The following is a 113,254-nucleotide window of genomic DNA, read 5'->3' as shown; positions in this document are numbered from 1 at the left end:
CCATACGGGGAAACCTGCCTTGAGCCAAGCTGCCGACCTGCCCTGGACCCTGGAAAGCATCGACCTCGACCGCATCGAGGTCGCCCGCGTGCGCCACGACGAAGACCTGTTCTTCCTGCTGTGCAGCGCGTCCTTCGTCGAAAGCGGCTCGGACCTGTACGCGCGCAACCTGGTCGACCATTTCGCCGGCGACGAGGAGCTGGGCGGCTGGCTCCGCCAGCACTGGGAGCAGGAAGAACTGCAGCATGGCCGCGCGCTGGCCGCCTACGTCAGGAAAGCCTGGCCGGAGTTCGACTGGGACAAGGGCTTTGCCGCGTTCTGGCAGGAGTACGGCGCGGTGTGCACCGCCGAGCAGCTGGAGTCGTGCCGCGGGCTGGAGCTGGCCGCGCGCTGCGTGGTGGAAACCGGCACCGCCAGCCTGTACCGGGCGCTCAACGACATCACCGACGAGCCGGTGCTGAAGCAGCTGACCAACCGCATCAAGAGCGACGAGGTGCGCCATTTCAAGTATTTCTACCAGCACTACCGGCGCTACCGCGAGCACGAGGGCTTCGGTCGCTACCCGGTGTTCCGCGCGCTGCTGCGCCGGGTCAACGAGATCAAGAGCGAGGACAGCGACATCGCGCTGCGCCACGTGTTCAACCAGTGCTACCCGCAGCACCAGGGCAACGAGGCCGAATTCCGCCGCATCAGCGACCGCGCGCAGGGCCGCCTGCGCCGGAACATCCCGGCCGCGATGACGGTGAAGATGCTGCTCAAGCCGCTGGACCTGCCGCCGCGCCTGCAGAACGCGCTGGAAAAGCCGCTGGCGAAAATCACCGAGAAGCTGTTCCTGCACTGACCGGCGTCGGCGCGGGACTCAGAGCTTGTGAAGAAAACCACATCCTGTGGTTTTCTTCCGTCGCGAGTCCGGTACACGCCCGGACTCGCTCACATGAAACAGTCACTGGCGTGACTGTTTCATGTCCGGCCATCGGGCAGCAGCTCCTGCGTTGCCTCAACTCGAGCATCGGGCAACTGCTCCTGCGTTGCCTCAACTCGGGCATCCATGCCCTCGCCATGCCCCTCGCCGTGGCCGGCCTGAGAGGTTGAAAAAATCACAACCTCTCAGTGCGCCGCGGCGGGCGGCGGCCCTTCGCGCGCCGCACTCTCGATCTGCCGCTGCTTCTGCTGCGCGAGCTTGAGGCTTTTCACGTCGACCGGGCGGATGCGGATGATCGTGCAGGGGAAATTGCGCGCCCCGGTGAGCACCTTGTCGAAGCCAACCATCACCTGCCCGACGTTGGAGGTGATCCCGATCGCGTTGACGAACATCAGGTCATGGCAGCCGCCGAGGTCCAGCAGCCACGCCTCGTTCGGCCGTGTATAGACGGCCAGCTCGGTGTCGCCGAGCGGCTCCCACGAGTACAGGTTGAAGAAGCGGAAGCTGTTCACCGGCGCACCGACCGCCGCGGCATAGGCGGCCTGGCGCTCGCCCACGCGCTGGGCGTAAGGCACGCTGGAGCAGGCACCGAGCAGGCCGAGCAGGCTGGCGGCGAGCATGAGGCGTGGCGTTTTCATGGCATCCATCTCCATCGGGCGGGATACATGCAAACGCGCGAGGCGGCTCCCGGCTTACCGCGCTACTTCTTTTTCGGCTTGCCCACAGCGCCCCATTTGGCCGGGTCGAAGCCGCCCACTTCGTAGACCAGGCTCTGCTTCTTCTCGCCATCGACCAGGGTGACGTCGAGCGTAATTTTCTTCGCCTTGCGCAGCATCGCGATGAAGCCGTTGTCGTCGCGGATCATCAGCGCCGGCTCGCCGGTGGACGGCGCAAACGCCTTGATCCGCACCGGCTTGCCGTCGGCGGTGCCGGCGATGGTGCAGTTGCCGCGGCAGACGAAGCCGGGCTTGCTGCCGTACAGGAACACGCTCTGGCCCCACTCGGTGTGCCGGCGCAGCACCAGCCGCACGCGCTCGCCGCTGGCGGGCTGGCTGTTCTCGATGGTGGCGGTAGATTGCGTGCCGCCGGCCATCGGCGCCACCTGGTACAACCACAGCCCGGCCAGTCGGTTCTTCTCGCTGGCCGCGGTGTAGCGCTGCTCGATCGCCGGCAGGGTCTGCAGCACCTCCTTCGCCGCGGCGCTGTCCGGAAACCGCTTGACGATGTCCTTGCCCATCGACACCGCCATCTCGTCGTTGCGGATGCGCAGCAGCTGGCGGTAGGTGTCGAGGTTGCGCGCCGCGTCGGCCGTCTGCGACTGGGCCTGCTGCTGCTCCGCCGTCGGTGCCGGCGCGCCACCCTGGGGCGAGCAGCCGGCCAGCAGCCAGGCGGCGCAGAACGCCAGTGGGGCATAACGGAGAAAAGCGCGATTCATCGGCGACCTGCCAGGCGGGAACAGGCGGCTAGCTTGGAACGAGCGGCCGCCGCCGTGCAACCGTCCGTGTTCAATCCCGCCGGCCGAAGCGTTCGCGCAGCGCGGCGCGATGGCGGCGGCTGCAGGGAATCTTCACGCCGCCGCGTATCTGCAGACGCGCGTCGCCGGTTTCCAGCGGCTCGATCTCGGCCAGATAATCGAGGTTGACGAAGTAGCCGCGATGCACCCGTACGAAGCGCGCCGGATCCAGCGCCACCTGAACCAGGTGAACCTGCACGACGCCTTCGTGCCGCAAGGCTGCGCCGGCCATCTGGCGCCACAGGCGGCGGCAAGCGTGCAGGCGGGCGCGATGTGGATCGACGCCTACGACGCCGTGACCAGCCGCGGCGGCCGCTACGTGCAGGGCGGCGGCTGCACCACGGTGGGCGTGGCCGGACTGGTGCAGAGCGGTGGCTTCGGCAGCCTCTCCAAGCACTGGGGCACGGCGGCGTCCAACCTGCTGGAGGCGGAGATCGTCACCGCCGACGGCCATCAGCGCCAGCGGTGACGACCCCGCCTTTCCCGGCATGCCGGGTGCGAAACCGGACCTGGCCATGGCGCGGCGCATGGCGGCGGCCGTCGACAAGACGATGAAGGCGCTGCGTGCCGTGGCGCCCGAAGCCGGCTCCTACGTCTCGGAAAGCGACTACTTCCTGCACGACTGGCAGCGGGGATTCTGGGGCGGCAACTCTCCGCGCCTCGCCGCGGCGAAGCGCAGGTACGACCCCGGCGGGCTGTTCTTCGTGCACCACGGCGTCGGCAGCGAGCAGTGAAGCGCGGACGGCTTCACCCGATTGCAGACCTGGAACGGCAACCCGCCTGCGCCCTGAGCTCGTGAAGAAAACACTTCCCGTGGTTTTCTTCACGAGTGGTCGGGCTTCGAGCTTGAGAAATTCGCAATCTCTCAGTTTTCGCCGGCCATGGACGAGTCGAGGTGCTCGACCCGCACGATCTGGTCAAGCCAGACCTGCTGGCTCCATTCCGGCACGTCGGGCCGTTCCAGCCGCACGGTGGCGTTGATGCCTTCGCGCTCGTCGGCGTCGCGGAACATCTGCACGTTCGGTCGCGTGACGACCACGCCATCGCAGCTGCTGCCGTCCTTGAGCAGCAGCACCACATGGCCGTTGGCCGGTAGTTCCTCCACCAGTGATTCGAGCTGCTGGATGCTGGCCCGGTCGGTGTAGACGCGTTCCGCTGCTCTGCCCATGGCATTTGCCTCGCGTGACGTGATCGGGCATCAGGGTGGTTGGCCACATGGCAAGCGCGCGTCAATTCGTCTATCTGCCAGCTGAACGGCAGGCGGGACGGCGAACGCCATGCACCGCGCGGTAACGGATCTGGCTGCAGGCGACAGATGGAAGCCGCCGCGCGGCAAGAACCCGCAGCGGATATGCTTTCACGCCCCTGTATTGAGCTGCGCCATGATCACCACTTCACCGAGCGAATTCCTCGAAGCATTTGCCACACTGGCGCCATTGCCGGGAGCGGCGGCGACCGCGCGGGCCGCATTCATGGTGGCGCCGGCCGAATTCGCCCTGGCGCAGGAATCGGCGCGCGACAACCGCTACATGGACCTGGGCCTGGCGGTCGACCCACTGAGGGCGCTGGCCCAGCACGGCGCGCTGGCGCAGGCGCTGCGCGCGGACGTGCCGGTGATCACCTTTCCCGGCGACCCGGCGACGCCCGACGCGGTGTTTCCGAACAACGTGTTCGCCACCGCGCCGGGACGACTGATCGTCGGCCGCATGCGCCACCCGGTACGCCAGCGCGAGGCCGCGCGCGCCGACATCCGCGGCTTCTTCGGCGACGTGCTGGGCTATGAGGAGATCGACCTGTCCGGTCGCAGCGACCTGGTCGCCGAACTGACCGGCTCGCTGGTCATCGACCGTGCCCGCGGCGTCGGCTACTGCGGCCTCAGCGAGCGCTGCGACCCGGCCGGCGCCGAGGCGATGCACCAGGCGTTCGGCCTGCGCCTGACCTACTGCTTCGAGCTGGCCGAGAACGAATACCACACCAACGTGGTGCTGACCCTGCTGGCCGGCCGTGCCGCGATCATCGCCGCCGACGGCTTCCGCGACCCGGCTGCGGTGCGGGCGATCGCCACCGCCTGTGGCGACCGCGCAGTCTGGCTGAGCCCAGCGCAGAAACAGGCCTTCGCCGGTAATGCGATCACCCTCTCCGGGCACCGCGTCTGGATGAGCGCCCGCGCCGCCCGTTCGCTTACCGACGCCCAGCGCGAAGCGCTGGCCGGCTACGGTTTCGCAGTGGGCGCGGTGGCACTGGACGAGATCGAGAAGGCCGGCGGCAGCCTGCGCTGCTGCGTGGGCGAGATCTACTGAAGCAGGCCCGCGTTGCGCGGCCACCAGCGCCGGGGCATGCTCGGCGCATGTCAGCGTCGATACCCTGCACACGCCTGCTGCGCTCGATCGTGCTCGCGATCCTGCTGGCCGCGGCCGGCGCGCGGGCCGCGCCCGCCGCCACCGGCGGGCGCACCTGGGCCAATCCGCTGGATATCGACTACCGCTACAACTACGAGCAGATGAACCAGGGCATCTCGTACCGCACCGGCGCGGACCCCGCGTTCGTGCGCTACGGCAATGCGTACTACCTGTTCCTGACCCTGGCCGACGGCTACTGGCGTTCGACCGACCTGCTGCACTGGCAGTTCGTGCAGCCGGACCGATGGCCGTTCGACGGCCCGGTGGCGCCGGCCACCCTGGTCGCCGACGGCAAGCTGTTCCTGATGTCGTCGGCGATGGAGCCGCGCCCGCTGCTGTACTCGACCGATCCTGCGCATGGCCGCTGGCAGTTCTGGACGCGCCTGCTGCCGGCGGTACCCGGCGCGGTGTGGGCCGGGCACGAGAGCGAAATGAAAGCGGGCGAGCTGCCGCCCGGTCCATGGGACCCCGGCCTGTTCCGCGACGAGGACGGCAGGACCTATCTGTATTGGGATTCCTCCAACGTCTTTCCGTTGTACGGCGCGCAGATCGACCTGGCGCTGGACCGCGCCGACGAAGGCGAAGGCAAGCGGATGGCCTTCGTCACCAAGCCGGCCGCGCTGCTCAAGGCCGACCCCGCCGCGCATGGCTGGGAACGCTTCGGGCAGGACCACGCCGACACCCGCATCGCGCCCTTTCTCGAGGGCGCCTGGATGAACCGCCACGGCGACCGCTACTACCTGCAGTACGCCGCGCCCGGCACCGAGTACAACGCGTACGCCACCGGCGTTTACGTCGGCAGCAACCCGCTGGGACCGTTCACCTACGCACCGTACAACCCGGTCGGCTACAAGCCCGGCGGCTTCGCCACCGGCGCCGGGCACGGCTCCACTTTCCAGGACGCGTACGGCAACTGGTGGAACAGCGGCACCATGTGGGTGGGCCTGAACTGGACGTTCGAGCGACGCATCGAACTGTTCCCCGCCGGCTTCCACGCGGACGGCCAGATGTGGGTCGACACGCGCTTCGGCGATTTCCCGCAGCGCATGCCCGACCATGCGCTGGGCGAGGGCGAAAGCACCTTCACCGGCTGGATGCTGCTGTCGTACCGCAAGTCCGCGCACGCTTCGTCGCAACTGCCGGAGCACCCGCCCTCCGCCGTCACCGACGAGAACCCGCGCACGTTCTGGGCGGCGGCAAGCAACACCGCCGGACAGACGCTCACACTCGACCTGGGCGGCCCGCGCACGGTGCGCGCCGTGCAGGTGGACTACGCCGACTACCGCTCCGGCCGCTACGGCGACGCGCCCGACATCGTCACCCGGTTCCGCCTCGACGGCTCGGCGGACGGCAGGCGATGGACCACCCTGGCCGACCTCTCGCACGAAACCCGCGACCGGCCGAACGCCTATCTCGAACTCGACCATCCGGCACGCATCCGCTACCTGCGCTACGTGCACGGCCACGTCGGCGCACGCACGCTGGCGATCTCCGACCTGCGCGTGTTCGGCAACGCCGATGGCCCGCCGCCGCCGGCGCCAGTGCTGGTTTCCGCCCGCCGCCTGGCCGACACCCGCGATGCCGAGGTCGTCTGGCAACCGGTGCCCGGCGCGGTCGGCTACAACGTGCGCTGGGGGCTGGCCGCCGATCGCCTGCACGAGACGTACCAGCGTTTCGCCGACCAGCCGGCGCGACTGACCCTGCACGCATTGAACAAGGGCGTGGCCTACGTCGTGGCGGTCGAGGCGTTCGACGAACGCGGCGTGTCGACGCTGTCGCGGATCGCCCCGCTGAGGCCCTGAGGCCGAACCGGGCGCGACGAACGCGGCGCTGTTTACGCGTCGCTCACGATGGCGCTGGCAGCCTCGAAAGCCCGCCGAGGAGAACACCCCATGCGCCACCACGATATCGAGAGCCGGCTCCGCGATGCCGGCGAACGCGCCGGCCAACAGGCGCACCGCTACGCCGACGGCGCTGCCGACCACGCGCATACCCTGCTGGAACGCAGCCACGAGCTGGGCTCGCGCTGGAGCCGGCGCCGCGATTCGTACGGCCGTCAGCTGTCGCACGCAGCCGAGGATTTCGCCGACGAGGCGAACTATCAATACCGCCGCCTGCGCCGCCAGGTAAACCGCCACCCGCTGGCCACCGCGGCGGTCGTGGCCGGTACGCTCGGGGCGTTCCTGCTGCTGCGCCGCGTGTTCCGCAACGACGACGAGTGAGCGCCGCGCACCCTTAGAACGCGCACGCGGAGCGGCGCAGCGGTGCGCGTCCACCGCGGTATGCTGGTCGCCTGTATGTCAGGGGCGGATGCATGCGTTCGAGGGACCTCACCTTCCACCACCCGGTGGCGTTCTGGCTCGGCTGCGCCATGGTGATCGCCGGCGTGCTGGCGCATCTGCCGATGCTGGCGATGGCCGCGCCGATGCATTTCCGCCTCGCCGGCATGCCGATGGACAACCTGATGCTGGCCGGCATGGCGCTGGTGCCGCTCGGCGTGCTGCTCGCCGGTTATGGCCTGATGCCGCGGCTGCAGCAGATGCGGCGCACGCTGCACCCCGACCGCGAGCCGCTGCCGTTCCACGCCGCCGACCACGTGCCGCTCAACCGCGAGCACTGGAAACTGGTGGCGGTGCTGACCATCGCGCTGGCGGTGGACGTGATGAAGCCGGCCACGATCGGCTTCGTGATGCCCGGACTGTCGGCCGAGTACGGCATCAGTGGCGCGACCGCCGGCTGGCTGGCGCTGTCGGCACTGACCGGCACCGCGGTCGGCTCGATCGTGTGGGGCCGGCTCGGCGACCTGTTCGGCCGCCGCGCGACGATCCTGCTGTCGGCGCTGATGTTCATGGGCACCGCGATCTGCGGCGCGATGCCGAGCTTCGGCTGGAACCTGGTGATGTGCTTCATGATGGGCGCGGCCGCCGGCGGCATGCTGCCGATCACCTTCACCCTGATGGCCGAGACCATCCCGACCCGCCACCGCGGCTGGCTGCTGGTGGCGCTGGGCGGCGTCGGCACCTCGGCCGGCTACCTGCTGGCCTCGGGTGCCGCCGCCCTGTTCGAGCCGGCGTGGAGCTGGCGCTCGCTGTGGCTGCTCAACCTGCCCACCGGCGCGCTGATCATCCTGCTCAACCGCTACATCCCCGAGTCGCCGCGCTTCCTCGCCCTGGCCGGGCTGGAGCAGCAGGCACGCGCAGTACTGCAGCGCTTCTCGGGCGGCGTGGCGCCGGTGGCCGTCACGCCTGCCGGCGACGCCGCCCACGCGCCGTCGCCCGCACCTGCACGCACCGGCATGCGCCAGTTGCTGCGCGGCCGGCATGCGGCGATCAGTTGGGGCCTGATGGTATGCGCGGTGGCCTGGGGCCTGGCGAACTTCGGCTTCCTGCTGTGGCTGCCGGCGAACCTGGTGACGCTGGGCATCGACGCGCAGGCCAGCGCGGCGCTGCTGGCGCGCTCGGCGATCATTGCCCTGCCCGGCATCGGCGTGGTGGTGTGGGCCTACCAGCGCTGGAGCAGCATCCGCAGCCTGGTGCTGTTCATCGCGCTGACCGCGCTGTCGCTGCTGTTCTTCTTTGCCATCGCGCTGGTCAACCTGCGCTCGACCGCGCTCACCACGGCAGGCACGGTGGCGCTGCTGCTGTGCATCAGCGGGGTGATCGCCACGCTGATTCCGTACGCGGCGGAGATCTACCCGGTGCACCTGCGCAGTACCGGCGCGGGGCTGATCGCCGGCGGCTCGAAATTCGGCGGCATCCTCGGCGCACTGATCGGCGTGGCCGGCCTGTTCGAGCACTTCATGCTGTCGGCGCTGCTGCTCGCGCTGCCGATGGCGCTGGCCGGCTGGATGCTCGCGCGCAGCGGTATCGAAACGCGCGGGTACGGGCTGGAAGCGATCCAGCAGGCACTGTCGGAATAGTTGCCGCACGCACCAAGGTCGAAGCAGCTGCCGAGGGCTTCCCGACCATGCCCTCTCCCAGCGGGAGAGGGTGCCGACAGGCGGGTGAGGGTTCGGGCGGAGCGCAGCGCCCAGCGCGACCGAACCCTCTCCCCAACCCCTCTCCCGACGGGAGAGGGGCTCAGGCGCATCAGACGGTCAGCGGGTTCGGCTTGTCCGGGTCGAGCTTGTACTCGCGGATCGCGCGCGCCACGTCCTTGGCGTTGACCTTGCCTTCCTTCGCCAGCGCGGCCAGCGCGGCGTGGGCGATCCAGTAGCGGCTGATCTCGAAGAACTCACGCAGGTGCTCGCGGGTGTCCGAGCGGCCGAAGCCGTCGGCGCCCAGCGCGGTGAAGGAGCGCCCGTCGGGCACGAAGGCGCGCACCTGGTCGACCACGCCGCGCACGTACTCGCTGGCGGCGACCACCGGGCCGTCGTGCCCGGCCAGGCACTGCGCCACGTGTGGCACGCGCGGTGCCTTGGCTTCCGGGTGCAGGCGGTTCCAGCGTTCGCAATCGAAGCCGTCGCGCGACAGCTCGCTGAAGCTGGGGCAGGACCACACGTCGGCCTTCACGCCGAAGTCGGCATCCAGCAGCTCCGCGGCGGCGACCGCCTCCAGCACGGAGCCGCCCGCGGCCATCAACTGCACGCGCGGTGCACCGTTCTTGCCCTTGCCCTTGGCGGCGCCGGCGCCCGAATCCCGGAACAGATACATGCCCTTGACGATGCCGTCGTAGCAGCCCTCGGGCATGTCCGGATGAGTGTAGTTCTCGTTGGTGGTGGTGATGTAGTAGAAGACGTCCTGCTGCTCCTCGTACATCTCCTGCACGCCGCGATGCAGCAGCACCGCCACCTCGTAGGAGAAGGTGGGGTCGTAGGCGCGGCAGTTGGGCACGGTGCCGGCCATCAGCTGTGAGGCACAGTCGGAATGCTGCAGGCCCTCGCCGGGGAAGCTGGCGCCGGCGGTGGCGCCGACCAGGAAGCCGCGCGCGCGCTGATCGCCGGCGGCCCAGATCAGGTCGCCCACGCGGCGGAAGCCGAAGAACGAGTAGTAGATGAAGAACGGCAGCGTCGGCTGGTTGGACACCGAGTAGCTGGTGGCTGCGGCGATCCACGCCGATATGCCGCCGGCCTCGGAGATGCCTTCCTGCAGCACCTGGCCGTCCTGCGCCTCGCGGTAGTACAGCAGCTGGTCGGCGTCCTGCGGGCGGTACTTCTGGCCGAACGGCGCATAGATGCCGATCTGGCGGAACATGCCTTCCATGCCGAAGGTGCGCGCCTCGTCGGCCACGATCGGCACCAGGCGCGGGCCGAGCTGCTTGTCGCGCAGCAGCAGGTTCATGCCGCGCACCAGCGCCATGGTGTTGGAGATCTCGCGCTCGCCGGTGCCGGCGGTGATCTGCGCGAAGGCGGACAGCTCCGGCGCCTTGCACGGCACGTCGGTGCGGCGGCGGCGCTGCGGCAGGAAGCCGCCCAGCGCGCGGCGACGCTCCAGCATGTATTCCACCTCGGCCGAGTTCGCGCCGGGGTGGTAGTAGGGCACGCTGTCGAGCTTGTCGTCGGTGATCGGGATCTGGAAGCGGTCGCGGAAATGGCGTACCGCGTCGCCGGTCATCTTCTTCTGCTGGTGGGTGGGGTTCTCCGCCTCGCCCGAACCAATGCCCATGCCGTAGCCCTTCACCGTCTTGGCCAGGATCACGGTGGGCATGCCCTGGGTGTTCACCGCGGCGTGGTAGGCCGCGTAGACCTTGTGCGGGTCGTGGCCGCCGCGGTTCAGGCGCCAGATGTCGTCGTCGCTGAGGTTGGCGACCATCTCGCGCGTCTGCGGGTACTTGCCGAAGAAGTGCTCGCGCGTGTACGCGCCGCCGAACGCCTTGCACGCCTGGTATTCGCCGTCGACGGTTTCCATCATCAGCTTGCGCAGGATGCCGTCCTTGTCGCGCGCCAGCAGCGGATCCCAGTAGCTGCCCCAGATCACTTTGATCGCGTTCCAGCCGGCGCCGCGGAACTGGCCTTCCAGCTCCTGGATGATCTTGCCGTTGCCGCGCACCGGGCCATCCAGGCGCTGCAGGTTGCAGTTGATCACGAAGATCAGGTTGTCCAGCCCCTCGCGGCCGGCCAGCGAGATCGCGCCCAGCGACTCGGGCTCGTCCACCTCGCCGTCGCCGAGGAAGCACCACACCTTGCGGTCGGACTTGGGCACCAGCCCGCGGTTCTCCAGATACTTGAAGAACTGCGCCTGGTAGATCGCCTGGATCGGGCCCAGGCCCATCGACACCGTGGGCATCTGCCAGTAGTCAGGCATCAGCCACGGGTGCGGGTAGGAGGTGAGCGAGCGACCGCCGCCGATCACGTCGGCGCGGAACAGGTCGAGCCGGTCTTCGCTGATGCGGCCTTCGAGGAAGGAGCGCGCGTAGATGCCGGGGCTGATGTGGCCCTGGTAGCCGATCAGGTCGCCGGGGTGCTCCGCGCTGGGCGCGCGCCAGAAATGGTTGAAGCCCACGTCGTACAGCGTGGCCGAGGAGGCGAAGCTGGCGATGTGGCCGCCCAGCATGCCGGGCTTGCGGTTGGTGCGCACCACCATCGCCATCGCATTCCAGCGGATCAGCGAGCGAATGCGCCACTCCATCGCCGCATCGCCCGGGCTCTTCGCCTCGTTCGCCGGCGCGATGGTGTTGACGTAGGCGGTGGTCGGGTCGAACGGCAGGTGGCCACCCGAGCGGCGGGTGGTGTCGACCATCTGCTCCAGCAGGAAATGCGCGCGCTCGGTGCCGTCGTGATGGATCACCGCATCGAGCGAGTCGATCCACTCCCGGGTTTCGGTGGGGTCGATGTCCTGGTTGAGGATGTCGTCGAGCTGATCCATGAAGATTCTCCGCGGCGCCGTTGCAGCGCCCATGCTTGAGGGGGATACCCCGCCACCGGGGGAATGACGGCGGGATCATTGTCCAAGTCTAGCCGCTGGCCCGGAGGGCCGCCAATGCAGGCTCCATGCGGCGGCGCACGGAAACCGGGTTGCCGTGGCCGCACCGACCGTTCCTGGCCGGTGGCCGACGCACTCAGCCGGACTGACGGTTCTGCGCGCGGATCTGCGCCTCGACGCAGGCCACCGCCGTCATGTTGACGACGCGGCGCACGGTCGACTGCGGCATCAGGATGTGCGCCGGCTTGGCCACGCCCATCAGGATCGGCCCGATCACCACGCCGTCGGAGAGCATGCGGGTCATGTTGTAGGCGATGTTGGCCGCGTCCAGGTTGGGGAACACGAACACGTTCGCCTTGCCCTCCAGCCGCGAGTTCGGGAACAGCTTCTCGCGCAGCGAGGGCACCAGCGCCACGTCAGCCTGCATCTCGCCCTCCACCTCCAGCCGCGGCGCGCGGGCGCGGATCAGTTCCAGCGCCCTATTCATCTTCTTGGCGCCGCAGGTGTCGCGGCTGCCGAAGTTGCCGCCGGACAGCAACGCGATCTTCGGCGTAATGCCGAACAGCTTCAGCCGGATCGAGGCCTGCAGGGTCGCCTCGGCGATCCGCTCCGGGCAGGGGTCGTCCTGCACGTGGGTGTCGAGGTAGAAGAAGGTGCCCTTGTCGGTGGCCACCGCAGCCATCGCCGACGGCTCGACCACGCCGGCATCCAGGCCGATGATGTCGCGGATGTAGCGCAGCTTGCTCTGGTACTGGCCGACCAGGCCGCAGATCATCCCGTCCGCTTCGCCGCGCTCGACCATCAGCGCGGCGATCGCGGTGGGTCGCGAGCGCACCACCGCCTTGGCCATCGACGGAGTCACCCCGCGGCGCTGCATCAGCCGGTGGTAGTGCTGCCAGTAGTCGTCGAAGCGCGGGTCGGAGTTGATGTTGCAGATCTCGACGTCCACACCCAGCTTGATGCGCAGGCCGGCGCGCTTGATGCGCTTCTCGATCACCTCCGGGCGGCCGATCAGGATGGGTTTGGCCAGGCCTTCGTCGACCACCACCTGCACCGCGCGCAGCACGGTCTCTTCCTCGCCCTCGGCGTAGACCAGTCGCGCCGGCGCGGACTTGGCCCGCTCGAACACCGGCTTCATCAGCAGCCCGGTGCGGAACACGAAGCTGGTCAGCTGGTCGTTGTACGCGGCGAAATCCGCGATCGGCCGCGTCGCCACGCCCGACTCCATCGCCGCCCGCGCCACCGCCGGCGGCAGCTGGATCAGCAAGCGCGGGTCGAACGGCTGCGGGATCAGGTACTCCGCGCCGAAGCTGGGCGGCTTGCCGCCGTAGGCACGCGCACTGACGTCGGACGACTCGCGCCGCGCCAGCGCGGCGATCGCCTTGACGCAGGCGATCTTCATCGGTTCGTTGATGACCGTGGCGCCCACGTCCAGCGCGCCGCGGAACAGGTAGGGGAAGCACAGCGCGTTGTTGACCTGGTTCGGATAGTCCGAACGGCCGGTGGCCATGATGCAGTCCGGTCGCACCGCCTTCGCCTCTTCCGGGGTGATCTCCGGGTTCGGGTTGGCCAGCGCGAAGATGACCGGCCGCGCGGCCATGGTGGCGACCATTTCCGGCTTGAGGATGCCACCGGCGGACAGGCCGAGGAACACGTCCGCGCCCTCGACGACCTCCGCCAGCGTGCGTGCCTTGGTATCGCGCGCGTAGCGCTGCTTGTCCGGATCGAGGTTGGTACGCCCGCTGTGGATCACGCCGTCACGGTCGAACGCCAGGATATGCTCCGGCTTCACGCCCAGCGCCACCAGCATGTCGAGGCAGGAGATGCCCGCCGCGCCGGCGCCGGTGGTGGCCACGCGGATGTCCCCGATCTTCTTGCCGACCACGATCAGCGCATTGAGCAGCGCCGCGCCGACGATGATCGAGGTGCCGTGCTGGTCGTCGTGGAACACCGGGATCTTCATCCGCTCGCGCAGCTTGCGCTCGACGATGAAGCACTCCGGCGCCTTGATGTCCTCCAGGTTGATGCCGCCGAAGGTCGGCTCCAGGCTGGCGATGATGTCGACCAGCTTGTCCGGGTCGTTCTCGGCGATCTCGATGTCGAACACGTCGATGCCGGCGAACTTCTGGAACAGCACGCCCTTGCCTTCCATCACCGGCTTGGCCGCCAGCGGCCCGATGTTGCCCAGGCCGAGCACCGCGGTGCCGTTGGTGATCACCGCGACCAGGTTCGCGCGCGCGGTGTACTCGGCCGCCGTGGTCGGATCTTCGACGATCGCGTCGCAGGCCGCGGCAACACCGGGCGAGTAAGCCAGCGACAGGTCGCGCTGGGTCAGCAGCGAGGTGGTCGGGGTGACCTTGATCTTGCCGGGACGCGGCAGGCGGTGGTATTCCAGGGCGGCGAGACGCAGTTCTTCGGGCAGTGACATGGTTGCAGCTTTGCTTGAATGAGTCCCGTGATGTTATCAGGGACCACATGTCGGCACGCTGTCATGGCACCGGCTGCGGAAGTAGCCGCGGCAGTCCCGACACGCCAGGTCAGACGTCCAGCGACAGATCGCCGGCCTGCACCTTGCTCATGTGGATGCCGTTGACGAAGACCGAGAACGCCAGCTTGCCGGCCAGCCCGTGCACATGCTGCATCCACGGCGGCAGCCAGCGCGGCGGCAGGATCGCGCCGGATTCGAAGTGCGGCTGCAGCGCGACCACGTCGTGCAGGGTCAGCTTGCCGGCAAACAGATGCCGCAGCAGGTCCATCCGCCGCTGCCGCAACGCCCAGCGGAAGAACGTGTGCACGGTAAGCAGGCCGGACAGGTAGACGTTGTCCTTGGCGAACGCCGCACCGCCACCCAGCGGCACGCCGCGGAACACGCGCTGGGCCGAATGGAAACTGTCCGCCGCGTTCTGGCCGCAGGCGCTGAAATACTTGTAGACCTCGACGAAGTCGGCGCCATTGAGCGCCATGTCGATCGCCAGGATGCGCAGGCTGATGCGCTTGAGCCGGGCGATGTCGATCGCGCCGGACATCAGCTCGGCGAACACCGCCAGGCCTTCCTGGGTGGCGGTGACCCGCGGCGAAGTGCGCGCCAGCGAGGCCAGCAGCGGCTGCCGACGGCCGTTCAGCGCGGTCAACGAATGCACGAACGCCTCGTGCGCCAGCAGCTGGTGGCGGTCGTATGCGCTGAAGCTGGCGCCGCCGCGCAGGCGGATGCGGGTGGCGCCGGCGGCGGCCTTGGCGGTGAGCTCGGGGTCGACCTCGACACTGATGGTGCCCGCGCCGAAGAACTCGTCCAGAGTGGCGGCTAGGTCGCTGCGCAATACGTCGGCCGGCATGTTCACGCTGCTGTCGTCGGCCAGCAGGTCCGCGCCCAGTTCGTCGGACAGCTCGACGAAGTAGCGCGCCGCGTCGAGGTTGCTGCGCTGGCTGCCGGGGATGGTGTCGTCCGGCCGTCCATACAGCGCGATCGACGGCGCAGTGACGCCGGCGCTGCCGACCGACTCCAGCATGCCGGCGGCGATGCGCCAGGATTCGGCGGTGCGGCGCAGGTAATCGCCCAGCGGGTCGCTATCCGCCGGGTCACCGCCGCCCGCGGCCGCCTCGATCGCCGCCAGTTCGGCGCGCGCCGCGGACAGGTCCGGCCGAGCGTAGCTCACCTGCGGCAAGGCGAAGCGGCCGCCGGCGTAGTCCGCGATCATGCGGTCCTCCAGCGACGCCGGCCACGCCACCGTGGGCAGGATGCGGATGCCGCGCACCGCCGCCAGCAGGCGCTGGTCGAGCGCGGCGTAGCGCTGCAGCTGCGGCGCCACGGCGCCGTCCGCCGCGCTCATCGCGCGGCCCCACGCGACGCACCGGAACGACGGCGCGGCCCGGGACCTGACGACGACAACCGGCGCATGCCTGCCCTCCGCTGCAACGATGCCGCGATACTAGATGCTTTGGCGTGCCCCGTCCGCATGGCCACGCGCGCCGGCTCAATCCCGCTCGCGCTGCCCGCGATGGCCGTGCGGGCGTTCGCTCGGCCGGCCGCCACGCTGGCGGCGCAGGCGCGCTTCCAGGGTCGCCGCCTGCTCCTCGCGCTCATCGTGCAGCTTGAGGAAGCTGCGCCAGCGCCCCGGCGCCAGCTCGCCGCTGTCCAGCGCCGCCTGTACCGCGCAGCCCGGCTCGCTGCCGTGGCCGCAGTCGGCGAAACGGCATTGCTCGGCGAGCACCTCGATGTCGGCGAACAGGTCGAGGCTTTCCTCGCCGGTCAGCTTCAGCTCGCGCATGCCGGGGGTGTCGATCAGGCAGCCGCCCGAGGGCAGCTGCAGCAGCGCGCGATGGGTGGTGGTGTGGCGACCGCGGCTGTCGTGGCGGCGCACCTCGGCGGTAGCCATGCGGGCGATGCCGAGCAAGGTGTTGGTCAAGGTGGACTTGCCGGCGCCGGAGGAACCCACCAGCACCGCGCTGTCGCCCGGCTGCAGGTAGGCGGCCAGCGGCGCCACGCTGGTCGGGTCCTTGCCGTTCAGTGCGTGGATCGGCGTGCCCGCGGGCAGCCGCGCGCGCAGGGCGTCGAGCTGGGCGGCGGCGTCCTCGCGGGTATCGAGCTTGCTCAGCAGCACCACCGGCTGCGCGCCGGAGCCCTCGGTCAGCGACAGGTAGCGCTCGATCCGCGCCGGGTTGAAGTCGCCGTCCAGCCCGGTCAGCACCAGCACGTAGTCGATGTTGGCGGCGATCAGCTGGCGCTCGTAGCGCTCGCCCGCCGCCGCGCGCGACAGCAGCGTGCGCCGCGCCAGCACCTTGACGATGTGCGGCGGCCGGCCCGGCTCGACCTCGACGAAATCGCCGACCACCGGCCGCTCGGCCGGATCGAGGCCGCGCCTGAGAAAACGCCCGTCCGGCTGCGCGCCGAACAGGCTCTCGCCGTCGTGCAGCTCGTAGCCGGCGCGATGCTGGGCCACCACCCGCGCCAGCCGCAGCCCGGCGCCGGGCTGCGCGCCACCGCGCCAGCCGATGCGGCGCAGGCGTTCGATCGTTTCGGCTTCACTCATGGGGCGGATCGGTCGGCACGGTCCGGCGATTATGCCCTGCCTGAAGATTGCCCGACGATGAACCGGAAACCGGCTCAAAACCCGCTCGCGCTGCACTGCACCACGCTGCTAGCATCAGACCCGTCGAACCCATCCCAGGCAACAGAGGACACCAGCATTGGCCCCGATCACACCCAGTGCGCACCTGGCGGACGTGCGCTACGAAATCCGCGGCGCGCTGACCCGGCGCGCGCGCGAGCTGGAGGCTGCCGGCCTCGACATCATCAAGCTCAACATCGGCAACCCCGGCCGCTACGGCTTTGCGACGCCGGCGCACCTGCGCGAGGCGATCGCCGCCCACCTGCACGACAGCGAGGCCTACGGCCACGAGCAGGGCCTGGAACCGGCCCGCGAAGCGATCGCCGCGCAGCAGCGCGCACGCGGTGCGCGCGGCGTCGAGGCCGAGCGCATCTTCATCGGCAACGGCGTCAGCGAACTGATCGACCTGAGCCTGCGCGCGCTGCTGCAGGCCGGCGACGAGGTGCTGCTGCCCAGCCCCGACTACCCGCTGTGGAGCGCCGCCACCATTCTCAACGGCGGCCAGCCGCGCTACTACCGCTGCCTGGCCCGCGACGGCCACCTGCCCGATCCGGACGAGGTCGAGGCGCTGGTCACCCCGCGCACTCGCGCGCTGGTGCTGATCAACCCGAACAACCCCACCGGCGCGGTGTACCCGCGCGCGCTGCTGCAGCGGCTGGTGGACATCGCCGCGCGGCACCGGCTGCTGCTGCTGTCCGACGAGATCTACGACGAGATCCTGTACGACGGCGCCGCATTCCAGCCGCTGGCCGAGGTGGCCGGCGAGGTGCCCTGCCTCAGCTTCGGCGGCCTGTCCAAGGTGCACCGCGCCTGCGGCTACCGGGTCGGCTGGATGAGTCTGTCCGGTGCTCGCGCACGCACCACCGCGTACCGCGATGCGCTGCAGCTGCTGGCCGCGCTGCGCCTGTGCGCAAACGTCACCGCGCAGTGGGCGGTGCTGCCGGCGCTGCAGGACGCGCCCACGATCGGCACGCTGACCGCGCCCGGCGGGCGCCTGCACGAGGCGCGCCGGATCGTGCTGGAAGGGGTGGCGGCCAGCGACCATCTGGAACTGGTCGCCCCGGGTGGCGCGCTGTACGCGTTCCCGCAGGTACGCGCCGAGCGCATCCCCAGCTTCGACGACGAGGCCTTCGCGCTGCGCCTGCTGGAAGAGGAATCGGTGCTGGTGGTGCCCGGCAGCAGCTTCAACGTGCCGGGCAGCCGCCACTTCCGGCTGACCCTGCTGCCGCCGCCGGCGCAGCTGCGCGAGGTATTCGTGCGGATCGAGCGGGTGCTCTCGCGAATGGCGCATGAGCAGTCGCCCAACCCCGCCGTCGCGGTGGCCTGACCGCATGCCGAGCTGGCTCGCCCTCGGCGACTCCTACACCATCGGCGAAGCGGTGGCCACGCACGAGCGCTGGCCGGCGGTGCTGGCGCAGCGGCTGCGCCGGGCCGGCGCGCCGATCGGCGAGCCGCAGATCGTCGCCGTCACCGGCTGGACCACCGACGAACTGGCGCAGGGCATGGACGCCGCGCCGCTAGCGCCGCCCTACGCGCTGGTGACGCTGCAGATCGGCGTGAACAACCAGTACCGCGGCCGTCCGGCCGAGGACTACCGCAGCGAGTTCGCCGGCCTGCTGGCCCGCGCGATCATGCTGGCCGGCGAGCGCGCGACGCGGGTGGTGGTGGCGTCGATCCCCGACTGGGGCGTCACCCGCTTCGCCGCCAGGCAGGGCCGCGACGGCGCGCGCATCGCCGCAGAACTGGATGCCTACAACGCGATCGCCGGCGACGCCTGCCGCCGCGCCGGCGTGCGTTTCGTCGACGTCACCGGCATCTCGCGCCGGCACCCCAAACTGCTCGCCGAGGACGGCCTGCACCCTTCCGCCGCGCAGTACGTGCTGTGGGCGGAGGCGATCGAGCCGGGCGCGCGCGCGGCGCTTCGCTCCTGACCGCAACGACCCTGCAACCATTCCGCCATCGCACGGTGACGTGGCGATCGCACACTGGCGCCCCGGGCCACCACCGGGGAATGCGCCATGACCAGCCTGCACTGCCGCAGCGCCTTCATCTCCGACGTGCACCTGGGCACGCCGGACTGCAAGGCCGCCTACCTGCTCGACTTCCTGCGCCGGCTGCGCTGCGAGAAGCTCTACCTGGTCGGCGACATCGTCGATCTGGAGGCGCTGTCCCGCCGCCAGGGCTGGCGCGCCGAACACGGCGCGGTGATCGCCGAGGTGCTGGCGCTGGCGCGCCGCGGCGTCGAGGTGACCTACATCCCCGGCAACCACGACGCGCCCATGCGCAGCCTGCATGGGCAATGCATCGGCGGCGTGCGGATTGCGCTGGACGCCGTGCACATCGGCGCCGACGGTCGCCGCTACCGGGTCAGCCACGGCGACGAATTCGACCCGTGCGAGCTCGATCGAAGCCCGCTCGGCCGCCGCTGGATGCTGCAGCTCGGCGAGGCGATGCATCGACTCATCTGCTGGAGCAACCGCCGGCTGCATGCGCTGCGCCAGCGGCTGGAACTGCCGTACCTGCCGCTGTCGATCATCCTCAAGTCGCGCATCGCGCGGGCGCTGGCGTACATCCGCGCCTACGAGCAGCGCGTGGCCGCCGATGCGCGCGCGAGCGGCTTCGACGGCCACATCTGCGGGCACATCCACTTTGGGCACGTGCGCGAGCTGGACGGCGTGCTCTATCTCAACGACGGCGACTGGGTCGAGCACTGCACCGCGCTGATCGAGGACCATACCGGCGCCATGGAGCTGATCCACTGGAGCGAGCAGCCCACCGCGCTGGGCCGGGCCAGCCGCGAACTGGTGTGGCCCTCGCCGGCCGCGGTGCTGGCACTGGCGCCGCTGGGCGCGCGCCGGCACGACCTTGGCGAACTGCACCGGGCCGCCTGAGGCGGGCGGGCTTGAAGGCCGGCGGGATCGCCGCATATCGGACGGCGTATCATTGTGCTTCTTCCCCGGAGTTTCCTATGTCCCTCGACGCCGCCACCCGCGAACGTATTGAAACCCTGCTCAAGGACCACCGCGTGGTGCTGTTCATGAAGGGCGACCGCCAACAGCCGATGTGCGGCTTCTCCGCCGCCGCCACCAACACGCTGAACGAGCTGCTGCCGGAGTACCACACGGTCAATGTGCTGGACGATCCGGAAATCCGCGAAGGCATCAAGGCCTACGGCGACTGGCCGACCATCCCGCAGCTGTACGTCGAAGGCGAGCTGGTCGGCGGCGCCGACATCATCCGCCAGATGTACGGCAGCGGCGAGCTGCACGCGCTGTTCGGCATCGCCGCACCGGACCGTACCCCGCCGGAAATCACCATCACCGACGCCGCCGCCGAGGCGATCCGCCAGGGTACCGCCGGCGCGCAGGGCATGGCGCTGCACCTGGAGATCGGCCCCGACCACAGCGCCGGCTTCCAGCTGGCGCCGGCTGGCGAACACGACATCGTGGCCACGGCAAACGGGCTGGAGGTCCACTTCGACCCGGCCAGCGCGCAGCGCGCGAAGGGCATCGTAATCGACTGGGTCTCCACCGTGCAGGGCGAGGGCCTCAGCCTGAAGTTCCCCGGCGCCGTCGAGATCAAGTCGCTCAGTGTGCAGCAGCTGCAGCAGCGTCTGGCCGCCCATGACATCACCTTGGTCGACGTGCGCCCCGCCGCCGACCGCGCCGTGGCCGCGCCGCTGGCGCAGGCCCGGGTGCTGGAAGAGGAAGGCTACGAAAAGCTGGCCAGCCTGCCAAAGGACACCGCGCTGGCCTTCATCTGCCACCACGGCATGTCCAGCCGCGCCATGGCCGAACGCTTCGCCGCGCACGGCTTCAGCAATCTGCACAACGTGGAAGGCGGCATGGACGCGTGGGCCAGCGAGATCGACCCGGGCGTGCCGCGCTACTGAGCGGCATCGCAGCCGGCCGACACGGGAAAACGGCGCCTCGAGGCGCCGTTTTCGCTGGAGCCGATGCGGCGCCGATCAGGCCGGGTCGGCGGCCAGCTCGCACGACGCGTTGAAGTCGCCGATGGCCTCGACCAGGTCGGTCACCGCCGCCCGCTCCGCCTCGGTCAGGTCGGGGTTCCAGCTGTCCAGGATCAGCACCACGCGGGTGAACGGACTGCGGTTCCAGGCCTCGTGCTCGAAGGTGTCGTCGAACGTGACGCAACTTCCCTCGCGCCAGGAGTGGATCTGCCCGGCCACGCGCAGCGCACAGTCGGACGGCACGATCAGCGGCAGGTGGGTGACCAGGCGGGTGTTGGTCACGCCGCGGTGCGGCAGGATATGGGTGCCCGGGCGCAGTACCGAAAACAGCGCTTCCGGCGCATGGTCGCGGATGCGCACCAGCGGCACCGCATCCAGCACAGCGCTGGTGCGCGGGCAGGCGGCGCAATGATCCTCGTAGCGGTCGCCATGGCGATGGAAGAAGTAGGCATCCCATGCGGCGGCGTGGCCATCCGACCCGCGCAGCATCGACTGCGCCTGGGCGGGGTCGTCCACGCCGAGGAAGGATTCCAGCGGCTGCTCGCTCGCCAGCACGGCCAGCAGTTCTTCGCGCACCGCCGCAGCAGCCGCCTCCAGCGTCTCGTGCCAGGGAAAGCGCTCACGCGGATAGAACGGCTGGCTGGGGACGTCGGGAAAATAGAGGAACAGCGGACGCTGGCGCGGATCGATCGACGGCATCGGCTCCAGCCCGAGATGGATCGCCAGCGCACGATCCACCCGGCGCAGCTCGGAGCGGCCGTAACGCTCGCGCAACGGCTCCAGCGCCGCATCGAACAGGCGCCTGCGCCCGGCATTGGCGTAACTCATGGCGTACTTCACCGGCTCGCGCAGGCCGGGCGCGGTGGTCGCGTCACTGAGCCAGCGGCCCTGCTCCTGCGCGCTACGCACCGCCATGAAGTAGGCGGTCAGCGCCTGCTGCTCCTGCCCCAGCTGCTCCAGCGCGATACCCAGGCGCAACCGCGCCAGGAACATGCGCGGCGCCACCGCCAGCGCCCGTTGAAGGTAGCTGGCGGCGGCCTCGAAGTCGCCGCCAGCAAGATGCACGTTGCCCAGCTGGTGAGCCACGCCGGGATGGTCGGGATGCGCCCGCTCGGCCCGGTTCAGCAGCAGTATCGCCTGCGGCGCGTTGCGCTGGGCCAGCTCGCGGTCGGCCAGGAAGATCAGTGCGTCGACGTCATTGGGCTCGTGCTCGAGCAATTGCCGACAGGAGGATTCCGCCGCCGCCATCTGTCCGCCCTGCAACTGCACGCGAACAGTCTCCCGCAATGACGACACGGGGTCGGGCGAAGAGGAAACGCTCATCGATGGTGCTCCGCGGGTTGTGCCATGCCACTGCCGCCCGCACGAAGCGGACCGTCGCCGAGCAGGCATAATAGCCGTTCGCGGCGCTGCCGCGCCCACCACACACACGGAGCCCGGATGTCGGCACGACTGCATGGCCTCACCCCTGACCTGACGCGGGCCGTATCCGCCGTCGCGCGGGCGCTCGACGACGGCCGTCTCGATGTCGCGACCGCGCGCATGGCGCCACTGCTCGCCGGCCAGCCCGATCACCCCGAAGTGCAGCGCCTGCACGCCGGCATCCTGGGCATGCAGGGGCGCCACCAGGAGGCCATCGCGCTGATGCGGACGGCACTCGCCGGCCACCCGGACGATCCGATCTACCTCAACACGCTGGCCACCCTGCTCGGCCAGGCCGGCGAATACGACGGCGCCATCGATGCCCTGCGGGCCGCCTGCCGGCTGCAGCCGGACATGGCGCTGGCCTGGTACAACCTCGGCGTGATGCTGACCCGCAGCGTGCGCAACGACGAGGCCGAGGCCGCCCTGCGCCGCGCGGTGGAACTCGACCCGCACGCCACCGACGCACGCGCACTGCGGGCGGACATGCTGCGCATGCGCGGGCAACCAGCCGAAGCCGCCGCCGAATACCGGCGTGTGCTGACCGAACGGGCATGGGCCGGCATGGCGTGGTGGGGGCTGGCCGATCTGAAGACCACGCGCATGGGCGAGGCCGACGTCGCCGCCATGCGGGCCGCGCTGCGGGAACCGCGCGCCACCGACGACGACCGCATCGCGATCGGCTTCGCACTGGCGCGCGCGCTGGACGATCAGGGCCAGTACGCCGAATCACTGCAGGCGATCGCCACGGCGAACACCATCGCGCGGCGACGCCAGCAGTGGAACGCCGCCGGCTACTCGGCGGCGATCGACGCCCTGGCGGCGGCCTTCGATCCGCCGCCGGCGGGCGCGGACGAGCCCGGCCTGGGGCACGAGGCGATCTTCATCGTCGGCCTGCCGCGCTCCGGCTCCACGCTGGCCGAGCAGATCCTCGCCTCGCATCCGCAGGTGGAGGGCACCGGCGAGCTGCCGGACCTGCCGCAGGTGCTGGCCGAGGAGTCGCGCTGGCGCGGGCAGCCGTTTCCGCGCTGGGTGCCGCACATGCAGCCCGCCGACTGGTCGCGACTTGGCCACCGCTATCTCGAACGCACGGCCCATTGGCGCAAGCACCGCCCGCGTTTCACCGACAAGCTGCCGAGCAACTGGATCTACGCCGAAGCCATCCGTGCCATGCTGCCGGGGGCGCGCATCGTCGGCTGCCGTCGCGACGCGCTGGAGACCTGCTTCTCCTGCTATCGCCAGCGCCTGGACAACAACGAGTACAGCCGCGACTTCGGCGACCTGGCCAGTTTCTGGCGCAACTGCGAGCGCAGCCTGCAGCGGCTCGCCGCGCGCCATCCGCAGGCAGTGCTGCTGCACGACTACGAGGCGCTGCTGGCCGAGCCGGAAGCCCGCATCCGCGCCTTGCTGGACTTCTGCGGGCTGCCGTTCGACCCGGCCTGCCTGAGTTTCCATGAAAATACCCGCGAGGTGCGCTCGCCCAGCGCCAGCCAGGTGCGCCAGCCACTGCGCGGCGACACCGCGCACAGCACACGCTATGGCGCCCTGCTCGACCCGCTGCGCACCGCGCTCGGCCAGCCGCCCTGGCAGGCCTGAGCGCATCCGCGGAAGCGCCCATGACGCCGACCACGCCTGCACTTCCGGATGAGCAGCTGTTGCTGCAAGCCGCGCAGGCGCAGATATTGCGTGGCGACGTGGCGGCTGCGGCGAACACGTTGGAAGCGGCCGTCGCTGCTCATCCTGGATCCGACGAGCTTGCGCTGGCGCTCGCAGGCCTGGCGATCCAGCGGGGCGATCGACCCAGCGCCGAACGGCGCCTGCGAGGCATCCTGCAGCGCACGCCGGACCATCTGCCCGCCGCCTTCGTGCTGGCGCGCCTGCTGCGCGAGCAGGGCCGGATGGTGGCCGCCGGCGAGGTTCTGACCAGTGCCAGCACGGCCAGCACGGCCCGCACGGCCAGCTTGGAGCAGCGGATCACCGCAGTGGAGTTGCTCGACGACTGCGGGCGCCAGGCGCAGGCGCTGCAGCTGTGCACAGACGCCTTCGCCCGCGGCCTCGACGATCCCCGCCTGCGCGCGCACGCCGGCGCGCTGGCATCGCAGCTGGGACGCTTCGACGAGGCGCGCCTGCACCAGCAGGCGGCGCTGGCCGGCAGCCCGCTGGCGCTGGAATGGCACGTCCCGCTCGGCCTGGCCGGCCTGCAGCGCTACCGCGACCGCCGGCATCCGGACCTCGCGCTGTTCGAACACCACCTGGCGCGCAACGACCTGAGTCCGCACGCGCGCAGCGGCCTGCTGTTCGCACTGGGCAAGGCCTGCGACGATCTCGGCGAGCATGCCCGCGCCGCCGCTGCCTGGGCCGAGGCCAACCGCCTCGTGCGCGAACGGCAGCCATGGAACCGCAAGGCATGGCGGCGCAGCGTGGAACTGCGGCTGACGCGGCCGGCGCCGCCCGTCCAGCCGGCAGGGGACCACGCGTGGACGCCTGTCTTCATCGTGGGCATGCCGCGGTCCGGCAGCACGCTGCTGGCCGAACAGCTGGCCCAACACCCGGCGGTGCGGCATCGCGGGGAGCTGCCCTGGCTGCCGACGCTAGCAGCACGCCTCGATGCCATCGCCTCGGAGCGCGAACGCGCCGCGCAGATGCCGCTGGCCGCCACGGCCTATGCGGCCCAACTGGTGCAGGACGATGCCCCCGCGCGCTGGTACATCGACAAGCAGCCGCACAACGACATGCACGTAGACCTGATCCTCGCGCTGTTCCCGCAGGCGCGGGTGATCCATTGCCGCCGCAACGCCCGGGACAACGCACTCTCGCTGTGGATGCAGTCGTTCCATCCCGGCACGCAGGACTTTGCCGGTGATTTCGCCGACATCGCGGCGGTCATCCACGGCACACGGCGGCTGATGGCGCACTGGCAACGGCGTTACCCGACCGCCGTGCGCGAAGTGCGTTATGAAGACCTGGTCGCCGACCCCGCCAGCTGCATCGGCGCCCTGGCCGACTGGCTGGGGCTGCCCGCCGCCATCCCGCCCATGGCGCCCGGCCAGGAACGCGCCATCAACACGGCCAGCCTGTGGCAGGCGCGCCAGCCCGTGCACTCCCGCTCGGTGCAGCGCTGGCGCGCCTACGCCACACTGCTGCCGGAGCTCGCACGGATGGCGGACGACTGAGCATCAGCCACCAGCGGATTCGTCGGCGTCCGCGACCGAATAGCCCCAGTGCCGGAGCATCGGATCGAGGATCGGCAGCGCCGGTGCCAGCGCCTCGCGATAGCGCTTCCAGCGATCGAGCCCCTTGCGGTTCACCGGCTGGGTGACCTGTGCGTAGCTCGGCGTGGCGATGAAGCCCTTGTCGCGCGCGTGGCGATCGAAATGCAGCAGCGGCGTGGCGTCCTCCAGGCCGAGGAAGTCGGCGATGCGCCGCGTCTGTGCAGCCGGGTCGGCCACCAGATCCTCGTAGCGGGAAACGAACACGTTCGGCTGGAACAGCGCCACGTCGTGCAGCCAGCACTCCATCGCCGTCACGTAGGCGGTGGCCAGCTTCTCCATCGAGGCGCACGCCACCGCCAGCACGGCGGCGCGGAAGTTCTGCATGTAGTTGCTGACCAGCACGTCGCACGGATGACGCAATGCGAGGATGAATTTCGCCTCGGGGAACAGCCGATGGATCAGCGGCAGCCACAGCATGTTCAGCGGATTCTTGTCGACCAGCTGCGCGCTCCAGCGCCGCTGGATCTTCGAGCAGACCAGGCTCACGTAACCCTTGCGCAATTCGTCGCAGGCATGCTGGTCGAGCTTGTGCAGATCCTGCGGCACCGTGATGCCGTGATCGGCGAGCTGGTCGGAGAGAATCGTGAAGAACGGCCGCTCGTCCATCGACTGCAGTGCCGGATGGGCGTCGAGCATCAGTTCCAGCAGGGTCGTGCCCGAGCGCGGGTAGCCCACGATGAATACGGGCGAGCTCGTGCTGTCGGGCCCTTGCAGCACCGGCCAGCGCCGGAACTCCTCGGCGCCGATGCGTTCCACCGCGGCCGGAAGCACCGGCGCAGCGGGGTCGAAGCGACGCGGCGCGTTGCGCTTCAGCTCCTCGATCTGGCGCGCATGCGCCTCGTGCAGCGCGGCGATCGCGCCCGGGTAATCGCGCAGCTTGTCGCAGGCCTCGGCCAGGGAGAAGAAATGCGCATAGTCGTCGGCTGTGCGCGGTCCGGCTTGCTCAAGCAGCCGCCGCGCCTGCCCCGTTTGCCCGCGGCGCAACGCCAGCTTTGCGCGCTGGTGGACGATCTCCAGCTGCGCCTCGGCGTCCAGTGCCGGATGATTTCGCTCCACCTGGTCGAGCAGGGCCGCGCTGCCGTCGAGGTCGTTGACGCGTTCATAGACCGCGGCCAGCAACAGACGCGCCGGCAGATGGCCGGGGCTGCGCTCCAGCAGCTCCTCCAGCAACACGCGGGCAATGTTCGCCTCGCCGAGCACCAGTTGCAGGTCGGCGAGTTCCAGCTGCAGCGGATCGTCCAGCGAGGTCCAGTCGCGCCAGGGACGGAGCAGCTCTTCCGCGCGCGAGTCGCGGCAGGCTGAACAGGCGCGCGCGGCATGAATGCGTACAGCCGGCGCTGCCGGGTCCAGCGCATGGGCGCGCAGCAGCGTGTCGCGGGCGGCCGGGTAATCCTTTCGTTCGAGCTGCAGCAGGCCCAGGTTGGTCAGCTGTTCCTCGTTGTCCGGCGCCAGTGCGATCGAACGCAGATAAGCGTTCTCGGCTTCCTGTACGCGCCCCGCCTCACGCAGCGCGGTCGCGTAATTGCCCCAGTGCAGCGAGTCGTCGGGGTGCTTCTGCGCCAAGGCCGCGTAAACCTCCAGCGCCTCGGCCAGGCGCCCCTGCTGCTGCAGGCCGATCGCCAGGAACAAGGCGAGGTCTGGATCGTCGGGACGCTCGGCCAGGGCGGCTCGGGAAAGGCGCTCCACCTCGGCCGGCCGGCCGCTTTGCAGGGCGCTGAGAATGTCGTTGATCACGGGAGAGGCAACTATCCAAAAAAGAAGAGCCGCGCGGGTTGCCCGCGCGGCTCGTCAGCTTCAGCTACTCAGTGCTGTCCAGTCAATCAGAACGACACCGTCACGCGGCCCCAGAAGTAGCGGCCCTGCAGGTCGAAGTCGCTCGGATCGGTGTTGGCGTTGAGGGTGTTGTTGGCGTACAGGAACGGCGGCTGCTTGTCGAACAGGTTGTTCACGCCAAAGTCCAGGCGCGTGTTGAACTGTTCGATGTTGTAGCCGATCGACACGTCGTTGTAGATCGTCGCGCCGTACTTGAACACCACGCCCGGCAGGTTCTGCACCGGGTTGGTGTCCTGCGACGGGCTCTTCGAGCCGTTGCGGAACGCGCCGATGTAGCGCATGCGCCAGGAAGCGCTCCAATCGCCCAGGTCCCAGTTCACGAAGCCGTTGCCGCGCCAGCGCGGGAACAGGCACACGCCGCCACCGCTCGGGCAGGTCGACGCCTGGCTGGAGCCGAACGGCATAAAGTGGCCGGCGTCGTGGAACACCGTGTTGGCACTGGTGCCCGGCGCGGTCTGCTGGTCATAGCGCGACATGTAGGTCCCATCCAAGCCCACCACGAACTTGCCGAACGAGAATTCCGGCAGCTTGTAGCGAGCCGAGAAGTCGACACCCGCCACGTCCGTGCGGCCCAGGTTGCCGGTCGGCTCGATGATCTGCGCGATCTGGCCGGGGTTGGCGCTGCCGGTCGGGAAGCGGCTGACCAGCGGGCAGTACTGGTTGAGGCCGGCGTAGCAGAGGTCGAGCACGGTCTGCGCGCCGATCGAGGAGATCGTGTCCTTCAGGTACAGGTGCCACGCGTCGACACTGAGCGACAGCCCCGGCACGTAGCTCGGCGAGTAGACGAGGCCGAGGTCGAACGACTTGCCCTTCTCCGGCCCCAGCGGGAACCCGGCGTACTTCGAGCCGGAGGAAATGCCCTTGATCTGCTGGCCGAGCGCCGCGTCCTGGTTGACGAAGCTGCCATCGGTCGGCACGCCCACGCAGGCCGGATTGGCGGTGGTGATGTGGTCGCAGGGGTCGCTGCTGAGCTTCGGTGCGTCGCTGATCGGCGCGCCGAAGACGTTGCCGATGGTCGGCGCACGGAACACCTCGGACACCGTGCCGCGCAGCAGCAGGTCGGTGATCGGGCGGTATTCCACCGCGAACTTCTTGTTGTTGGTGCTGCCGAAGGTGCTGTACTTCGAGTAGCGGTCACCGATGGTGACGTTCAGCGACTGTGCGAACGGCATGTCGGTCAGGATCGGCACGAACACCTCGGCGTAGGCCTCCTTCACGTTGTAGCCGCCACGCAGCGGCGAGCTGCACTGGCTGCCCAGGGTGCAGTTGCCGGTGGACGGATCGATCAGCAGCAGCGGATCGATTTCCGCGCGGGTGTACTCCTTGCGGTAGGAAGCGCCCGCGGCCAACTGCACGGTACCGGCCGGCAGATCGAACACGCCGCCGTTGACGTCGGCCGAGTACACGCGCTCGATGTTGAACTGGTTGCTGATCGCCGGCACCGCGGCCGCCTGGAGGGCCGCCACCGAGTTCGGGTCGAACAGATTGAACGGGTTGAACGGCATGCAGCCGGCCGCGCCAGAATTGCAAACCACCTTGCCGGAGGCAGCATCCAGACGCGACGGACCCAGGTCCTTGTTGATCTTGTCCTGGTTCGGCAGGCCGCGGGTGATGGTCTGCTGCGAGAAGTGGCCGTAACTCATGCCCACGTCCCAGTTCCAGTCGTGGTTCAGCAGGTTGAAGTCACCCTTGAAACCGGTGTGGATCTGGTCGGTGGTGGTGCCGTAGTTGGCCGCGCGGCTGCCGGCGGACACCAGGCGTGCACGGTAGTCCAGACCGGCCGCCGAATACTCCCGGCCGAACGGGTTGTAGTACGCATCCTTGGAGATCACCGCACCGTACAGGCTGCCCAGCAGCGCCGGGGCCAGCTGGAAGCCCGAGCTGGTCTTGTTGTGGTACGCGTCCATGTAGGCCTGGACGTGGTCGCCCAGGTTGTAGGTGCCCTTCAGCCACAGGCTGGTGCGCTCCTGCGGGGTCTGGATCAGGTTGACCGCCGCATAGTTGTACTTGTCGGCATTGGTGAAGCAGTGGTAGTCGGTGGCGATGTTCTGGCCACTGGCGCCCGGATTCAGCGCCACGTTCTTGCAGTTGTACTGTCCCGGGCCGGTGCCCCGATACTGGGTCGGCAACTGGACGCGCCCGTAGGCCGGGAAGCTGGAGCCACCGACGTAGCTGTAGATCGGGGTCTGGCTGCTGCCGTAGATCGACACCGCGTTCTTGGAGAAGTCGCGGTTCTTGGCCAGCACAGCTTCGGTCTTGTTGTAGTCGACGCCGCCCATGATGCTGCCCTTGTCGGACGTCTGGCCGAACGTGAACCGGTAACCGGTCGTAGCGCCATCATTGTGGTCGGACTCGCCGTAGGTCGCCGAGAACTGGGCGCCCTGGTAGTCCTTCTTCAGGATGAAGTTGACCACGCCGCCGATCGCGTCGGAGCCGTACACCGAGGAGGCGCCGTCGGTCAGTACTTCGATGCGCTCGATCATGTCGGCCGGGATCGAGTTCGGATCGCTGTTGATGATGCGCTTGCCGTCGATCAGGATCAGGGTGCGCTGAGCGCCCAGGCCGCGCAGGCCGATGCTGCTGCCGCCGGTGCCGCCGCTGTTGTTGACCTGCGGGTTGATGTTGCCGCCGGTCACCGCCGGCAGCTGCTGCACGATGTCGCCCAGCGTCAGCTTGCCGGTGGCCTTGATCTGCGCGGCATCGATGGTCACGACCGGGTTGGACGTTTCCAGGTCCACGCGACGGATGTGCGAGCCGGTGACCACGACGGTCTGCAGTGTCTGGGCCTTTTCCTGGCTGGGCTTGCTCGTGTCCTGGCTACCCGTGTCCTGGGCGAAGACCGTGCCCGAGGTACCTACTGCGATGACCGCACCCAACGAAAGCGCGAGGCGGACTGATGAAGAAAGTTTTGTGACCCCAAGTTTCATGAAAACACCCTCCGATTAATTTTTGTCGTAAGCCGGAATCTGCATGAGTCCTGCCCCGAAACACCATCCGACCGGGTTGCCGAACCCCTGACCCGGGGAACCCAGACCGGGCCGATACTAACAGGCAAATAACACTCTGTGCGAGCTTGCATCACTGGCAGACCTTGCCGAGGCGGCTTGGTGGTCGTCCACGCGTCCCGCGGTTCGGCCGATGCAGCCGGCGTTCCGACGGCTACTGTATTACGCGGTGTTTACATCTTGTCAACTATTTCAAAACACGAAACTTCTTGCGTTTTGTGCCGGATCCGCCCCCGATAGCGGTGGCCACGCGATTCCACGCGAGCCCCGCGGCGTCCGATGGGCTCAGAGCTTGTGAAGAAAACCACATCCTGTGGTTTTCTTTGATCGCGAGTCCGGTACGCGCCCGGACTCGGTCACATGAAACAGTCACTGGCGTGACTGTTTCATGTCCGGCCAGCGGGCAACTGCTCCTGCGTTGCCTCAACTCGGGCATCGGGCAACTGCTCCTGCGTTGCCTCAACTCGGGCATCCATGCCCTCGCCATGCCCTCGCGGTGGCCGGTCTGAGAGGTTGAAAAAATCACAACCTCTCAGTCCGTCTCCGCCTCGGCCTCGAAACGCAGGTGCTTCACGCTGCGGCCGTTGCGGCGCACCAATTTGAGTGCCTCGATGCCGATGCGGATATGCGCCTCGACGAATGCCGAGGTGATCCGGCGGTCGCTGGCCTCGGTCTTCACGCCTTCCGGGATCATCGGCTGGTCGGAAACCAGCAGCAGCGCGCCGCACGGGATGCGGTTGGCGAAGCCGGCGGCGAAGATGGTCGCGGTTTCCATGTCCACCGCCATGCAGCGGGTACGCCGCAGGTAGTCCTTGAACGCCTCGTCGTGCTCCCACACGCGCCGGTTGGTGGTGTACACCGTGCCGGTCCAGTAGTCGTGGCCGAGGTCGCGGATCATGGTGGAGACCGCGCGCTGCAGCTGGAACGCCGGCAACGCCGGCACCTCCGGCAGCAGGTAGTCGTTGCTGGTGCCCTCGCCGCGGATCGCCGCGATCGGCAGCACCAGGTCGCCGAGCTGATTCTTCTTCTTGACCCCGCCGCACTTGCCGAGGAACAGCGCGGCCTTCGGTCCGATCGCGCTGAGCAGGTCCATCATGGTGGCGGCGTTGGGGCTGCCCATGCCGAAGTTGATCAGGGTGATGCCGTCGGCGGTGGCGCTCGGCATCGGCCGGTCGCGCCCCTGTACCTCCACGCCGTGCCATTGCGCGAACAACTCCACGTAGTGGCCGAAGTTGGTCAGCAGGATGTGCTCGCCGAACTGCTCGAGCGGCACGCCGGTGTAGCGCGGCAGCCAGTTGGAGACGATTTCCTGTTTGCTTTTCATGAGTGAAGCGATGCCCGGTGGGGTTGCCGGCGACGCCACGCCGGCGGGATGCCAGATCAGTCGCGCCATCTTAGAGCCTGTTCGCACGCACCCGGCGACGACGCTGCCGCACCGGCGTGCCACCGCGCGCGACCATCGGCGAATGCCGCTACAGCAGCCACCATGCTATGTTTCCCCTGCCATTGATGATCGGGGGGTCACGCGATGAGGATGGGCCTGGCAATCGATGCATCCTGCGACCTGCCGCAGGAATTCCTGCAGGAGCACCGTGTCGCGATCATGCCGATTACCGTGCGGCTGGACGGCGAGGTCTTCATGGACGACCGCAACGCGGCCGAGATCCAGCGCTTCATCGACCGCCGCCTGGGCCACCGCAGCCACTCGGCGGAGACCGAGCCCTGCCCGGTGGAAGAGGTGCAGAAGCTGTTCCTGGAAAAGCTGGTGCTGGAGCAGGATTGCGTGTTCTGCCTGACCATCACCGCCACCCGCAGCCCGATCAACGAGAACGTCAACAGGGCCAGCTTCGCGATCCTGAAGAACTACCGCCAGGTGCGCGAGAAGGCCGGCGTGACCGGTCCGTTCATGATGCGCGTGGTGGACACCGGCAACGTCTTCACCGGCGCCGCCCCAGCCGTTTGCGAAGCGGCCCGGCTGATCGCCGCCAACGAGCCGCCGTCGACGATCCGCGAACGCCTGGTGCACATCGCCAACCACAGCTACGGCTACATGCTGCCGCGCGACCTGATTCACCTGCGCAACCGCATCAAGAAGCGCGGCGACCGCAGCGTCAGCCTGCTCAGCGCGATGGTGGGCACCGCGCTGGACATCAAGCCCATCCTGCGCTGCTTCCGCGGCGAGACCAGCCCGGTCGGCAAGGTGCGCGGTTTCGACCAGGGCGCAGAGGCACTGTTCGGCTACGTGGCGCGGCGGGTGCGCGCTGGCCTGCTGGTGCCGGTGGTCTGCGTCAGCTATGGCGGCGACCTGGAGATGCTGCCCCACTTGCCGGGCTATACCGAGCTGCGCCAGGCCTGTGCGGAATGCGGCGTCGAACTGATGGCGGCGCCGATGAGCATCACCGGCATGGTCAACGTGGGCGAAGGCGCGGTGACCGTCGGCTTTGCCGCCGAGGAGCACGAGGCCGAGTTCTGAGGCAGCCGCTCAGAGGGTGTCGACAAAACAATCAGCTTGCGAGTCTAGTGGCGGGGATACGCGCTTCGACTAACCAGACCCAAGCCACCGGCGCCCATGCGGAGCGATCATGGTGCACCATCAGTCGCCGGGCGCGCTCGTTCCAGGCATGGGTGCGCTCAACAACCCAGCGTTTGGCAAGGACGACGAAGCCTTTGGCCACGGGGTCGGGCAGTAGCGGAAGCTGTGCACCCTGCCACGATCCCGTGTTGCGGTTTTGCGGGTGGCGAACGATCTCGACCTTCAAGCTCGGGTGCGCGGCCTCGATGCCTTCCTTGCACTTGCCGGCGTAGGCGCCGTCGGCATAGAGCTTGAGCAGTCCAGGAACCTTGGCAACGGCTTGATCCACAACGGCGGGCGCGGCATCGCGATCCTGCACACTGGCGGCGGTCACGCTCACCGCCAACAACCACCCGAGCGTGTCCACCAACAGGTGGCGTTTGCGACCCTTGACCTTCTTGCCGGCGTCGCGTCCAGTCATGCCGCCTTGCGCGCTGCTGCGGTTGCTTTGTGCGTCGATCACGCCGGCCGTGGGCTCGGGCTTGCGGCCTTCGCGTTCCCGCCACTGGGCGCGCAGACGATCATGCATGGCTTCGAACAAACCGGCCTTCGCCCAGCGGCTGAACGTCTTGTGGACACTGGCCCACGGCGGGAAGCTCTTGGGCAGCAAGCGCCAGGCGCACCCCGTGCGCACCACATAACAACAGGCGTCGACGACGCGTTTGCGCGCATAGCTTACGGGCCGCCCCTGCCCGCCATCGCGCTCGAACAAGTCAGCCACCCACGCCCATTCCGCGTCGGTCAGGTCGGTGTTCATGCCGCTGGCACCTTCCTTGCGCCGATGCCTTGCCGTATAGCCATAGCGTTGGGGTGCACCATCCGCCGGCGTGGGTTCCGGCTTGGCGATGGCAGGCTTCGCCTTGTGGATACCGGCCTGCCGCAGCGCCTTGCGCACCGTGGCCGAACAGACCTTGACCTTCGTTTGCTCACGCAACGCGCCGGTCACCTCGTCCAAGGTCGCGTGCGGCGATGCCTTCACGATGGTACGCAAGGCGGTGACATGCCCTGCGTTCAGGCTCGGCTTGCGCCCTCGTTTCACCGGCGTCGCCTCGGTCTTGCTCATTCAAACCCGCCCAAAGTGCCTGTTTACGGCATGTTCGCAGCCTATTTTTATTTTGTCGACACCCTCTCAGAGCTTGTGAAGAAAACCACATCCTGTGGTTTTCTTCGATCGCGAGTCCGGTACACGCCCGGCCCTCGGGCAACTGCTCCTGCGTTGCCTCAACTCGGGCATCCATACCCTCGCCATGCCCTCGCCGTGGCCAGCCTGAGAGGTTGAAAAAATCACAACCGCTCAGAAGCCGTAGTTCAGGAACCCGCCGTCCACCGCCAGCACCTGGCCAGTGATGTAGCTGGCCGCCGGCAGGCACAGGAAGGCGATCGCCGCGGCCACTTCCTCCGGCTCGCCGATGCGCTCCAACGGGGTGCGCTCGAGCACCTCGTCCAGGTAGTCGGCATCGGCCAGCGCCGGATCGGTGCGCTGGGTGCGGATGTACCACGGCGCCACCGCGTTGACGCGGATGCCGTCCACCGCCCATTCGGCGGCCAGGTTGCGGGTGAGCTGGTGCAGCGCCGCCTTGCTCATGCCGTAGGGCGAACCGGTGCGCACGTGGGTGATGCCGGAGACCGAACCGACGTTGACGATCGCCGCGTTCGCGTGCTGCACCAGCTGCGGATGCGCCAGCCGGCACATTTCGAAGGCGGAGAACAGGTTCTGCTCGAAGATCGCGCGGTAGTCGTCCTCGCGGTAGTCCAGCGTGGCCCCGGGCTGGTTGCCGCCAGCGTTGTTGACCAGCAGCGACACCGGCGCGCCGAGGTCGGCGATCCAGTCGAACACCGCCAGGCGGTCCTCCGCCTCGGTCAGGTCCGCGCCGAACGCCAGCACCTCGACGCCGGCGAACTCGTCGGCCAGCTCCACCCGCACCTGTTCGAGATAATCCTCGTCGCGCGCCACCAGCAGCAGGTCGGCGCCCAGCCCGGCCAGCTCGCGCGCGGTGGCGTAGCCGATGCCCTTGCTGGCGCCGGTGATCAGGGCGGTGTGGCCATGCAGTTGCCAGGCGTCGAGGCGGCTGTTCATGGGCGCAGCTTAGAGCCTGCCCAATACCTCCGCATAGCCCGCGGTGCCTTGCCAGCCGGGCCGCCGCGGCGGGACACTCGGCGCCGCCGATTCCCCACGAGAACCGCCATGAAGCTGCTGCCGCCCCTGCTTTGCGTCCTCGCCCTCGCCGCCTGCTCCGGCAAACCGCCGGAGCCGCAGGCCAAGCCCGCGCAACAGGTGGCCACGCCGTTCGACGAGATGAAGAAGGCCGAACAGCGCGCCAAGGACGTGCAGAAGACGGTCGACCAGCAGGCCGAGGAACAGCGCAAGCAGATCGAGGCGCAAACGCAATAGGCCCCTCGTGCACAACAGCTCTTCGTAGAGGCGGGCACGGCCCGCCAGCTCTTCCACGATCCGCGCCAGGAGCGGCGGGCAGTGCCCGCCCTACGATGCTGTAACGAACGGCATCGCCCGCGGAGCCTGCCACCGACTGGCTCCAGGGATGGACTCCTGCAGAGGCCTTTTCGCCACGAACGTTTCCACCGCCCACGCTGCTAGCGCGGGCGGCACAGGCAGTCCGCGTAGATGTTCGGCGTGCCCGCCTTCGCGTGGCGCAGCAGTTCGAGTTCCGGCGCCAGCGCCGGCAGCTGGGCGAACCAGTCCGGCAGGCGCACGCCCCACGACTGCAGCACGTGCATGGCCGCGTTCTGGTTGAGTCCGACCAGGAAGCGCTCGAAGCCGCCCAGCGGCGCTTCCACATAGCGCACCGGATAGCCCTTGCTGAGCTTGGCCAGGCTGGCCGCGTCGGCGACCGCGTCCTGCAACCCGCCGAGCTGGTCGACCAGGCCGCGCGCGAGCGCCTGCCGGCCGGTCCACACCCGGCCCTGCGCGATCGTGTCGATCGCCCCGTAGCTCTTGCCGCGTGCCTTGGCCACGTTGCCGACGAAGTCGCGGTAGCCCTTGTCGATGATCGCCTGGATCACCGCGCCGACCTTCGGGTCGAGCGGGCGGCTGATGTCGAACGCGCCGGCCAGCGGGCCGGTGCCGACGCCATCGCTCTTGATGCCGAGCTTGGCCAGCGTGTTCGGCACCGTGTAGTACATGCCGAAGATGCCGATCGAGCCGGTGATGGTGTTCGGTTCGGCATAGATGCGGTTCGCGTTCATCGCGATCCAGTAGCCGCCGCTGGCCGCCACGTCGCCCATCGACACCACCACCGGGATGCCCGCGCTGCGGGTCAGCTCGATCTCGCGGCGGATCTGCTCGGCCGCGTACACCTCGCCGCCGGGCGAGTTGACCCGCAGCACCAGCGCGCGGGTCTTGCGGTCCTCGCGCGCCTCGCGGATCAGCGCCGCGGTGGATTCACCGCCGACCGAGCCGGCCCCACGCTTGCCGCCGGCGATCTCGCCCTCGGCCACCACGATCGCCACGCCCGGCGCGAACGCTTCGGCGTCGTGCGGTAGAGCGGCCGCGTAACGGGCAAAGTCGACCTGGCGGAAGCTGTGGCCTTTCCGGTCGGCCGGGACGCCTTCCTTGCGCATCATCGCGATCAGCTCGGCGCGGGTGGCCAGGCCGTCGACCAGGTGCTGCTGCAACGCCAGCTGGGCCAGGTTGCCCTGGGTGCTGGCGATGTGTTGTGGCAGGTTGTCGATGTCGTCGCGCAGCGTGGCCGGGTCCAGCTTGCGCATGGCCGCCACCTCGTCGACCCAGCCGTTCCACAGGCCACCCATCCAGTAGCTGTCGGCCTGCTTCGCCTCGGCCGAGGCGTGGTCGAGGATGTACGGCTCGGCCGCGCTCTTGAACTCGCCCACGCGGAACAGGTGCACGTCGACGCCGAGCTTGTCCAGCAGGTCCTTGTAGAACAGCCGGTAGTTGGCCAGCCCGGTGATCATCACGCCGCCCTGCGGGTCGACCAGCAGGCGGTCGGCATGCGCGGCCAGGTAGTACTGGCCCTGGTCCAGGTTCACCGCCCAGGCCACCACCGGCTTGCCCGCGGCGCGGAAACGGTCCAGCGCCGCACCGACCTCGCGCAGCGCGGCAAAGCCGCCGCCCTGCAGCTGGTCCGGCAGCAGCAGGATGCGGCTGATCCGCTGGTCCTTCGCCGCCGCGTCGATCGCGTCGACCAGATCGCGCAGCTGTACCTGCCTGGGCTGTTCGCCGGACAGGCCGGCCAGCGCGCGCTGCAGCGGGTCGATGCTGTACTGCTCGACCAGCTGGCCCTGCGGCCGGAGCACCAGCACGCTGGCGTCCTGCACCGTGCGCGCGCTGCGGCTGCCCAGCACGCCCGCGGCCAGCAGCAACAGCAGCACGCCCAGCACGCCGAAGAACACCAGGTTGAGGATCACCAGCCGCAGCAGGTTGATGCCGCGCCCGAGCGTGCGCAGGAAGGCCCAGAAGCCGTTGCGGCGGGGCGGTGGCGGCGGGGGAAGCGTCATGTCGGCAGGTATCCGGAATCGTCGGGGTAAGCGTAGCCGCTCAGGCTGGCGCGGTCATCGGCACGGGGCGGCGCCAGCGCTGGCGCCAGGCGCTGCGCCAGAAGCGGGTGAACAGCATCGCGGCCGCCGCCGAGAGGCCGGCGATCAGGCCGATCCACATACCGCGCGCACCCATGCCGTGATGGAACGCCAGCCACCAGCCCACCGGCATGCCGATCATCCAGTACGCGAACAGGGTGATCGCCATCGGCACGCGGGTGTCCTTGAGGCCGCGCAGCGCGCCATTGGCGGCGACCTGGATGCCGTCGGAGAACTGGAACAGCCCGGCCAGCATGATCAGCTGCGCGGCCAGCGCGATCACCTTCGGCTCGTGCGTGTACAGCGAGGCGATGAAGTGCGGCAGGCCCAGCATCAGGGCGGCCGAGAACAGCTGGGTGAGCAGGGTCAGGCCGATCCCGCAGAAGCCGGCGTAACGCACGCCGCGCTCGTCGCCGCGGCCCACCGCGTTGCCCACGCGCACGGTGATCGCCATGGCCAGGCCGAGCGGAATCATGAAGAACAGCGAGGCGATGTTGATCGCCACCTGGTGGCTGGCGATCACGTCCTCGCCCAGCGTGGCGATGATCAGCGCGGTAGCCACGAACAGCCCGGCCTCGGCCAGCAAGGTCACCGCCATCGGCAGGCCGATGTGCACCAGCGCGCCGATTCGGCGCCGGTCGGGCCATTCGAAACGGTCGAACAGGCCCAGTCCGCGATAGTTGCGCCGGAAGATCACGTAGACGCCGAACGCCAGCAGCTCCAGCCACAGCACGATCGCAGTGGCCACGCCGCAGCCATGCGCGCCCTGCGGCGGGATGCCCAGCTTGCCGAACATCAGCACGTAGCCCAGCGGCACCAGCAGCACCAGCCCGCCCAGGCTGAAGTACATCGACGGTCGGGTCAGCGACAACCCCTCGGACAGACCGCGCAGCGCGAAATAACAGGTCAGCGCCGGCGCGCCCCAGCTGATCGCCAGCAGGAAACGCTGTACGTCGTGGCGCAGGCTCGGCGTCACCCCGATCAGCTCGATCAGCGGCTGTGCGTGGCGCACCGCGAACCACAGCAGCACGCCCATGCCCAGCGCCAGCCACAGCGCCTGCTGGAACACCGCGCCGACCTCGCCGCGGCGGCCGGCACCGTCCAGCTGGGCCACCGACGGCGGCACTGCCATCATCATGCCGATGCCGCAGACGATCGCCAGCGACCAGATGCTGGCGCCCACCGCCACCGCGCCCAGCACGTGCGCGCTGACGTGACCGGCCAGCACCGCGTCGATCACGTTGCTGCCGACCGCGGCCAGCTGCGCGGCGATCAGCGGCAGCGCGAGGCGCACGGTGGCGCGCACCTCGTGCAACAGATGCGCGCGTTCGGGGTGGAAAGGTTTCATCGACACAGCACACTCCAGGGTCGGCCATTCTACCTGAGCCATTGGTCACGGCCGGCACGCCGCCGGCACGTGCGCAGGTCGCCCGCTGCACCGGCAAGGGAACCGCGATGAAGCAGCTGACCCGTTACGAAGACCTGCATTGCGCCGACTGCGGCGTCGCCATGCAGGGCGGGTTCTGCCATGCATGCGGACCGTCGATCCACCGCGTGCTCAAGCCGATGCGCCACATGGCTGTAGAGGTGGTGGAAACCCTGCTGCGCATCGACAGCCGCATCCTGCGCACGCTGCCGGCGCTGTTCCTGAAACCGGGCTTCCTCACCCTGGAATACTTCGCCGGCCGCCGCATGCGCTACATCGCGCCGTTCCGGCTGATGTTCGTGCTGTGCTGTGCCTGCTGAGCTTCTTCGTGTTGCACCTGGCCACCTCGGCGGCGATCACCCGCAGCGGCGAACAGCGCCAGCAGAAGATGCTGCTCGACCGCGACGAGGACTTCATGCAGGCCGCCAGCGCGAAAGAGGTGCGCAGGCTGCTGGAGCGCAAGACGAACGCGCTCGACGCGGTGCGTACCTTCGGCAGCGGCGCGATGGCTGCGCAAGCGATCGGCGTGCAGCAGCGGCTGACCGAACTGCACGCCCCACCGCTGCCCCCGACGACGGCCGCCGGCGGTCGACCGCGGCACGGCCATCGCGCCGCTGCAGCCGTTGCGGCTGGCCTGGCTGCCCGATGTCGCCGACCGTCAGCTGACCGCCGCCTGGCAGCGCATCGGCAACAACTCGCACATCTACCGGCATGGCGACGCGGTCAGCCGCAAAGCGGCCAAGGAACGCATGGTCAACGGCGTCTTCGGCAAGCTGCCGGGCGCCATGCTGGTGCTGCTGCCGATCTACGCGCTGCTGCTGAAGCTGTTCTATGTGTTCAAGCGGCGGATCCACATGGAGCACCTGATCGTGGTGCTGCACAGCCATGCTTTCCTGTTCCTGTGGCTGCTGGTGCGGTGGCGCCGGTCCACCTGCTGCTGATGCAGAAGCGGGTCTACCAGCCGGGCTGGCCGATGACCGTGTTGAAATTCTGGTTCGTCGGCTGGCGCCACTTCTGGCTGCTGGCGCTGGTGCTGATGGTCGCCACCGCGCCGGGCATGGCCCACCGAGGCCGCGGCGCGGCGGTTTTGCACAGCGTCACCAGCCTGTCAAGGCAAGCGCAAGCAAGTTGTCAATTGTGTGAACTGCAACTTGCCGACATTTGCAGACCATTGAACGAAAAGGACTTTTTTTCGTGACCAAAACCTCGTCAGAGTGTCGCCGAAGGCGTCACGGTGCGCTTTGAAGCCCCCCCTACCCGTGGCATCCACAGACTTATCCACAACGTTTGTGGATAAGCGCAAAAACCTCCGGACGCTAGCCACTTACCCACGACTCCTCGACAAGCGGGCAGCAAGTCCGCGCAAGCTGACCGCGGCGGCACACCTGCCGCGGCAGCCATCCATCGGACGCGGGCTGCCGCGGGCGGCGGTTACACTGGCCCGCCACGAGGTAGCCCATGCCCGCCGTTCTTCGCGTCGCCCTGCCGGTTCCCCTGCCCAGCCTGTTTGACTACCTGCCGCCGGCCAGCGGCGAAGCCGGCGTGGGCAGCCGGGTGCTGGTGCCGTTCGGTCGCCACCGGCTGGTTGGCGTGGTGGTGGCGATCGACGCCGAAACCGCGGTGGACGGCGGCCGGCTGAAGCAGACGCTGCGCCTGCTCGACGACGACGCGCTGCTCGATGCCGAGCTGATGCAGACCCTGGCCTGGGCCGCCGACTACTGGCTCGGCGCGCCGGGCGAGGCCTACGCCAACGCCTTGCCGCTGGCCCTGCGCGAGCCGAAGCCGCTGCCGCCGATCGGCGACGAATACTGGTCGCTCACCAGCGCCGGCCACAGCGCCCACGACGCCGGCAGCCGCCGCGGCAGCAGCAAGGCGCTGCTGGCCCTGCTGAGCGGCGGTGCGTTGAGCGCGCAGCAACTGGGCGAACGCCAGCCTGGCTGGCGCGAGGCGGCGCGCCGGCTGGCCGCAGTCGGCCTGCTCGAACGCAGCGAGCGACCGCCGTCTGTCCGCCCGCTGGCGCCGTCGCGGGCGCCGCCGCTCAACGACGAGCAACGGCAGGCGGTGGCCAGCGTCGGCGCCAGCCTCGGCCAATACCAGCCGTTCCTGCTCGACGGCGTCACCGGCAGCGGCAAGACCGAGGTCTACCTGGCCTTGATCGAACAGGTGCTGGCCCAGGACAGGCAAGCACTGCTGCTGGTGCCGGAGATCGGCCTGGCGCCGCAGACCGTGCGGCGCCTGCGCGAGCGGCTCGGGGTGGGCGTCGAGGTGCTGCATTCGAACCTGTCCGAGGGTGATCGCGCGCGCGCCTGGTTGCGCGCCCGCGCCGGCAGCGCGCGGGTGATCCTGGGTACCCGCTCGGCGGTGTTCACCCCGCTGCCACGGGCCGGTCTGATCATCGTCGACGAGGAACACGACGGCGCCTACAAGCAGCAGGAAGGCTTCCGCTACCACGCCCGCGACCTGGCCCTGGTGCGCGCCCGCGCACTGGGCGTGCCGGTGCTGCTGGGCTCGGGCACGCCGTCGCTGGAGTCGCTGGCCAACGTCGAGGCCGGCCGCTACCGCAGCCTGCACCTGCGCGCCCGCCCCGGCGCGGTGCGACCGCCCATGGTGCAGATCGTCGACATGCGCGCGCAGCATCTGGAACACGGCCTGTCGCCGGCGCTGCTGACCGCGGTGGCCGAGACGGTGGCGCGCGGCGAGCAGGCGCTGGTGTTCCGCAACCGCCGCGGCTACGCACCGGTGCTGCTGTGCCATGCCTGCGGCTGGCACGCGGCCTGCCCGCGCTGCGAGCGCCCATTGACCCTGCACGCGGGCCGGCGCCAACTGATCTGCCACCACTGCGACTACCGCCAACGCGTGCCGCCGGCCTGCCCGACCTGCGGCGCCGGCGAGCTGAAAGCGCAGGGCCAGGGCACCGAGCGGCTGGAGGAAGCGCTGCTGGCGCAGTTCCCGCAGGTGCCGGTGCTGCGCGTGGACCGCGAGACCACCCGCCGCCGCGACGCGTTCGAGCAGCTGCTGGCCACGTTGCGCGACGACCAGCCGGCGATCCTGGTCGGCACCCAGATGCTGGCCAAGGGCCACGACCTGCCCAACCTCACCCTGGTCGCGATCGTCGGCGTGGACGAAGGCCTGCACAGCATCGACTTCCGCGCTGGCGAACGGCTGGCGCAACTGGTGGTGCAGGTGGCCGGCCGCGCCGGCCGCGCGCGCAAGCCCGGCCGCGTGCTGTTGCAGACGCACCAGCCCGAACACCCGCTGCTGCGCTGCCTGCTCGCCCAGGGTTATGCCGCGGCCGCACGCGAACTGCTGGCCGAGCGCCGGCTGATCCGCCTGCCGCCGTACAGCCACCAGGTGCTGCTGCGCGCCGAAGCGGTGCAGCGCGAGCAGGTCGAGGCGTTCCTAGCCGCCGCGCATGCCGCGCTGCCCGCCGACGATCGACTGCAGGTTGCCGGGCCGATGCCCGCGCCGATGCCGCTGCGCGCGGGTCGCCAGCGTGGCCAGCTGCTGCTGGAATCGGCCAGCCGGCAGGCGTTGCACGCGATGCTGCGGCCGTGGCAGCTGGCGCTGAACGCACTGCCCTCGGCGCGCAGGTTGCGCTGGTCGCTGGACGTCGATCCGATCGACCTTTACTGAAAGGCTCTCAGCCGGCGTCGCGCTTCAACGAGCCCGGCTTCACCAGCCAGCGCACCGCCAGTATGCCCAGCTCGTAGAGCAGGTACATCGGCACCGCCAGCATGATCATCGAGGTGATGTCCGGCGGGGTGATGAACGCGGCGATCGCGAACGCGCCGACGATGGCGTAGCGCCGGCTGGCGCGCAGCTTGTCCAGGTCGATGACGCCCACCGCGGCAAGCACCACCACCGCTACCGGCACCTCGAAGCACAGCCCGAATGCGAAGAACATCAGCATCACGAAATCGAGGTAGTGGGTGATGTCGGTCATCATCTCCACCCCCTGCGGCGTGATCGCGGTGAGGAAGCGGAACGCCGCCGGCAGCACCAGGAAATAGGCGAACGCGCAGCCGATGTAGAACAGCACCAGCGCCGCGGCCAGCAGCGGTCGCGCCAGGCGCTTCTCGTGCTTGTACAGACCGGGGCTGACGAAGGCCCACAGCTGATACAGGATCATCGGCATGCTGATGAACAGTGCCACGTAGAACGCCAGCTTCAACGGCGTGACGAACGGGCTGGCCACCTCGGTGGCGATCAGGTGCGCGCCCTCGGGCAGCCGCGCCACCAGCGGCGCGGCCAGTTCCGTGTACAGGCGGTTGGCGAATGGCACCAGCGCCAGCAGCACCACCAGCACGGTGGCGCTGGCCTTGAGCAGGCGCGAGCGCAGTTCCAGCAGGTGCGAGAACAGACCCTGCTGCAGATCGACCTCCGGCTCAGGCGCGGCCATGCGGCGACTCCGGGGCTTTCGGTGCTGGCGCGGCGGTGTCGGCGAACAGGTCGCCGGTGGCGCGGTCTGGCTCCGCTGCCGCCTGCGGCTCGGTCGCGGCGCCGGCGACTGCGGCGGGCGGCTCGGCGGCTGCCGGGCTGCCGTCAACCGCCAGCGCGGCGTGCTGCATCTCGCGCACCTGCGCCAGCGTGGCGTCCAGTTCGCCCTGCGCCGCTTCCGCCTTTGCCGCAGCTTCGCGCGCGGCGCGCTTGATCTCCTCGATCTGCAGTTCGCGCTCGACCTCCGCGCGCACGTTGTCCCAGCTGCTTCGCATGCGCCGCAGCAGGGCCCCAGCGGTACGCGCGGCGCCCGGCAGTTTCTCCGGGCCGAGCACGATCAGCGCGATGAGCGCAAGCAGCACCAGCTTGCCGAAGCTGATCTCGATCATCGCCGCAACCCGCCCGCCGCCCGCGGCTTACTTCGGGTCGCTGGAGTCGCGCTGGCCCTGCGTCGCCTTGTCAGCGGAGCTGGCCGGCGGATCGGCGCGCAGGCGCTCGGCCTCTTCCTTGCGCTTGGCCTCGTCCTCGTCGCCATTGAGGCCTTTCTTGAAGTCCCGCATGGCGTTGCCGAGGTCCGAGCCGATGTGGCGAAGCTTGCCGGTGCCGAAGATCACCACCACCACCACCAGCAGGATTATCAGATGCCAGATACTCATGAATGACCTCTAGAACGGAGGGAACCGGAAACCCATCGAGCCACGCGCGCCGGCCTTTCCGCATCAGCGCGAAGTGTACTCTTCGAGACGGTCACGAAAGTCGACCACCGGCGTCGGCACGTTGCCCACGCCGCCCTCGAAGATGCGCCGTGGCGTGATGCCGGCGCCGTACACCGCGGCGTTCGCATCATAGTCGATGCGCAGCGCCGAACCGTCCAGCGCCACGCCGGCGAACAGGCCGCGGCTGCGCGAATAGGAGTAGATCTCGGCCTTCATCTGCGCGTCGGTGGAAGCGCTGGCGGTGCGCCCGACCGGGCCGGCCGCGGCGGAGGCGTCGGCACCCAGGGTGAACTTGCCGTTGACGATCGAATCCACGCCGCGCTGGGTGCGGAACACCAGGATCACGTCGGTCGAGGACACGCCGGCCTGGAAGCCCACGCTGCCGCCGGTCATGGTGATGAAACTGGGGTTGGACCAGGTGCCGTTCGGACTCTTCACCGAAATCAGCCCCTCGCCGCGGCGACCGCCGAAGATGAAGCCGGCCTTGATCATGTCCGGGATCACCGCGATCGCGCGGGCGTTCTGCAGCAGGTCCTTCGGGATCGCCTTGTCCGGCGCCTGCATGATGTCGTTCATCACCCGCACCGCATTGGCGGCGCGCACCAGCGGCGGGTCCTCGGCGTGCACGGCCACGCTCGGCAGACACAGGACCAGTGCGGCCAGCAGCAGACGTCGCAGCGATGTCTTCAACATGGAGCAGCTCCACTCGGGTTCGGGGAAAGGGCGGCGCCACGCGCTGCACCGGGCTTGTGGCAGACTACGCGGTCAGCGCAGCCACGACTGTCACGATGCCACGCAGCAACCACTATACCGGCGTTGCCGACGATTCCGATGCGCCGGCCGTTCAGCCCGTTCAGGCTGGCGTGCTGCTGGTCAACCTGGGCACGCCGACGGCGCCGACCGCCGCCGCGGTGCGGCCGTACCTGGCCGAGTTCCTCAGCGACCCGCGGGTGATCGACTACCCGCGCTGGCTGTGGTGGCCGATCCTGCACGGGGTGATCCTGCGCGTGCGGCCGGCCCGCTCGGCGCACGCCTACGCGCGCATCTGGAACGAGCGCGGCTCGTCGCTGCGCTACGGCAGCGAAGCGCTGGCGGCGGCGCTGCAGGCGGAGTTCGACCGCCAGCGCCCCGGCGCGCTGCGGGTGGCGCTGGCGATGCGCTACGGCGAGCCGTCGGTGGCGCCGACGATCGAGCGACTGCAGCGCGAGGGCGTGCGTCGACTGCTGGTGCTGCCGCTGTACCCGCAGTATTCGGCCACCTCCACCGGCTCGGTGATCGACGCGGTGGCCGATGCCTGCAAGCAGCTGCGCTGGCCGCCGGAGCTGCGCCTCGTCAACGACTATCACGATGACCCGGGCCACATCGCGGCGCTGGCGACGAGCATCGAGCGCTGGTGGGCGTCGCACGGCCGCGGCGAGAAGCTGCTGCTGTCGTTCCACGGCATTCCCGAGCGCTACGCGCGGCTGGGCGATCCGTATGCGGAGCAGTGCCGGCGCAGCGCACGGCTGTTGCGCGAACGGCTGCGACTGGGCGAAGACGAGATGGTCGTCAGCTTCCAGTCGCGGGTGGGTCGCGAGCACTGGCTCGAACCATATACCGACGCCACCGTGCGCCGGCTGGCCGGCGAGGGCGTGCGCCGGCTCGACGTGGCCTGCCCCGGTTTCGCGGTGGACTGCCTGGAGACGCTGGAGGAGATTGCGATGCAGAACCGCGACTTCTTCACCGCCGCCGGCGGCGAGTCACTGCGCTACATCCCCGCGCTCAACGACAGCACCGAACAGGTCGCCAGCCTCGCCGCGCTGGTACAGCGGCACCTGGGCGGCTGGCCGGAAGCCGACGCGTGAGCGATCCGCACGAACGCCGCATCGCGCTGCCGTCGCTGAGCCTGGCCGCGCAGGTGTGGGGCGACGACAGCCTGCCGCCGCTGCTGGCGCTGCACGGCTGGCTCGACAACGCCGGCAGCTTCGCGCGGCTGGCGCCGCGGCTGGCCGCGCGCTGGCGAGTGATCGCGCTGGACCTGCCCGGCCATGGCCACTCCGGCCATCTCGCCGCCGGCGCCAGCTACCACTACGTCGACCACGTGCAGGCGGTGCTGGCCGCCGCCGACGCCCTGCAACTGGAGCACTACACCCTGCTCGGCCACTCGTTGGGCGCCGGCGTCGCCAGTCTGGCCGCCGCGGCACGGCCGGAGCGGATCGCGCGCCTGCTGCTGGTCGAGGGCCTCGGGCCGCTCGGCGACGACGGCACGCACACCCTGCAGCGCTTCCGCGACGCGCTGGCCCCACGCAGCGGCAACGGCAAGCCGCTGCGGGTGTTCCGCGACGTCGCCCAGGCGGTCGCCGCGCGTCGTCTGGCCAGCGGCCTGCCCGCCGAACTGGCGCAGCCGATCGTCGAACGCGGCCTGGCCGAAACCGACGGCGGCTGGCGCTGGCGCAGCGACCCGCGGCTGACCCGCCCCAGCGCCGTACGACTGGCGGAGTCGCAGCTGCATGCGCTGCTACGCGGGATCGACGCACCCACCGCGCTGCTGCTGGCGCAACCAGCGACGCCTTACCTGCCCGACGCAATGATGCAGGCCCGCGCCGCCTGCGTGGCGGATATCGCGGTCAGCCACCTGGAAGGCGGCCACCACCTGCACCTCGAACACCCGCAAGCCGTCGCCGACTGGATCGACGCCCGCCACGCCGACTCATCACCGCGCGTGTAGGAGCCCGCTCGCGGGCGATGCTTTTGGAGCAGGGATTCGGGATTCGGGATTCGAAAGAGTATCGCCCGCGAGCGGGCTCCTACAACATGGCGGGCGACTCAGGGCTGCTTGAGGCCCAGTGCGTCCAGCCCTTGCTCGAAGCGGATGTCGACCGGAATATGCGCCTGGTCGAGCCGCTTCAGGTCGCCGGCCAGTTCGGCGTCGACGGCGCCCAGCTGGTCGGTGAGCCGCTTCGCCGCATCGTAGTCGCCGTCGCCCTGGATGGTCAGCAGTTCGGCCGACAGCGCGTTCATCGCCGCGGTCATCTTGTCGAAGTCGACGCGGTAGCGGCCGGTCTTTTCATCGCGGCTGAACGCGCCCTGCTGCTTGAAGAAGTTGAAGCGCACCATGTTCGCCTTGGCGTGTGCATCGGATGCGCCGAAGCGCACCGAGCGCAGGATGCCGGCGAGGAAGGTGACGTAGTTGTCCATCAGCTTGGCCTTGTCCAGCTCGCCCTTGTCGGCGAGCTTGGTCACCATGTACAGGCCGAGGATGTCCGCCTTGCCTTCCTCGAAGCTGGAGGCCTGGTCCTTCAGCGCCTTGCGCACGGTGCCTTTGGCGTTGAGGGTTTCCTTGATGCCGAGGCCGTGGGCGACTTCGTGGAACATGGTGTTCTGGAAGAACGCGTCGAAGCTGAGGTTGTGCTGCTGGTCGTCGGCGATCAGCTCCTTGGCGATCGGCAGCATGATCTGCTCGAACTTCGCCTGCATCACGTTTTCCAGCTGCAACCGGCGCGTGCCCTTCTTCAGCTGCACCTGTTCGTCGTTGGGCAGGTTGATCGCGATGGTCTTGGCGCCCGCGTTGGCGTCGCCGCCGTAGTAGATGGCGAAGTAGGCGTTGAGGTCGGCGTCGGCGCCGGGTTTCTCGGCCTTGTACTTGTCGGCCACCGGCAGCTCGCGCTGCAGTTCGGGCAGGTACTTGGCGAAGCGCGCCAGCTTCTTGCTCCAGGCCTGGTCCTTGATCAGCACGTAGGACTCGTAGCTGGCCTTGTAGCCGTACAGCTGGTCCTCGTAGGTCTCGATCGGGCCGATCACGAGGTCGACCGGGTTCTTCTTCATGTCCATCCAGGCGAAGTCGCTGGCCTGGTAGTCGTCGCTGAGCAGCGCGCCGGCGCGCAGCGTGAGGTATTTGCGGAAGCCGGGATCCTCCGCCAGTTTCGCGGCCTGGCGCAGCAGGCCGGCGGTCTTCTCCAGTTCGGCCTTGTACGCCTCGTGGTAGGGCACGGTGACCAGCTGGCCCTGCGCATCGCGGCGCAGCAAGGTGTACAGCGCGGTCTTGTCCTTCAACGCAGATGCTTCGAACTCGGCCTTGGTCATGTCCGCCGGATAGAACTGCGCGCCCAGTGGGCGCGCGCCGACGCCGTCGACGAACGGCTTGTCGTTGTCCAGCCGGTTCCACGGGCCGTAGTTGATCTCGGCGAATTCGCGCGTGGCGGGGTCGGCGATCTTCTGCAGCAGCGCATTCTTGTCGCCCCACGCCTGCTGCCAGTAGATCGCATTCATGCTGTCGGCCGCCTCGACCAGCAGCGCGATCATCTTCTTCTGCCGCGCGTCGAACTTCGACAGGTCGGCAGTGAGCTTCACCGTGGCGTAATCGGCCAAGTGCCGCTGCACGGCGTCGCTGGTGGCTGGCACCACCGGCGTGCTGGCGGCCGGCGCCGGCGCCAGTTCCTCCTTCGACACCGGTGCCGTGGCGGTGGCGCCCTGGTTGGAGGAACAGGCAGCCAGCGCCAGCAGCAGGCATGCGGGGAGCAGACGTCGGAGCATGGCGATTCCTTGGCGAAGGGTTTGCCCATGGTATCGCGCCGCGTCGGCGCGCGATGCGCGACGGGGGTACACGTGCCGCGCCGCGGCCGTTCGGCTATCGTGCCCTCCCCATCGCCGCGCCATGCCCATGGACCCGCCGCCGACTGCCGCCGCACCACGCCACCGGGCCGCGCTGGCGTTCATCTACGTCACCGTGCTGCTGGACATGCTGGCGTTCGGCATCATCATCCCAGTGCTGCCGCACCTGATCGAACAGCTGGCCGGCGGCGGCATTGCGAAGGCGGCGTGGTGGGTGGGCATCTTCAGCACGGTGTTCGCGATCGTGCAGTTCGTGTTCGCACCGGTGCAGGGCGCGCTGTCGGACCGTTACGGCCGGCGGCCGGTGATCCTGATCTCCAACCTCGGCCTGGCGGTGGATTTCGTGGTGCTGGCGCTGGCGCCCGCGCTGTGGCTGCTGTTCGCCGCGCGCATCCTGCTCGGCATGACCGCGGCCAGCTTCAGCACCGCCAATGCCTATATCGCCGACATCATGCCGAAGGAGAAACGCGCGACCGCGTTCGGCATCCTGGGCAGCGCGTTCGGGCTGGGCTTCATCATCGGCCCCGGCGTGGGTGGCTTCCTCGGCGGCATCGCACTGCGGCTGCCGTTCTGGGTGGCCGCGGCGCTGGCACTGGGCAACTTCCTGTACGGCTGCTTCATCCTGCCCGAATCGCTGCCGAAGGAGCGCCGCACGGCCCGGCTCGAACTGCACAGCGCGCACCCGTTCGGCTCGCTGAAGCTGCTGCGCAGCCATCCGCAGGTGCTCGGCCTGGCGGTGGTGCTGTTCCTGGTCTACCTGGCGCACTACGTGCTGCAGACGGTGTTCGTGCTTTATGCGGATTACCGCTACCACTGGGGCCCGCAGGCGGTCGGCTACGTGCTGATGCTGGTCGGCGCCTGCGACGGCGCGGTGCAGGCGCTGCTCACCGGCCGGCTGGCGCCGCGCTTCGGCGAACGCCGCGTATTGCTGGCCGGCATGCTGTTCGGCGTGGGTGCGTTCCTGGTGATGGGCGCAGCCGACACCGGCGGGGTGTTCCTGCTCGGCGTGCCGCTGCTGGCGCTGTGGGGGCTGGCGATGCCGCCGATCCAGTCGATCATGACCCAGCAGGTCGACCCTTCCGAGCAGGGCCGGCTGCAGGGTGCGATCGGCAGCCTCGGCAGTTTCGCCGGCATCTTCGGGCCGTACCTGTTCGCGCAGATTTTCGCGCTGTCGATCGCGCCGTCTTCGCCGGTCCATCTGCCGGGTGTAGCCTTCGCGCTTTCGGCCGCGCTGATGCTGGCTGGCCTGGTGGTCGCCGCCCGGGTCACCCGCCGGCTGCCGGCGGCCACGGCGCCGAGGCCCGGCGAAGCCGCTCCCGGCGTGCTTCCCGGCAAGCCGCTGGCGCTGACTGCCGCCGCTTCACCCGAACACTCCCGCAAACCAAAGGAAGATCATCCATGACACTTTCCATGTACCAGGTCGCCGTACCCGTCTTCGTCCGCGCCCTGGGCAACCTCGCCCACGTGCTGAGGAAAGGCGAGCAGCACGCGAAGGCGAAGAACGTCAGCGACGAAGTGCTGCTGCAGACGCGGCTGATCCCCGACATGCTGCCGCTGATCAAGCAGATCCAGATCGCCTGCGACACGGCCGCCCGTGGCGCCGCCCGCCTGGCCGGGGTGGAGCCGCAGAGCTTCGAGGACAACGAGGCCACGCTGGAACAGGCCTACGACCGCATCGAGCGCTCGATCGCGTACATCAAGAGCTTCGCCCCGGAGCAGATCGACGGTAGCGAGACCCGCACGATCCACCTGAAGATGCGCGACGGCGAGATGAACTTCGAAGGCCAGGCCTACCTGCTGCACTTCGCCATCCCGAACCTGTTCTTCCACTGCACCACCGCCTACGACATCCTGCGCCAGGCCGGCACCGACATCGGCAAGACCGACTTCATCGGCAACGCCTGAAAGGGCGGCATGGCGGCGACCCGGGCAAGGGTCGCCGCCGCCAGATCGCCAAAGTGTGATGCGCATCGCATTTTTCCGTCGGCCCGTGGCCTGCGTCCTGCAAGAAGGGGAAGCAACTCCTCCACATCCCCCTTTCCCGGAGCAAACGTCATGGAACAGATCAAGTGCATCATCGTCGGTGGCCCGCAGCACGGCCTGGTGCTGCGTCACCCGTGGGACGGGCGCCGCCCGGCCCCGTTGTGCGTCACCGCCGCCGACGGCGAGCCGTGCGTCGTCGCCGCCCGCCGGCACGACCGCAACCGGCGCCCGCAGTACCTGCTGCTGCACCCGCGCGCCACGGGCGAACAAATTCTGACCATGCTGGCGGCCTGAACTGACCCAACAGGTCACTTTCGGGCCGCGCCGCCCGCGTTGGCGCCGACTTTGGGCGCGCACGGGATGTCGCAGGCCGGAGTGCCTTGTCGGGCATGCGACGTCGCATCGACAATAGCCCACCGGGCCCGCGCCCCTCGCCGATCGACCCACCGGGCTCCCATGCTGCGACTGACCGACCTCAAGCTGCCGCTCGACCACGGCGAGGCCGCGCTCAGCGCCGCGATCCTCCGGCGGCTGGACATCGGCGCCGCCGAACTCACCGGCTACACCATCGCCCGGCGCGGCTACGACGCGCGCAAGCGCGGTGCGATCATGCTGATCTACGCGCTGGACATCGACACCCCGCGCGAGGCGGAGCTGCTCAAGCGCTTTGCTGGCGATGCGCACGTGCAGCCCACGCCGGACACCAGCTACCACTTCGTGGCCAAGGCGCCGCCGCGACCGGAACACCGCCCGCTGGTGATCGGCTTCGGCCCCTGCGGCCTGTTCGCGGGACTGATCCTGGCGCAGATGGGTCTGCACCCGATCATCTTCGACCGCGGCAAGCAGGTGCGCGAGCGCACCAGGGACACCTGGGACCTGTGGCGCAAGCGCCAGTTGCATCCCGAGTCGAACGTGCAGTTCGGCGAGGGCGGTGCCGGTACGTTTTCCGACGGCAAGCTGCACAGCCAGATCCGCGACCCGCAGCATCACGGCCGCAAGGTGCTCACCGAATTCGTCGAGGCCGGCGCGCCGGAGGAGATTCTCTACGTCAGCAAGCCGCACATCGGCACGTTCCGCCTAGTCTCGATGGTGGAGAACATGCGCGCCACGATCGAGTCGCTGGGCGGGGAGATCCGTTTCAACCAGCGCGTGGACGATCTGCTGATCGACGCCGATGCCGCCGGCGGGCGCCGCGTGCGCGGCGTCACCCTGGCCAGTGGCGAACGGATTCGTGCCGACCACGTGGTGCTGGCGCTCGGCCACAGCGCGCGCGATACGTTCGAAATGCTGCATGCGCGCGGCGTGCACCTGGAAGCGAAGCCCTTTTCGATCGGCTTCCGCATCGAACACCCGCAGTCGGTGATCGACCGCGACCGCTTCGGCCCGCAGGCCGGGCATCCGATCCTTGGCGCGGCCGACTACAAGCTGGTGCATCACGGCAAAGGTGGCCGCTCCGTATACAGCTTCTGCATGTGCCCCGGGGGCACTGTGGTGGCCGCCACCAGCGAACCCGGCCGCGTGGTCACCAACGGCATGAGCCAGTACTCGCGCAACGAGCGCAACGCGAACGCTGCGGTGGTGGTCGGCATCGAGCCCGCCGACTTCGCGCCGTTCGATGCCAGCGGCAGCCCGCTCGCCGGCATCGCGCTGCAGCGCGCGCTGGAAAGCCACGCCTACGTGCTCGGCGGCGAAAACTACAACGCGCCCGCGCAACTCGTCGGCGACTTCCTCGCCGGCCGCGCCTCGCGCGAATTCGGCAACGTGCTGCCTTCGTATCAACCGGGCGTGACTCTCGGCAATCTCGACAGCGCGCTGCCGGACTACGCGATCGCCGCGATCCGCGAGGCGCTGCCAGCGTTCGAGCGGCAACTGCGCGGCTACGCGATGCATGACGCCGTCCTCACCGGCGTGGAGACACGCACCTCCTCGCCCGTCCGCATCACGCGCGACGACAGCCTGCAAAGCCTCAACACCCGCGGCCTCTACCCCGCCGGCGAAGGCGCCGGCTACGCCGGCGGCATCCTCTCCGCCGCGGTGGACGGCATCAAGGCGGCCGAGGCCATAGTTCGAAACGTCATGAAAAGCTGAAGCCTGCCGGATATTGTCAACGAGCGACGACATAGCTATATTGTCCGCGATCGCTGACATTTCGTAATGTCGCCGTACGGTGACTCCGAGGCCATCATGTTCATCCGAACTCCGCAGGACATCGGTGCCCTGCTGCGTGAAAGCCGCAAGAAGGCCGGGCTTGGCCAAGCTGAGCTGGCCCGCCGCATCGGTGTCAGCCGGCAATGGGTGGTGGAGGTCGAGCGCGGCAAGCCGCGCGCGGAAATGGGCCTGGTGCTGCGTGCCCTCAACACGCTCGACAACCCGCTGCAAACCGGCTTGGCGACACTTTCCTATGGTCACGTCGCCGATACGCCGGATATCGACATCGACGCCATCATCGATGCCGCACGGCAGCCGCAGTGACGGTCGACACGCTGGTCGCCGTGATGGACGGCACGGCCATTGGCACCGTCGCCCGCGAACGCAGCGACCGTTTGCGTTTCGACTACACGGACGCGTGGCGTCGGCATCCTGACGCCCTGCCGCTGTCGCTATCCATGCCGCTGGTACGAGCGACGCATCCGCATGCCGTGATCGACGCCTTCCTGTGGGGGCTGCTGCCAGACAACGAGCAGACCCTGGCGCACTGGGCCAGCCGGTTCCACGTCTCCGCCCGCAACGCGTTCGGCCTGCTGACGCACATCGGAGAGGATTGCGCCGGTGCGGTGCAGTTCGTGCCAACCGAGCGCCTGTCCGCGCTGCAGGATCAAGTCGCCGATGACATCGGCTGGCTGGACGAAACCGAGATCGGCGAACGCCTGCGTGCCCTGCGACGCGACCCTTCCGCCACCCGCCGCGCCACCGACCATGGCCAGTTCAGTCTCGCCGGCGCGCAACCGAAGACAGCGCTGCTGCGACGCGATGGCCGCTGGGGCGTGCCCGCCGGGCGCACACCCACCACGCACATCCTGAAGCCGGCGACCGCCGCGTTCGATGGCCACGCCGAGAACGAACATTTTTGCCTCGCCCTGGCCCGCCGGCTCGGCCTGCCGGTGGCGCAGTCCGAATTGCACCGGTTCGACGGCGAGCCCGCCATCGTGGTGGCCCGTTTCGATCGTGTCGAGCATCAGGGCCGACTGCTACGCGTACATCAGGAAGACCTGTGCCAGGCGCTCGCCGTTTCGCCAACACGCAAATACCAGAGCGACGGCGGCCCCGGCCCGCTAGCCATCATCGACGTATTGCGCACCCATTCCAGCGCCCCGTCCGGAGACGTGGATACCTTCATCGACGCACTGGCGTTCAACTGGCTGATCGCCGGCACCGATGCACACGCGAAGAACCACGCATTGTTGTTTGGTCGCGGCGGCCGCGTTCGCCTGGCGCCGCTGTACGACCTGGGCAGCGCGCTTGCCTACCCGGCGCTGCGCCAGGACAAACTGGCGATGGCGATGAAAATCGGCAGCACCTACCGCCTGCGCGACATCCGCCGGCACCACTGGGAAACGCTGCTGCGCGACGCGCGCGTGGATATCGAACCGGCGCTGGCGCGCATTGCCGGCATGGCCGAGGCCTTGCCCGATCATGCCAGCGAGCTGGCCCGACGCATGCGTGACGACGGCCTCGATCATCCGATCCTGCAATCCCTGCCAGCCCTGCTCGCCGACGGCGCTCGCGAGAAAGGCGGGCGGCTTGCGCAATTCCCCGGTCACGATGATTGACACGAAATAACGTTCAATGAGCGCGATGGCTCATGTCTGTCAAGCGACTCCAATCCCCACCCTTGTAGGAGCCCGCTCACGCGGCAGAACCATCACTCCGCCGTCCGACACATCGGATCGAACCACTCATCCGCTTGCCATCGAACGAATCTTCGCCCACGCCACATCCCAGCCGACCCGCTCCTGCTCCAGTCGCACGCGCACGCCCCAGCGGTCGCCGCGCAGGTCCCGGTACAGCGCCTGCTCGGCGGTATCCAGGTACTCGATCGCGTCGGCGCGGTGCGGTTGCGGTTCGGTCACCCACAGCGCGCGATGGGTCAACAGGGTTGCCTCGTCCATCAGCAGCGACCGCACTTGCGGCAGGTGGCCGCGCAGGTGGCCGAGGATGGCCAGGCCGTGGGTGTCCAGGTCGCCCCAGTAATGCACCGCATCGGCAGCACGCAACCACGGTAGTTCATGCAGGCGATCGACCGCATAACCACGCGCCATCAGCACCACGGCGCCAGGCAGGTCGTCGAAGGCCAGGCCGGTCTGTTTGTTTTCGACGATGAACACGCGGCGCGCCGGCAACGCCAGCGCAGCCAGCTGGTCGAACGGCGCATGGATGTCGCCCAGGCCGCCAACGCGGGCGCGCAAAGCGGGATCGAGCACGCGCAGGCGCAGTCGATCGGGCTCGCGGCGCAAGCCGCTGGCTCGCCAGAAATCGGTGTCACGGGGCAAATCGGCCAGCGTGCGCAGCCAGTCGCCGAGCAAGCCGGTACGGGTCTCCAGCCATTTGCTGTCGAGCCCGGCCACCGGTAACTGGCGGGCGAACAGGTTCGACGCACGGTGTGCCTGCAGCCACGCCAGCATGTCACCGAGGCGGATGAACTCGGTTTCCCCGGTGTCGGCCAGCAAAAGGTATTGGCGGCGCAGCCCGGTGGCCAGCGATGGCCAGCGTTGCGTCCACGTCGCGAACCGCGCACAGGCGCGCTGCCAGCGCACGGTTTCGCCGAGCAGGGCGGCCAGTGCATTCGCGTCGGGCAGCAACAGCGCTTCCGGCACCACCTGGCGACCGAGCAGGGGCCAGCGCCGCTCGATCCAGCTCACCTCACCGCCCGGCCAACTCTTCCACGCCGATCGCCAGGCCTCGAACGCCACCCAGTGCGCGCTGGCCTGCTTTTCACCCGGGGCCGCCAGCGATACACGCAGCGGCCACTCGCCGCCGCCGCCCAGCCAATCACCAGCCTGGCGCGGCCATTGGCCGCGCAGCAGGGCGACCGCCTGCTCAGGACTGCGCATCGTCGCCTTCGCGCGCACGCGGCAGGTCCAGCCGCTGGCTGGCGGCGTCGTATTCGATCATCAGCACGCCGGAATCGTGCCGTCCGTTGATCTCGACGAAGCAGGCGCCACCGATGAACGGCTCCAGCGTCATCACCGATTTCAACGGCGTGGCCACGATCATCTGGAAGCCGAAGTTCTCGAAGATGCGCATCGCCATCGCGGTGAATTCGTTGTCGGCCTTGTCGAACGCTTCGTCCAGCACCACCGCCGCGTATTGCGGCACGCCGCCGTCCTCGTCGCCCAGCTGGTAGCGCAGCGCGGCGGCCAGGCAGGTGGTGGCCAGTTTCTGGCGCTGGCCGCCGGACTTGCCGGCGCCACTGCGGTAGACCTCCAACTGCTCGCCACTCACCGCATCGCGTTCCTCGCCGATGAACTCCACGTGCAGACGCACGTCCAGCACCTGTTCGCGCCAGCGCTTGTGCTCGGGGTCGGTCGAGGCCAGCCGGGCGACCAGTTTGCGCAAGCCTTCGAACTGCGCCTCGGCGCGTTCGCGGTCGTCGGTGCGCTGGTGCGCCAGCACGTCGCGCAGCTGCTGGCGGAACTCGATCACCTCGGGCAGGCGGCGATCCTCGGGCCGGATCTGCAGGACGCTGCCGCGGTTGAACGGCACTTTCTCCAGGCTGGCGTTGACGTCTTCCATGCGTGCGCGGATCGCCTTGTGCGCCTGCGCGATGTGCGTCTGCAGCGCCACCAGGTTCTGCCCGCTCTGCGTGCGCAGCATGTCGAAGAAACGCGCCTCGTGGGCCGGCAGGCCGTCGCGTTCCAGCCGCTCCAGCCGGGCGAAGAAATCCGCCGCGCTCTGCAGATCGGCCTGCACGTCGCCGGCATCCTGCGGCCAACGGCGGCGAAACGCCTCGAAACCGCTGACGATGCGATGGGACTGCGCACCGGCCTCGGTCTCCAGCGCGCCGATGCCCTGGTTCAGCGCACGCTCCATCGCGAGCGTGCGCTCGGCCAGATTGCCAAGGGTGAACGCCGCGCCGGCTTCACAGCGCGCATCCAGGCCCTGCCGTTGCAGCGGCGTCAGCGGCTTGGCCGCCACGTCGTCGACGCAGCGGGCGCGCTCCTTGTCCAGCCGTCCGTGTTCGCGCCTATGACCATCGCGTTCGACGCGCACGTCATTCAGAAGGCGCTGCGCTGCAGTAACTTGTTTTTCCTTCGTGGCGATGCGTTCGCCCAGGTCGCGCAGGGTCACATTGGCTTTGGACAACTCGCCCAATTCGATGGCGATGGCATCCAGCCGCGTGAGCAGCGGAGCGACGTCGATATCGCTCCAGCGCAGGTTGGCCAGCGACTGCGCGGCGGCGGCATGGTCGGCCCGCTGCCTGCGCTCGGCGTGGATCGCCGCGATCGCATGGTCGGCACCGGCAATCTGCTGCGCCAACGCGCCAGCCTCGGCCTTGTACAGCGCCAGCTTGTCGCGATTATCGAAGCCCAGTACCCACTGGCGGCGATCGTCGACGGCGTGGCGGTCGTCTTTCTCGTGGCGGCTGCGGCCGTGCTTGATCTGGCCTTGTGCGGTGATCGCGCGATCGCTGCGCTGCAACGCCTGCACGCTGTCCACGCAGGCGTAGTCGTAGCGGCGCAGCAGTTCGGCGTGCAGCCATTCCTGGTGTGCATGCGGCGCCAGCTCCAGCTTGTGCAGCAGCGAACGCGGTGGCGGCGCGGACACGTTCAGCCCATCTGCGGCGCCGATGCGGTGGTACACCAGCTTGCCGCCCAGATGGGTGGCGTCGACCCACGCGGCCACCTTGGCGTAATGCCGCTCGTCCACCAGCAGCGACAGCGCAAAGCCGTGCAGCAGGCGTTCGATCGCGCCGCTCCACGCCGCTTCGTCCGCGCGTACCTGGATCAGCTCGCCGGCGAACGGCAGCGCGGTCTCGGCCAGGCCCACCGCGGCGCATAGCCGGCTGCGCAAGGTCTGCATGTATTCGGGAACGTTCGACGGATGCTTTTCCAGCGCGGCGATCTCGGCACGTGCCCTGGCAAAATCAAGCTCGGCCTGTTTTTTCTGCATGCCCAGTTCCAGCATGCGCTGGTCGGCATTGGCGGCGGCGTCCTGGCTGGCGTCCAGCAGGCTGCGCGCCTCGGCGAGTTGTTCGGCGAAGCCTTGCGGGGTGGCGCCGAGCTGCCAATCCAGTTGCCGGCACGCGCTCTCGGCCACGCCGCGATGGCGCAGGCAGGCATCGCGCTCGCGCGACACGCTGTCGTGGTCGCGTTGCAGTTGTTCGATGCGGTCGCCGCCCTGTTCGCGGTGGCGTGCCTGCAGGTCGCCCAGTTCACGCTGGTGCTGTTCCCACGTCTGTTGACGGCGGCCCTCCTCGCCTTCGAGGCCGCGGTCGAGCGTGTCCAGCTCGACCAGCCGCGTGTCGAGCAGGCGCAGCCGCTGGCGCTCGCGGTAGCCGTCCATGCCGGCCAGCAGCTCGTCCAGTTCGCTGCGTTCGCGGCGCACGTCCATCAGCCGGTCGTGCGCCGTGCGTGCAGGGCGCAGGGTTTCGATCTGCTCGCGCGCAGTGACCACCGCCTTGTGCGCCTCGTCCAGTTCGGCGAACTCGGCCACCAGCCGTTCCGCCACGACGAAGGTTTCCGGCCGCTCCAGCATGAAGTCGCGCAGGAAATGGTTGAGGTCGCCCAGGTTCTTCGCCGACTGGGTCTTGTGCAGCAGGCGCAGCGCGGTGTCGTTGCCGATGCCTAGCAGGCGACGGAAGCGTTCGGCGTAGGCGCTGAAAGTCTCGTGATAGTGGACATCGGAAATGCGCTGCTTGAGGCGCCGGATGTCCAGGTCGAAGCCGGCCAGTTCCGTCGCCAGGTCGAACGGCCGCTCGGCGATGATGAAATACTTCTGCACGTCGGCCGCGCTGGAGCTGTTGCCGCGGATCCACAGCAACCGCACCAGCGTGACGCAGCGGCCCAGCGCGTTGCGGTATTCCAGCGCCAGCGCCGACCAGGTGGCGCCGCGACGCAGGTACTGGGTGGCGACCTCGCCCGAATCGTCGTCGTGGCGGTCGGCCCAGGCGCCGCGCACGTAGGACACCAGCGAGCGGTCGCGGCCGCTGCGCTCGGCCTCCCGCGCGGCGGCGTTGAAATCCACCAGCGCCGGCGGCACCAGCAACGCCGACATCGCGTCGAGCAGGGTCGACTTGCCCGAACCGGAACGGCCGACGAACAGGAAGCCGCGCTCGGCGATCGGCACCTCGTGCAGGCCGGAGAAGGTGCCCCAGTTGAGTACCTGCAGGCGGCGCATGCGGAACTGCTCCTCGCGCGGCGTGGGCAGGTCGGACAGGAACAGGGTAGGAGCGCCGTCGGACTTTTTCATCCCTCGTCCTCCTCGCTCTCCACGTCCGCGCCACCATGCCGGCCGGCCAGATGCTCGCGATAGACCGCGCCCAGCGCCTGCACGTCCTCGGCGGAAAACAGCAACTTCAGCGTGGGCGAGACCTCGTGACGTCCCTCGCTGCCGCGGATCGGCTGCAGCACGTTGTTCTTTTTCATCTTCTCGATGGCCGCGTTGAGCTTCCGGACGAAGCCGGCGCGGTCGGTGCCCTGCGGCGGTTCGTACACGGCCAGTTGCGCATGCAGTTCGTCCTCCTCCACCACGGCGCGCTGGCCGTGCGCCTCGGCCTCGGCCAGGCGCTGGCGCAGGGCCAGCAGCAGCACCGAGTCGATGAAGGTGAGCGGACTGGAACGCAGCAGGGTCGGCGTTTCCAGCTCGCCGGTGTCGGCCTGGCGCACGAAGGCCACGCGCAGGTCGCGGTCGAGCACCAGCTCCAGAAACAAGTCGCTCAGGCGCGCGCGGATGGCGGTTTCCTCGCGCAGCAGCACCGGCCACAGCAACGCATGGCGCTCGGCGTCCACGCTGGGGCCGGCCAGCAACTGGCACAGCACGCGGCGCGCCCCGAACGGCAGGCTGCCGGTGTCGCCGGGGAACAGCGCGGGATCGCCCACGCTTTCCGGCAACGGGTTTTCCGGGGTCGGTTCGTCCCTGTCTTCAGACCAGTTCATCGCGTTTTTCCTTGAGGAAGTACAGCAGAGGAATGCGCGCATGGCGTTCGCGGCCATCCTCGCCGCGCCAGCTCACCGATTCGTGGCGATCGGCCACCAGCATGCCGTGGCGGCTACCCAGCGCGACGTAGCCGACCACGCTGCCCAGGCCCTGCTCGGCCGGATAGTGTTCGAGCACGGCACCGACCGAGCACTGCGCGCGCTCGGCCAGCAACGCCCGCACGCGCTGCTTCAAGCTGCGGAAGTCGATCTCCGACTGCGCCACCAGCTCGCCCACGCTGTCCAGCGAGATCGCCGCGCCGTCGGCGCGGACGATGCTGCCGTCGACCTGGCCGGTGCGCGGATCGTTGAGCCGCCAGCGCGACAGCGAATGCAGCCGCGCGCTGCTCAGGGTCAGCGTGTAGTCGATGCCCTGGTTGCTGCGTACCCGGTCGCGCAGCTTCAGCGCCTCGACCTGGGCCTGTTTCAGCAACTGGTGCAGGCGGCGCTGTTCCAGGTAGGCGCGGCTCTGCACGAAGCCCTTCAGGCTGCGCGCAAAATGCTGCAGCACGTCGTGCACGTGGCCGCCGCGATCGAGCAGGGTACGGGTGAGGTGCAGCAGGAAGCTGCGTTCGCGCCGGTCCAGCGCGCGGGCGAACGGGCGGCTGGTCACCGCGTCCACCGCCGCTTCCAGCTGGCCGCTCTGCTCGGCGTCGGTGAGCAGCCGCCAGAACGCGTCGAAACTGCGCCCGGATTCGCTTTCGGCGATCACGTCGACGCCGGCGAACAGCGCCTCCAGCATCTCGCCGCGCTGGCGCTCGTCGTCGATGATGCGCTCGCGGAACTCGCGGTCCAGCTGCTGGAAATCGTCGCGCACGTGGCGGAAATCCTCGGCCAACTCGTCGGCTAGCGCGATCACCTCGCGGGCGCGCTCCAGCGCGCGGGTCTCGTCCAGCACGTCGACCCGGCCCTCACTGACCGCGGCGATCTGCGCATCGATGCGCTCGCGCTCGGCGAGCAGTTCGCCCAGGCGGCTGTGCGGGTCGGCATCGGTCTGCCGCGCCAGTTGCACCAGTTGCTGGATCACCAGTGCCAGCCGGCTCTCGGTGGCCACGCTGCGGCTTGAGTCCAGGCTGCCCAGGAAGCGCAGCGCCGCGATCGCCGGCGCGGTCAGCTCGTACTGTTCCTCGCTGGCCCCGGCGGGAAAGCGCCGCTCCAGCCAGCCGGCGGCCAGCCATTCGGCCACGTAGGCCTGCGCCGTGCGCGGCACCGTGTGGCCATGCGTGCGCAATTCGTCCAATTCGCGCGCCAGCCGCTCATGCAGCAGCGAGGCCGGCAACTGGCGTTCGCCATCGAGCAGCAGCGCCTGCAGCAGGGCGGCAATCAGCGGCGCGTTGTCCGCCGCCAGCAGTTTCCAGGTGGGCTGCTGGCGTAGCCGCTGCCAGGTAGCAATGCGTGCGCGGGTTTTCATCGCGACACCGAATGTCCAAAGGCAACCCCGCCCGCGCCGGACGGAATCTGGTGGATGATTCGACGATGTGACATGTACCTGCCCGCTGGTAGCTGCAAGAATCGCCCGGACCTGGGGTCTGTCCGGGAAACCTTCAGTGTAATCGCTGGTATCTCATCCCATGCGACGTGCGCCGCCGTACGCTTGACGCGACGGATTGAAGAGGCTTGTGCCGCCCCCATCTTTTGCACCTCTCCCGCTTCGGCAGACAACCCATGACCAAGCCCGCTTCCGTCCGCATCGACTTCGTCTCCGACGTCTCCTGCCCGTGGTGCGCGATCGGACTGGCTTCGCTGCAGCAGGCGCTGGCGAAGCTGGACGGCGAAATCAGCGCCGAGATCCATTTCCAGCCGTTCGAGCTGAACCCGCAGATGGCGGCGGAAGGCGAGGATGCGGTCGAGCATCTGGTGCACAAGTACGGCAGTTCAGCCACACAGATCGCCGCGAACCAGGAAATGATCCGCGAACGCGGCGCGGCGCTGGGCTTCATCTTCGACATGGAGCGGCGCAAGCGCGTCTACAACACTTTCGACGCGCACCGGCTGCTGCACTGGGCCGAACTGGAAGGTCGCCAGCTGGCGCTGAAGCAGATCCTGCTGCGCGCCTATTTCACCGACGGCGAGGACGTGGGCGCGCACGACACGCTGGTGCGGCTGGCCGTCGAGGCGGGGCTGGATGGCGAGCGCGCGCGGCAGATCCTCGCTGGCGACGAGTTTGCCGACGAAGTGCGCGCGCAGGAGCAGTTCTTCACCTCGCGCGGCATCCGCTCGGTGCCGGCCACCATCGTCAACGGCCAGCACCTGATTTCCGGCGGACAGCCGCCGGAGACGTTCGAGCAGGCGCTGCGGCAGATCGCCGCCGGCGCCTAGAACCGCTCATGCGCCGGCGCTGCCCGGCGCCCGCCACTGTGTGATCGGCGCCGGGCGGCCGAGCAGGTAGCCCTGGCCCATCTCGCAGCCCATCGCCATCAACGCATCGCGCTGGGTCGGCGTCTCGATGCCTTCGGCGATCACCTGGATGCCGAGCGCGCGCGCCAGCGCCAGGATCGCCGCCACCACGGTGGTGCTGGAGGTGTTGGCGTCCTTGTCCAGTTCCTGCACGAAGGCGCGGTCGATCTTCAGGATGCGCAGCGGCAGCGAGTGCAGGTAGCTGAGCGAGGAGTAGCCGGTGCCGAAATCGTCCAGCGCCGCGCCGATGCCGATCGCGCGCAGGCGCTCCAGCGTGGCGCGCACGTGCTCGGGATTGTCCAGCAGCGCGCCCTCGGTGACTTCCAGCACCAGCCGCTGCGGCGGCAGCCCGGTACGTTCCAGCAGCTGGACCAGGCGCCGGTCGAAATGCGCATGGCGCAGGTGCAGCGCCGACACGTTCACCGTCATGAAGCTGTCGTCGCGTCCGTGCTGCAGCAGCAGCCGGCAACTCAGCTCGAACATGTGCCAGTCGATCGTCTCGATCAGCCCGCTGTCCTCGGCGATCCTCAGGAAGTCGCCTGGCCGCAGCACGCCGCGTTGTGGATGGTTCCAGCGGATCAGCGCCTCGTAGCCCAGCGTGCGCCCGCTGCCGTCGAGCGCGCAGATCGGCTGGAAGTACGGCTCGAACAAGCCTTGCGCCAGCGCCTGGCGCAGTTCGCCTTCCAGCGCGAGCACGTCGACCACGTTCTGCGCCAGCCGCTCGTCGAACAGCTCGTAGCGCTTGCGGCCCAGCTGCTTGGCCCGGTACAGCGCAATATCGGCGTCGCGCAGCAGCTCGTCGGCGGCCACGTAGTTGCCGTCGCCGATGGCGATGCCCATGCTGGCGGTCACCGGCAGTTCCTTGCCAGCCACCCGCATCGGCGCGTCCAGCGCGTCCAGCACGCGCTGCGCCACGGCGGTGGCTGCCCACGGCAGCTCATCCTGTTCCAGCAGGATCGCGAACTCGTCGCCGGACAGCCGCGCCACCAGATCCGGATGGCGCACGCAGCCGGCCAGGCGCCGCGCCACCTCCTTCAGTACCTCGTCGCCGGCCAGGTGGCCCAGGCTGTCGTTGATGATCTTGAAGCGGTCCACGTCCAGGTACAACAGCGCGCAGGGGTGCTGCGGCTCGCGCCGCATGGCGTCCAGTGCGCGGTCGATGCGCTCGCGCAGGTAGCCGCGGTTCGGCAGCCCGGTGAGCGCGTCGTGCATGACCTGATGGCGCAGCTGGTCCTGCATGCGCTCGCGTTCGCCGATTTCCTTGCGCAGGGCCAGCGTGCGCTCTTCCACCCGCTGTTCCAGCTGTTCGTAGGCACGCCGGAGCGACTCGGCTGAGCGGCGCCGGGTGAGGCTGTTGGCGACCTGCGAGGCGACGAAGCTGAGCAGTTCCTGGTCGGCCGCGCCGTACACCACGTCGGCGCGGTAGCTCTGCACGGCGACCAGCCCGATGACCTCGTCGGCCACGATCAACGGCACGCCGAGCCAGTACATCGCGGGAGAACTCATCCGCCCCGGCGCGATCTCGCCGCGCTGCTCCAGTTCCTCGATGTCCGCGTTGCTCACCCGCAGCGCGCGCCCCAGGCGCATCACGTATTCGCTCAGGCCGCGGGTCAGCACGCGTTCGGCCGGCGGCGCCAGCACCGCGTCCACCGAGTAGGGAAAGGTCAGCTTGAGCCGGTCGTCGGAGAGCAGCCCGATGAAGAAGTTCTGCGCGTTCAGCAGTTCGCCCACCACCGCATGCACGCGCCGGTAGAACGTACCCTGGTCGATGTCGGCGGTGGCCAGCTCGGCGAGCTGGAACAGCGCGGTCTGCAGGTGCTCGGCGCGCTGGCGCTCGACGATCTCCTGCTGCAGCCCGCGGTTCGCCTCCGCCAGCTGCAGCGTGCGCCGCTGCACCCGCTGCTCCAGCTCGTCCTTGCCCTGCTTGCGCTCCAGTGCGGTGAGGATGTGGCTGCTGACGAACTCCAGCAGGGTGAGGTCCTCGTCGGTGAAGCCGATGTCGCGGCGATAGCTCTGCACCACCAGCACGCCGCGCGGCTGGCCGTCGCGCAGCAACGGCACGCCGAGCCAGTCGTAGCTGTCCGGGCCGATCAGGGTCACCGGCCCCACCACCTGGCTGCGCAGCTCCTCGGCATTGCCCATGCGCGCCTTGCCGTCGCGCATCACGTACCAGGTCAGCGTGTGCTCGATCGCGCCCAGCGGCATGTCCTGGCCGCCGCCGGGGGGCACCGGCTCCTGCTGGTCGACGAAGTACAGGAAGCGGATCGTGTCCTGCACGGCGTCATGCAGCACGATGAAGAAGTTTTCCGCATACATCAGCGTGCTGACGATGGCGTGGATGCCGCGCAGCAGGTCGGGCATGTCGCGCTCGGAGCCGGCCAGGTCCGAGATCGCGAACAGCGCGCGCTGCAGGTTCTCCGAGCGTTCGAGCTGCTCGTGCGAATCCTTCAGCTCGGCCCACTCCAAGGCCCAGCGCAGGTGCTGGCCGGCCAGTCGCAGCGGCGTTTCCAGCTCCGCGAGGAAGCGCTCGTCGGCATGGCCCGGCTGCCATTCCAGCAACAGCAGTGCCACGTCGGGTTGCGCGCACAGGCGAACCGCCACACGTCGCCCGTCCGGGTGCCGCAGCGGCCCGGCCGTGCGGGCGGCCGCCACCAGCCACGATGCATCGGCCGGCGCGAACGACATCGGCGGGCGGCCTTGCGCAGCAACGACCTCGCCCTGCCCCCAGCGCACGCTGGCCGCGACGCAGCCCGGACGCGCCTGCACCAGGTCGGCGATCGCCGCAGCCACCTCTTCCGGCGCATGCGTGCCGATCAGCCGGGCCAGCCAGCTCAGCTGCAGCGATCCGCCTTGCGACGGCCCCGCTTCCATGGCATCGGCATGCTTCATCGAATCCCCAAGCCCGCGCCCGCCAATGCCGGCGGACGGCCCGCCCGGTCGAAACCCCGCGGCGACGCCGGCATCGGACATGACGAGCCTGCCTCCATGCGGGCCAACGCGCAATACCGATAAACTGCCCCATCGCGTCCGGCTGGCCACGCCATGAGTCGGCGCCGCCGTGTTCCGGCGTCATCCGCAGCGCAGGTCCCCGTTCCATCCATGCTCACCGACACCACCAAGGACGCCATCCGCGCCGCCTACGCACGACTGAAGGACGGCCTGCCCGGCTTCCGCGCGCGCGCCTCGCAGGGGCGCATGATCGCCGAGACGGCCAAGGCGTTCGCCCGCGCCGGCGGCGTGGCGGCGGTCGAGGCGCCCACCGGCACCGGCAAGTCGATGGCCTACCTGATCGCCGGCGTCGAGGTGGCGCGCTTCCAGAAGAAGAGGCTGCTGATCGCCACCGCCACCGTGGCGCTGCAGGAACAGCTGGTGCAACGTGACATCCCGCTCTACCTCCGGCTCAACGGCATCGAGGCGAAGGTGGCGCTGGCCAAGGGCCGCGGCCGCTACCTGTGCCCGCGCAACCTGCTGATGGCGGCCAACAGCATCCACGACGCGCAGCTGGGCCTGGCCGGTTTCGAGGCGGACCTGCTGCTGTGGAACAAGCCGCCGCAGCCGCGCGACAAGCAGGCGCTGGCGAAGCTGCGCGGCGCGTTCGACCGCCGCGAGTGGGACGGCGACATGGACAGCGCGCCGGAACCGGTCAGCGAGCTGCTGCGCCCGATGATCACCACCAGCGCCGGCGGCTGCACCAACCGCAAGTGCGGCCAGTTCATGGTCTGCCCATTCTTCGTCGCGCGCCGCGCGGTGGACGACGCCGAGATCATCGTGGCCAACCAGGACCTGGTGCTGGCCGACCTCACCATGCCGGGCGAGGCCGACGGCGGCGCCGAGCCGGGCTGGGGCGGGGTGATCCTGCCACGCCCGGACGAGACGCTGTACGTGTTCGACGAAGCCCACCACCTGCCCGGCAAGGCGATCGACCGCGGCGCGGCCGAGGTCCACATCACCGCCAGCGTGCGCCAGCTGAGCCGGCTCGGCCGCCAGGTGCACGCGGCGTATTCGCTGACCGACAAGGAAAGCCTGGGCCGGCTCACCCTGGACGCCGGCGACGCCAGGCTGCAGGAACTCAGCGACACGCTGGAAGAACTGGAGAAAGCCATCCGCCTCGGCTGGCTGCCCGACCCGGCCGAAACCGAGCCGATGTACCGCGGCTCGCTCGGCCAGCTGCCCTCGCCGTGGGTGCAACAGGCGCGGGCGCTCAGCCTGCTCACCGGCGAGGTGCAGCGCTGGCTGGGCGCGGTGCGCCGCGCGGTGGTGGAGATGACCGATGGCGGGCCGACCCAGGAGGCGCTGTCGCGCGAGCTGGGCATCGCGCTGGAACGCGTCGGCCGGCAGGCCGCCTGCTGGCGCGCCTGGTCGGCCGACGATCCGGACGACGCGCCGCCGCTGGCGCGCTGGGTCACCCTGGGCGCCGACCAGCAGCTGGTCTGCCACGCCTCGGCGGTATCCGCCGCCGGCCTGCTGCGCGAGGTGCTGTGGGGCAACGCCAGCGGCGTGCTGCTGACCTCGGCCACGCTGAGCGCCGGCGGCAATTTCCGCAACTTCGCCGACGCGGTGGGCCTGCCCGACGACGCGCTGACACTCAGTCTGCCCTCGCCGTTCGACCTGGCCGCGCAGGCGCGGCTCGAAGTGCCCTCGATGCGCACGCTGCCCGACACGCGCGAGGCGCACGCGGAGGAGATCAGCGAGTGGCTGGCTGAAAACCTGGACTGGGACGCCGGCAACCTGGTGCTGTTCACCTCGCGCACCAAGCTCGACCGCGTGCTGCAGAAACTGCCGATCGCGCAGGTGCGCAAGGTGCGCGCGCAGGGTTCGCTGGGCAAGTCGCAGCTGGTCGCCGAGCATTGCGCCGACATCGAAGCCGGCAAGGGCAGCACGCTGTTCGGACTGGCCTCGTTCGGCGAAGGCCTGGACCTGCCGGGCAAGCTGTGCGAGACGGTGGTGATCACCCAGCTGCCGTTCGCCGTGCCCACCGACCCGGTCGGCGCCACCTATGCCGAGTGGCTGGAATCGCGCGGGCGCAATCCCTTCATAGAAGTGAGCATCCCCGAGGCCACGCGCCTGCTCACCCAGTACTGCGGCCGCCTGATCCGCAACGAGAGCGACCATGGCCGCATCGTGCTGCTGGATCGCCGCGTGGTCACCAAGCGCTACGGCAGCGGCATGCTGAAGGCGTTGCCGCCATTCCGGCGCGTCATCGAGAGGACCGCATGATCATCCGCCTGGCCGACCGCCCGCCGCAGCCGTGGAAGAACGGCCTGGGCCGCACGCGCGAAATAGCCGTCCAGCCGCCTGGCGCCGGCATGGACGATTTCCTGTGGCGGGTCAGCGTGGCCGAGGTGGACAGCGCCGCGCCGTTCTCCGCCTTTCCCGGCATCGACCGCGTGATCGTGCTGCTCGACGGCGCCGGCTTCACGATGACGCTGGACGGCGCGCGCACGCACGCGCTGACCGTGCCGTGTACGCCGTTCGCGTTCCCCGGTGAGGCGAAGGTGGACGTAGCGCTGGCCGGCGGCCCCACCCGTGACTTCAACCTGATGCTGCGCCGCGGGCACGCCACCGGTGGCGTCGCCGTATGGCGCCAGCCTGGCGAGGTCAACGGCCCCGGCGACGTGGTGCTGCTGCATGTGGCGCAGGGCCGGTTGACGACGCCGGATGGCACGCTGGCCGCCGGCGACAGCTGGCGGCCCGACTCGCGCGCCGCCCCCCCGGTGAAGCTAGCCGACGACACCGTGGTGCTCGCGGTGCGGGTGCAGGCCGGCGGCCGCTGAGGTCTCATACCAACTTGCGTTCAATAAACTAGATATACTCTTGCCATCGCCTGGAAGGGAGATGGCAAGTGAAGACACTGATCGGCAACGACAAGGCCACGGTGAAGCGACTGGCGGAGCGACTGAAGCAAGCCGGATCGCATCGCGAGTACCAGCGAATCCAGTGCGTGCTGCTACGGGCCACACTGGGGAGCTCGGCGCAGGAGATTGCCCAGATCCTGGGATGGTCGGCGTCGACCGTCCATACGATCCATTCGCGCTGGGCCAAGGAAGGTGAGGCGATCTTCGCGCTGAACGAGCGTGGCGGCCGCCATCATCAGTACTTGAGCGAGGAAGAGGAGAAGGCACTGCTGGAGCCGTTTGTGCGACAGGCCGAGATGGGTGGGATGTTGCGTGCCTTGGACATCCGGCAGGCATATGCGGCACGGGTCGGCAAACCGGTGGCGCTGTCGACGATCTATCGCCTGTTGGAGCGGCATGGTTGGCGCAAGGTGATTCCACGGCCCCGCCACCCGAAGGCAGACGTTTCGGCCCAAGCGGCATATAAAAAAACTGCGGCGCTGCGTTCGCGCCGAGGCCGCGCGTCAGGCTAGGTGCGGTCGCCCGGTTCGCTTGATGTTCCAGGACGAGGGGCGGTTTGGCCTGCTCGGCTCGCCACGGCGATGTTGGGCGCCCTCACCGACACGTCCTGTCGTGGGGGCGCGGCTGGAACGTCAATACATCTACGCCTTCGCCGCCGTGATACCAACTTGCGTTCAATAAACTAGATATACTCTTGCCATCGCCTGGAAGGGAGATGGCAAGTGAAGACACTGATCGGCAACGACAAGGCCACGGTGAAGCGACTGGCGGAGCGACTGAAGCAAGCCGGATCGCATCGCGAGTACCAGCGAATCCAGTGCGTGCTGCTACGGGCCACACTGGGGAGCTCGGCGCAGGAGATTGCCCAGATCCTGGGATGGTCGGCGTCGACCGTCCATACGATCCATTCGCGCTGGGCCAAGGAAGGTGAGGCGATCTTCGCGCTGAACGAGCGTGGCGGCCGCCATCATCAGTACTTGAGCGAGGAAGAGGAGAAGGCACTGCTGGAGCCGTTTGTGCGACAGGCCGAGATGGGTGGGATGTTGCGTGCCTTGGACATCCGGCAGGCATATGCGGCACGGGTCGGCAAACCGGTGGCGCTGTCGACGATCTATCGCCTGTTGGAGCGGCATGGTTGGCGCAAGGTGATTCCACGGCCCCGCCACCCGAAGGCAGACGTTTCGGCCCAAGCGGCATATAAAAAAACTGCGGCGCTGCGTTCGCGCCGAGGTCGCGCGTCAGGCTAGGTGCGGTCGCCCGGTTCGCTTGATGTTCCAGGACGAGGGGCGGTTTGGCCTGCTCGGCTCGCCACGGCGATGTTGGGCGCCCTCACCGACACGTCCTGTCGTGGGGGCGCGGCTGGAACGTCAATACATCTACGCCTTCGCCGCCGTGAGTCCTCACGACGGCGTCCTCGACAGTCTCATCTTGCCGTGGGTCAATGCCGAGGCCATGTCCCTGTTCCTGGCCGAAGTGGCCGGTCGCCATCCTGGCGAGTTCATTCTCATGGTCATGGATCAAGCCGGCTGGCATCAGGCAAACGCCCTGGTCGTTCCCGACTCCATGCGCCTGGTGTTCCTTCCCCCCTATAGCCCCGAGCTCAACCCAGCCGAGCATCTCTGGAAGGCCTTGCGCGAGCAAGACTTCGGCAACGAGGTCTTCAAGAACCTCGATGCCGTCGAAACGACCCTAGCCGGCGGATTGCGCGCACTGGAAGTCGATCACGACCAAACCCAGTCTTTGACCGGCTTTAAGTGGATAACTTCTATATCATTGAACGCAAATTAGTATGAGTCCTCACGACGGCGTCCTCGACAGTCTCATCTTGCCGTGGGTCAATGCCGAGGCCATGTCCCTGTTCCTGGCCGAAGTGGCCGGTCGCCATCCTGGCGAGTTCATTCTCATGGTCATGGATCAAGCCGGCTGGCATCAGGCAAACGCCCTGGTCGTTCCCGACTCCATGCGCCTGGTGTTCCTTCCCCCCTATAGCCCCGAGCTCAACCCAGCCGAGCATCTCTGGAAGGCCTTGCGCGAGCAAGACTTCGGCAACGAGGTCTTCAAGAACCTCGATGCCGTCGAAACGACCCTAGCCGGCGGATTGCGCGCACTGGAAGTCGATCACGACCAAACCCAGTCTTTGACCGGCTTCAAGTGGATAACTTCTATATCATTGAACGCAAATTGGTATCAGAGCCTGTGAAGAAAACCACTTCCTGTGGTTTTCTTCAGTCGCGAGTCCGGTACACGCTCGGACTCGCTCACATGAAACAGTCACTGGCGTGACTGTTTCATGCCCGGCCCTCGGGCAGCCGCTCCTGCGCTGCCTCAACTCGGGCATCGGGCAACTGCTCCTGCGTTGCCTCAACTCAGGCATCCATGCCCTCGCCGTGGCCGGTCTGAGAGGTTGGAAAACTCACAACCTCTCAGTCCAGCGCGTGGAAGTGGTGCAGCGGACCGCGACCGCGGCCGACGTCCAGGCGTTCCGCCGCGACCAGCGCCGCCTGCAGATAGGCCTTGGCCTGCGCCACCGCGACCGGCATTGGGTGCCGCGGCCGCAGCGCGGCGATCGCCGCGGCCAGCGTGCAACCGGTGCCGTGGCCGGCGCGGGTGCGTAGGCGCGCGGCATCGAACACCTGCACGCCGTCCGCGCCGGCCAGCACGTCGGGGCTGCGCACACCGCCCAGGTGCCCGCCCTTCAGCAGCACCCACGCCGGCCCCAGCGCGCGCAGCTGGCGGGCCTGCGCCCGCATCGCCTCCAGGCCGCCGGCCGGCACGCAGTCCAGCAGTGCGGCCGCCTCGGCCAGGTTCGGCGTGAGCAGCTCGACCTGCGGCAGCAGCGCCTCGCGCAGTGCCGCGAGCATGCCGGCGCCGGCCAGGGCGTCGCCGCTGCTGGCACGCAGCACCGGATCGAGCACCACGCGGCGCGCGGCGTTCGTGTGCAGCACTTCGGCCACGGCGTACACGGTGGCGGCCTCGGCCAGCATGCCCAGTTTCACCGCGTCCACCCGCACGTCGTCGAACACCGCCTGTACCTGCTCGGCAACCAGTGCCGCCGGCAAGGCCTGCACGGCGCGTACGCCCTGCGTGTTCTGCACGGTGACCGCGGTGATCGCCGCCATGCCGTAGGCGCCGAGCGCACCGAAGGTCTTCAGGTCGGCGGCGATGCCGGCGCCGCCGCTGGGGTCGCTGCCGGCGATGCCGAGCACGTTGGGGATCATCCGGCGTGGCTGGCGCTGAAGGCGATCAACGCCAGACGGGTACAGCCCTGCGATTGCAGCCACGCCGCCGCACGCGCCGCGCGCAGGCCGCTGCGGCAGGCCAGCACCACCCGTGGCGCCGCCGCCAGCTGCGGCCACAACGCCGGCAGCGTCTCGTTGGTCGCGCGCAGGGCGCGCGGCACGGGCGACTGCGGCGCCTCGTCCAGGCCGCGCAGGTCGACCACCACGTCGTCGGCGGCGAGCTGGACCGGATCGAGCAGCGGCCAGGCGGTCTGCGGCTCCGGCGCGTCGCGGAAGTCGAAGCTGGCAAAATCGCGGCCGTCCCAGCGGAACAGGCGACCGCGTGGCGGCGACGGAAGATCCAGCAGCAGGGCCAGCACCAGCTGTGCCTGCAGCGCGCCGATCATCGCCACCACCGGGCCGAGCACGCCGGCCGAGGCGCAGTCGCCCGCGGTGGCCGGCCACTGCGGAAACACCGCGCGATAGCTCGGCACGTCGCCGCAGAACACCCCGGCGTAGCCCGCCATGCCGACCGCCGAGGCGCTGACCAGCGGCCGCCGCGCGGCGAGGCAGGCATCGCTGAGCAGGTAGCTGACGGCGAACTGGTCGGCCGCGTCCACCACCACGTCGGCGGCGGCGACCAGGGCCGGCGCTGCGGCCGGGGTGAGCGGGCGATGCAGCGTCTCGATGCGTACCTCGGGATTGAGTGCCGCCAGCGCCGCTGCAGCCGCTTCCACCTTGGGGCGGCCGATGTCGCCCATCCGGTACAGCGTCTGCCGATGCAGGTTGCCCAGCTCGACCACATCCGGATCGATCACGCTCAGCACGCCCACCCCGGCTCCGGCCAGCAGCGGCAGCAGCGCGCAGCCGAGGCCGCCGGCGCCGACCACCAGCACGCGGGCATCGGCCAGCCGCGCCTGGCCGTCGGCGCCGACGCCGGGCAACCGCATCTGCGTGGCATGGCGCGCGCTCATGCCGGGCACCGCGTGGCATCGAGCCAGGCGCGAAGACTGGCCTCGGGATCGGCGTGCCGCACGATGTCGCCGACCACCGCCACCACGTCGGCTCCGGCGGCCAGGCACGCCGCGGCGCGCTCGCGGGTGAGGCCGCCGATCGCCACCAGCGGCAGCGCGCCGACGGCGCGCTTCCACTCGCCGATGCGCGCCAGCCCCTGCGGCGGCCATGGCATCACCTTGAGCTGGGTCGGCCAGATCGGCCCCAGCGCAATGTAGTCCGGGCGGCAGGCTAGCGCGGTCTCCAGTTCGGCAGGGGCGTGGGTGCTCAGGCCGAGCCGGATGCCGTGCCGGCGCAGCGCCGGCAAGTCGGCGTCGCGCAGGTCCTGCTGGCCGAGGTGGACGTAGTCGGCGCCGAGCTCGATCGCCAGCTGCCAGTGGTCGTTGACCACCAGCTGCGCGCCGCGCGCGCGGCAGGCGGCGAGCGCGGCGGTGACCTCGCCGCGCAGCCAGTCGCGGTCCGCGTGCTTGGCACGCAGCTGCACCAGCCACGCACCCGCCGCGACCACGCGGCGGACCCAGGCCGCATCCGGCACCACCGGATAGAACGGGTCGAGCCGGCTCATGCCAGTTCCGCTCGGCCGGACACCGGCGTGGACGGCGCGGCCAGGTCGCGCGGCTCGATCGGCCCGGCGCGCCACGCGGTGCGGCCGGCGTCCACCGCCTGGGCGAACGCGCGCGCCATCGCCACCGGGTCGCCGGCGCGGGCCACCGCGGTGTTGAGCAGCACCGCGTCATAGCCCAGCTCCATCGCCGCGGCCGCCTGCGAGGGCAGGCCAAGGCCGGCATCGATCACCAGCGGCACTTCGGGGAAATGCGCGCGCAGCGTGCGCAACGCATGGGGATGACTCAGGCCGCGACCGCTGCCGATCGGCGCCGCCCACGGCATCAGCACGCGGCAGCCGGCATCGAGCAGGCGGCCGGCCACGCCGAGGTCGTCGGTGGTGTAAGGGAACACCGCGAAGCCCTCTTCCGCCAGCACGCGTGCCGCCTCGACCAGACCGAACACGTCCGGCCGCAGGGTGTCGTCGTCGCCGATCACCTCCAGCTTGATCCAGCGCGTGCCGAACAGCTCGCGCGCCATCTGTGCCGTGGTCACTGCCTCGCGTACCGAGTGGCAGCCGGCGGTGTTCGGCAGCACGCGCACGCCGAGCGCGCGCACCTGCGCCCAGAAATCCTGGCCGGAGCGCTGCGCAGCCGACTCGCGCCGCAGCGATACGGTGACCACCTCGCAGCCAGACGCCGCGACGGCCTCGGCCAGGCAGGCCGGCGACGGGTAGTGCGCGGAACCCAGCAGCAGCCGGGAGACCAGCGTCTCGCCGTAGAGATGCAGTGCGTCCATCGTCCTAGCCTCCCTGCATCGGCGCCAGCACCTCGACGCGGTCGCCCGCGGCGAGCTGCGTGCCGGCGCGCTGGGCCGCCGCGACGAAGCGCCCGTTGACCGCGGTGGCGACCGCCGCCTCGGCCAGCCCCATGCGCGCCAGCAGCGCCTGCAGGTGCTCGGCGGGCGGCTGCGGCTCGCCATTGACCAGGATGTTCATGCCTCGACCTCCGCCGGGGCCGCCAGCGTGGCGGCGAGCTGGGTGGCGTACCACGGCGCGAGCAGGAAGCCGTGCCGGTACAGCCCGTTGAAGTGGGTGACCCGACCGCGCCGGAGCAGCCGCGGCAGGTTGTCGGGAAACGCCGGGCGGACCCCGGCAGCGGCCTCGACGATCTCCGCCTCGGCCAGCGCCGGATGCAGCGCGCGGGCTGCACCAAGCAGCTCCAGCGCCGAGCGCACGGTGATCGGGCCGGCGTGGTCGCTTTCCAGCATGGTGGCGCCGAGCATCAGCAGGCCGTCCGCGCGCGGCACCACGTAGATCGAGAAACGCGGATGCAGCAGCCGCACCGGCCGGTGCAAGGTCACGTCACGGCTGCGCAGCAGCAGCCGCTCGCCGCGCACGCCGCGCAGGTCCGGCAGCGCCTCGCGCGCGGCCAGGCCGCGGCAATCGATCACGTGGTCGGCGGCCAGCGTCTGCGGCTGCACCGCCGCGCCGAAGGCGAAGCGCACGCCGCGGGAAGCCAGCGACGCGGCCAGCGCCGGCAGGGCTTCGCGCGGGTCCAGGTGCGCCTCGTCGGCCAGCCACAGACCCTCGCTGAAGCCCTCGGCGAGATCCGGCTCCAGCGTGGCGATGCGCTCGGCGTCGACCGCCACGTGGCCGCCGGTGCGGGCGGCGAACTGGCGCAGCTCGCCACGATCGCGCGGCGCCGCCAGCACCAGCGTGCCGCCGCGCACCACGCCGGGCACGTGTTGCGACCACCAGTCCAGCGCCAGGCGGCCGCGCTCGGCCACCACCGTCTCGGCGCCCTCGCGCTCGCAGTCCGGCGCCAGCATGCCGCCGGCCAGCCACGAGCAGGCCGACGCACCGACCGCGTCCGCCCGCTCGTGCACGCTGACCGTGGCGCCGGCCTCAAGCAGCGCCGTGGCGGCGCACAGCCCGGCCACGCCGGCACCGACCACGGCGACCGCGCACCTCTCAAGCGACCGGGACATACAACGCACCTCCGACGGCCATGAACTCCTCCGACTTCGCCGCCATCCCGGCCAGCTTCGCCGCGTCCTCGCGCAGGTCCTGCGAGATCTTCATCGAGCAGAACTTCGGTCCGCACATCGAGCAGAAGTGCGCGACCTTGTGCGCCTCCTTCGGCAGTGTGGCGTCGTGGAAGGCGCGCGCGGTGTCCGGGTCCAGCGCCAGGTTGAACTGGTCTTCCCAGCGGAACTCGAAGCGCGCGCGCGACAGCGCGTCGTCGTGCAGCTTCGCCGCCGGATGGCCCTTGGCCAGGTCGGCCGCGTGCGCCGCAATGCGGTAGGCGATGACGCCGGTCTTGACGTCGTCGCGGTCAGGCAGGCCCAGGTGCTCCTTCGGCGTGACGTAGCAAAGCATCGCGGTGCCGAACCAGCCGATCATCGCTGCGCCGATGCTCGAGGTGATGTGGTCGTAGCCGGGCGCGACGTCGGTGCTCAACGGCCCCAGCGTGTAGAACGGCGCCTCGCCGCACAGCGCCAGCTGCTTGTCCATGTTCGCCTTGATCTTGTGCATCGGCACATGGCCCGGCCCCTCGATCATCACCTGGCAGCCGTGCACCCAGGCGATGCGGGTGAGTTCGCCCAGCGTCTCCAGTTCGGCGAACTGTGCCGCGTCGTTGGCGTCGGCGATGGAGCCGGGACGCAGGCCGTCGCCCAGCGACAGCGAGACGTCGTAAGCGCGGCAGATCGCGCAGATCTCGGCGAAGTGCTCATACAGGAAACTCTCGCGGTGCCCGGCCAGGCACCAGCGCGCCATGATCGAACCGCCGCGGCTGACGATGCCGGTGACACGGTTGGCGGTCAGCGGCACGTACGCCAGCCGCACGCCAGCGTGGATGGTGACATAGTCCACACCCTGCTCGGCCTGCTCGATCAGGGTGTCGCGGAACACTTCCCAGTTGAGCTTGAGCGGGTCGCCGCCGACCTTCTCCAGCGCCTGGTAGATCGGCACGGTGCCGATCGGCACCGGCGCATTGCGCATGATCCACGAGCGGATCGCGTGGATGTTGCGCCCGGTGGACAGGTCCATCACCGTGTCGGCGCCCCAGCGGATCGACCAGACCAGCTTCTCCACTTCCTCGGCGACGCCGGAACTCACCGCGGAATTGCCGATGTTCGCGTTGATCTTCACCAGGAAGTTGCGCCCGATCACCATCGGCTCCAGCTCAGGATGGTTGATGTTGGCCGGCAGGATGGCGCGACCGCGGGCGATTTCCTCGCGCACGAACTCGGCGCTGACGAAGTCCGGAATGGCGGCGCCGAAATCCTCGCCGTCGGCGCGCCGCGCAGCGGCATCGTCCAGCGCCCGGGCGCGGCCCAGGTTCTCGCGGAAGGCGGCGTAGACCATTTCCTCGGTGACGATGCCGGCGCGGGCGAATTCGAGCTGGGTGACCGCCTGTCCTGCGCGGCCGCGCTGCCGCAGTGGCCGCGCCGGGCAGGCCGGCGTGCCCACGTCGGCGTGCCCGCCCGACTCCGGCCCGATCGCCTCGAAGCCACGCGCGGCCAGCCAGGCCTCGCGCACCCGCGGCAGGCCACGGGCGAGGTCGATCGCGGCGGCGTCTTCGGTGTACGGACCGGAGGTGTCGTAGAGGTTGAGCGTGGGCTGGCGCGGATCGGTCAGCGCCACCTGGCGGAACGGCACGCGCAGCGCGGGGTGGCCGGACGGGGTCAGGTAGACCTTGCGCGAACCGCGGATCGGACCGGTAGTGACGTCGGCCGGTGCGGCCGGCGGATGGATGGTGGTGGTTGGCATGGATCTCCTCCTGGTGGGTGGGGAGATCCGGGGCGACGATCAGTTTGGGCGCACGCCGACGGCGCGCTGGTGAATTCCCGTCCCTTCGCCGGCATGACCCGGATCAGGTTCAAAGGGTCCGGCTGCCGCCATCTCAGCCCTGCCTGCGCAGGACACCCCTCGGAACGCCGGCAAGATTAGCCCAGCCTCCGACGAGTTGTCCACGCCGGTCACGGAAGCTGCGCATTGCTACACTCGACGCACTCACGTGGTGCGGAGCGAACACGATGGCGATGCTGGTCCTGGGTCTGCTGATCTTCCTCGGCGTGCATTCGCTGCGCATCTTCGCCGACGGCTGGCGCAGTCGGCAGCTGGCGCGGCTGGGCGAAATACGCTGGAAAGGCCTGTACTCGCTGGTGTCGCTGGTCGGCTTCGTGCTGATCTGCTGGGGCTTCGTCCTGGCGCGACAGCAGCCGGTGCTGCTGTACGTGCCGCCGCCGTGGCTGCGCCACCTCAATGCGCTGTTCACCCTGGTCGCGTTCGTGCTGGTGGTCGCCGCCTATGTCCCGCGCAACCACCTCAAGGCAAGCTTCGGCCATCCGATGCTGCTGGGCGTGAAGACGTGGGCGTTCGGCCACCTGCTCGCCGCCGGCATGCTGCACGACGTGGTGCTGTTCGGCGCCTTCCTGCTGTGGTCGATCGTGCTGTTCGTCGCCTCGCGCCGGCGCGACCGCCGCGAGGGCACGGTGTATCCGTCCGGCACCATGCCGGGCACGACGCTCACCGTGGTGGTCGGCGTGGTGACCTGGGCGCTGTTCGCATTCTGGCTGCACGCGCTGCTGATCGGCGTGAAGCCGATGGTGTAGCCACGCCGGCGCACCGTAGCGGTGTGCCGAAAGCCATCTGCCCGGCCGGCTGCGGTTCGCGCTAGAGTCCGGCCATCCGTCCCCGCCGAGGTCGTGCCATGGCCGCCTTCCTGCTCTGGCTGTTGCTGCTGGTGTTCTGCTGGCCGCTCGCGCTGCTGGCGCTGGTGCTGTACCCGATCGTGTGGCTGCTGTTGCTGCCGCTGCGCCTGGTCGGCATCACGGTAAGCGCCGTGTTCGCCTTCCTTGGCGCCCTGTTGATGCTGCCTGTGCGCGTGCTGCGCGGCCGCCCGGTCTGACCCGCGCGTAAACTTTACAATCCGGAAGAGTAACTTTCCAATCGGCGCGAGTTACTTTACAGTGCCGGCATGGCCCGACCCAGCCGTTCGGCGGAAATCGACGCAACCCTGCTGCGCCTGGTGCAAGAACACCCGGACGATCTCGTCCGGATCGTCGCCGGAAAGCTCGGGCTCAGCCGCGCCGCCGTCGCCACGCGCGTACGCGCGCTGATCGGAGACGGCTATCTTGCCAAGGTCGGCACGACACGTCCGACCTACCGTCCCGGAAACTCCAGGCGTGCGGGTTTCCGCCATGCGCTGCGTGGCTTGGCCGAGGACCGCGTGTGGTCGAACGACATCGCGCCCCTGCTGTCAGGCCTGCCCGCGAACATCTTCGATATCTGCCACCACGGCCTGACCGAGATGGTGAACAACGCGATCGACCACTCCGAAGGGAAACACCTCACGGTCCACGTCGACCGCAATGCCCACCGGGTCGCGATGATGGTCGCGGACGACGGCATCGGCATTTTCCGCAAGATCACCCGTGCGCTGGATCTTCCCGACGAACGACTGGCCCTGCTGGAACTTGCCAAGGGAAAGCTGACCACCGATCCACGGCGCCATTCCGGCGAAGGCGTGTTTTTCACTTCGCGCATGTTCGACCGCTTCCAGATCGCTTCCGGCGACCTGGTCTTCGACCATGATGGCGGGCAAGGCGACGACCTGTTGTTCGACACCGACATGCACCAGTTCCGCCATGGCACGACCGCGCTGATGGAGATCCGCACCGACACCAGCAGGACGGCCAAGGAGGTTTTCGACCAGTACTCCAGCGGGCCCGACGACTACACCTTCGCCAAGACGGTGGTACCGGTGAGACTGGCCCGGGTCGGTGACGAAAATTTGGTTTCGCGTTCGCAGGCCAAACGCCTGATGCAGCGGGTGGAGCGGTTCCGTACCGTGGTGCTGGACTTCGATGCGGTAACCAGCATCGGCCAGGCTTTTGCGGACGAGGTGTTCCGCGTCTTCGCGCACGATCATCCCGAAGTCGCGCTCGTTCCGGTCCATGCGGTGCCGGCAGTACGGCAGATGATCCGCCGCGCCGAAATCGCCCGCGATGAGGAAAGCGGCCAGTTGCCGCTGCGCTGAGCATGGCCGAAGAACCCTACTCGCCTTCCTGCGAGCGCAATCGCGACCCGATCCTCAGCGTGCTGCGCGAGCATTTCGCCGATCGCCGGCGGGTACTGGAGATCGGCAGCGGCACCGGCCAGCACGCGGTGCATTTCGCCGCGGCGCTGCCGCAATTGAACTGGCAAAGCTCCGACCGCGCGGAACACCTGCCCGGCATCCGCGCCTGGCTGGACGAGGCGGCGCTGCCCAACACCCCGCCGCCGCTGGAGCTGGACGTCGGCGGCGCGTGGCCGCCCGGCCCGTTCGACGCGGTGTTCAGTGCCAACACCCTGCACATCATGGCGTGGCCCGAGGTGCAGCAGCTGTTCGCGCATTTGCCCGCGGTCACCGCTGGCGATGCCGTGCTGGCGATCTATGGCCCGTTTAACCGGCAGGGCCGCTACAGCAGCACCAGCAACGCCGCGTTCGATGCATGGCTGAAGGCGCGCGACGCGCACATGGGTATCCGCGACGCCGAGGCGGTGGATGCGCTGGCCGCGGCGGCGGGCTTTGCGCTGGTTGACGACGTGGCGATGCCGGCCAACAACCGCTGCCGCGTGTGGCGCCACCACGACTGAGCCTCTGCCTGCACGCACACCTGCACGCCGCCGCCGAACCGGGTACAAAGGCGGCATGAAGGCGATCGACACGCTGACCCCCTGCCCCTGCGGCAACCCGGCCGGTTACAGCCAATGCTGCGGGCCGCTGCACGACGGCGCCAGCGCCGCCAGCGCCGAACAACTGATGCGCTCGCGCTACAGCGCCTACGTGCTCAAGCGCGAGGACTACCTGCTGACCAGCTGGCACGTCGATACCCGCCCGGCCTCGCTGCGGCTGGCCGCGCAGCAGCCGCCCCCGACCTGGCTGGGGCTGGAGCTGCGCCGCCAGCAACGCGTCGACGACGACCATGCCATCGTCGAATTCATCGCCCGCTACCGGCTCGGCGGCGGCCGCGCGCAGCGCCAGCATGAGACCAGCAGCTTCGTGCGCGAGGGCGGCCACTGGTACTACCACGACGGCGAGCTGAAGAGCTGACGCTCAGAAACCCTGCACGCCGGCCGCCCGCAGTCGCGCGGCCAGCGCACGAACCTCGGGACAGGCGAAGAACGCCACCAGTTGGTTCGCGCGGCTGGCGCCGATGCCCTCCAGCGCCTGCCAGTCGTCCGCTCCGCGCGCGCTCAGCGCGGCCCAGTCGGGCAGCCCGGCCGCCACGTTGGACGGCACGCCCAGCGCCTGCAGCCAGCGCGCGAACGGACGCTGGCGCGCCGCGGCGAAGCTGCGCGCCAGCAGCGCCGCGCGGCTGGCGCCCAGGCCGGGCACGCCCGCCAGTTGTTCCGGCGTCAGACTCATCCAGTCCAGCAGGCCGTGCACCAGCCCGGCGTCGATCAGTGCCTGCCAGGTATCGGCACCGAGTCCCTCCAGTTGCAGGCCCTGCCGGCCGCCCAGCCACACCAGCCGCGCGCGGAACTGCTGCCCGCAGCCGGGCGTCGGCGACCAGCAGCTGAGCGCGTCGTGTACCGCCGGATCGGGCGACGTCACCGCAACGCGCTGCTGCGCGCGCCACGCCACCGACTGCAGGCGCGGAATGGTCAGCCCGGCCAGCGCCACCTCGACCTGATCGCCGGGGCGGATGTCGAGCTCGCGCCAGCGCTTCAACGAACCGATGCTGACCCGCTGCACGCGATGGTCGTCCAGCTGCACCGGCTCCAGTTCCAGCACCGGCGTGATGCGGCCGCTGCGGCCCACGGTGAAATCCACCGCGCGCACCTCGGCCAGCGCCGAGGCGACCGGATACTTCCACGCCACCGCCCAGTCCGGCGGCGCGGCCTGCCAGTCCGCGGCCGGCGGCCGATGGCCTTGGCGCAGCACCGTGCCGTCGGTGGCAAACGGCATGGCGTGGCGATACCAGCGCTCGCGCCAGCGCTGCACCTCGTCCAGCGTGGCCACCCGCTGCGTGTACGCCACGCTGTCGGCCAGCCCCATCGCCGCCAGCCCGGCCAGCCGCGCCGGCATGCCGGCCGGGCCGCTGGGCCAGTCCCACACGAACAGGCCGATCCGTGCGGCGCTGTCGGGGTCCAGCGCCTCGCGTGCCAGCGCGCCGGCCACCGCCGAGCGCGCGTTGGCGCCGCCGTCGTCGGCCTGCACATGGTCGGGCAGGCGCCAGACCAGCTCACCTTGCAGCACCGCCCGCGCAGGCGCGTTCGGCAGGTGTTGGGGGATTGCCCCGATGGCCTGTGCCCGCGCCGTCCAGTCCGAACCGTGCACGCCGTCGCCACGGCTGGTCACCTGGCGCAACTGGCCGTCCACATACAGCAGGGTGACCGCCACGCCGTCGGCCTTCGGCTGCACCCACAGGTCGCGGTCGCCGTGCGCGTGCATCCACACGCCGACCGCGTCGGCATCCGGCAGCTTGGTCAGGCCGGTCTGCGCCACCGGCGAACGTACCCGGCCGCCGGCGTCGGCGAGCTGCGCCAGCGCCGCCGATGCCTGCGCGGGGAAACAACGCTGCCAGCCGGCGAGACGCTGCATGGCCTGGTCGTAAACCGCATCGCTCACCGGCGATTGGCCTTCGACGCGGTACGCATGGTTCCAGCCGTCCAGCCGGTCATGCAGCGCGGCAAGCTCCTGCCGCGCCCGCGCCGTCGACCAGTCCGGGCAATCGGCCGCGTGCACGCGGCCGAGGCCCAGCACGATCATCGGCAGCAACAGGCAGCTCGTGCGCATGCGACGCTCCGTTCCGTGGATGGCGTCGGCGAAGCTAGCCGACGCGCCGCCCGACGGTCAGGCAGCGGGGCACGCGGCAGCACGTAGGCGCTTGGCGTCAGTCGGTGGCGGTCGGCGACGCGCCGAAGCGCAGCAAGGTCTGGCCGTGGTAGCGACCGTTCGGCCCGAAGCGGCGCTCCACGATCACCCCGCCGCCGTCGCGGTCGATGGCCACCACGGTGCCGGCGCGGGTGCCGTACTGCTCGCCGCGGATGAACGCCGGCGACAGCAAGCGTTCGCGCTCCAGTCCCACCCCGGTGTCGGGCAACTGCGCGTCCGGCGCCCGCCGTTCATCGGCAAGCGCCTCGAACAGTGGCGCAAAATCCGTGTCGCCGCCGGCGTCGATCCACTGCTGCAGCCGCTGCGTCAGCATGCGGGTCTTCGGCCATGGCGTGTTGAAGTCGGCGTTGGACAGGCCGTGCACACCCGGCGTCACCGCCTGCGCGCGCGGCTCGGGGCGGTTGCCGAGGTAGAACGCGGCGCGCGCGTCGAAGGTGAGCAGGTTGAACGGCCGGTAGTCGGCGGCCGCGCGCAGCAGCTGTTGCGCATGCGTGGCGGCATCGGCATCGCCGCGCAGGTAGTCGGTGGCCAGCAGGCCGCGCGAGGTGCCGAGTTGCGGGTCGCGTGGGTCGCGCACGTTGGTCACCACGCAGCAGCGCCCGTCGTCGGTGACGCCGAGCCAGGTGCCGCCGGCTTCGAGGTCGCGCCCGCCGATGATCGGCGCGTCGTCCCAACGCGCCAGCGCCGCGCTGGGACGCGCGTGGAACTCGTCGCGGTTGCCGGCCAGCAGCAGGCGCCAGCGCGGATGCGCATTCCAGGCGAAGGCGATCAGGCACATGCGCGAAACCTACGCCACACAGGCCATCACTTCCAGCGGAAGCTCGCCGAGCATCCACGCGATCGACACGGCCGCCTCGCGCCCGTCGTGCTCCGCGCGCACCACCAGGTCGGCGCCGCGCATGTTGTCGCCGCCAGCGAAGATCTTCGGATGGCCGGTCTGGAACGGCAGCGCACTCGCGCCGCCGGCCCGCGCCGCCTCGCCGCCGGCCGGATCGAGGAATACCAGCCCGGCCGCGAAGCGCTCGTCCGCCGTCGCCAGCGCGCGCAGCCAGTCCACCGGGCGATGAATCAGCACGCCGCTGACGCCGTCGCGATGGGAGAGCTTCGCCAGCGCCGCGAACGCGGTGTCGACCAGCGCGGCGCTGGCGTGGCCGTCGACCTGCGCGACCAGGCCGAAGCCGCAGCTGTCGTGTTCGAACGCCGGGTCGTACAAGGTCGCCATGCCGCTTACCGCCATCTCACCCGTCCGCGCTGCGCAGGCCTGCCGCGATACCGGAGGCACCGATCGTTTTGCGCAGGAGCGACTCCGACTAAAGCACAATTGTTGCGACGCGTCAAAATATTTGTTTGGACGGCTAGACTGTCATCCAGAAAGCATGGCCGTTCGAGGCAGCCGCGAGCCCGGCCGGACCGCCCCGATGCCGGCACCGATCGGCGGGCGTGCGACCGACGTGCCGAAACGAGCCACGACGCCATCGCGGCGGGTGCCGCCTCGTCGGCATCCGCGGCCGCCCGGCCCGACCACCATCTCGCCCCGTCCGTCCCGCTCGGGGATAATCAGCCGCATGCCCATACCCACCCGTGCCGCCGTCTGCCCCGTCCGCCGCCTGATCCTCGCCGTGCTGCTGGGTTGCCTGGCCATCACTCCGCTGCACGCGCGCCAGGACGGCAAGAGCCGCAGCGAGCAGGCCGCGGCCAAGCACAAACTGGCCGAGCTGCAGCAGAAGATGGAAGCACTGGCCGAGCAACAGGCCGATACCGCCAGCCGGCGCGATCGCGCCAACGCGGAGCTGGCCAGGCAAGCGAACGCCCTGGCCAGCGCGGCGCGCGCGGTACATCAGACCGACGCCGAACTGGCGGCCAAACAGCAGCAGCTGGACCAGTTGCAGCAGCAACGCGCGACCCTCAAGCAGGCCCTGGACAGCCAGCGCGCCGCGATCGCCGACCTGCTGCGCGCCACCTACGCGCTCGGCCGTGGCTCCGACCTGCGCCTGCTGCTGGGCGATGAGGACGTGGCGCGCATCGCCCGCGCGCTGGTGTACTCGAAGTACTTCCAGCAGGACCGCGTGCAGCGGGTGCAGCGCCTGATGGACGACCTGGCCAGGCTGCAGGAACTGGAGCAGGCGATCAGCACCGAGCAGCAGGCGTTGCAGGCAACCCGCGCCCAGCGCGAGCAGCAGGCCGCCGTGCTGGCCGGGCAACGCGCCGCGCAGCAGAAGCTGGCTGCCGAGACCGACGCTCAATACAAGGACCAGGCGCAGCGCCTGGCCGCGCTGAAACAGGATGCGCAGGCGCTCAACCACCTGCTCGACAAGCTGCAGAAGGCGATCGACGAAGCCGCCGCCCGCGCCGCGGCCGAGCGTGCCGCGGCGATCAGGAAGCACCCCGGGCGCAAGCCGCCACCGCCGCTCGAGGTCGGCGGCGCCAGCGCCAACATCCGCGGCAACCTGCCGTGGCCGGCCAGCGGGGCGGTCAACAGCTACGGCAACGGCGTGCTGATCAAGGCCGGCGGCGGCAGCGAGATCCACGCCGTGGCGCGCGGCCGGGTGATCTACGCCGGCTTCCTGCGCGGCTACGGCATGCTGCTGATCCTCAACCATGGCAACGGCTGGATGAGCATGTACGGCAACAACGAGACCCTGCTGCACGGCGTCGGCGACCAGGTCGAGGCCGGCGCGGCGATCGGCACCGCCAGCCCGCCCACTGGGGTCAACACCGGCGTCTATTTCGAGCTGCGCCGGAACAACCAGCCGGTCGATCCGCGCAGCTGGCTGAGCCAGCACCGTTGACGCGATCGTCGCCGCATCGCAGGCTAGCCGCACATTCACACTGAATTACCCCGGCCTCTGGTTGTCTCATGCCTGACCACTTTTCCCGTCGCGCTCCGGCGCGACGCTGTCCGTTGCACGGAGTCACACGCATGCGTCTTTCCCCCTCTGGCGCGCCGCTGGGCCTGGCGGCCCTGCTGCTGGCCGCCCCGTTCCTGCTGGCCGCGCCGAAGCTCTGCGCACAGAACGCACCGGCCAGCCCGGCCGCGCCGGTCGAGCTGCCGGCTGCCACCAGCAGCGCCGCCGTTCCCGCCGCTGCCGGCACCGTCGACCAGGTGGACCTGGACGACATCCGCAACTTCAGCCGCGTCTACGAGGTGGTGCGCCAGGCCTACGTGGAGAAAGTCGATGACAAGACCCTGATGAAGGCGGCCATCACCGGCATGCTCAGCGGGCTCGACCCGCACAGCGAATATCTCGACAAGGAAGGTCTGACCCAGCTCAACGAGGACACCACCGGCCAGTACAGCGGCCTCGGCATCGAGGTGCTGCAGGTCGATGGTGGCCTGCGTATCGTCTCGCCGATCGACGACACCCCGGCGGCACGCGCCGGCATCAAGCCGGGCGACAGCATCGTCAAGATCAACGGCATCGTGGTCGACGCGCAGAATGTGGACGGCATGTTCAAGGAGTTGCGCGGCAAGCCGGGCAGCAAGGTCGACCTGACCATCGTGCACCAGAACAGCGACAAGCTGATCGACCTGCACCTGGTGCGCGAGAACATCGCGATCAGCAGCGTCAAGGTGCGTGAACTGGAACCGGGCTACGCCTATGTGCGGATCAGCCAGTTCCAGGACGACACCGCGGGCGACCTGGAGCGCAAGCTGGGCCAGTTGATCGCGAAGAACGGGCCGCCGAAGGGCGCCGTGCTCGACCTGCGCAACAACCCCGGCGGCCTGCTCACCGCGGCGGTGGGCGTGAGCGACGACTTCCTCGACGTCGGCACCATCGTCACCACCCGCGGCCGCCTGCAGGACGCGAACATGAGCTTCAAGGCGCATCCCGGCGACCAGCTCGGCGGCGCGCCGATGGTCGTGCTGACCAACAACGGCACCGCCTCCGCCGCGGAAATCGTCTCCGGCGCGCTGAAGGACAACCACCGCGCGCTGATCATGGGCCAGCGCACGTTCGGCAAGGGCGTGGTGCAGACGGTGTTGCCGCTGGACGCCGACCATGCGGTGAAGATCACCACCGCGCGCTACTACACGCCGAACGGCACCTCGATCCAGGCCGAAGGCATCAAGCCGGACATCGCGCTGGCCGAGCTCACCGTGAACCCCTCCGACCACGGTCCGGTGCTGATCAGCTCGGAAGCCGACCTGCCGAACCACCTGGCCAACGAGAAGGCCCAGGCCGGCACCAACATCAACGACGACGGCAGCGCCGCCGACGCCAAACTGGCCACCAGCGATTACGCGCTGGCGCAGGCGCTGAACGTGCTCAAGGGCATGGCGCTGCGCCAGCCCGCCACCGTGCGGCGCTGAGCGGCGCACGCCAGAGAGGCGAAAATGAAAACGGCCCCTCGTGGGGCCGTTCTCGTTCGGACCGTGACTCGACGCGCCGGCTCAGGCCGCCGTGGCGAACAGGCCGCGCATCTTCTTCATCGCGTTCGCCTCGATCTGGCGGATGCGCTCGGCGGACACGCCGTATTCGTCGGCCAGATCCTGCAGCGTGGCCTTGCTGGAATCGTCCAGCCAGCGCCGCTGGATGATGTCGCGCGAGCGCGGGTCCAGGTGGGCGAGTGCATCGTTCAGCGTCTCCATCTGGTTGTCGGCGTAATCCTCATCAGCCACGTTCTGGTACGGGTCGGCGCCATCGTCGACCAGGAACGCCGCCGGCGCCGGCTTGGCGTCGTCGTCGGCATCGACCGGAGCCTCGAAACCGATGTCGCGGCCGGACAGGCGCGACTCCATCTCGCGCACGGTCGCCTCGGGCACGCCCAGGTCCTTCGCCACGGTGCTCACCTCGGCCGCATTCATCCAGCCCAGGCGCTTCTTGCTCTTGCGCAGGTTGAAGAACAGCTTGCGCTGCGCCTTGGTGGTGGCGACCTTCACGATGCGCCAGTTCTTCAGGATGAACTCGTGCATCTCGGCGCGGATCCAGTGCACCGCGAAGCTGACCAGGCGCACGCCCTGGTCGGGATCGAAGCGCTTGACCGCCTTCATCAGGCCGATGTTGCCTTCCTGGATCAGGTCGGCCAGCTGCAGGCCGTAACCCGAGTAACCGCGCGCCACATGCACCACGAAACGCAGATGCGACATCACCAGCTTCTTCGCGGCGGCCAGGTTGGCCTCCTCGAGGTAGTCGCGCGACAGCGCCTGCTCCTCTTCCTGGCTCAGCACCGGAATGCGGTGAACCGCGGAGATGTACGCGTCCAGACTGCCGACGACACTGGGCAGGTTGCTGGGGGTGATCGCCAAGGCTTGGGACATGGATGGAACCTCCTGCATGACGTCAAAGTTTAGCACTCGGGTAGTTGGAGTGCTAAAGCGCGGGATTGGTTCCGCGCTTTTAATGAACCGAATAGTACAGATATTTTCCACCCTTGTCCAGCGCCCCATCCGGTGTCACATGAGGTTGCCCGGGCGGCGTTCAAGTGGGCGTGAATTGGCCCTGCAATGCGGCCCGCGGCGGCAACGACCAGTCCACCGGCGCGTGGCCATGCGCTTCCAGGTAGCGGTTGGCGGCGGAGAAATGCCCGCAGCCGAGGAAGCCGCGATGGGCAGACAACGGCGAGGGATGCACGCTCTGCAGCACGCCGTGGCGGCGGGTGTCGATCAGCTGCCCCTTGCGCTGGGCGTAGCTGCCCCACAGCAGGAACACCAGGCCCTCGCGCTCGCGGTTGAGCGCGTCGATCGCCGCGTCGGTGAAGCCTTCCCAGCCCTTGCCCTGGTGGGCGCCGGCGCGGCCTTCCTCCACCGTCAGCACGCTGTTGAGCAGCAACACGCCGCGGTCGGCCCACGGCGTGAGGCAGCCGTGGTCGGGGCGCGCAATGCCGAGGTCGCGCTGGATTTCCTTGAAGATGTTCTCCAGCGACGGCGGCACCCGCACGCCGGGGCGCACCGAAAAGCACAGACCGTGCGCCTGCCCGGGACCGTGGTACGGGTCCTGGCCCAGGATCACCACCCGCACCGCGTCGAACGGGGTGTGCTCGAACGCAGCGAAGATCTCCAGCCCGGGCGGGTAGATCCGCTTGCCGGCCTGCTTCTCCGCGCGCAGGAATGCCGCCAGCGCCTGCATCTCGGGACGCAAGAGATAATCGCCGATACGCGCCTTCCAGGACGGTTCCAGCCGGATCTGCGCCGCGTCGCTCACGCCTCGGCCGCGTGTTCGCGCAGGTGCCTGGCCACGCGCAACTGGAACAGCAGCTTGGTCACCAGCAGCTTTTCCTCGACCGGCTTCTCGACCAGGTCGTTGGCGCCGGCCTTGATCAGCGCGGCCTGGTTGGCCGGGTTCTCGTCGCCGGTCATCACCAGCACCGGCAGGCGGCCCTTGCCGTAGCCGAACTCGCCGCGGACGTGCTTGAGCAGGTCGCCGCCGGTGAGTTCGCCCTTCAGGCTGACGTCGGTGAGCACCACGTCGGCACCCACCACGCCCTGCGCCTTCGAGGTCTCCAGCAACGCCAGGGCGTCTTCCACGCTGACTACGTGGCGCACGGTGAGGCCGATCTTCTCCAGCATGCGGCGCGTCGCCAGCGCCACCACGCGGCTGTCCTCGACGTACAGCACCACGCCCTCGGCGGTGTCGTCCGGCCGCACGTAGCCGCGGATGAACTCGGCCAGCGCCTGGAAGCCCAGCGCCTTGTCGAAATAATCGGTGACGTGTTCGCCCAGCGAGCGGCGATGCAGCCGGTCCTCGACGTCGCCGGAAACCACCACGATCGGCACGTACGCCTGCGGCGCCGACTCGCGCACGAAGCGCGCCAGTTCCAGCCCGTCCATGTCGGGCAGGCGCAAGGCGATGGTGATGAAGTCGAACACGCCCTCGCCCAGCACCTGCTGCGCCTCGGCGCCACTGCCGCAACCAATCACCTCGACCCCGGGCAGCTCGGCCAGCAGCACGCGGGTAATCAACTGCCGCACCACGCGCGAGCCGTCGACCACCAGCACCCGCGGCGCCTCGGTCAGCAGACGGCTGCTGATATTCGTACTCATTCCTTAACTCACCCACCCGACTCGTGGCAGTCCTGCGCCGATGAACCCGCAGGCGCACCCCTGCACCCGCCGTAACTGGGGATAGTGCACCGGATCGGCCATCGACCGTTGCGATCAGCGTCACCCCCGCGCAAGCGCATCACACCGCCTTGCGCAATTGCCAGGCGCTGACCAGCCGCGCACCCAGCCAGCCCAGCGCCGCAGCGACCAGCGGCACCGCCAGCAGCAGCCACGGCGGCAGGCCGCCGACCTGCAGCTTGCCATCATAAGCCTGGCTCAACTGCGCCACCGGCGCGGCCAGCGCCAGCTCGATCAGCACCGCCAGTAGCGCCGCCAGGATGCCGCTGAACAGGCCGTACCAGATCCCCGCATACAGATAAGGCCGGCGCACGAACGCGCCGCTGGCGCCGACCAGCAGCAGCACGCCGATCTCCTCGCTGCGGCTGGCGATGTCCACCCGCACCGTGTTGCCGACCACCAGCAGCGCCGCCAGCGCCAGCAGCGAAGCCAACACCAGCACCACGCGATTGCCCACGCCGAGCAAGGCGTCCAGCCGCTGGCGCCAGCTGCCGCTGTCCTGCACCAGATCGACGCTGCGCAGCGTGCGCACGTCGGCGACCAGCTGCTCCAGCGCCTGTGCGCTCACGCCTGCGCGCGGCTGCAGCTGCAGCACGTACGGCAACGGGTTGTCGTCCAGCGTGTGCAGGGCGCCGGAGAAGCCCTGCATCTGCGCCAGCTCGTCCATGCCCTGCTGCGGTGTCTTCACCGTCACCGCGGCCACTTCGGGGCGGCTGCCCAGTTGCTGTGCCAGCAGCTGCGCCTGCGGTGCAGCCTGACCCGGCTGCAGGAACACGCTGATCGCCTGACTCTGGCCCAGCGCGTTGCCGAGTTGCTGCACGTTGCCCAGCAGCAGATAGAACGCCAGCGGCAACGCCAGCGCCAGGCCCATCACCGCGATCGTGAGCAGGCTGCCGAACGGGCGCGCGGCAAGCCGGCGCAGGCTCGATCCCGCGCTCCAGCGATGGTGTTCCCACCAGTTGCCGATGCGGCTGCCGCGGCTGTGGGTGTTGCGGCCCGACGCATCCGCCGGCGCGTGCAGGGTCTGCGTCGACGCGTTCACAGCACCTCCTGCGCAGCCAGGTCGGCGACCAGGCGGCCGTGGTCGAGCACGATCACCCGCCGCTTCATGCGCTTGATCAGCGGCAGGTCGTGGCTGGCGATCAGCACGGTCGTGCCGAGCTGCTGGAACTCGCCGAACAGGCCCATGATCTCCACCGCCAGCTGCGGGTCGAGGTTGCCGGTGGGCTCGTCGGCGATCAGCAGCGCCGGGCGCGCCACGATCGCGCGGGCGATGCCCACGCGCTGCTGTTCGCCCGTGGACAGGGTGGCCGGCAGTTGCCGCTCGTAGGCCAGCAGGCCGACCTTCTCCAGCGCAGCGCGTACCCGACGGGCACGCTCGGCGCGCGCGACGCCGCCGATCACCAGCGGCAACTCGACGTTGGCGAACACGCTGCGATCCAGCAGCAGGCGGTGGTCCTGGAACACCATGCCGAGGTGCCGACGCCACTTCGGGATGCCGCTGTGGCGGATCTTCGCCAGGCTCTTGCCGTCCACGCTGATGCTGCCGTGCGACGGCCGCTCGATCAGTCCCAGCAGCTTGAGCAGGGTGCTCTTGCCGGCGCCGGAGTGCCCGGTGACGAAGGCCATCTCGCCACTGGGCACCTCGAAGGAAAGCTGCGAGAGCGCCTCATGGCCGCCTTCGTAGCGTTTGCTGACTTGATCGAACTGGATCACCGAGCGTCCCCGAGCCTGCGTATCGTCGTATCCACGCAAGGATAAGGGAAGCCGGCCGCAAGGTGCGGACTTCCCCGATCGCCGCGATCCGGCACGCGGCGATCGCGGGCACTCAGCGCCGGGTGAACAGCCGGGTCAGGCGGCGGAACAGGCTCGGCTTCGCCGGGTGTGCGTGCTCGGCGGGCTTGCCCGAGGTCACCGCGACCTGCCGCGACGGCCGGCTGTGGCCGATGCCCGCGGATTCGGCTGTGCCGCGCTCGCGCGGCGGGCGACGCTCGCCCCGCGGCGCGCGGTTGCCCTCGGCGACCGCCGGCTGGCGGCCGGTGGTCTCGACGCCATCGGTCGGCGCGCCTTCGCGGCGACGGTTGCGACCGCCGCGCCGACGCCGCGGCTTGCGCGCGCCCTCGGGGGCCGGGTCGCCGCCCGTCGCTGGCGCCGCCTCGCTGCGATGCACGGCCACCGCGGGCGGCAGTTCGTTCGCGGCGACGGTGCGGCCTTCGGCCACCGCCGGCCTGTGCTCGCGTGGCGGACGCGCGACGCCGCGGCCGCCGGCATGGCGCTCGGCGCCGCGGCCCTGGCCACCGCTGCGGCGCGGCTTCTCGCCCGGCCGCGGCGCCACCACGTCACCGAACGCGGCGCTGTCGGCGGCAGCGTTGGCGGCGAACTCGGGGTCGATCGCGTGCGGCCTGGGCATCACCAGCAGCTCCGGCTCCATCGCAGCCACCGGGATGCTCTGGCCGATGTAGGTCTCGATGTCCGGCAGGCTCATCGCGTACAGGTCGCAGGCGAAGCTGATCGCGTCGCCCTCGGCGCCGAGGCGCGCGGTACGGCCGATGCGATGCACGTAATCCTCGGCCTCGTGCGGCAGGTCGTAGTTGAACACGTGGCTGACGTGCGGAATGTGCAGGCCGCGCGCGGCCACGTCGGTGGCCACCAGGATGTCGAGCTGGCCTTCCTGGAAACGCTGCAGCAGCTTCTGCCGCTTCAGCTGCGGCACGTCGCCGGAAATCGCGCCGACGCGGCAGCCGTGGCGCTTGACCCGTTCGGTGACGCGCTCGGCGGCGGCCTTGGTGTTGACGAAGATGATGCTGCGGGTGGGCTGGTGCCGGTCGATCAGGTTCAGCAGCAGCGGCATCTTCTCTTCCTTGGCCGGGAAGTAGACGACCTGGCGCACCTTGTCGGCGGTGACGTGATCGCTCTCCACCACCAGCTTCTCGGCCTCGTGCATGTGCTCGTAGGCCAGCTCCAGCACGCGGTGGCTCAAGGTGGCGGAGAACAGCAGCACCTGGCGCTGCTCGCGCGGCGGCAGCTTGCGGAAGATGAAGCGCACGTCCTTGATGAAGCCGAGGTCGAACATGCGGTCGGCCTCGTCGATCACCATCACTTCGACGCCGTTGAGGCTGAACACGCCCTGCTTGTGGTAGTCGAGCAGCCGGCCGGGCGTGGCGATGATGATGTCGCAGCCGTCCTTCAGCTGCTGGCGCTGCTTGTCGTAGTCGACGCCGCCGTAGATCAGCGCGGTCTTCAGGCCGGTGTGGCGGCCGATGTTGCGCGCGTCCTTGTCGATCTGGATGGCCAGCTCGCGGGTGGGCGCGATGATCAGCGCGCGCGGGTCGCTGTCCTTGCGCTCGGCCACCGCCGGGGTGGTCAGCAGGCGGTTCATCAGCGCGACCAGGAAGGCGCAGGTCTTGCCGGTGCCGGTTTGCGCCTGGCCGGCGACGTCGCGTCCGGCCAGCGCCGGCGGCAGGGTCATTTCCTGGATCGGCGTGCAGCGGGTGAAACCGCTGTCATCCAGGCCCTGCTGCAGCAGCGGATGAAGATCGAAGTTGGCGAAGAAGGTATCGGTGAGTATGGTTTGCGACATATGCGGAATGGGTAACCTTGCCTGACGGCGGCGTGATGCGCTGCACTCGTTCCAGCGGCCGAAGATCGGCGCGAAACGGTGCAGGACGGGGTGCGCAATGCGCGGCGAAGCGGCTCAATGTCAGGGTCAACAAGGTCGCGCCGCGGCGTGCGACGCCGTATTTGCCGGCGGTCTGACGGGCGGCTGTGCAAGCCGCCCTTGAATCGTGCCCGGAGTTGCGCTGGAATGAAGACCTTGCCTTCTTCCCGCCCAACCCGCGCTTCGTGGGCGCCTGAGTGTAGCCGATGGTGACCCTGCCCGTCGCCACTCCTTGTTTTTGGCCCCCGGCCACCCCATTGTTTTCCACCTGCCAGTTCTGGCCCCCCAGCCACGGAGATCCCCGGTGAGCGACCTGATTACCCATGTGAACGACGATGCCTTCGAACAGCAGGTGCTGAAGTCCGAGACCCCGGTGCTGCTGGATTTCTGGGCGGAGTGGTGCGGCCCGTGCAAGGCCATCGCGCCGATGCTGGACGAGCTGGCCCAGCAGTACGAAGGCAAGCTGCGCGTGGTGAAGGTGAACATCGACCAGAACCAGCAGACCCCGCGCGCCTACGGCGTGCGCGGCATCCCGACCCTGATGGTGTTCAAGAACGGCAAGGTCGAAGCCACCCAGATCGGCGCCGTCAGCAAGGGCCAGCTGACCCAGATGATCGACAAGGCCATCTGATCCACCCGTTGCAAACCCGCTGTCCGCCGCCTCGCCGGCTCCGCCCGGCAGGCGCGCGAGACTTTACGCCAGCACGCGGCGGGTGCTAGATTCCATCGCGTCCGTCGGGACAGTCCTGTCCCCTTGCGCCTGCCGCGCGACGCACACCCTCCCTCCTGCAATTCAACGGCGCCCCGCGAGGATTGCCCGTGTCCGATACCGAAAACAGAACCCCGAACGACGCCCCGGGCGCCGACGCCGGCCTCGTTGCCGAAAACAAGCCCGAGCCGCGCCCCCGCGCGCCGCGCCGCACGGCCGCCGCGATCGCGGCCGCGAACGCCGAGAAGGCGGCCGCGGCCGACAAGCCTGCGGTGCCTGCGATCGTTCCGGCGGCGGCACCCGCCTCGGCCAGCCAGTCGATACCGCCGGCGGCGCCACGCCCGACGCAGGAATCGCGTGACTTCGTATCGCCGGCTGGCCAGAACCCGGACCAGCCGGCCAGCCAGAACCCCGGCCAGCCGCAGAATCAAAACCAACAGGGCCAGGGCCAGGGTCAGAACCCGAACCAGAACAACGGCGGCCGCGAGGGCCGCGAAGGCCGCGGCCGGCGCCGGCGCAACGAACGCGGCGGCAACCCGAACCAGCAGCAAGGGCGCCAGCAGCATCCGCGCCCTAACCCGAACGGCCTGCCGGTGGACGACGACAACGCCGATCCGGGCAGCAACGACCGGGTGATCAACCTCACCGAGTTGAAGCGCATGAAGGCGCCGCAGCTGCTGGAGTTCGCCGAGTCGCTGGGCGTGCACGAAGGCGTCGCCCGCGCGCGCAAGCAGGACGTGATCTTCAACGTGCTCAAGGCGCATGCCCGCTCCGGCGGCGGCATCTGGGCCGAGGGCGTGCTGGAGATCCTGCAGGACGGCTTCGGCTTCCTGCGCTCAGCCGACGAGAGCTACCTGGCCGGTCCCGACGACATCTACGTCAGCCCCAGCCAGATCCGCCGCTTCAACCTGCGCACCGGCGACTACATCACCGGGCGCGTGCGCCACCCGAAGGAAGGCGAGCGCTACTTCGCCATGCTGCGCGTCGACGACATCAACGGCGATCCGCCGGAGGCGTCGAAGAACAAGATGCTGTTCGAGAACCTCACCCCGCTGTTCCCGCGCAAGGCGTACAAGCTGGAGCGTGGCAACGGGTCGAGCGAGGACATCACCGGCCGCATCCTCGACCTGATCGCGCCGATCGGCAAGGGCCAGCGCGGCCTGATCGTCTCGCAGCCGAAGTCCGGCAAGACGATGATGCTGCAGAACGTGGCCCAGGCGATCACCTACAACCACCCCGAAGCGCATCTGATCATGCTGCTGATCGACGAGCGCCCGGAAGAGGTGACCGAGATCGCCCGCACCGTGCGCGCCGAGGTCATCTCCTCGACCTTCGACGAGCCGGCCGTGCGTCACGTGCAGGTCGCCGAGATGGTGATCGAGCGTGCCAAGCGCCTGGTCGAGCACAAGCGCGACGTGGTGATCCTGCTCGACTCGATCACCCGCCTCGCCCGCGCCTACAACACCGTGGTGCCCAGTTCCGGCAAGGTGCTCACCGGCGGCGTCGACGCGAACGCGCTGCAGCGCCCGAAGCGCTTCTTCGGCGCCGCCCGCAACGTGGAGGAAGGCGGCAGCCTGACCATCATCGCCACCGCACTGACCGAAACCGGCAGCAAGATGGACGAGGTGATCTACGAGGAGTTCAAAGGCACCGGCAACATGGAAGTGCACCTGTCCCGGCGCATCTCCGAGAAGCGCGTCTACCCGGCGATCGACATCAACCGCTCCGGCACCCGCCGCGAGGACCTGCTGATCGACCCGGACATGCTGGCCAAGATCTGGATCCTGCGGAAGCTGTTGCACCCGATGGACGAACTGGCCGCGATGGAGTTCATGCTCGACAAGATGAAAAACACCAAGTCCAACGACGAGTTCTTCAATTCGATGAAGCGCTGAGACGCGGGGACTCGGGAATCGCAAGTGACGGAAGACGGCGGCCACGGGCCGCCGTCTTCCTTCCTGTACCCGCCTGACCCAGCTCAAGGCGGCACCTTCGCGATGCTGCTCCAATGCAGCTCCGACCCCGCATTCCACGACACCCCTTTTCGTCGGCTTGCGCCGCCCCCATAGTGTCGGCTCCTCCAGCGAGGCTTCGCCCGTGTCCATACCCAGTGCCGTCAAGAGCACCCCGATCGCCGGCCGCCAGCAGCTTGCTGACTATCTCGCCGCCGGCGAAAAACCGCACGAGGCGTGGCGCATCGGCACTGAGCATGAGAAGTTCGGCTTCCGTACCGATGATCTACGCCCACCCCCGTTCGAGGGCGAGCGCGGCATTCGCGCCCTGCTCGAAGGTATCGCCGTGCGCTACGGCTGGGACATCGCTCGCGAAGGCGAGACCCCGGTAGCGTTGTCGCGCGACAAGGCCTCGATCACGCTGGAGCCGGCCGGCCAGCTGGAGCTGTCCGGTGCCCCGCTGGAGACCATCCACCAGACCTGCTGCGAGGTGAACTCGCACCTGGAGGAGGTACGCTCGGTCGCCGACGGCATGGGCCTGGGCTTCCTCGGCATGGGCTTCCAGCCGAAGTGGCGCCGCGACGAAATGCCGTGGATGCCGAAGGGCCGTTACAAGATCATGCGCGAGTACATGCCCAAGGTCGGCTCGCTCGGCCTGGACATGATGACGCGCACCTGCACGGTGCAGGTGAACCTGGATTTCTCCTCCGAAGCGGACATGATCAAGAAGTTCCGCGTCGGCCTCGCGCTGCAACCGATCGCCACCGCGCTGTTCGCCGATTCGCCGTTCACCGAAGGACGTCCGAACGGCTATCTGTCGTACCGCTCGCAGATCTGGACCGACACCGACCCCGACCGCACCGGCATGCTCGACTTCGTGTTCGCCGACGGCTTCGGCTACGAGCGCTACGTCGACTACATCCTCGACGTGCCGATGTACTTCAGCTACCAGGACGGCCGCTACATCGACCTGGCCGGGCAGGATTTCAAACGTTTCCTGGCCGGTGAACTGCCCACGCTACCGGGCGTGCACGCGACCATGAAGGACTTCGCCGACCACCTCACCACCGCCTTCCCCGAGGTGCGCCTGAAGCAGTACCTGGAGATGCGCGGCGCCGACGGCGGCCCGTGGAACCGGCTGTGCGCGCTGCCCGCGTTCTGGGTCGGTCTGCTCTACGACCAGCAGGCACTGGATGCGGCGTGGGACCTGGTCAAGGACTTCAGCCGCGAGGAGCGCCACGCCCTGCGCGACGGCGTGCCGAAGCACGCGCTGAAGCTGCCGTTCCGCGGCGGCACGGTACGCGACCTCGCCGAAGAGGCGCTGAAGATCGCCGGCCACGGCCTCAAGCGCCGCGCCCGACTCAATCGCCACGGTGCCGACGAAAGCATCTTCCTCGAACCGTTGGTGGAGATTGCGCAGGCCAACCAGACCCCGGCCGAGCGCAAGCTGGAGCTGTTCCACGGTCCGTGGCACGGCAACATCGACCCGCTGTTCCGCGAGTTCGCCTACTGAGCGTCCGGTCCCCACACCGTGGGTTGGGGTGATCGTATGCGAACCCCAACGTCCACACGGCCGTGATGTTGGGGGTTCGCATACGCTCACCCCAACCTACGGCCTGAATGATGGCATTGTGCCCATCACCATCCCGGACACATCACCGCCCGTAGGAGCCCGCTCGCGGGCGATGCACCTGCTCGGGATTCGGGATTCGAAGAGCATCGCCCGCGAGCGGGCTCCTACCAGGAGCGGGAGGCGCGCGCCTTACGCCAGCGACCAGCCGACGCTGCCGCCAGCGCGCATCGGCACGCAGCTGCTGCCGCCCAGCGGATAGACCTGCGGCACGCTCCATGGCGTGCGTTCGAGTGCGACGCGATCGGTGTTGCGCGGCAGACCGTAGAAATCCGGGCCATGGAAGCTGGCGAACGCTTCCAGCCGATCCAGCCGGCCCGCCTGTTCGAATGCCTCGGCATACAGTTCGAGCGCCGCGTGGGCGGTGTACAAACCTGCGCAGCCGCACGCGGCTTCCTTCGCCTCACGCGGGTGCGGCGCGCTGTCGGTGCCGAGGAAGAAATGCGCATCGCCGCTGGTGGCCGCCTGCAACAGCGCGGCGCGGTGCGTCTCGCGCTTGAGGATCGGCGCGCAATAGTGGTGCGGGCGGATGCCGCCCTCGAACAGTGCGTTGCGGTTGAGCAGCAGGTGGTGCGCGGTGATGGTGGCCGCCACGTTGGCCGGCGCGCCGGCGACGAACTCGGCTGCGTCGCTGGTGGTGATGTGCTCCAGCACCATGCGCAGTGCCGGGAAGCGCTCGCGCAGCGGCAGCAGGTGGCGCTCGATGAACACGCGTTCGCGATCGAAGATGTCGACGGCCGAGTCGGTGACCTCGCCGTGCATCAGCAGCGGCAGCTCGTGCTTCTCCATCGCCTCCAGCACGTGGTGCACCCGCGACAGCTCGCACACGCCGGAATCGGAATTGGTGGTGGCGCCGGCCGGGTAGTACTTCACCGCGAACACGCTGCCGCTGGCCTTGGCGTGGGCGATTTCCTCCACCGGCGTGTTCTCGGTGAGATACAGCGTCATCAACGGCTGGAAGCGCGCGCCCGCCGGCAAGCTGGCAAGGATGCGCCGACGATAGTCCTCGGCCTGCGCCACCGTGGTCACCGGCGGCTTCAGGTTCGGCATCACGATGGCGCGGGCGAAACGCCGCGCGGTGTGGCCGACCACCGAAGCCAGCGCGTCGCCGTCGCGAAGGTGCAGGTGCCAGTCGTCGGGGCGGGTGATTTCTAGGCGCGGGGGCGTCATGGCGGGCGAACTCGGGTTGCGATCGGAGATCGCAATGGTATCGCGCCACCATGCTTTGGGCCCGGGCTGCCAGTCCTCCACGAGCAAGAGCTTTCACCCTCCTGCGGAGGGCGAGTTACTTTCTCTCGCTTGCCCGAGAGAAAGTAACCAAAGAGAGGGGCACCCCGCTTACGCGCCTTGCGGGCATCCTGCCCGCAAGGTCCGCGACCGGGTGGTGGGGTTTGTCGACAGCACATCGGGCAACCGCTCCTGCGTTGCCTCAACTCCGGCATCCATGCCGTTGCCTGTGCTGACGCCAAACTGGCCGGCATCCCTGCCGGCCACCCTGCGGGCTTTTCCACCACCCGCCCGCCGCTGCAGAGGGGACCCCGGGTAGAGCAGCGCGCCCTCCTGGCGCGCACTCTTCAGAAGAACCAGATCAAGAGCAAGAGCGAGAGCGAAGCCACAGCAAAGCGGTGCTTTGCTGTGGCTGTTGCTTTCCGCTTCATCACCGAGTGCGGGCCAGGATGGCCCGCAGCTCTACCCGGGGCCCCTGTGCGGCGGTGAGCCGGGGTCGACAGGCCCGCAGGGGAGTCGACAGGGATGTCGACTCCTTTTCGCCCGGACAGGAGTCCGGTCGAAAAGCCCGGCCCCGGCTCACGGACTTGCCGGACAGGATGTCCGGCAAGCGCCAAGCGGGGTGGCCTTTCTCTTTGGTTACTTTCTCTTTGGCCACGCAAAGAGAAAGTAACTCGCGCGCCGAAGGCGCACGAAAGCTCTTGCTTCTGCAAAGCACGATGGCCTGCCACAAGAACTGAACCTGCCCCCTGTATTGGCAGCAGCGGAGTTGTGCCTATTCCCCGCGCAACCACCGCGCGGCATCGATTGCATAGTAGGTAAGGATCGCATCCGCCCCCGCCCGCTTGAACGCGGTGAGCGCTTCCAGCACCACCGCCTTCTCATCCAGCCACCCATTCTGCACGGCGGCCTTCAGCATCGCGTATTCGCCGCTCACCTGGTAGACGAAGGTGGGCGCACCGAAGGTGTCTTTCACCCGGCGCAGCACGTCGAGGTAGGGCAGGCCGGGCTTCACCATCACCGCGTCGGCGCCTTCGAGCAGGTCCAGTTCGACCTCGCGCAGCGCCTCGTCGCTGTTGCCCACGTCCATCTGGTAGGTGTGCTTGTTGCCCTTGCCGAGGTTGGCCGCGGAACCGACCGCGTCGCGGAACGGGCCGTAGAACGCGGAGGCGTATTTCGCCGAGTAGGCGAGGATACGCGTGTGGATGTGGCCGGCTTCTTCCAGTGCGTCGCGGATGGAGCCGATGCGGCCATCCATCATGTCCGACGGCGCCACGAAATCCATGCCGGCCGCGGCCTGGGCCAGCGACATCTTGATCAGCGCCTCGACGGTGGGCTCGTTCATCACGTAGCCGGCGTCGTCGATCAGGCCGTCCTGGCCGTGGGTGGTGTACGGGTCCAGCGCCACGTCGCCGATCAGGCCCAGCTCGGGATACTTCGCCTTCAGCGCGCGGGTGGCGCGGTGCATCAGGTTGTCCGGGTTCCACGCCTCGCTGGCGTCGAGCGACTTCACATCGGCACCGGGCGAGGGGAACAGAGCCAGCGCGGGGATGCCCAGCCGCACGCATTCGCCGGCCAGCGCCAGCAAGCCGTCGATGGAAAGCCGATCCACCCCCGGCATCGACAGCACCGCCTCGCGCCGGCCTTCGCCATCGATCACGAATGCAACCATGATCAGGTCGCTGGGCAGTAGGGTGTGCTCGCGCATCAGCGCGCGGGAGAAGGCGTCGCGGCGCATGCGGCGCATGCGGATGGCGGGAAAGCTCATGGCGGGTCCTGGCGGGGCGTATCCGCGCATTTTAGGCCACAACGCCAAACGCGGCGGCGTCACGACATCCGCGACACGCCGGCGCAACCGGGCCATAACATTTTCCGGGGCACCCTCGACATGGCATTCGCCACCATTCCCCCCGGAGGAAGCCCCATGGGCACCACCCGAACCCCCACCCCGGCCGTCCGCCAGCACCAGCCGCCCGGCGCCCATTACCTGGGCCGACACGCTCCGGATGCGTCGCTCGACGTGACCCTCGTGCTGCGCCGCCGGAGCCCGCTGGACACGGTGGCCCCACCTTCCTCGCGGGCCACCCGGCATGCCGACTTCGAGGTCCGCTACGGCGCCGACCCGGACGACCTGGATCGCCTGCGCGGCTTCGGCCGCCAGCACGGCCTGCAGGAACTGGCCAGCGAGCCGGCGCGGCGGACGCTGCACCTGCGCGGCACGGTGCAAGCCCTGCAGCACGCGTTCGGCGTGCAGCTGGGCCGCTACGAGCTGACGTCCGGCGGAGCGGTCTATGTCGGCTCCGCGCAGGCGCCGACCCTGCCGGATCCGGCGGTGATCGCGGTGCTGGGCCTCGACCGCCGCCCGGTCGCCCGGCCGCACTTCCGCGTGGCACAGGCGCAACCGGTGAACACCTACACGCCGCTGCAGGTGGGCCAGCTGTACGACTTTCCCCCCGGCGCGGACGGCAGCGGCCAGGTCATCGCAATCATCGAACTGGGCGGCGGCTACCGGCAGGCCGATCTGGATACCTACTTCAGTTCGCTCGGCCTGGCGACGCCCGCCATCACCGCCGTGTCGATCGACGGCGGCAGCAACCAGCCCGGCGGCGCCGCGGATGCGGAGGTGATGCTGGACATCGAGATCGCCGGCGCGCTGGCACCGGCGGCGAAGCTGGCCGTCTACTTCGCTCCGAATACCGACCAGGGCTTCTACAACGCGATCTCGCAGGCCGCGCACGACAGCAGCCTGCCGGCCACGGCCATGTCGATCAGCTGGGGCGCTCCGGAAGACAGCTGGGTTACGGCGTCGCGCGACGCGATGGAAACCGCGCTGGAGGACGCCGCCGCACTCGGCGTGACGGTGACCGTGGCGGCCGGCGACGGCGGCTCCAGCGATGGCGAAAGCGATGGTCGGCCGCATGTGGATTTTCCCGCCGCCAGCCCGTCCGTGTTGGCCTGCGGGGGCACCAAGCTGCTCGCCAGCGGCGGCGCGATCAGCAGCGAGGTGACCTGGAACGAAACCGCGGCCAACGAGGGCGCCACCGGTGGCGGCGTCAGTGCCGTGTTTGCGCTGCCCGCATGGCAGGCGGGCGCGGCGGTGCCCGCGACAGCCGCAGGCTTCGCCGGGCGCGGCGTGCCGGATGTCGCGGGCAATGCCGATCCGCTCACCGGTTATGCGGTGCGTGTGGACAGCCAGGACGAGGTGGTCGGCGGCACCAGCGCCGTCGCGCCGCTGTGGGCCGCGCTGGTGGCTCGCCTTGGCCAACAGCTCGGCCACCCGCTGGGCGCGGTGCAGGCCGCCCTGTATGACCTCGGCGGCGGGGCCTTCCACGACATCACCCAGGGCGACAACGGCAGCTACACGGCGGGCCCGGGCTGGGACGCCTGCACCGGACTGGGCAGCCCGGACGGACAGGCCTTGCTCGGCGCCCTGCAGGCAGGTGCGGCCAATCCCACTCCGGCGCCGCCCGGCCACCCGCCCAAGCACGGGGGGCACAAGCCCAAGCACGGCGGCCACAAGCCGCCCGGCAGGGGCAGCAAGCGCAAGGAAAAACCATGAGCTCACCCGCCACGCGCCGGGCGACCCGCACCTGCCGGATGCGACCGGCGCTGGACGCTAGGGCGCATTCACGGCAGGCTTGCTGCTTTCCGTGTCCCCACTGGAGTCCCGATGCACGTTTCCGCCCCCACCCTGCTCGTCGATCTTGGCGGCACCAATGTCCGTTTCGGGGTGGCCGATCCATCGCGCGACCAGCCGCTGCTGAGCGACAGCATCCGGCGCTACCGGGTGGCCGAGCACGATTCGCTGGTCGCGACCGCGAAGCAGTACCTTGCCGACACCGGCCTCAAGGTGAGCCGCGCCATCGTGGCCGCCGCCGGCCGCATCGTCGACGGCGAGACGGTCAAGGTCACCAACAACCCGTGGGCAATCTCGGCGCACCAGACGGCCAGCGCGCTGGGCCTGGAATACGTGCACCTGGTCAACGACTTTGCCGCGCAGAGCATGGCGGTGACCCTGCTGCATGGCGACGACCTGGTCGACGTGGGCACGGTGCCGCGCCCGGTGGTCGGCGCCGAAGCTGAGCAGACCTTCGCCGTCGTCGGCCCCGGCACCGGCCTGGGCGTGGGCGGCCTGCTGGTGCGCGGCGGCCACTGCAGCGTGCTGCAGACCGAAGGCGGCCACGCCGGTTTCGCCGCACACACGCCGGAGGACATCGCCATCCTCGACTACCTCAACCACAAGTACGGGCGCGTCTCCAACGAGCGGCTGATCTGCGGCCAGGGCCTGGTGAACCTGTACGACGCGATCTGCCACATGGTCGGCGCGACGCCCGACGCGCTGAAGCCGGAGGACATCACCGCCCGCGCGAAGGACGGCAGCTGCCCGCTGTGCACGCGTACGGTGGAGACCTTCGCCGGCATCTTCGGCAGCGTCGCCGGCGACCTGGTGCTCACGCTGGGCGCGTGGAACGGCGTCTACCTCACCGGCGGGCTGATCCCGGTGCTGCTGCCGTGGCTGGAACGCGGCCGCTTCCGCGAACGCTTCGAGGCCAAGGGCCGCTTCCGCGACATCATGGAAAAGGTGCCGACCCAGGCGATCATGAATCCCGAGCCGGGCCTGCTCGGCGCGGCGGCGCTGGCGGTGCTGGAGTCGGGGAGAACGCTGCTTCCGACGTGTTAGCTACACGGGCCGGCGCGTATCCTTCCGACGGAATGCGAGGCATGCGTATGCCATGCGCCGCCATCGTCCGCCTGCTGTGCCTGCACGCGTCGGCGCTGCCGTTCGCGGCGCTGGCGGTGGAGCCGCCGCCGGCCGGCGTCACCCGCCATGTGGCACTGGCCATCCCGGCCACACCGATCACCTCGCGCGCGGCGCTGGACGCCTACCAGCAGGATGCCCCGCCGGCGCAGTCGCCGCTGGACTGGCTCACGCCGGGTGCACGGCACCGCTTTCTCGACAGCCTGGTGTACCGCGAACACGGCCTGGGCGGCCTGAGCCTCGCCGACCTGCGCTACGAACTCACCCGCGAACAGGCCTATACCCTGCTGCGCCTGTTCGGCGTGCAGAGCTACGCCATCGATCTGGATGTGCTGACCATGCCGCGCGCCGCCACGCACGAACCCGCGGCCAGCGTGCTGGAACCGGCCTACGACCGCCTGCTGGCCGCGACCGCGCAAGCCGACGGTCTCGACGCGCAGGCGCAGGCCATCGCGCGCAGCTATGGCGCGGACTTCACGCCCGCGCAGGCCGACGCCCGACGGCGCGCCTTGGGCGACCGCGACGCGGAATTCCTGTTCCGCGCGGCGAACCTCGCTTTCCGAACCACCGGCCAGCCGGACTACCTCGCCGACCTGCGCCGCGATTTCGCCGAACTGGAGCGCCGCCAGCGCGTCGATCGCCCGCAGCTCGCCGACTTCCACGATGCCTTGCTCATTGCGCACCACGACGACGAGGCCCGCGCGCTGCTGGCCGCCCATCCCGAAGCCGGGCGCAAGCCGCCGCCGTCGATGCGTTCGTTCAGCCGCATCCGCAGCGGCCAGCCCAGCCGGTGGGCCGTCACGCCGGAGACGCGCACGCGCGAGCTGGTGCGCTTCCGCTTCAACCTGCGCGCCCCGGCGCAGGTGACCGTGCTGGCCTCGACCGGCTGCCACTTTGCCGCGAACGCCGCGCGCGACATCGAGGCCGAGCCGCTGCTGCGCGAGCTGTTCCGCGAGTACGGGCAATGGGTGGTGCCGCCCGCGCAAGTCACCGCCTTCGACGCCGTGCGCGAGTGGAACCAGGCGCATCCCGCGCTGCGGCTCGGCATCGCCGACGACAACGCCAGCCTGCCGATGGTCGAGCGCGTCGAGACTCCGGTGTTCTACTTTCCCGACCACGGCACCGTCGTCGACACCGTGGTCGGCTGGCCGCCCGGCGGCAACCTCGATGCGAGCCGGCGCGGCCTGCGCAGGATCGACCTGTTGCACTGATACCCCACGGAGAAACTCCATGCCCCGCCACGACACCGCCTTCCTGTTCGACCTCGACGGCACCCTGATCGACAGCGTCTACCAGCACGTACTGGCGTGGAAGGAAGCGCTGGATCGCGAGGGTGTGGAACTGTCGGTGTGGCGGATCCACCGCAAGATCGGCATGAGCGGCGGCCTGTTCGCGCACATCCTGCTGCGCGAGACCGGGCTGGCGATCACCGAGGAGCGCCTCGACCGCCTGCGCCAGTGGCATGCCGAGGCGTTCAACCGGCAGCACGCACAGGGTTCGGTGCGGCCGCTGCCCGGCTCGCGCGAGCTGCTGGATTACCTCACCGCGCAGGGCATCCCGTGGGCGATCGCCACCAGCGGGCGGATGGAAACCGCCGCGTCCAACCTGGCGGCGCTCGGCGTCGACCCGTCAAAGGTACCGGTGGTGACGCGCGACCAGGTGCGCCACGCTAAGCCCGACCCCGACCTGTTCCTCGCCGCCGCGGCGCGGCTGGGCGTGGACATCCGGCAGTCGCTGGTGATCGGCGACAGCGTGTGGGACATGCTCGCCGCGCAGCGTGCGCACGCGCTCGGCGTGGGTCTGCTCTCCGGCGGCTACGGCCACGCCGAGCTGCAGCAGTCCGGCGCGTTTCGCGTGTACGACGATCCGGCTGGCCTGCTGTGGCACCTCGACGAAGTGGCCGCGCGCGACTGAGAGGTTGTGATTTTTTCAACCTCTCAGGCCGGCCACGGCGAGGGCATGGATGCCCGAGTTGAGGCAACGCAGGAGCGGTTGCCCGATGGCCGGACATGACACAGTCACGCAGTGACTGCGTCATGTCCGGGCGTGTACCGGACTCGCGACTGAAGAAAACCACAGGAAGTGGTTTTCTTCACAAGCTCTGAGCCACCCCGCTGAATCGCGCCGCCGCGCCTCATGAAAACTTAATCACCGCTGCGCATGCCCGCGGTAGGCTCGTGGCCAACTGTCCACGGAGCCTTCCATGCGCCGCCTCGTCGCCAGCCTGCCGCTTGCCCTGCTGCTTGCCGCCTGTTCGCCCTCGCCGGCACCGCCGCCATCCGACACCGCCGGCCCATCCGCACCGGCCAACGCGGCACTGGGCTCGCCCGAATGGTATGCGTGGGTCGACCGCTCGCTGCAGATCGCCGACGACGGCCACGGCCCCAGCCACGGCTCGGATGCATGGAACCGGGCGGTGCAGGCCAAACTGGGCCAGGAAGCGCCGCAATCGCAACCCGGCTCGCCGCAGTGGCAGCAGGCGGTGGACGCGCTGCTGCGCACGCGTCTGCGGCCATCGTCCTGAGGCAGGCTCAGTCCGGCGCCAGCAGCGCGTCCAGGTCGCCCTCGTCGAAGCTGAGCCTCTCGCGGCTGCCGCCGCCTTCGAGCACGGCCGCAGCCAGTTCGGCCTTGCGCTCCTTCAGCTGCTCGATGCGTTCCTCCACCGTGCCCGAGGTGATCAGGCGGAACACGAACACCGGCTTGTCCTGGCCGATGCGGTGCGCGCGGTCGCTGGCCTGCGCCTCGGCGGCGGGATTCCACCACGGGTCGTAGTGGATCACGGTGTCGGCGGCGGTGAGGTTCAGGCCCACCCCGCCGGCCTTCAGCGAGAGCAGGAACAGCGGCACCTCGCCATTCTGGAAGCGCTGTACCGGTTCGGCGCGATCGCGGGTGTCGCCGGTCAGGGTGACGTAGCGGATGCGCCGGCGGTCGAGCTCGGCGGCGATCAGTTTCAGCATGCCGGTGAACTGCGAGAACAGCAGCACCTTGCGCCCTTCGTCGAGCAGCGCCGGCAGCATGTCCATCAGCAGCTCGAACTTGGCCGACTCGTGCACGCCGCGCGCGGCTTCCAGTTTCACCAGCCGCGGATCGCAGCAGACCTGGCGCAATTTCAGCAGCGCGTCCAGCACCACGATGCCGGAGTGCGCGATGCCGCGCTGCGCGATCACCTCGCGCAGTTCTTCCGCCAGCGACAGCCGCAGGCCTTCGTAGAGGTCGCGCTGGCGGCCTTCCAGCACCACGCGGCGGGTGATCTCGGTCTTCGGCGGCAGCTCCCTGGCCACCTGTGCCTTGGTTCGACGCAGGATGAACGGCGCGATGCGCAGGTTCAGCCGCTGCTGGCATTCCTCGTCGTGCTGCTTCTCGATCGGGAGGCGATAGAAGCGGCGGAACGCGCCTTCGTCGCCGAGCAGCCCGGGCACCGCCAGGTCGATCTGCGACCACAGCTCGCCGAGGTGGTTCTCCAGCGGCGTTCCGGTAAGGCAGACGTAGCGTGACGTGCGCAGGCTGAGCAGCGCACGCCGCGCCTGCGTGCGCGGGTTCTTCACCTGCTGCGCCTCGTCCAGCACGATCAGCGCGAACGGCTGTCTGCGCAGCGCGACCACGTCGCGCGGCAGCAGCGCATAGCTGGTCAGCACGATGTCCTGCGCGCCGAGCTGGGCGAACTCCTCGGCCCGCTGCGGCCCGTGCAGGGTCAGCACGCGCAGCATCGGCGCGAAGCGTGCGATCTCCGCCTGCCAGTTCGGGATCAGGCTGGTCGGCACCACCACCAGCGCGGGCTGGCCCAGTGCGCCGCCCTGCTTCAGCGCCAGCAGGTGGGTGATCAGCTGCAGCGTTTTGCCCAGGCCCATGTCGTCGGCCAGCACGCCGCCGACGCCGGCCTCGGCCAGCGCGTTGAGCCAACGCAGACCTTCGCGCTGGTACGGGCGCAGCTCGACGGTGAGCCCGTCAGGCACCGCGTCGCTGGCGCGCTCGGCGGCGTCGCGCAGGCGCGCGGCGAAACCGAGCAGCGGCTCGGCCGCCTCCAGCGTGCCGTCACCGGGCATCGCCGCGGTGAGTTCCTCCAACCGGCCGGCCTGCACGCGCGGCAGGTGCAACCTGCGGCGCGGCTTCTCCAGGTACTCGGCCAGCGGCGCCAGCAGGCCGCGCAGTTCCTTCAGGCGCACCGGCACGCGCCGGCGCGCATCGACCGGCGCGTACCACACCGCGTCTTCCGGCTCGTTGGGCGCCGGGCGCAGGTTCAGCTGGTGCTCGGCCAGCGCCTGCGCCACCGCAGGCAGCAGGTTGTGGCGCTCGCCGTCCAGCTCGATGCCGATTTCCAGGTCGAAGGCGTGGTCGTCGGCGTCTTCCACCGCGTGGCCGTACCAGTGCACCGGACCTTCCAGCACCTCGAACGGAAAGCTCGGCGCGTACTCGACCTGGAAATTTTCCACTTCGAGTTTCGGCCGCAGCGCCAGCCAGCGTGCCGGCGTGTTGACCTCCAGCGCCCCGGCGTAGCCGGTGCCGGGGAACAGCCAGGCGTCGTCGGGCAGCGTTTCGGCCACGTCCCACGGCAAGCCTTCGGTATCCACGCCGGGGGTGAGTCCGGCGCGTTCGAGCTGCTCCATAGCCGACAATTCCTCGGCACGGCGGCGGGTAATCTCGACCAGCTGGCCGTTGCGCACGCGCCGCACCAGCGGCTCACCGCCGCGCGCGGGCAGGCGCTCGCCGGCATAGTCGAAGGCCAGCCGCGCGTAGCCCAGCGGTGGCGTGCCGGCGGCCAGCCGCACGTGCCGGGTCAGCGCGTGCAGGGTCAATACGGGCTTGGGCGCCAGCGCCGAGCGGCGCACTTCATCGAACACCTGCGGCAACGGCACCCGCGTGGCCAGCCGGCTGCCGGCCAGGCGATTGCGCAGGCTGCGGCCGTACTCGTGCTTCAGCGGCGGCAGCTCCAGCCAGCGGGTTTCCTCGACCGCCGCGTCGAAGCGGCCCACGGTGGCGCATTCGGCATCGAGGTACCACAGCCCGTCGATGCGCAGCAGGCGCTGATTGTGCGGCAGCACCGGCAGCAGGCGCTGGCTGCCGTCCGCTTCCAGCTGCCAGTGCCAGTTGAGCGGATGCGACTTGCCGCGCGACAGCCGCAGCCCGGCCAGGCCACCGAGGAAGCACGGCGCGGTATCCAGGATCTCGGCCAGCAGGGTGTCGCCGACAGGGCTGCCGAGGCGCGCATAGCTGCGGCCCTTGCGCACGCTCTGCGGCAGGCCGAGCATGGTCGCGGCCAGGCGTTGCTCGTGCAGCTCGAGCGGCGACTGCGCCAGGTGCCGGCTGTCCAGCGGCACCGGCCGCGCGTGGCGGCCGTGCTCGACCACCGCCAGCAGCACCGGCGCCACGTCCAGCCGGGCGAACGCGGCGCCGTCCTCCGGCATCACTTCCAGGAAAAACCCCAGCACGCCGTGCTCGTCGACCACGGCCGGCTTCGGCGCGGCCAGCAGCCGCCGCCATGCCTGCGGCAGGGCTTCGTCATCGCCCGATGGCGCGATGGCGGCGTGGGGTTTCCCGTCCGGTTGCTGCATGCGCGTACGGTCCGTGGCGACAACCAAAACGTTGAGCTTAGCAGCGCGACGGCAGGATGCGACGGTCGAAAACGCACCCGGGCCGAAGCGCCCAGGCACGCGGCGTGCGGCTTACGCGGTACCGAACAGCCCGTGCGGGTATTCCGGCTTCTGCTCGCGCGCCATCAGCGCCTTGAGCCCGTCGGTCGGGGTGACCTCGCCGTGCAGCACGGCGCGCACGCCGGCGCTGATCGGCAGGTCGAGGCCGTGCTTGTCGGCCAGCCGCGCCACCTCGTCGGCGGTGAGGATGCTTTCCACCACTTGGCCGATCCGCCGTACCGCCTCGTCGATCGCCACGCCCTGGCCCAGCGCCAGGCCAAGCCGGCGATTGCGCGAGAGATCGCCGGTGCAGGTCAGTACCAGGTCGCCCAGGCCGGACAGGCCGATCAGCGTCTCCGGCCGCGCGCCCAGCGCCACGCCCAGGCGCAGCATCTCGTTCATGCCGCGGGTGATCAGGCCGGCGCGGGCGTTCAGCCCCAGCTGCATGCCATCGGCGATGCCGGTGGCCACCGCCAGCACGTTCTTCATCGCACCGCCCAGCTCGGCGCCGAGCACGTCGCCGCCGGAGTACGCACGCAGGTTCGGCGCGTGCAGCAGGGTGGCCAGCCGCTGCGCGAACGCCGCGTCGTCCGAATGCACGGTGACCGCGCTGGGCAGGCCGGCGGCGACTTCCTTGGCGAACGACGGGCCGGTGATCACCGCTGCGGCGCGACCCGGCAGCCGTTCGGCCACCAGCTCGTGCAGAAAGCGACCGGTGCCGGGCTCGAAGCCCTTGGTCGCCCAGGCGATCGCGGTGCCGGCATCGAGCAGCGGCGCGATCTCGTCCAGCATCGAGGCGAATGCATGGCTGGGCACCACGATCAGCACGATGCCGGCGCCGCGCACGGCGGCGGCCAGGTCGGCTTCGTAGGTGAGCTCTGCCGGCAGCTCGGTGTCCGGCAGGTAGCGCTGGTTGCGGCGGCGGGCGGCCATCGTAGCCAATGCCTCGCGGTCACGCCCCCACAGTGTGGTCGGCACGCCGTTGCGGGCGGCCAGCGCCGCCAGCGCGGTTCCCCAGGAGCCGGCCCCAAGGACGGTCAGCTTCGGGTTTTCGGCCATCGACACGGCTCAGCTGTTGAGCGTGACCGGCGCGTCGTCGCCGCCCATCATGCGGCGCTGCTGCTCGGCGAACAGCGCATCGAAGTTGATCGGCTGCAGCAGGAACGGCGGGAAGCCGCCTTCCAGCACCAGCGAGGAGATCACCTGGCGGGCGTACGGGAACAGCAGGTTCGGGCAGTAGCTGCCGATGATCCCGGCGTGGTCCATCTCGCTGAAGCCGGCGATGCCGAACAGGCCGGCCTGCTCCACCTCGGCGAGGTAGGCGGTGCGCTGGCCGACGGTGCAGGTCAGGGTGAGGCTGAGCACCACTTCGTACAGATTGTTGCCGAGGTCGGTCGCCTTCTGGCCCAGGTTCAGCTGCACCTGCGGCTGGTCCTTCTCGTCGAGCTCCTGGAAGATCTGCGGCGCATTCGGCGCCTCGAAGGACACGTCCTTCACGTAGATCTTCTGCATCACCAGTTGCGGCTGACTGGCCTGGCCGTTGGCCTGGTCGTTGGTGATCTCTTGTGCCATCGGGGATTCCTCGGGTCTGGGTCGTGTGTACAAAAGAGGCTGATTGTTCCATACATCCCCGCAGTGCGCACGCCAACCGACGCCGGCGGAACCCCGCAAGATTGCGCCGGGACTGGTTTTTCTGCGAGAATGCGCGGCTCGCCTCTGTCGGCCCGGTGTTTCCGGGCGGTCCGCCACGCGGTACGGACCTCACGATCATGCGTTGCGACAACTCCAGCATCGCGTGGCGCCTGGCGCCGCTGGGCCGATCGCACCCTGGCCAACGGGTGTCCAAAAACAATTACGGAGGCAAGTCATGGCCCGTGTATGTCAAGTCACCGGCAAGGGTGCGCAGAGCGGCAACAACGTCTCGCACGCCAACAACCGGACCCGTCGTCGCTGGTTGCCGAACCTGCATGAGCGTCGTTTCTGGGTGCCCAGCGAGAACCGCTGGATCAAGCTGCGCGTTTCCAACAATGCCCTGCGCACGATCGACAAGAATGGTATCGAGGCCGTGATTGCCGAGATGCGCGCCCGCGGCGAAAAGGTCTAAGGAGATCCGTCATGGCCAAGACTGCAAACGACAAGATCCGCATGATCTCCTCGGCCGGTACCGGCCACTTCTACACCACGCAGAAGAACAAGAAGAACACGCCGGAAAAGTTCGAGTTCAAGAAGTACGACCCGGTCGTGCGCAAGCACGTGATCTACAAGGAAGGCAAGATCAAGTGACGTTCTGACCCGCTCGCGCTCCGCGCGAGCGGCTCTGTCAGAACGTCATCCCTGCGTAGGCAGGGATCGCTTCGGCTCTTGCACCCGCATCTGCCGCAGCAACACGACACCTCAAGGAGAACCCGCCCGCGTAGCGGGTTTTCTTTCGTCGCCCGATTCGCCATTGCGGTACAGGCACCGGACACGCCAGCGGCACCAATTACCACAAGCGAGGCATCCCCAAGGCCCCGCCGCCCCGGCAAAACAAAACCCGCCATTCGGCGGGTTTTGTTTTGCCGGAATCTGTCGCGGCCGCTCAGGCCGCCGCGACGCTGTAGCCCTTGAGCCGCTGCGCGAATTCCTGCAGCGAGCGGATGCCGCTTTCCTCGGCCTCGCGGATCCACTGCTGCAGACCCTTCAGCGCCTGCTCGGCGCCGCGCTGTTCCATCAACGCCGCCAGACGGGTGCGGAACTCGCACACGGTCTTCAGCGTCGGGCGCTTGGCCAGCACGGCCTGCAGGCGGTCGCGACTTTCGCTGTCCAGCCAGCGGCCGCCGTCGGCCAGCGCACGGCGCATGCGGCGCGGCACCGCCTTGATGTTCTCGCCGGCATGGGCCGCTTCGTCGCGCAGGGTGGGCACGATCACGTTGCGGTAGTAGTCGGTCATCGCCTGGAAGCGGTGGGTGAGCACGGCCTTCAGCGTGTCGGCGTCGGGCAGGCGCACGTTCGGACGCACGTCCAGCGTGGGCGCCACGCGCAGCACCTTGGCCAGACCCACCTTCTGCAGCGCGCAGATCACCACCCAGCCGATGTCGAACTCCCACTTGCGCAGGGCGAACTTAGCCGAACTGGGGAAGGCATGGTGGTTGTTGTGCAGCTCCTCGCCGCCGATCCAGAAGGCCCACGGGATCAGGTTGGTGGCAGTGTCGGCGCTCTCGAAGTTGCGGTAGCCCCACCAGTGGCCGATGCCGTTGACGAAGCCGGCGGCCCAGAACGGGATCCAGATCATCTGCACCGCCCACAGCGCGGCGCCGATCACGCCGAACAGCGCCAGGCTGATTACCAGCATCAGCGCCGGGCCCCAGTACGGATGGCCGGTGTAGAGCTTGCGCTCGATCCAGTCGTCCGGGGTGCCGCGGCCGTACTTCTCCAGGTCTTCCTTCACGTAGCTGGCGTCGCGGTACAGCGACACGCCATCCCAGAACACCTTCTTGATGCCGTAGATCTGCGGGCTGTGCGGATCCTCCGCGGTCTCCACCTTGGCGTGGTGCTTGCGGTGCACCGCCACCCACTCGCGGGTGACCATGCCGGTGGTGAGCCAACCCCAGAAGCGGAAGAAGTGCTGCACCAGCGGGTGCAGGTCCACCCCGCGGTGGGTCTGGCAGCGGTGGTAGTAGATCGTCACCGTGAAGATGGTGAGCTGGGTGACCACCAGCATGTAGACGAGGATCTGGCCCCAACTGGCATGGGCGAGACCGTCGTTCAGGAAATCCAGTACAGCGTCGAGCATGGAAAGCACCGGGTGAGGGATGGAATGCAGTGTAGATTGAGGGCTTCCATACCCGCCAGCACGGCGAACCACAAATGATAGCAGTCGGTCAAGAGCCGGACGCTAAAGTGACGTTATCCACGCCCGCGGCCTGCGCCTGTTGTCTAACGATGGGGGCGCCGTGACAATCACGCAATGACCTCGTCGCCTGCCGATTCATCCCCTCCCGTCCTGCGTCTGCACCGGCTCAGCCGCCGCCGCGCCGGCCGCGCCGCCGTGCAGGATCTCAGCCTGGAGCTGCAAGCCGGCCAGGTAATGGGCCTGCTGGGCGTGAACGGCGCCGGCAAGTCCACCACCTTGTCGATGATCGCCGGCGCACTGAAGCCCGACAACGGCAGAATCGAGCTGAGTGGCGAGGATTTTCTGGAACAGCCGGAACTGGCCCGCACGCAGATCGGCTGGCTGCCGGAACGCGCGCCGGTGTGGGCCGAGCTGAGCGTCGAAGAGCATCTCGACGCGCATGGCCGCTTGCGCGGATTGAACGGCGCCGCGCTGCGCCAGGCGCGCAGCGCGATCATCGAGCGGCTGGAACTGCAGCCGCTGGCCCGGCGCCTGGCCGGCGTGCTGTCGCAGGGCCAGCGCCAGCGCCTCGGCCTGGCCTGCGCGCTGCAGCACCGCCCCGCCCTGCTGGTGCTGGACGAGCCGGCCAACGCGCTCGATCCGGTGCAGGTCGCCGCGCTGCGCACGCTGATCCGCGAGCAGGCCGCGGCCGGCACCGCGGTGATCCTGTCCACTCATCTGCTGGCCGAAGTCACCGCGGTGTGCGACCGCGTGGCGATCCTGCACGAGGGCACGCTGCGCCACGATGGTCCGGTGCGCGCCGACGACCACGCCGCGCTGGAAAAGACCTTCTTCGGCATCGCGATGAACGGCGGCACCGCACCGGCACGCGCCGCATGAGCCACGCATTCATGAACACCGTCGCCGTGACGCGACTGGAGTGGCGCCGGCTGCTGGTGCGCCCGCTGGCCTGGGCGCTGGCGGCGCTCACCGTAGCCTGGCTGGCGTGGAACTTCACCCTGCTGCTGGGCGGCTTCCTGGCCGGGCAGATCCAGCGTGCCGCGCTGCCGGACGGCCCCGGCTTCACCGACCTGGTCGGTGTGCCGCTACTGGCCCAGCTGGCCCAGCTGGCGTTCCTGGTGGTGCCGCTGCTGACCATGTCGACGCTCGCCGGCGATCGTCGCAACGGCACC

100 protein-coding genes, 2 pseudogenes and 1 riboswitch (1 of these 103 only partly in view) are annotated in these 113,254 nt (G+C 69.3%); of the genes and pseudogenes, 53 read left to right on the top strand and 49 right to left on the bottom strand.

What is annotated here, in order from left to right:
- The first annotated feature begins 19 nt into the window (after positions 1–19).
- Positions 20–841 carry a ferritin-like domain-containing protein gene (locus tag LRK53_RS04125; protein WP_027492920.1) on the top strand — a complete coding sequence of 274 codons (822 nt, stop codon included), beginning with the start codon at positions 20–22 and terminating at the stop codon, positions 839–841.
- A 266-nt stretch (positions 842–1,107) separates the two neighbouring features.
- Here LRK53_RS04125 and LRK53_RS04120 read toward each other — a convergent pair whose 3' ends face one another.
- The 3 genes from LRK53_RS04120 to LRK53_RS04110 all read right to left on the bottom strand — a co-directional run bounded on the left by LRK53_RS04120 (position 1,108) and on the right by LRK53_RS04110 (position 2,634).
- Positions 1,108–1,560, bottom strand: a complete 453-nt coding sequence (locus LRK53_RS04120) for a DUF6491 family protein (RefSeq protein WP_027492919.1) — start codon at positions 1,558–1,560, stop codon at positions 1,108–1,110.
- Positions 1,561–1,622: 62 nt separating this feature from the next.
- The gene (locus LRK53_RS04115; protein ID WP_027492918.1) at positions 1,623–2,357 is read right to left on the bottom strand and encodes a hypothetical protein; all 735 of its coding nucleotides are present in this window, start codon (positions 2,355–2,357) and stop codon (positions 1,623–1,625) included.
- Positions 2,358–2,427: 70 nt separating this feature from the next.
- Positions 2,428–2,634 (bottom strand): LytTR family DNA-binding domain-containing protein, encoded by a 207-nt coding sequence (locus LRK53_RS04110; protein WP_425504532.1) that lies wholly within the window; start codon positions 2,632–2,634, stop codon positions 2,428–2,430.
- On the opposite strand from LRK53_RS04110, the gene LRK53_RS19390 reads away from it, so the two are divergent.
- A complete protein-coding gene (locus tag LRK53_RS19390) occupies positions 2,623–2,904 on the top strand; it encodes an FAD-binding protein (protein ID WP_425504531.1) in 282 nt (93 codons plus the stop codon). The two genes, LRK53_RS04110 and LRK53_RS19390, sit on opposite strands and share 12 nt — an antisense overlap.
- A gap of 46 nt (positions 2,905–2,950) precedes the next feature.
- Positions 2,951–3,169, top strand: a complete 219-nt coding sequence (locus tag LRK53_RS19385; RefSeq protein WP_425504530.1) for a BBE domain-containing protein — start codon at positions 2,951–2,953, stop codon at positions 3,167–3,169.
- Between the two features lie 131 nt (positions 3,170–3,300).
- Here LRK53_RS19385 and LRK53_RS04100 read toward each other — a convergent pair whose 3' ends face one another.
- Positions 3,301–3,603, bottom strand: a complete 303-nt coding sequence (locus tag LRK53_RS04100) for a DUF3247 family protein (RefSeq protein WP_027492915.1) — start codon at positions 3,601–3,603, stop codon at positions 3,301–3,303.
- Positions 3,604–3,817: 214 nt separating this feature from the next.
- Here LRK53_RS04100 and LRK53_RS04095 point away from each other — a divergent pair, with 214 nt between their 5' ends.
- The 4 genes from LRK53_RS04095 to LRK53_RS04080 all read left to right on the top strand — a co-directional run bounded on the left by LRK53_RS04095 (position 3,818) and on the right by LRK53_RS04080 (position 8,753).
- Positions 3,818–4,735, top strand: coding sequence for an arginine deiminase-related protein (locus LRK53_RS04095; protein WP_027492914.1), 918 nt, complete (start codon positions 3,818–3,820; stop codon positions 4,733–4,735).
- A 47-nt stretch (positions 4,736–4,782) separates the two neighbouring features.
- Complete coding sequence (locus tag LRK53_RS04090; protein WP_051257576.1) at positions 4,783–6,636, top strand: family 43 glycosylhydrolase; 1,854 nt, start codon at positions 4,783–4,785, stop codon at positions 6,634–6,636.
- Between the two features lie 90 nt (positions 6,637–6,726).
- Positions 6,727–7,056 carry a hypothetical protein gene (locus LRK53_RS04085; protein WP_027492912.1) on the top strand — a complete coding sequence of 110 codons (330 nt, stop codon included), beginning with the start codon at positions 6,727–6,729 and terminating at the stop codon, positions 7,054–7,056.
- A 92-nt stretch (positions 7,057–7,148) separates the two neighbouring features.
- Positions 7,149–8,753: an MFS transporter gene (locus tag LRK53_RS04080; protein WP_027492911.1), complete on the top strand. Its 1,605-nt coding sequence runs from the start codon at positions 7,149–7,151 to the stop codon at positions 8,751–8,753.
- Between the two features lie 169 nt (positions 8,754–8,922).
- Here LRK53_RS04080 and aceE read toward each other — a convergent pair whose 3' ends face one another.
- The 4 genes from aceE to rsgA form a co-directional block, all read right to left on the bottom strand.
- Positions 8,923–11,637 (bottom strand): pyruvate dehydrogenase (acetyl-transferring), homodimeric type, encoded by a 2,715-nt coding sequence (gene aceE / locus LRK53_RS04075; protein ID WP_027492910.1) that lies wholly within the window; start codon positions 11,635–11,637, stop codon positions 8,923–8,925.
- Between the two features lie 193 nt (positions 11,638–11,830).
- Positions 11,831–14,122 (bottom strand): NADP-dependent malic enzyme, encoded by a 2,292-nt coding sequence (locus tag LRK53_RS04070; RefSeq protein ID WP_027492909.1) that lies wholly within the window; start codon positions 14,120–14,122, stop codon positions 11,831–11,833.
- Between the two features lie 109 nt (positions 14,123–14,231).
- A complete protein-coding gene (locus tag LRK53_RS04065; protein ID WP_027492908.1) occupies positions 14,232–15,521 on the bottom strand; it encodes a peptidase MATCAP family protein in 1,290 nt (429 codons plus the stop codon).
- Between the two features lie 144 nt (positions 15,522–15,665).
- Positions 15,666–16,721 (bottom strand): ribosome small subunit-dependent GTPase A, encoded by a 1,056-nt coding sequence (gene rsgA / locus LRK53_RS04060; protein ID WP_027492907.1) that lies wholly within the window; start codon positions 16,719–16,721, stop codon positions 15,666–15,668.
- Between the two features lie 157 nt (positions 16,722–16,878).
- Here rsgA and LRK53_RS04055 point away from each other — a divergent pair, with 157 nt between their 5' ends.
- From LRK53_RS04055 to grxD, 4 genes are all read left to right on the top strand, one after another.
- A complete protein-coding gene (locus LRK53_RS04055; RefSeq protein WP_027492906.1) occupies positions 16,879–18,126 on the top strand; it encodes an aminotransferase class I/II-fold pyridoxal phosphate-dependent enzyme in 1,248 nt (415 codons plus the stop codon).
- 4 nt (positions 18,127–18,130) lie between these two features.
- Positions 18,131–18,730: an SGNH/GDSL hydrolase family protein gene (locus LRK53_RS04050; RefSeq protein WP_027492905.1), complete on the top strand. Its 600-nt coding sequence runs from the start codon at positions 18,131–18,133 to the stop codon at positions 18,728–18,730.
- Positions 18,731–18,817: 87 nt separating this feature from the next.
- A complete protein-coding gene (locus LRK53_RS04045) occupies positions 18,818–19,690 on the top strand; it encodes a UDP-2,3-diacylglucosamine diphosphatase (RefSeq protein WP_235642521.1) in 873 nt (290 codons plus the stop codon).
- A 77-nt stretch (positions 19,691–19,767) separates the two neighbouring features.
- Positions 19,768–20,691, top strand: coding sequence for a Grx4 family monothiol glutaredoxin (gene grxD / locus LRK53_RS04040; RefSeq protein ID WP_027492904.1), 924 nt, complete (start codon positions 19,768–19,770; stop codon positions 20,689–20,691).
- Between the two features lie 75 nt (positions 20,692–20,766).
- On the opposite strand, the gene LRK53_RS04035 is transcribed toward grxD, so the two are convergent.
- The gene (locus LRK53_RS04035; RefSeq protein ID WP_027492903.1) at positions 20,767–22,092 is read right to left on the bottom strand and encodes an aspartyl/asparaginyl beta-hydroxylase domain-containing protein; all 1,326 of its coding nucleotides are present in this window, start codon (positions 22,090–22,092) and stop codon (positions 20,767–20,769) included.
- Positions 22,093–22,209: 117 nt separating this feature from the next.
- On the opposite strand from LRK53_RS04035, the gene LRK53_RS04030 reads away from it, so the two are divergent.
- Both LRK53_RS04030 and LRK53_RS04025 read left to right on the top strand, forming a co-directional pair.
- Entirely contained in the window at positions 22,210–23,787 is a 1,578-nt protein-coding gene (locus tag LRK53_RS04030; protein ID WP_037089783.1) for a tetratricopeptide repeat-containing sulfotransferase family protein, read from the top strand.
- 20 nt (positions 23,788–23,807) lie between these two features.
- Positions 23,808–25,364, top strand: a complete 1,557-nt coding sequence (locus LRK53_RS04025; protein WP_027492901.1) for a tetratricopeptide repeat-containing sulfotransferase family protein — start codon at positions 23,808–23,810, stop codon at positions 25,362–25,364.
- Positions 25,365–25,367: 3 nt separating this feature from the next.
- Here the strand turns inward: LRK53_RS04025 and LRK53_RS04020 are convergent, their stop codons facing one another.
- The 3 genes from LRK53_RS04020 to LRK53_RS04010 form a co-directional block, all read right to left on the bottom strand.
- Positions 25,368–27,197, bottom strand: coding sequence for a tetratricopeptide repeat-containing sulfotransferase family protein (locus LRK53_RS04020; RefSeq protein WP_235642520.1), 1,830 nt, complete (start codon positions 27,195–27,197; stop codon positions 25,368–25,370).
- Positions 27,198–27,283: 86 nt separating this feature from the next.
- Positions 27,284–30,223 (bottom strand): TonB-dependent receptor plug domain-containing protein, encoded by a 2,940-nt coding sequence (locus LRK53_RS04015; RefSeq protein ID WP_027492899.1) that lies wholly within the window; start codon positions 30,221–30,223, stop codon positions 27,284–27,286.
- 610 nt (positions 30,224–30,833) lie between these two features.
- Positions 30,834–31,625: an AMP nucleosidase gene (locus LRK53_RS04010; protein WP_039954136.1), complete on the bottom strand. Its 792-nt coding sequence runs from the start codon at positions 31,623–31,625 to the stop codon at positions 30,834–30,836.
- A gap of 204 nt (positions 31,626–31,829) precedes the next feature.
- On the opposite strand from LRK53_RS04010, the gene LRK53_RS04005 reads away from it, so the two are divergent.
- A complete protein-coding gene (locus LRK53_RS04005) occupies positions 31,830–32,774 on the top strand; it encodes a DegV family protein (protein WP_027492897.1) in 945 nt (314 codons plus the stop codon).
- 31 nt (positions 32,775–32,805) lie between these two features.
- Here LRK53_RS04005 and LRK53_RS04000 read toward each other — a convergent pair whose 3' ends face one another.
- Together LRK53_RS04000 and LRK53_RS03995 are read right to left on the bottom strand one after the other, a co-directional pair.
- Positions 32,806–33,936 (bottom strand): IS5 family transposase, encoded by a 1,131-nt coding sequence (locus tag LRK53_RS04000; RefSeq protein WP_235642519.1) that lies wholly within the window; start codon positions 33,934–33,936, stop codon positions 32,806–32,808.
- Between the two features lie 231 nt (positions 33,937–34,167).
- Entirely contained in the window at positions 34,168–34,950 is a 783-nt protein-coding gene (locus LRK53_RS03995) for an SDR family oxidoreductase (RefSeq protein WP_027494084.1), read from the bottom strand.
- Between the two features lie 108 nt (positions 34,951–35,058).
- On the opposite strand from LRK53_RS03995, the gene LRK53_RS03990 reads away from it, so the two are divergent.
- Positions 35,059–35,265, top strand: a complete 207-nt coding sequence (locus tag LRK53_RS03990; protein WP_027494085.1) for a hypothetical protein — start codon at positions 35,059–35,061, stop codon at positions 35,263–35,265.
- A gap of 200 nt (positions 35,266–35,465) precedes the next feature.
- Here the strand turns inward: LRK53_RS03990 and sppA are convergent, their stop codons facing one another.
- Entirely contained in the window at positions 35,466–37,346 is a 1,881-nt protein-coding gene (gene sppA, locus LRK53_RS03985; RefSeq protein ID WP_235642518.1) for a signal peptide peptidase SppA, read from the bottom strand.
- 40 nt (positions 37,347–37,386) lie between these two features.
- Positions 37,387–38,772, bottom strand: a complete 1,386-nt coding sequence (locus LRK53_RS03980; RefSeq protein WP_027494087.1) for an MATE family efflux transporter — start codon at positions 38,770–38,772, stop codon at positions 37,387–37,389.
- Positions 38,773–38,879: 107 nt separating this feature from the next.
- On the opposite strand from LRK53_RS03980, the gene LRK53_RS03975 reads away from it, so the two are divergent.
- Positions 38,880–39,170 carry a DUF3667 domain-containing protein gene (locus LRK53_RS03975; protein WP_235642517.1) on the top strand — a complete coding sequence of 97 codons (291 nt, stop codon included), beginning with the start codon at positions 38,880–38,882 and terminating at the stop codon, positions 39,168–39,170.
- Here LRK53_RS03975 and LRK53_RS03970 read toward each other — a convergent pair.
- On the bottom strand, positions 39,122–39,403 hold the full coding sequence (locus tag LRK53_RS03970; RefSeq protein WP_235642516.1) for a hypothetical protein: 282 nt from the start codon (positions 39,401–39,403) through the stop codon (positions 39,122–39,124). The genes LRK53_RS03975 and LRK53_RS03970 overlap by 49 nt on opposite strands.
- Positions 39,404–39,473: 70 nt before the next feature.
- On the opposite strand from LRK53_RS03970, the gene LRK53_RS03965 reads away from it, so the two are divergent.
- From LRK53_RS03965 to LRK53_RS03955, 3 genes are all read left to right on the top strand, one after another.
- Positions 39,474–39,791, top strand: a complete 318-nt coding sequence (locus tag LRK53_RS03965) for a hypothetical protein (protein WP_027494090.1) — start codon at positions 39,474–39,476, stop codon at positions 39,789–39,791.
- Positions 39,791–40,048: a hypothetical protein gene (locus tag LRK53_RS03960; RefSeq protein WP_235642515.1), complete on the top strand. Its 258-nt coding sequence runs from the start codon at positions 39,791–39,793 to the stop codon at positions 40,046–40,048. The genes LRK53_RS03965 and LRK53_RS03960 overlap by 1 nt, the downstream gene beginning before the upstream one ends.
- A 260-nt stretch (positions 40,049–40,308) precedes the next feature.
- Positions 40,309–42,483 (top strand): primosomal protein N', encoded by a 2,175-nt coding sequence (locus LRK53_RS03955; protein WP_027494092.1) that lies wholly within the window; start codon positions 40,309–40,311, stop codon positions 42,481–42,483.
- 7 nt (positions 42,484–42,490) lie between these two features.
- Here LRK53_RS03955 and tatC read toward each other — a convergent pair whose 3' ends face one another.
- From tatC to LRK53_RS03935, 4 genes and pseudogenes are all read right to left on the bottom strand, one after another.
- Positions 42,491–43,249 carry a twin-arginine translocase subunit TatC gene (gene tatC, locus LRK53_RS03950; protein WP_027494093.1) on the bottom strand — a complete coding sequence of 253 codons (759 nt, stop codon included), beginning with the start codon at positions 43,247–43,249 and terminating at the stop codon, positions 42,491–42,493.
- Positions 43,236–43,676 carry a Sec-independent protein translocase protein TatB gene (tatB, locus tag LRK53_RS03945; RefSeq protein ID WP_027494094.1) on the bottom strand — a complete coding sequence of 147 codons (441 nt, stop codon included), beginning with the start codon at positions 43,674–43,676 and terminating at the stop codon, positions 43,236–43,238. The genes tatC and tatB overlap by 14 nt, the downstream gene beginning before the upstream one ends.
- Before the next feature lie 27 nt (positions 43,677–43,703).
- Positions 43,704–43,943 carry a twin-arginine translocase TatA/TatE family subunit gene (locus LRK53_RS03940; protein ID WP_027494095.1) on the bottom strand — a complete coding sequence of 80 codons (240 nt, stop codon included), beginning with the start codon at positions 43,941–43,943 and terminating at the stop codon, positions 43,704–43,706.
- Positions 43,944–44,009: 66 nt separating this feature from the next.
- Positions 44,010–44,696 (bottom strand): annotated as a pseudogene (locus LRK53_RS03935) (lipid-binding SYLF domain-containing protein); the annotation flags it as partial.
- Between the two features lie 95 nt (positions 44,697–44,791).
- Here LRK53_RS03935 and hemH point away from each other — a divergent pair.
- Together hemH and LRK53_RS03925 are read left to right on the top strand one after the other, a co-directional pair.
- Entirely contained in the window at positions 44,792–45,847 is a 1,056-nt protein-coding gene (gene hemH / locus LRK53_RS03930; RefSeq protein ID WP_027494097.1) for a ferrochelatase, read from the top strand.
- Positions 45,844–46,710, top strand: coding sequence for an alpha/beta fold hydrolase (locus LRK53_RS03925; protein ID WP_027494098.1), 867 nt, complete (start codon positions 45,844–45,846; stop codon positions 46,708–46,710). Before hemH ends, LRK53_RS03925 begins: the two co-directional genes overlap by 4 nt.
- Before the next feature lie 98 nt (positions 46,711–46,808).
- On the opposite strand, the gene LRK53_RS03920 is transcribed toward LRK53_RS03925, so the two are convergent.
- Positions 46,809–48,515, bottom strand: a complete 1,707-nt coding sequence (locus LRK53_RS03920) for a dipeptidyl-peptidase 3 family protein (protein WP_027494099.1) — start codon at positions 48,513–48,515, stop codon at positions 46,809–46,811.
- 127 nt (positions 48,516–48,642) lie between these two features.
- Here LRK53_RS03920 and LRK53_RS03915 point away from each other — a divergent pair, with 127 nt between their 5' ends.
- From LRK53_RS03915 to LRK53_RS03890, 6 genes are all read left to right on the top strand, one after another.
- Positions 48,643–49,995 carry a TCR/Tet family MFS transporter gene (locus LRK53_RS03915; RefSeq protein ID WP_051257661.1) on the top strand — a complete coding sequence of 451 codons (1,353 nt, stop codon included), beginning with the start codon at positions 48,643–48,645 and terminating at the stop codon, positions 49,993–49,995.
- The gene (locus LRK53_RS03910) at positions 49,992–50,498 is read left to right on the top strand and encodes a DUF1993 domain-containing protein (RefSeq protein WP_027494100.1); all 507 of its coding nucleotides are present in this window, start codon (positions 49,992–49,994) and stop codon (positions 50,496–50,498) included. Before LRK53_RS03915 ends, LRK53_RS03910 begins: the two co-directional genes overlap by 4 nt.
- 150 nt (positions 50,499–50,648) lie before the next feature.
- Entirely contained in the window at positions 50,649–50,870 is a 222-nt protein-coding gene (locus LRK53_RS03905) for a hypothetical protein (protein ID WP_008433655.1), read from the top strand.
- A gap of 162 nt (positions 50,871–51,032) precedes the next feature.
- Positions 51,033–52,664 (top strand): NAD(P)/FAD-dependent oxidoreductase, encoded by a 1,632-nt coding sequence (locus LRK53_RS03900; RefSeq protein WP_027494101.1) that lies wholly within the window; start codon positions 51,033–51,035, stop codon positions 52,662–52,664.
- A gap of 66 nt (positions 52,665–52,730) precedes the next feature.
- Positions 52,731–53,048 (top strand): helix-turn-helix domain-containing protein, encoded by a 318-nt coding sequence (locus LRK53_RS03895; protein WP_081666681.1) that lies wholly within the window; start codon positions 52,731–52,733, stop codon positions 53,046–53,048.
- Positions 53,045–54,346: a type II toxin-antitoxin system HipA family toxin gene (locus LRK53_RS03890; protein WP_027494103.1), complete on the top strand. Its 1,302-nt coding sequence runs from the start codon at positions 53,045–53,047 to the stop codon at positions 54,344–54,346. The genes LRK53_RS03895 and LRK53_RS03890 overlap by 4 nt, the downstream gene beginning before the upstream one ends.
- 126 nt (positions 54,347–54,472) lie before the next feature.
- Here the strand turns inward: LRK53_RS03890 and LRK53_RS03885 are convergent, their stop codons facing one another.
- From LRK53_RS03885 to LRK53_RS03870, 4 genes are read right to left on the bottom strand one after another with little or no spacing between them, the layout of a single operon-like run.
- Positions 54,473–55,627: a Wadjet anti-phage system protein JetD domain-containing protein gene (locus tag LRK53_RS03885; RefSeq protein WP_235642513.1), complete on the bottom strand. Its 1,155-nt coding sequence runs from the start codon at positions 55,625–55,627 to the stop codon at positions 54,473–54,475.
- A complete protein-coding gene (locus LRK53_RS03880; RefSeq protein ID WP_037090583.1) occupies positions 55,614–58,985 on the bottom strand; it encodes an ATP-binding protein in 3,372 nt (1,123 codons plus the stop codon). Before LRK53_RS03880 ends, LRK53_RS03885 begins: the two co-directional genes overlap by 14 nt.
- Positions 58,982–59,671 carry a DUF4194 domain-containing protein gene (locus LRK53_RS03875; RefSeq protein ID WP_027494104.1) on the bottom strand — a complete coding sequence of 230 codons (690 nt, stop codon included), beginning with the start codon at positions 59,669–59,671 and terminating at the stop codon, positions 58,982–58,984. The genes LRK53_RS03880 and LRK53_RS03875 overlap by 4 nt, the downstream gene beginning before the upstream one ends.
- Complete coding sequence (locus LRK53_RS03870; protein WP_027494105.1) at positions 59,658–61,121, bottom strand: DUF3375 domain-containing protein; 1,464 nt, start codon at positions 61,119–61,121, stop codon at positions 59,658–59,660. Before LRK53_RS03870 ends, LRK53_RS03875 begins: the two co-directional genes overlap by 14 nt.
- Positions 61,122–61,375: 254 nt before the next feature.
- On the opposite strand from LRK53_RS03870, the gene LRK53_RS03865 reads away from it, so the two are divergent.
- Positions 61,376–62,029 (top strand): DsbA family oxidoreductase, encoded by a 654-nt coding sequence (locus LRK53_RS03865; protein ID WP_027494106.1) that lies wholly within the window; start codon positions 61,376–61,378, stop codon positions 62,027–62,029.
- A gap of 6 nt (positions 62,030–62,035) precedes the next feature.
- Here LRK53_RS03865 and LRK53_RS03860 read toward each other — a convergent pair whose 3' ends face one another.
- On the bottom strand, positions 62,036–64,996 hold the full coding sequence (locus tag LRK53_RS03860) for a bifunctional diguanylate cyclase/phosphodiesterase (protein WP_027494107.1): 2,961 nt from the start codon (positions 64,994–64,996) through the stop codon (positions 62,036–62,038).
- Between the two features lie 210 nt (positions 64,997–65,206).
- On the opposite strand from LRK53_RS03860, the gene dinG reads away from it, so the two are divergent.
- The 6 genes from dinG (at position 65,207) to LRK53_RS03830 (ending at position 70,162) form a co-directional block, all read left to right on the top strand.
- The gene (gene dinG / locus LRK53_RS03855; protein ID WP_235642512.1) at positions 65,207–67,324 is read left to right on the top strand and encodes an ATP-dependent DNA helicase DinG; all 2,118 of its coding nucleotides are present in this window, start codon (positions 65,207–65,209) and stop codon (positions 67,322–67,324) included.
- Positions 67,321–67,881 (top strand): HutD/Ves family protein, encoded by a 561-nt coding sequence (locus LRK53_RS03850; RefSeq protein WP_027494109.1) that lies wholly within the window; start codon positions 67,321–67,323, stop codon positions 67,879–67,881. Before dinG ends, LRK53_RS03850 begins: the two co-directional genes overlap by 4 nt.
- Before the next feature lie 68 nt (positions 67,882–67,949).
- Positions 67,950–68,474: a winged helix-turn-helix domain-containing protein gene (locus LRK53_RS03845; RefSeq protein WP_235642338.1), complete on the top strand. Its 525-nt coding sequence runs from the start codon at positions 67,950–67,952 to the stop codon at positions 68,472–68,474.
- Positions 68,475–68,684: 210 nt separating this feature from the next.
- Positions 68,685–69,209, top strand: coding sequence for a winged helix-turn-helix domain-containing protein (locus LRK53_RS03840; protein WP_235642338.1), 525 nt, complete (start codon positions 68,685–68,687; stop codon positions 69,207–69,209).
- Positions 69,160–69,750, top strand: coding sequence for an IS630 family transposase (locus tag LRK53_RS03835; protein WP_338109854.1), 591 nt, complete (start codon positions 69,160–69,162; stop codon positions 69,748–69,750). Before LRK53_RS03840 ends, LRK53_RS03835 begins: the two co-directional genes overlap by 50 nt.
- 1 nt (position 69,751) lies before the next feature.
- Positions 69,752–70,162, top strand: a complete 411-nt coding sequence (locus LRK53_RS03830; RefSeq protein ID WP_235642511.1) for a transposase — start codon at positions 69,752–69,754, stop codon at positions 70,160–70,162.
- A 223-nt stretch (positions 70,163–70,385) separates the two neighbouring features.
- Here the strand turns inward: LRK53_RS03830 and thiD are convergent, their stop codons facing one another.
- The 7 genes from thiD to thiC are packed head-to-tail and all read right to left on the bottom strand — an operon-like array spanning position 70,386 to position 76,512.
- Entirely contained in the window at positions 70,386–71,180 is a 795-nt protein-coding gene (gene thiD, locus LRK53_RS03825) for a bifunctional hydroxymethylpyrimidine kinase/phosphomethylpyrimidine kinase (protein WP_027493825.1), read from the bottom strand.
- Entirely contained in the window at positions 71,177–72,154 is a 978-nt protein-coding gene (locus tag LRK53_RS03820; RefSeq protein WP_027493826.1) for a ThiF family adenylyltransferase, read from the bottom strand. The genes thiD and LRK53_RS03820 overlap by 4 nt, the downstream gene beginning before the upstream one ends.
- Positions 72,151–72,759, bottom strand: a complete 609-nt coding sequence (locus LRK53_RS03815; RefSeq protein ID WP_235642510.1) for a thiamine phosphate synthase — start codon at positions 72,757–72,759, stop codon at positions 72,151–72,153. Before LRK53_RS03815 ends, LRK53_RS03820 begins: the two co-directional genes overlap by 4 nt.
- Positions 72,756–73,535 (bottom strand): thiazole synthase, encoded by a 780-nt coding sequence (locus LRK53_RS03810; protein ID WP_037090411.1) that lies wholly within the window; start codon positions 73,533–73,535, stop codon positions 72,756–72,758. The genes LRK53_RS03815 and LRK53_RS03810 overlap by 4 nt, the downstream gene beginning before the upstream one ends.
- A 4-nt stretch (positions 73,536–73,539) precedes the next feature.
- Positions 73,540–73,734 carry a sulfur carrier protein ThiS gene (thiS, locus tag LRK53_RS03805; RefSeq protein WP_027493828.1) on the bottom strand — a complete coding sequence of 65 codons (195 nt, stop codon included), beginning with the start codon at positions 73,732–73,734 and terminating at the stop codon, positions 73,540–73,542.
- Positions 73,731–74,726, bottom strand: a complete 996-nt coding sequence (locus tag LRK53_RS03800; RefSeq protein WP_235642509.1) for an FAD-dependent oxidoreductase — start codon at positions 74,724–74,726, stop codon at positions 73,731–73,733. The genes thiS and LRK53_RS03800 overlap by 4 nt, the downstream gene beginning before the upstream one ends.
- Positions 74,710–76,512, bottom strand: a complete 1,803-nt coding sequence (thiC, locus tag LRK53_RS03795; protein ID WP_027493829.1) for a phosphomethylpyrimidine synthase ThiC — start codon at positions 76,510–76,512, stop codon at positions 74,710–74,712. Before thiC ends, LRK53_RS03800 begins: the two co-directional genes overlap by 17 nt.
- 63 nt (positions 76,513–76,575) lie before the next feature.
- A riboswitch (TPP riboswitch) is annotated at positions 76,576–76,682 on the bottom strand.
- A gap of 96 nt (positions 76,683–76,778) precedes the next feature.
- Between thiC and LRK53_RS03790 the strand changes: the two genes are divergently transcribed.
- From LRK53_RS03790 to LRK53_RS03770, 5 genes are all read left to right on the top strand, one after another.
- Entirely contained in the window at positions 76,779–77,357 is a 579-nt protein-coding gene (locus LRK53_RS03790) for an NnrU family protein (RefSeq protein ID WP_027493830.1), read from the top strand.
- A gap of 98 nt (positions 77,358–77,455) precedes the next feature.
- Positions 77,456–77,653 carry a hypothetical protein gene (locus LRK53_RS03785; protein WP_027493831.1) on the top strand — a complete coding sequence of 66 codons (198 nt, stop codon included), beginning with the start codon at positions 77,456–77,458 and terminating at the stop codon, positions 77,651–77,653.
- 69 nt (positions 77,654–77,722) lie between these two features.
- Complete coding sequence (locus tag LRK53_RS03780; RefSeq protein WP_027493832.1) at positions 77,723–78,784, top strand: ATP-binding protein; 1,062 nt, start codon at positions 77,723–77,725, stop codon at positions 78,782–78,784.
- A gap of 2 nt (positions 78,785–78,786) precedes the next feature.
- On the top strand, positions 78,787–79,383 hold the full coding sequence (locus LRK53_RS03775; protein ID WP_037090415.1) for a DUF938 domain-containing protein: 597 nt from the start codon (positions 78,787–78,789) through the stop codon (positions 79,381–79,383).
- A 55-nt stretch (positions 79,384–79,438) separates the two neighbouring features.
- Positions 79,439–79,840 (top strand): YchJ family protein, encoded by a 402-nt coding sequence (locus tag LRK53_RS03770; RefSeq protein ID WP_027493834.1) that lies wholly within the window; start codon positions 79,439–79,441, stop codon positions 79,838–79,840.
- A 3-nt stretch (positions 79,841–79,843) separates the two neighbouring features.
- Here the strand turns inward: LRK53_RS03770 and ligB are convergent, their stop codons facing one another.
- The 3 genes and pseudogenes from ligB to LRK53_RS03755 form a co-directional block, all read right to left on the bottom strand.
- Positions 79,844–81,529, bottom strand: coding sequence for an NAD-dependent DNA ligase LigB (gene ligB / locus LRK53_RS03765; RefSeq protein WP_037090416.1), 1,686 nt, complete (start codon positions 81,527–81,529; stop codon positions 79,844–79,846).
- Positions 81,530–81,626: 97 nt separating this feature from the next.
- Positions 81,627–82,406 (bottom strand): NRDE family protein, encoded by a 780-nt coding sequence (locus tag LRK53_RS03760; RefSeq protein WP_027493836.1) that lies wholly within the window; start codon positions 82,404–82,406, stop codon positions 81,627–81,629.
- A gap of 9 nt (positions 82,407–82,415) precedes the next feature.
- A pseudogene (locus LRK53_RS03755) lies at positions 82,416–82,595 on the bottom strand (glutamate synthase small subunit); the annotation flags it as partial.
- 598 nt (positions 82,596–83,193) lie between these two features.
- Between LRK53_RS03755 and LRK53_RS03745 the strand changes: the two are divergent.
- Both LRK53_RS03745 and LRK53_RS03740 read left to right on the top strand, forming a co-directional pair.
- Positions 83,194–84,417 carry a murein hydrolase activator EnvC family protein gene (locus LRK53_RS03745; RefSeq protein WP_027493838.1) on the top strand — a complete coding sequence of 408 codons (1,224 nt, stop codon included), beginning with the start codon at positions 83,194–83,196 and terminating at the stop codon, positions 84,415–84,417.
- A 131-nt stretch (positions 84,418–84,548) separates the two neighbouring features.
- Positions 84,549–85,940, top strand: a complete 1,392-nt coding sequence (locus LRK53_RS03740) for a S41 family peptidase (RefSeq protein ID WP_027493839.1) — start codon at positions 84,549–84,551, stop codon at positions 85,938–85,940.
- Positions 85,941–86,021: 81 nt separating this feature from the next.
- Here LRK53_RS03740 and rpoH read toward each other — a convergent pair whose 3' ends face one another.
- The 6 genes from rpoH to LRK53_RS03710 all read right to left on the bottom strand — a co-directional run bounded on the left by rpoH (position 86,022) and on the right by LRK53_RS03710 (position 92,268).
- The gene (gene rpoH / locus LRK53_RS03735; RefSeq protein WP_008433610.1) at positions 86,022–86,888 is read right to left on the bottom strand and encodes an RNA polymerase sigma factor RpoH; all 867 of its coding nucleotides are present in this window, start codon (positions 86,886–86,888) and stop codon (positions 86,022–86,024) included.
- Between the two features lie 160 nt (positions 86,889–87,048).
- On the bottom strand, positions 87,049–87,771 hold the full coding sequence (ung, locus tag LRK53_RS03730; protein ID WP_027493840.1) for a uracil-DNA glycosylase: 723 nt from the start codon (positions 87,769–87,771) through the stop codon (positions 87,049–87,051).
- Positions 87,768–88,610 carry a response regulator gene (locus LRK53_RS03725; protein ID WP_027493841.1) on the bottom strand — a complete coding sequence of 281 codons (843 nt, stop codon included), beginning with the start codon at positions 88,608–88,610 and terminating at the stop codon, positions 87,768–87,770. The genes ung and LRK53_RS03725 overlap by 4 nt, the downstream gene beginning before the upstream one ends.
- A gap of 139 nt (positions 88,611–88,749) precedes the next feature.
- Positions 88,750–89,730, bottom strand: coding sequence for a permease-like cell division protein FtsX (gene ftsX, locus LRK53_RS03720; RefSeq protein WP_027493842.1), 981 nt, complete (start codon positions 89,728–89,730; stop codon positions 88,750–88,752).
- Complete coding sequence (gene ftsE / locus LRK53_RS03715; RefSeq protein WP_027493843.1) at positions 89,727–90,404, bottom strand: cell division ATP-binding protein FtsE; 678 nt, start codon at positions 90,402–90,404, stop codon at positions 89,727–89,729. The genes ftsX and ftsE overlap by 4 nt, the downstream gene beginning before the upstream one ends.
- A 112-nt stretch (positions 90,405–90,516) precedes the next feature.
- Complete coding sequence (locus LRK53_RS03710) at positions 90,517–92,268, bottom strand: DEAD/DEAH box helicase (RefSeq protein ID WP_235642508.1); 1,752 nt, start codon at positions 92,266–92,268, stop codon at positions 90,517–90,519.
- Positions 92,269–92,650: 382 nt separating this feature from the next.
- On the opposite strand from LRK53_RS03710, the gene trxA reads away from it, so the two are divergent.
- From trxA to LRK53_RS03695, 3 genes are all read left to right on the top strand, one after another.
- Positions 92,651–92,977, top strand: coding sequence for a thioredoxin TrxA (gene trxA, locus LRK53_RS03705; RefSeq protein ID WP_008438536.1), 327 nt, complete (start codon positions 92,651–92,653; stop codon positions 92,975–92,977).
- Positions 92,978–93,165: 188 nt separating this feature from the next.
- The gene (gene rho / locus LRK53_RS03700) at positions 93,166–94,950 is read left to right on the top strand and encodes a transcription termination factor Rho (RefSeq protein WP_235642507.1); all 1,785 of its coding nucleotides are present in this window, start codon (positions 93,166–93,168) and stop codon (positions 94,948–94,950) included.
- Between the two features lie 202 nt (positions 94,951–95,152).
- Entirely contained in the window at positions 95,153–96,520 is a 1,368-nt protein-coding gene (locus tag LRK53_RS03695; RefSeq protein WP_027494082.1) for a glutamate--cysteine ligase, read from the top strand.
- Positions 96,521–96,769: 249 nt separating this feature from the next.
- Here LRK53_RS03695 and pyrC read toward each other — a convergent pair whose 3' ends face one another.
- Positions 96,770–97,807 carry a dihydroorotase gene (gene pyrC, locus LRK53_RS03690; protein ID WP_027494081.1) on the bottom strand — a complete coding sequence of 346 codons (1,038 nt, stop codon included), beginning with the start codon at positions 97,805–97,807 and terminating at the stop codon, positions 96,770–96,772.
- Positions 97,808–98,639: 832 nt separating this feature from the next.
- Positions 98,640–99,632, bottom strand: a complete 993-nt coding sequence (gene hemB / locus LRK53_RS03685) for a porphobilinogen synthase (RefSeq protein ID WP_027494080.1) — start codon at positions 99,630–99,632, stop codon at positions 98,640–98,642.
- A 156-nt stretch (positions 99,633–99,788) separates the two neighbouring features.
- On the opposite strand from hemB, the gene LRK53_RS03680 reads away from it, so the two are divergent.
- From LRK53_RS03680 to LRK53_RS03660, 5 genes are all read left to right on the top strand, one after another.
- The gene (locus tag LRK53_RS03680) at positions 99,789–101,423 is read left to right on the top strand and encodes a S53 family peptidase (RefSeq protein ID WP_027494079.1); all 1,635 of its coding nucleotides are present in this window, start codon (positions 99,789–99,791) and stop codon (positions 101,421–101,423) included.
- Positions 101,424–101,534: 111 nt separating this feature from the next.
- The gene (gene glk, locus LRK53_RS03675; protein ID WP_027494078.1) at positions 101,535–102,545 is read left to right on the top strand and encodes a glucokinase; all 1,011 of its coding nucleotides are present in this window, start codon (positions 101,535–101,537) and stop codon (positions 102,543–102,545) included.
- A 41-nt stretch (positions 102,546–102,586) separates the two neighbouring features.
- Positions 102,587–103,834, top strand: a complete 1,248-nt coding sequence (locus LRK53_RS03670) for a hypothetical protein (RefSeq protein WP_235642506.1) — start codon at positions 102,587–102,589, stop codon at positions 103,832–103,834.
- 19 nt (positions 103,835–103,853) lie between these two features.
- Entirely contained in the window at positions 103,854–104,537 is a 684-nt protein-coding gene (locus tag LRK53_RS03665; protein ID WP_027494076.1) for an HAD family hydrolase, read from the top strand.
- Positions 104,538–104,826: 289 nt separating this feature from the next.
- Entirely contained in the window at positions 104,827–105,147 is a 321-nt protein-coding gene (locus LRK53_RS03660; RefSeq protein WP_027494075.1) for a hypothetical protein, read from the top strand.
- A gap of 7 nt (positions 105,148–105,154) precedes the next feature.
- Here LRK53_RS03660 and LRK53_RS03655 read toward each other — a convergent pair whose 3' ends face one another.
- The 3 genes from LRK53_RS03655 to secB form a co-directional block, all read right to left on the bottom strand.
- Positions 105,155–108,172 (bottom strand): DEAD/DEAH box helicase, encoded by a 3,018-nt coding sequence (locus LRK53_RS03655; protein ID WP_027494074.1) that lies wholly within the window; start codon positions 108,170–108,172, stop codon positions 105,155–105,157.
- A 111-nt stretch (positions 108,173–108,283) separates the two neighbouring features.
- The gene (locus LRK53_RS03650) at positions 108,284–109,309 is read right to left on the bottom strand and encodes an NAD(P)H-dependent glycerol-3-phosphate dehydrogenase (RefSeq protein WP_027494073.1); all 1,026 of its coding nucleotides are present in this window, start codon (positions 109,307–109,309) and stop codon (positions 108,284–108,286) included.
- Between the two features lie 9 nt (positions 109,310–109,318).
- Positions 109,319–109,822 carry a protein-export chaperone SecB gene (gene secB, locus LRK53_RS03645; RefSeq protein ID WP_027494072.1) on the bottom strand — a complete coding sequence of 168 codons (504 nt, stop codon included), beginning with the start codon at positions 109,820–109,822 and terminating at the stop codon, positions 109,319–109,321.
- Positions 109,823–110,117: 295 nt separating this feature from the next.
- Here secB and rpmB point away from each other — a divergent pair, with 295 nt between their 5' ends.
- On the top strand, positions 110,118–110,354 hold the full coding sequence (rpmB, locus tag LRK53_RS03640) for a 50S ribosomal protein L28 (RefSeq protein WP_008438513.1): 237 nt from the start codon (positions 110,118–110,120) through the stop codon (positions 110,352–110,354).
- Positions 110,355–110,365: 11 nt separating this feature from the next.
- Complete coding sequence (rpmG, locus tag LRK53_RS03635; protein WP_008438511.1) at positions 110,366–110,533, top strand: 50S ribosomal protein L33; 168 nt, start codon at positions 110,366–110,368, stop codon at positions 110,531–110,533.
- A 295-nt stretch (positions 110,534–110,828) separates the two neighbouring features.
- Here the strand turns inward: rpmG and LRK53_RS03630 are convergent, their stop codons facing one another.
- Positions 110,829–112,022 carry a DesA family fatty acid desaturase gene (locus LRK53_RS03630; protein WP_027494071.1) on the bottom strand — a complete coding sequence of 398 codons (1,194 nt, stop codon included), beginning with the start codon at positions 112,020–112,022 and terminating at the stop codon, positions 110,829–110,831.
- Positions 112,023–112,196: 174 nt separating this feature from the next.
- Between LRK53_RS03630 and LRK53_RS03625 the strand changes: the two genes are divergently transcribed.
- Both LRK53_RS03625 and LRK53_RS03620 read left to right on the top strand, forming a co-directional pair.
- On the top strand, positions 112,197–112,961 hold the full coding sequence (locus LRK53_RS03625; protein ID WP_027494070.1) for an ABC transporter ATP-binding protein: 765 nt from the start codon (positions 112,197–112,199) through the stop codon (positions 112,959–112,961).
- On the top strand, positions 112,958–113,254 hold the 5' portion of the coding sequence (locus LRK53_RS03620; RefSeq protein WP_027494069.1) for an ABC transporter permease. 474 nt of this gene lie beyond the right edge of the window; 297 of the gene's 771 nt are visible here — the first part of the coding sequence; it begins with the start codon at positions 112,958–112,960; the stop codon falls past the right edge of the window. The genes LRK53_RS03625 and LRK53_RS03620 overlap by 4 nt, the downstream gene beginning before the upstream one ends.

It is taken from the genome of Rhodanobacter thiooxydans (assembly GCF_021545845.1).
In the GTDB taxonomy this organism is placed as follows: domain Bacteria; phylum Pseudomonadota; class Gammaproteobacteria; order Xanthomonadales; family Rhodanobacteraceae; genus Rhodanobacter.
The sequence above is the reverse complement of the archived record's forward strand: the minus strand, read 5'-3'. Positions and strand labels throughout refer to the sequence as shown.

Excerpts from the sequence above, each read along its gene's own strand:
- LRK53_RS04120 (WP_027492919.1), bottom strand. The coding sequence starts at position 1,560 with ATGAAAACGCCACGCCTCATGCTCGCCGCCAGCCTGCTCGGCCTGCTC.
- LRK53_RS04115 (WP_027492918.1), bottom strand. The coding sequence starts at position 2,357 with ATGAATCGCGCTTTTCTCCGTTATGCCCCACTGGCGTTCTGCGCCGCC.
- LRK53_RS19385 (WP_425504530.1), top strand. The coding sequence starts at position 2,951 with ATGGCGCGGCGCATGGCGGCGGCCGTCGACAAGACGATGAAGGCGCTG.
- LRK53_RS04100 (WP_027492915.1), bottom strand. The coding sequence starts at position 3,603 with ATGGGCAGAGCAGCGGAACGCGTCTACACCGACCGGGCCAGCATCCAG.
- LRK53_RS04095 (WP_027492914.1), top strand. The coding sequence starts at position 3,818 with ATGATCACCACTTCACCGAGCGAATTCCTCGAAGCATTTGCCACACTG.
- LRK53_RS04090 (WP_051257576.1), top strand. The coding sequence starts at position 4,783 with ATGTCAGCGTCGATACCCTGCACACGCCTGCTGCGCTCGATCGTGCTC.
- LRK53_RS04085 (WP_027492912.1), top strand. The coding sequence starts at position 6,727 with ATGCGCCACCACGATATCGAGAGCCGGCTCCGCGATGCCGGCGAACGC.
- LRK53_RS04080 (WP_027492911.1), top strand. The coding sequence starts at position 7,149 with ATGCGTTCGAGGGACCTCACCTTCCACCACCCGGTGGCGTTCTGGCTC.
- aceE (WP_027492910.1), bottom strand. The coding sequence starts at position 11,637 with ATGGATCAGCTCGACGACATCCTCAACCAGGACATCGACCCCACCGAA.
- LRK53_RS04070 (WP_027492909.1), bottom strand. The coding sequence starts at position 14,122 with ATGTCACTGCCCGAAGAACTGCGTCTCGCCGCCCTGGAATACCACCGC.
- LRK53_RS04065 (WP_027492908.1), bottom strand. The coding sequence starts at position 15,521 with ATGAGCGCGGCGGACGGCGCCGTGGCGCCGCAGCTGCAGCGCTACGCC.
- rsgA (WP_027492907.1), bottom strand. The coding sequence starts at position 16,721 with ATGAGTGAAGCCGAAACGATCGAACGCCTGCGCCGCATCGGCTGGCGC.
- LRK53_RS04050 (WP_027492905.1), top strand. The coding sequence starts at position 18,131 with ATGCCGAGCTGGCTCGCCCTCGGCGACTCCTACACCATCGGCGAAGCG.
- LRK53_RS04045 (WP_235642521.1), top strand. The coding sequence starts at position 18,818 with ATGACCAGCCTGCACTGCCGCAGCGCCTTCATCTCCGACGTGCACCTG.
- grxD (WP_027492904.1), top strand. The coding sequence starts at position 19,768 with ATGTCCCTCGACGCCGCCACCCGCGAACGTATTGAAACCCTGCTCAAG.
- LRK53_RS04035 (WP_027492903.1), bottom strand. The coding sequence starts at position 22,092 with ATGAGCGTTTCCTCTTCGCCCGACCCCGTGTCGTCATTGCGGGAGACT.
- LRK53_RS04030 (WP_037089783.1), top strand. The coding sequence starts at position 22,210 with ATGTCGGCACGACTGCATGGCCTCACCCCTGACCTGACGCGGGCCGTA.
- LRK53_RS04025 (WP_027492901.1), top strand. The coding sequence starts at position 23,808 with ATGACGCCGACCACGCCTGCACTTCCGGATGAGCAGCTGTTGCTGCAA.
- LRK53_RS04015 (WP_027492899.1), bottom strand. The coding sequence starts at position 30,223 with ATGAAACTTGGGGTCACAAAACTTTCTTCATCAGTCCGCCTCGCGCTT.
- LRK53_RS04010 (WP_039954136.1), bottom strand. The coding sequence starts at position 31,625 with ATGAAAAGCAAACAGGAAATCGTCTCCAACTGGCTGCCGCGCTACACC.
- LRK53_RS04005 (WP_027492897.1), top strand. The coding sequence starts at position 31,830 with ATGAGGATGGGCCTGGCAATCGATGCATCCTGCGACCTGCCGCAGGAA.
- LRK53_RS04000 (WP_235642519.1), bottom strand. The coding sequence starts at position 33,936 with ATGAGCAAGACCGAGGCGACGCCGGTGAAACGAGGGCGCAAGCCGAGC.
- LRK53_RS03995 (WP_027494084.1), bottom strand. The coding sequence starts at position 34,950 with ATGAACAGCCGCCTCGACGCCTGGCAACTGCATGGCCACACCGCCCTG.
- LRK53_RS03990 (WP_027494085.1), top strand. The coding sequence starts at position 35,059 with ATGAAGCTGCTGCCGCCCCTGCTTTGCGTCCTCGCCCTCGCCGCCTGC.
- sppA (WP_235642518.1), bottom strand. The coding sequence starts at position 37,346 with ATGACGCTTCCCCCGCCGCCACCGCCCCGCCGCAACGGCTTCTGGGCC.
- LRK53_RS03980 (WP_027494087.1), bottom strand. The coding sequence starts at position 38,772 with ATGAAACCTTTCCACCCCGAACGCGCGCATCTGTTGCACGAGGTGCGC.
- LRK53_RS03975 (WP_235642517.1), top strand. The coding sequence starts at position 38,880 with ATGAAGCAGCTGACCCGTTACGAAGACCTGCATTGCGCCGACTGCGGC.
- LRK53_RS03960 (WP_235642515.1), top strand. The coding sequence starts at position 39,791 with ATGCAGAAGCGGGTCTACCAGCCGGGCTGGCCGATGACCGTGTTGAAA.
- LRK53_RS03955 (WP_027494092.1), top strand. The coding sequence starts at position 40,309 with ATGCCCGCCGTTCTTCGCGTCGCCCTGCCGGTTCCCCTGCCCAGCCTG.
- tatC (WP_027494093.1), bottom strand. The coding sequence starts at position 43,249 with ATGGCCGCGCCTGAGCCGGAGGTCGATCTGCAGCAGGGTCTGTTCTCG.
- tatB (WP_027494094.1), bottom strand. The coding sequence starts at position 43,676 with ATGATCGAGATCAGCTTCGGCAAGCTGGTGCTGCTTGCGCTCATCGCG.
- LRK53_RS03940 (WP_027494095.1), bottom strand. The coding sequence starts at position 43,943 with ATGAGTATCTGGCATCTGATAATCCTGCTGGTGGTGGTGGTGGTGATC.
- hemH (WP_027494097.1), top strand. The coding sequence starts at position 44,792 with ATGCCACGCAGCAACCACTATACCGGCGTTGCCGACGATTCCGATGCG.
- LRK53_RS03920 (WP_027494099.1), bottom strand. The coding sequence starts at position 48,515 with ATGCTCCGACGTCTGCTCCCCGCATGCCTGCTGCTGGCGCTGGCTGCC.
- LRK53_RS03915 (WP_051257661.1), top strand. The coding sequence starts at position 48,643 with ATGGACCCGCCGCCGACTGCCGCCGCACCACGCCACCGGGCCGCGCTG.
- LRK53_RS03910 (WP_027494100.1), top strand. The coding sequence starts at position 49,992 with ATGACACTTTCCATGTACCAGGTCGCCGTACCCGTCTTCGTCCGCGCC.
- LRK53_RS03905 (WP_008433655.1), top strand. The coding sequence starts at position 50,649 with ATGGAACAGATCAAGTGCATCATCGTCGGTGGCCCGCAGCACGGCCTG.
- LRK53_RS03900 (WP_027494101.1), top strand. The coding sequence starts at position 51,033 with ATGCTGCGACTGACCGACCTCAAGCTGCCGCTCGACCACGGCGAGGCC.
- LRK53_RS03895 (WP_081666681.1), top strand. The coding sequence starts at position 52,731 with ATGTCGCCGTACGGTGACTCCGAGGCCATCATGTTCATCCGAACTCCG.
- LRK53_RS03885 (WP_235642513.1), bottom strand. The coding sequence starts at position 55,627 with ATGCGCAGTCCTGAGCAGGCGGTCGCCCTGCTGCGCGGCCAATGGCCG.
- LRK53_RS03880 (WP_037090583.1), bottom strand. The coding sequence starts at position 58,985 with ATGAAAAAGTCCGACGGCGCTCCTACCCTGTTCCTGTCCGACCTGCCC.
- LRK53_RS03875 (WP_027494104.1), bottom strand. The coding sequence starts at position 59,671 with ATGAACTGGTCTGAAGACAGGGACGAACCGACCCCGGAAAACCCGTTG.
- LRK53_RS03870 (WP_027494105.1), bottom strand. The coding sequence starts at position 61,121 with ATGAAAACCCGCGCACGCATTGCTACCTGGCAGCGGCTACGCCAGCAG.
- LRK53_RS03865 (WP_027494106.1), top strand. The coding sequence starts at position 61,376 with ATGACCAAGCCCGCTTCCGTCCGCATCGACTTCGTCTCCGACGTCTCC.
- LRK53_RS03860 (WP_027494107.1), bottom strand. The coding sequence starts at position 64,996 with ATGAAGCATGCCGATGCCATGGAAGCGGGGCCGTCGCAAGGCGGATCG.
- dinG (WP_235642512.1), top strand. The coding sequence starts at position 65,207 with ATGCTCACCGACACCACCAAGGACGCCATCCGCGCCGCCTACGCACGA.
- LRK53_RS03850 (WP_027494109.1), top strand. The coding sequence starts at position 67,321 with ATGATCATCCGCCTGGCCGACCGCCCGCCGCAGCCGTGGAAGAACGGC.
- LRK53_RS03830 (WP_235642511.1), top strand. The coding sequence starts at position 69,752 with ATGAGTCCTCACGACGGCGTCCTCGACAGTCTCATCTTGCCGTGGGTC.
- thiD (WP_027493825.1), bottom strand. The coding sequence starts at position 71,180 with ATGATCCCCAACGTGCTCGGCATCGCCGGCAGCGACCCCAGCGGCGGC.
- LRK53_RS03820 (WP_027493826.1), bottom strand. The coding sequence starts at position 72,154 with ATGAGCGCGCGCCATGCCACGCAGATGCGGTTGCCCGGCGTCGGCGCC.
- LRK53_RS03815 (WP_235642510.1), bottom strand. The coding sequence starts at position 72,759 with ATGAGCCGGCTCGACCCGTTCTATCCGGTGGTGCCGGATGCGGCCTGG.
- LRK53_RS03810 (WP_037090411.1), bottom strand. The coding sequence starts at position 73,535 with ATGGACGCACTGCATCTCTACGGCGAGACGCTGGTCTCCCGGCTGCTG.
- thiS (WP_027493828.1), bottom strand. The coding sequence starts at position 73,734 with ATGAACATCCTGGTCAATGGCGAGCCGCAGCCGCCCGCCGAGCACCTG.
- LRK53_RS03800 (WP_235642509.1), bottom strand. The coding sequence starts at position 74,726 with ATGTCCCGGTCGCTTGAGAGGTGCGCGGTCGCCGTGGTCGGTGCCGGC.
- thiC (WP_027493829.1), bottom strand. The coding sequence starts at position 76,512 with ATGCCAACCACCACCATCCATCCGCCGGCCGCACCGGCCGACGTCACT.
- LRK53_RS03790 (WP_027493830.1), top strand. The coding sequence starts at position 76,779 with ATGGCGATGCTGGTCCTGGGTCTGCTGATCTTCCTCGGCGTGCATTCG.
- LRK53_RS03785 (WP_027493831.1), top strand. The coding sequence starts at position 77,456 with ATGGCCGCCTTCCTGCTCTGGCTGTTGCTGCTGGTGTTCTGCTGGCCG.
- LRK53_RS03780 (WP_027493832.1), top strand. The coding sequence starts at position 77,723 with ATGGCCCGACCCAGCCGTTCGGCGGAAATCGACGCAACCCTGCTGCGC.
- LRK53_RS03775 (WP_037090415.1), top strand. The coding sequence starts at position 78,787 with ATGGCCGAAGAACCCTACTCGCCTTCCTGCGAGCGCAATCGCGACCCG.
- LRK53_RS03770 (WP_027493834.1), top strand. The coding sequence starts at position 79,439 with ATGAAGGCGATCGACACGCTGACCCCCTGCCCCTGCGGCAACCCGGCC.
- ligB (WP_037090416.1), bottom strand. The coding sequence starts at position 81,529 with ATGCGCACGAGCTGCCTGTTGCTGCCGATGATCGTGCTGGGCCTCGGC.
- LRK53_RS03760 (WP_027493836.1), bottom strand. The coding sequence starts at position 82,406 with ATGTGCCTGATCGCCTTCGCCTGGAATGCGCATCCGCGCTGGCGCCTG.
- LRK53_RS03745 (WP_027493838.1), top strand. The coding sequence starts at position 83,194 with ATGCCCATACCCACCCGTGCCGCCGTCTGCCCCGTCCGCCGCCTGATC.
- LRK53_RS03740 (WP_027493839.1), top strand. The coding sequence starts at position 84,549 with ATGCGTCTTTCCCCCTCTGGCGCGCCGCTGGGCCTGGCGGCCCTGCTG.
- rpoH (WP_008433610.1), bottom strand. The coding sequence starts at position 86,888 with ATGTCCCAAGCCTTGGCGATCACCCCCAGCAACCTGCCCAGTGTCGTC.
- LRK53_RS03725 (WP_027493841.1), bottom strand. The coding sequence starts at position 88,610 with ATGAGTACGAATATCAGCAGCCGTCTGCTGACCGAGGCGCCGCGGGTG.
- LRK53_RS03710 (WP_235642508.1), bottom strand. The coding sequence starts at position 92,268 with ATGTCGCAAACCATACTCACCGATACCTTCTTCGCCAACTTCGATCTT.
- pyrC (WP_027494081.1), bottom strand. The coding sequence starts at position 97,807 with ATGACGCCCCCGCGCCTAGAAATCACCCGCCCCGACGACTGGCACCTG.
- hemB (WP_027494080.1), bottom strand. The coding sequence starts at position 99,632 with ATGAGCTTTCCCGCCATCCGCATGCGCCGCATGCGCCGCGACGCCTTC.
- LRK53_RS03680 (WP_027494079.1), top strand. The coding sequence starts at position 99,789 with ATGGGCACCACCCGAACCCCCACCCCGGCCGTCCGCCAGCACCAGCCG.
- glk (WP_027494078.1), top strand. The coding sequence starts at position 101,535 with ATGCACGTTTCCGCCCCCACCCTGCTCGTCGATCTTGGCGGCACCAAT.
- LRK53_RS03670 (WP_235642506.1), top strand. The coding sequence starts at position 102,587 with ATGCGTATGCCATGCGCCGCCATCGTCCGCCTGCTGTGCCTGCACGCG.
- LRK53_RS03665 (WP_027494076.1), top strand. The coding sequence starts at position 103,854 with ATGCCCCGCCACGACACCGCCTTCCTGTTCGACCTCGACGGCACCCTG.
- LRK53_RS03660 (WP_027494075.1), top strand. The coding sequence starts at position 104,827 with ATGCGCCGCCTCGTCGCCAGCCTGCCGCTTGCCCTGCTGCTTGCCGCC.
- LRK53_RS03655 (WP_027494074.1), bottom strand. The coding sequence starts at position 108,172 with ATGCAGCAACCGGACGGGAAACCCCACGCCGCCATCGCGCCATCGGGC.
- LRK53_RS03650 (WP_027494073.1), bottom strand. The coding sequence starts at position 109,309 with ATGGCCGAAAACCCGAAGCTGACCGTCCTTGGGGCCGGCTCCTGGGGA.
- secB (WP_027494072.1), bottom strand. The coding sequence starts at position 109,822 with ATGGCACAAGAGATCACCAACGACCAGGCCAACGGCCAGGCCAGTCAG.
- rpmB (WP_008438513.1), top strand. The coding sequence starts at position 110,118 with ATGGCCCGTGTATGTCAAGTCACCGGCAAGGGTGCGCAGAGCGGCAAC.
- rpmG (WP_008438511.1), top strand. The coding sequence starts at position 110,366 with ATGGCCAAGACTGCAAACGACAAGATCCGCATGATCTCCTCGGCCGGT.
- LRK53_RS03630 (WP_027494071.1), bottom strand. The coding sequence starts at position 112,022 with ATGCTCGACGCTGTACTGGATTTCCTGAACGACGGTCTCGCCCATGCC.
- LRK53_RS03625 (WP_027494070.1), top strand. The coding sequence starts at position 112,197 with ATGACCTCGTCGCCTGCCGATTCATCCCCTCCCGTCCTGCGTCTGCAC.